Here is a 113834-nt window from a genome sequence, read left to right as displayed (position 1 = left end):
CGGCACCGAGGGCATCGAGTCGACCGAGGCCCCGGCCGACGGCACCGACCGCACCGACCGCGCCGGCACCGAGGCGGACCGCTCCGGCCGCGCCGCTGGTCCGTCGGCGGCGGCCGCACTCGGGCTGGCGGGTGCCGCTGCGGCGGCCGCTGCGGCCCGGGCCCGCGGTGACCGCGACATGGACGACACCGTCGTCCTGGACCGGGCGATCGGCGACGGTCCCGAGGACCACCGGCAGGCCCCGGCCGCCGACGAGCGCACCGACGCCGGATCCGACGACCGGGACGGGGCCGGTCAGGACAGTGCCGGTCAGGTCCGTGCCGTCCCGGGCACCGACGGGACCCCGGACCACCGGACCACCGGCACGGCCGCCGACCGGGACACCGACGGCGCAACCGGTGTGGACGCCGGTGGTGACACCCACGGCGCCGCCGAGGACTCCACCGACGGGACCACCCCGCAGGAGACCCCGGTCGCGGCCCGCACGAACGGCATCGCGCCGTTCCCCCCGGCCCCCGCCGACCGCGCGGACGCCCCCGGCACCGACGGTGACGCCCACGACAAGGCCGGCGCCGCAGGCACGGCCGACACCGAGGTGAGCGCCCCGTCCGGCGACACCGACCACGCCGACGCCTCCGGGGTCGCCGAGGTCGAGGCGGGCCACACCGGGTCCGACCTCGCCGAGGACGACGCCACCGGCGCCGACGGTGCCGACGGTGCCGACGGCTCGACGGACACTCCCGGGACCGGTGCCGACGGCGCCCGCCCCGCGGACACCGCAGCCGAGGACGGCGCCGCCCGGAGCACCGGGGCCGGGGACGGCAGCGCCGGCGATGGCAGGACCGGGGACACCGGCCCGACGCGCAGCGACCCCGAGACCGCGGGATTCCCGACGGTCCGCACGTCCGGCCGCACGCCGATGGGCGGACCGCTCCCGGCCCGCACCAACGGGTCCCGCCCCTCGCCGTCGCGCCGCCCGGTCATGCCGGTCCGCGGCGCCGGGCCGGCGCTGCCCACCCGCGGTCCGGGCCGCCAGGGCCCGCCCCCGGCACCGGCCCGCGGCCCGCAGCAGCCCGCACCCCAGCAGGCTCAGCCGGTCCAGCGGCAGGCGCAGCACCCGGACGGCCGGCAGTTCCCGGAGGCGCCGCAGGCGCGTCCGGGTCAGCAGGTCCAGCCGGCGGCGGGCCGGCAGGAGCCCGCACCGCTGCCGAAGCGCGAGGGTGGCCGGGCCGGCGGTCCGGCGAGCCTCGCCGCGGCCTCCGTCAGCTCCTCGCAGGACGAGCTGTTCGCGCCGAAGGTGGCCGTCGAGGGCGATCGGGGTCAGCTCCGGCGCCCCGGGGCGGTCGAGTCGGCCCGGGCCCAGACCGGGTTCGACATGGGTCAGACCACCCCGATCTTCGACGACATCGCCTCGGCCTGGTTCCGCTCGAACCGGTCGGTGCCGGTCCGCTGGCAGGACGCCGCCGGCCCGAACGGTGGCGCCCCGGCCGGTGCCCCGGCTCCCGCCGCGGCCGACACCCCGGCGCCCCCGGCGGCCTTCGCCTCCCCCGCCGACGACGTCTGGCGGCAGGCCCGCGAGGCCACCGACGGCGACGAGTCGGAGACCGTCGGTGACGAGCTGACGACCGCAGGACTGCCCAAGCGACGCCCGCGGGCGCGACTGCTCCCGGGCAGTGCGGCAGGATCGACCGTGCTCAGCCCCGCTCCGGCGGAGCCGAGGGACGCCGAGAGCGTCCGTGGCCGTCTCGCCAGCTACCAGCAGGGCGTGCGTCAGGGCCGGGAGAGCGCTTCCGGTGTCCGTCGCAACGCACTCACCGGCACGACCGAGACGGTCGACGGCGACTCCGATCCGCAGGACCAGCACGACCCGCAGGACCAGCACGACAGGCAGGGCCCCCGGGCCCCGCAGGACACCACCGCGACCGGCACCCCCGAGCCCGCCGCGGACCGACCGAACTCGTCCGACCCCGAGGAGAACCAGTGAGGGCACCGCAGGCACAGCCCAGCCAGAGCCGTTTCGGCTGGCTGGTCACCAACTTCGCGGAGCGCGTCCCGGGTGTCGCGCACGCCATCGTGGTGTCGACCGACGGGCTGCTGCTGACCGCGTCCGACCGGCTGCCGCGCGACCGGGCCGACCAGCTCGCCGCCGTCGCATCCGGTCTGGTCAGCCTGACCCAGGGCGCCGCGCGCTGCTTCGACGCCGGTGGCGTCGTGCAGACCGTCGTCGAGATGGACCGCGGGATCGTGCTGCTGATGTCGATCAGCGACGGCTCCTGCCTGGCCGTGCTGGCCTCGCCGAGCTGCGACATCGGCCTCGTCGGCTACGAGATGACGTTGCTGGTCGACCGGGTCGGCCAGCTGCTCACCCCGGAGCTGCGCGCGGAGCTGCAGGGCTCGTTCGGGCCCTGAGCCCACGACCCCGGACCCCAGGACGCGTTACCGTCATGCACCCCATCCCAGGATCGACCAGAGCGGGTGAGATCCGATGACCCAGGACCCGGGCGGACACGGCCCCGAGCCGACGTTCGCCGACGTCATGAACGGGTTCAGCCTGGACTCCAAGCGCAAGCCGAGGAAGCGCCGATGGGGGCGCGACCGTCCGGAGGACGTCGAGCCGGAGGACGCCGGCACCGGGGCCCGGGTCCCACCGCCGGAACCGGCCGAGGTGACCGGCCCGATCGGCGGGTCGGCGGCCTACGGGCTGCCGCCCACCCCGGACGAGCTGGAGGCACGGCGCACCGGTGACCGGCCGGACCGGCCGACGCCGTACCCGGCACAGAACTCGGGGCCGAGCCCCGCGCACGACCCAGTGGCAGCGCCGCCGCCGGTGCCCCCGTCCGCGGGTGGCGCCTCCTTCGTCCGGCCCTACGCCTGGACGCGGGGACGGACCAAGTCGGGCTACGAGCTGGCCGTCGAGACCCTGGTCTCGGTCAGCAACCGGGCCCGCAGCCAGCTGGAACGGCTGCCGATGGAGCACCGCTCCGTCGCCGACCTGCTGCTCGAGCAGACCCGCTCGGTGGCCGAGGTCGCGGCGTTGCTGTCGCTCCCCCTGGGCGTCGCCCGGGTGCTGCTCGGGGACATGGCCTCGAACGGCACGGTGACCGTTCACCAGACCGCGAGCACTCCCGGCAACGCGCCGGACCTCGCGCTGATGGAAAGGGTGTTGAGTGGACTCCGTCGGCTCTAGGCCACAGCCGCCCCAGCCCGCGGCCGGGATGGCCCGTGCCGCGACGATGTCGGCCAAGATCGTGGTGGCCGGCGGGTTCGGCGTCGGGAAGACCACCTTCGTCGGATCGGTCTCGGAGATCATGCCGCTGACCACGGAGGCGGTGATGACCGAGGCGAGTGCGTCGCACGACGACCTCTCCGCCACCCCCAACAAGCGGTCCACGACGGTCGCGATGGACTTCGGCCGCGTCTCGCTGGACTCCGACCTGGTGCTCTACCTGTTCGGCACGCCCGGCCAGCAACGGTTCTGGTTCATGTGGGACGACCTGGTCCGCGGCGCGATCGGTGCCGTCGTCCTCGTCGACACCCGACGCCTCGCCGACTCGTTCGCCGCGATCGACTTCTTCGAGGACCGTGGGCTGCCCTACGTGGTGGGCGTCAACGCCTTCGACGGGCAGCTGCAGCACACCCTCGACGACGTCCGCGAGGCGATGGCGATCGACCCGGCCGTCCCGATGGTCGTCTGCGACGCCCGGCACCGCCAGTCGACCAAGGAGACCCTGATCGCGCTGGTGCAGCACGCGATGCACCAGCGGATGGCGGCCGGCGCCCGCTGACCCCGGGCCCGGCGGCGCCGGCACGAGCAGTGCCGGCGCCGCTGCAGTCGTGCGTCCGCGGGCTCAGTCCCGCCCGGCCGGCTGCTCCGACCCGGCGTCCACCGGCGCGATCGAGGTGATGCGGTGCAGCTGGATCCGGCGCAGCTCGCCGTCCAGCGCGTCGCGGCCCTCGACGTAGCCGCCGCCGACCGAGACCGGCGCGAGCACCCGGTCCCCGGCGACCCCGTGGGCGTCGACGTAGCCGATCCACACGGTCCGGCCCTCGCGCACGGCCTCCTGCAACGACGCCAGGTTCCCGGTCGCGCCGGTGAGTTCACGCCGCCCGGCGACGCTGTCGCGCACCCCGGCCAGGCGGTCCCCCGCCCGCAGTCGCTCGACCAGCTCCTCGGCCCGGTTCGTCGGGGACCGGTCGACGACCCGACCGGCGTCGCGGGTGCCGCGCCGCAGCCGCGGCTCGGTGCGCCGCCCCTTCGGCCCGAGGTCGACGACGGCACCGCCCGCGTCCTCGGCGGCCGGGCTGAACCCGGCGGCCCGCATCCCGTCGAGCACCTCGGACAGCGGCAGCGAGCTGACCATGACGGTCGGGGCGATCCGGCGCAGCCCCAGCTCCTCGGCCGCGGAGTGCGCGAGCACCTCGGACAGGAGCACCTCGTCGTCCGAGCGCAGGAAGCAGCTGACCGCCCCGCCGCGCAGCCTGCCGTGCCGGCGGGCGACGTCGTCCACCAGATAGGTCAGGGTCTGCGGGACCGGGGTGCGGGAACGGGCCTCGAGGATCGCGCGGACGTCGTCGGCGGTACGGCCGGTGTCCAGTGCCCGGCGCAGGCTGCGCTCGGTGAAGCGGTACACCGTGGCCCCGCCCGCGGACTCGACCTCGGCCAGGATCGCGAGCTCGTGCGCGAGGTCCGCCGAGAGCCGTCCGGGTGCGACGGCGGTCAGGTCGGCCTGCAGCAGGATCTCCTCCACCGGGGCGGGCAGCGCCGCGTGCAGTGCGGCGGCCAGCTCGGTGGGGTGCCGGGTGGGGTGCGCCGGGTCCGGGCGCAGGGCCGGGTCGAGCAGCACCCGTCCGGCCGTGGTGAGCGCGTCGAGGGCGACCACGCCGATCGCGGTGGCCTCGGCGACGGTCCAGCCGACCGTCTCGTCGCGCAGCCGGCCGCCGCGGCGCGGGGCGTGCCAGGCCAGCAGGCGCGCCAGGTCCTCCGGTGACCCGACCGAGGTGCCGGGTGCGAGGTCGGCGAGCGCGTCCAGGACGCGACGGCGATCCCGCGCGGCGGGGGGACGGCGCGGCCCGTCGGACAGGGCGGTGATCGGCTTGCCGGTCTCGTCGCGGCGCCCCACCAGCCCCGGCAGCCGCGACAGCTCCAGCCAGGCCTGGGCCAGCACCGCCCAGCGGGACTCCTCCGGGCCGGTGCCCCAGACGTCCCAGGTGGTGGTCGGCAGCCACTCCGGGGTCACCGACTCGGTCGCCCCGACGAGGTCCGCGGCGTACAGGACCTCCAGGATCAGCGCCGCGGTCGGCTCGTCGGTGTCGGCCGCCTTCGCCGCCCGCTTGAGCTCGCGGACGCCGAACCCGCCCGACCGCAGCACCGGCACCGACTCCCGCGCCAGCCACTCCAGGAGCAGGTCGGTGCGGCGCAGGAACTCCAGTGCGGCCCCGGCGCCGGTGCCGTCGACCATCGAGGTCTCCCTGGCGCGCAGCGGGACGTCCGGCCGGGACAGGTCCAGCGGCCCCATCGGGCGGTCCCCGCGCAGGGCGAGCGCGACCTGGCGGGGCAGCTCGACGGTGTCGGCGTCGCGGCGCACGAGCAGTCCCTTGTCGAGGAGCGACCCGACCGGTCCGGCGGAGCCGTTCGCGTTGCGGGAGCGGCCGACCGGCGGGCCCTGGGCGAGGACGTCGAGGACCTTGCGCTCGTCCTCGCCCACCCCGGCGAGCAGGGTGTCGAGCTCGGAGCTCGCGGCCGGACCGGTGGCGGGGGCGCCGAGCCCGGCGGGCCACGGCCCGACGACGTCGGCGGCCGCGGGGACCAGCGACACCGCGTCGTCCGGGCCCCAGGCCAGCGCGCGGTCACGCAGCGCGGTGAGTCCCTCGGCGACGGTGGCCGCGTCCACGTCGGGGCCGAGCCAGCCACGCAGGCCGGCGTCGGGGGTCGTCGCGTCGACCGGGGTCCGCCACGCCGTCGCCAGCACCAGGGCGTCCAGAACGGTCAGCGCCACGGTGCCGAGGTCCTCGCAGGCGCGCTGCACCGACGCCCGGATCGAGGCGCGGGTCGCGAGCACGGTGAGGTCGCCGGGGGGTGGGACGGCGAGGTCCGGACGTGCGCGCAGCAGCGCGGCGAGGAACCCGTCGTCCTGCCCGCGCAACCACTCGACCAGGGACGTCTGCATCGTCGCCAGGGTAGTCGGACGATCGCGGGCGCACCGGGGCGGACAGCCGCGCCCGCGTCCGCGATACTGGACACAGGACACTGCCGCGGTCCCGCTCGGGACCGGACGACGACGCTGGAGGACGCGATGGCCGCCAAGCCCGCGAAGCAGGACCGGATCCACCCGGACTGGCCGCACTCCGAGGACGGCGACCACCCGGTCACCGAGCTCCTGGGCAGCGTCCAGGGAAACATGTCGCCGTTCGGTGACATCGAGTTCCCGGTCGCCAGCGTGCCCTACGAGCACCCGGTCACCGAGATCAACCGCTGACCGTGGTCGCCGGTCTGTTGCTCGCGGGCGGCGCCGGGCGCCGCATGGGCACCCCGAAGGCGCTGGTCCGGCTGCACGGTGAGCCGCTCGCGGTGCGGGCGGTCAAGGCGCTGCAGGCGGGTGGGTGCGGCCCGGTCACCGTCGTGCTCGGCGCCCGCGCCGACGACGTCACCGACGTGCTGCGCAGTGCGGGCCTGGGCACCGACGGCAGTGACGTCGGTGTCGTGGTCGCCGAGGACTGGGACGAGGGCATGGGCGCGTCGCTGCGGCGTGGGCTGGGATCGCTGACCCACCTGCCCGGCACCGGCGCGGCGCTGGTGCACCTGGTCGACCTGCCGGGCATCGGGCCGGAGGCGATCCGCCGGGTCGCCGAGGGTGCGGGACCGTCGTCGCTGCGGCGAGCCGCGTTCGACGGCGTCCCCGGACATCCCGTCCTGATCGGCCGGGACCACTGGTCGGGCGTCGTCGCACTGTCCTCCGGGGACTCCGGCGCCCGCGACTACCTGGCCGGCCGCTCCGACGTGGAGCTGGTCGAGTGCGGCGACGTCGCCGTCCCCGACGACGTCGACACCCCGGGGCAGCTGCGCCGCCTCGCCGGGACCTGAGCCGCCGCACCGGCCCCGACACACCCGTGCCCCGGTCCCTCCGCGAGGGGCCGGGGCATCGTCGTGCCGGGGTCAGATGTTGATGACCTGGCCGGGGGTGATCAGGTGCCCGGCGCCGAGGCCCGGGTTCTTGGACAGCAGGTTCTTCCAGTTCGCGATGCCGTGCGCGGCCGCGATCTTGCCCAGGGTGTCGCCGGACTTCACGGTGTAGGTGCCGCCGGACGACGTCGCGGGGGCGCTGGCCTTCACCCGCTCCGGGGCCCGGGTGCCGGCGTCGGTCTCCAGGGTCCGCGGCGTGGCGGACCCGGACGCGCCGGTCTTGGACGAGCAGGACGGCCAGGCGTTCCAGCCCTGGGCGGCCAGGACCTTCTCGGCGACGGCGATCTGCTCGGCCCGGGTGGCCTGGTGCGCCGACGCGGCGTACTCACCACCGCCGTAGGCCTTCCAGGTGCTCGGGCTGAACTGCAGGCCGCCGTAGTAGCCGTTGCCGGTGTTCGCGGCCCACTTCCCGGTGCTCTCGCAGTGCGCGAGCGAGTCCCAGGTGGAGTCGGAGGCGGCGTTCGCGGTGCCCACGACGGTCAGCATCGGGGCGCCGAGGACGGCACCGGCGACGGCGGTCCGGACGATCGTGCGGCCGGCGGTGCTCGGTTTACGGTGTTTCCCACGGTAACGAGGCATGGCAGGTCTCCCGCGTGACGCCACCCGAACCGCACCCGGGGAGTGGGTGCCCGTACCGGCAGCCGGGGGAGCGGCCACCGATCCGTCTGACGATCGGCCCTGTCCCACACCGATACCTCGGGGGGCCGGTGACCACCGGACAGGGAGCGTTGCGGCCCCGGAGCCCGACCGCATGGGGGAGTCGGCCGAGCCGGGACCGAAGGTAGGTCACGTCAGAGCGACGCGAAAGTCGACGGCGACACGGCGTGGCGTCGGACGTACCGGACACCCGGTGGCCAGGTCCAGCGTTTGCGCAGGTGACAAGCCCCGATCACGAACCGGAAACGTTCGCGCAAACGGTTCGATCAGTTCCACAAACGTGCTACAGATCACATCCGTTGCTCATCCGGAGGCCCCTCCTCGGGCACGCGGAGTGGCGAGGGCCACCCCGCCGAGACCCCCGTACTGTCGGGGCGTGACCACCGAGCACCGCCGGCCCGACCCCGCGCTCAGCCACGTCGACGACGCCGGGGCGGCCCGGATGGTCGACGTGTCGGACAAGCAGCCCGGCCGCCGCGCCGCCGTCGCCACCGGGACGGTGCACACCACGGCCGAGGTCGTGCGCCTGCTGGAGACCGACGGCCTCCCCAAGGGCGACGCACTCGCCACCGCCCGCATCGCCGGGATCATGGGCGCCAAGCGCACCCCGGACCTCGTGCCGCTCTGCCACCCCATCGCGATCAGCGGGGTGACACTGGACCTGGCGCCGGCCACCGACGGCGACGCCGGCCGGGTCGCCATCCGCGCCGAGGTCCGCACCACCGACCGCACCGGGGTGGAGATGGAGGCCCTGACCGCGGTCGCCGTCGCCGGGCTCACCCTGCACGACATGATCAAGGCCGTGGACCCGGGCGCCGTGCTCGACGCCGTGCGCGTCGAACGCAAGGAGGGCGGCAAGACCGGCCTGTGGGAGCGCGGGGCATGACCGCCGCACGCACCGCCCGGGTGGTCACCGCCTCCAACCGCGCCGCGGCGGGCGTCTACACCGACCGCGGCGGGCCGCCGATCGTCGCCTGGCTGCGCGAGCGCGGCTACGACACCCCGGACCCGGTCGTCGTACCGGACGGGGAGCCGGTCGGGCAAGCGCTGCGGGCCGCCGTCGCCGACGGCGTCGCGGTCGTCGTCACGACCGGGGGCACCGGCATCTCCCCCACCGACGGCACCCCCGAGGTCACCCGGGCCGTGCTCGACCACGAGATCCCGGGCCTGGCCGACGCGATCCGCCGCGCCGGGGAGGAGAAGGTCCCCACCGCCGTGCTCTCCCGTGGCCTGGCCGGGGTCGCGGGCCGCACCCTGATCGTCAACCTGCCCGGCTCCCCGGGCGGGGTGAAGGACGGCCTCGGCGTGCTCGCCGGGGTCCTCGACCACGCGGTCGACCAGCTGCACGGAGGAGACCACCGATGACCGATCCCGCGACCACGCGGACCGCGACGGTCCTGCGTGCGGCCGTCGGCGAGGAGCCGCTCGACGTCGAGGAGCACGCCCGCCTGGTCGAGCACGCCGCCGCCGGCGCGGTCGTCACCTTCGCCGGTGTCGTCCGCGACCACGACGGCGGGAAGTCGGTGCACGGCCTGGAGTACAGCGCGCACCCGACGGCCGCCCGGATCGTCGCCGAGGTCGCCGAGCAGGTGGCCGCGCACTCCCCCGGCGTCCGGGCGCTCGCGGTGAGCCACCGCGTCGGCCCGCTCGACATCGGCGAGGTGGCCCTTGCCTGCGCCGTCGCCGCCGAGCACCGCCGGGAGGCGTTCACCGCCTGCGCCGAACTCGTCGACGAGGTGAAGCGCCTGCTGCCGGTCTGGAAGCACCAGCGGTTCGCCGACGGTTCCGACGAGTGGGTCAACTCCACCTGAGCCCGGCTGCGCGCCCCCGGAACGACGGAACGGCCCGGGTCCGCCTCCCCACGAGGGGAAGGGGACCCGGGCCGTCGTCCGCCGGGGCGGGTGCTGGGGACACCGCGCGCCCCGTGCCGTCCGTCCCGGATGGCGGTCCGGGAACGGTCGGCGGGATCAGCCGAGGTTCAGGACCTGACCGACGCTGATCACGTTCGCATTGCCGATGCCGTTCGCGGCGGCCAGCTTCGCCACCGAGGTGCCGTGCGCGGCCGCGATCCGGCTCAGCGTGTCGCCCGCCTTGACGGTGTACCCGCCGGCGGCCGGGGCGGCGGCCTTCTTCGGCGCGGACGCGGCGGGGGCCGACGCCTTCACGCGCTTGCTCGTGTCGGCCGAGTAGCCGGTGATACCCAGCTTCTTCGAGCAGGACGGCCAGGCGCCCCAGCCCTGAGCGGCCAGCACCCGCTCGGCGACCGCGATCTGCTCGGCGCGGCTGGCGTTGGCCGCCGAACCCGAACCACCGAAGGCGGCCCAGGTGGACGGGGAGAACTGCAGCCCGCCGTGGTACCCGTTGCCCGTGTTGATCGACCAGTTGCCACCGCTCTCGCACTGGGCGAGCTGGTCTCAGACGCTGTCCGGGGCAGCGTTGGCGGTGCCGGCGATCGCAGCCGTCGCACCGACCGCGACGACACCCGCCGCAGCCATGCGCAGGAGACTTCGGCCCTTGGGTCCCTTGGTCATCGTTTCGCTCCCACCGCGCCGGCCCGAGGACACACACACTCCGCACAGGAGGTCCCCTGGGCACAGGTGTGCCCGCCGTGTCGTCGCGGGTGCGTCGATCGGGACCGGGGAGCGACGTCCATGACGTCCGCGGAGGTGGTCTCTCTCGTCCCCGTCCCGTTCCGTTCCTCGACGGACCGGACAGCCGCGGGACGGGGGTGGTTCGGCGCGGCGGGTCCGGATGTGTTGCTCGTTCAGGTGGCCGATCCGGTGGACCGACCGACAGAAAGGTGAATGGGCGGAAAGAATTCGTCAACGAAGGGCCCCGTGAGCGGAATCACTGTAACAAGCGTGTAATTATCAGATTCTCCCTAAACGTACTGGTCAACGACGTCACATCACGGATCTATCACGCGGTCATGAACATTTCTGATTCGGAAGCAACTCGAACCTTCCGGGCCGCTCGCTCGTCCTCAGGGCGAGGTGCTCGACCCGCCCGCGCGGGGAGGAGGGCCCCTCCTGCTGTGGCCTCGTTCACCGCTCGTCCTGCATGCTGGTTCGGTGAACGACACCGCACCCGGCCCCGGGAGCCCGGCCGAGCTCGCCGACGCGTTGCGCGCGACCGGCTACCTCGCCGACGACGGTCTCGCGACGGCGGCCTTCCTCGCCCTCCGCATGAACCGTCCGCTCTTCTGCGAGGGCGAGCCGGGGACCGGTAAGACCGCGCTGGCCCAGGCACTGGCCGCCACGCTGGGCGCACCGCTCATCCGTCTGCAGTGCCACGACGGCATCGACTCCGGTCAGGCCCTCTACGACTGGGACTTCCCCCGTCAGCTGCTGCACCTGCGCACCCTGGAGGCCGCGAGCGGCCGCGACGGGTTCGACCCCGACACGGTCGAGGCAGGCCTCTACGACGAGCGCTTCCTGCTGGCCCGCCCGATCCTGCAGGCGCTGCGCACCAGCCCGTCGGTGCTGCTCATCGACGAGATCGACCGCGCCGACGACGAGTTCGAGGCCTTCCTGCTGGAGGTACTCACCGAGCACGCGGTGACCATCCCGGAGCTCGGGGAGGTGCGCGCCGCGACACCGCCGGTCGTCGTCCTCACCTCGAACCGGACCCGGGAGGTGCACGACGCGCTCAAGCGCCGCTGCCTCTACCTCTGGCTGGAGCACCCGAACATCGAGCGCGAGATCGAGATCCTGCACAGCAGGCTGCCCGAGGTGCCCGAGCGGCTCGCCGCGTCGGTCGCGCGGGCCGTGCAGAAGCTGCGCCACACCGACCTGATCAAGCCGCCGGGCGTCGCGGAGACCCTGGACTGGGCGCGGGCGCTGCAGCTGATCGGTGCCCGGCACCTGGACCCGGAGTCGGCGGCGCGCACCCTGGGCGCCGTCCTCAAGTACCGGGAGGACGCCGACCGGGTCCACAAGCAGCTCGACACCCTGCTGGCGTCCTGACCCGGCCGCGATGACCGTTCCCCCGAGCCCGTCCCCGGCGGCCCCGCCCCGGCCGCCCGCGGCGGAGCCCACCGGCACCACCGACGAGCTGCTGACCGGATTCGTCGGGTTCACCGAGGTCCTGCGCGCGGCCGGGGTCCCGGTCACCCAGGACCGGGTGACCGCCTACCTGGAGGCGCTGGACACCGTGGACGTGACCGACCGGGACCAGGCGTACTGGGCCGGCCGGCTGACGCTGTGCGCCGACCCCGACGACATCGTCCGGTACGACCTGGCGTTCCCGTCCTGGTTCGAGCCGACCGGCAACCGTCCGTCGAGCAACCGCGACGACCGCCCCCCCGCACCGCCGAAGCTGGCCGCGCTGCTGCCGGGCCGCGAGGACGGGGAGGACGACTCCGACGACGCCGACGGCCCGCAGATCAAGGCCGCCGCGACCGGTGCGGAGATCCTGCGCAACCGCGACGTCGGGGAGCTCTCCCCCGCCGAACGCGAGCACCTGCGCCGGCTGATGACCCTGCTCAGACCGGAGCCGCCGACCCGGGCGTCGCGGCGGCGCAGGCGGAACCGGCACGGTGAGGCCGACCCGCAGCGCACGTTGCGCGCGGCGCTGCGCAACCAGGGCGAGATCTTCCGGCTCGCCCGGCGCGACACCTCGCGCCGGCCGCGCAAGGTCGTGCTGCTGATCGACGTGTCCGGGTCGATGGAGCCCTACGCGGACGCGCTCGTGCGCTTCGCCCACGTCGTCGTCCGTCGTTCGCCGCGCTCGGTCGAGGCGTTCACCCTGGGCACCCGGCTCACCCGGATCACCCGTGAGCTGCGGTTGTGCGACCCCGAGCACGCGCTGCGCGCCGCGGGGAGAGCCATCCCGGACTGGTCGGGCGGCACCCGGCTGGGCGAGGTGCTGCAAGCCTTCGTCGACCGCTGGGGACGCCGCGGGGCTGCCCGCCGGGCGGTCGTCGTCGTCTTCTCCGACGGCTGGGAGCGCGGCGGCACCGAGCTGCTCGGCACCCAGGCCGAGCAGCTGTCCCGGCTGGCCCATCGGCTCATCTGGGTCAACCCGCACGCGGGCAAGGACGGCTACGCCCCGGTCCAGGGGGGCATAGTCGCGGCACTTCCGCACTTGGACGACCTGCTGGCCGGGCACAGCCTGGACACGCTGGAGAGACTGCTCGAGGTGGTGCGCAATGCGTGACGTGATCGACCAGCTCGAAGGCTGGTGGCGCAAGGGTGAGCCGGCCGCGCTCGCGACGGTGGTCGGGACCTTCCGGTCCGCGCCGCGCCAGCCGGGGGCCGCGATGCTCGTCGGCCCGGCGGGCGAGGCCGTCGGCTCGGTCTCGGGCGGCTGCGTCGAGGGCGCGGTCTACGAGCTCGGGCAGCAGGTGCTGTCCGAGGAGCGACCGGTGCTGCAGCGCTACGGCGTCTCCGACGACGACGCGTTCGCCGTCGGCCTGACCTGCGGCGGCATCCTCGACATCTTCGTGGAGAAGGTGACCCCGGAGACCTACGAGCAGCTCGGCCGCATCGCCGAGGCGATCCGCGACGAGGACCCGGTCGCGGTGGCGACGGTCGTCGCGGGCCCCTCGGAGCTGCTCGGCAAGCGGCTGATCGTCTGGCCGGACAAGACCGAGGGCGGCACCGGCTCGGACCGGATCGACGACGCCGTGCGCGACGACGTCCGCGGCCTGCTCGACTCCGGCCGCAACGCGACACTGACCTACGGCGTCCACGGCGAGCGTCGCGGGGAGGGGCTGCAGATCTTCGTCGAGTCGTTCGCGCCGCCGCCCCGCATGATCGTGTTCGGGGCGATCGACTTCGCCGCCGCGGTGGCCCGGATGGGCAGCTTCCTCGGCTTCCGGGTGACCGTCTGCGACGCCCGGCCGGTGTTCGCGACCGCGAGCCGCTTCCCGGGGGCCAACGAGGTCGTCGTCGAGTGGCCGCACCGCTACCTGCAGGCCGAGGCGGACGCGGGCCGGATCGACCAGCGCACCGCACTGTGCGTGCTCACCCACGACCCGAAGTTCGACGTACCGCTGCTGGAGGTGGCGCTGCGGCTGCCCGAGGTCGGCTACATCGGGGCGATGGGCTCGCGACGCACCCACGACGACCGGCTCGAGCGCCTGCGCGAGCGGGGCGTGACCGAGGGCGAGATCGCGAAGATGTCGTCGCCGATAGGGCTGGATCTGGGCGCCCGCACCCCGGAGGAGACCGCGGTGTCGATCGCCGCCGAGATGATCGCCCAGCACTGGGGTGGCGAGGGCATCCGGCTGGCCGAGCGCGAGGGGCCCATCCACGCCTCCTGACATCCCCCCGCTTTCGGCCAGGTCGGCGGCGTGACGTGCTCGCCGCCGACCTGCGGCTCCGCGCGCCGCCCGCCGATCGAGAGGCCGGGAAAGAGGGGGGTCCCTGTACCGTGGGACACACGCTCGTGACCGAGCCGCCCGCCGTCCGGGGCGGGCCGTCGACCATCACGGAGCAGGAGGAGGGCAGCGTGGTCCTCACCGGTCAGGCAGGCACCGTCGTCCCCGGGCACGGGGCGGACCGCGCCGTGGCGCGGGAGACGGTGCTGGTGCTCGACGGCGGGACCGGCGGCGCCGGTGCCGACGAGGGGTACACGGTCCGCGCGGCGCAGTGCCCGCGGGAGCCCCGACCGCGGCTGTCGAAGTTCCATGCGCCCGAGATCGTGTTCGGGCCCGACTCGCTGCCCGAGACCGCCCACGCCGCGCTGCGTCTCGGGGCGCGGCGCCCGTTCGTCGTCACCGACCCGGGGGTGACCGAGGCCGGGTGGCCCGCCGAGCTCCTGCGCCACCTGCGCGCCGCCGGTCTGCGGCCCCAGCTGTGGAACGAGATCACCCCGAACCCGAAGGACCACGAGATCCAGGCCGGGTTCGAGCGCTACGAGAGATCCGGCTGCGACGTGGTGATCGGCATCGGCGGAGGCTCGGTGATCGACGCCGCGAAGGGCGTCGCCCTGCTCGCGGCCAACGGCGGCACGATCCTCGACTACGAGGGCATCGACCGCATCGCCAACCCGATCCCGCCACTGGTGATGGTGCCGTCGACCTCGGGCACCGGCGCCGACGTCTCCCAGTTCTGCATCATCACCGACACCGAGCGCCTCACCAAGATCACGATCATGGGCCGGGCCCTGGTCCCGGACGTCTCGGTGATCGACCCGCGGCTGCTCGTCACCATGCCGGACTGGCTCAACGCCGCGACCGGCCTGGACGCGCTGACCCACGGCATCGAGGCGTTCGTGTCGCTGGCCCACGGCCCGCTGACCGACACCCACGCGCTGCACGCCGTCGCACTCGTCCACGCCAACCTGCCGACCACGATGATCCGCCGCCACGACGACGGCCCCCGCACCGCGATGGCGCAGGCCGCGCTCGAGGCGGGCCTGGCGTTCACGAACGCGATCCTCGGCGCCACGCACGCCATGAGCCATCAGGTCGGCGGCATGCTCGACCTGCCGCACGGCCTGATCAACGGCGTGCTGCTGCCGCACGTGATCCGTTTCAACGGCTCGGCCTCCGACGCCGACGCGGCGCGCTTCGTCCCGATCGCCCAGGCCATGGGGCTGCCCGCCCGGCCGGGGATGCCCGGCGACGAGGCCGTGGACATGGTCGCGACCGAGGTCCGCAAGCTGGCCGACGAGGTCGGCGTCCCGACCGGGCTCGCCGCCATCGGGGTGCGCGAGACCGACCTCCCGCGACTGTCCCGGCTCACCCTCGGCGACGCCTGCCTGACCACCAACCCGCGCACGGCGAGCGTGGAGCAGATCGAGGACCTGTTCCGGGAGGCGCTGTGACGCCGTCGCGGAGGCCCACGCGGTGACCGCCGCCGCCCGCTTCCCGCGCCGCCGCACACCCGCCCCGTCCTCGTCGCCGGCCGCCGCGGGTCGGGCCCGGCCGGACCTCGACCAGCTCACCGGCCTGAGGACGGGCAAGCCGTCGTTCTACTCGGAGTACCGCGAGGGCGCCGAACGGCTGCGCCGGGTCATCGTCGCTCTGGACCGGATCTCCGCCGCGCTGGTCCGCACGATGGAGGGCTCCGAGGCGCTGGTCCGCGCGGTCGCCGACGCGGCGGCCGACCACCTGTCCGCGGACTGGGTGGTGCTCGGGCTCGTCGACGGCGAGCTGCCCGACGCTGCGCCGCGGCACGTCGTCCTCGGGCCGGACGGCGTCGAGTGGGCCGACCTGGGGTCGGTGCCCGAGCGCGTGCGCCGGCACGTGGAACGGCTGCACGCCGGCGACGGGCACCACGACCACGACGACCACCACCAGCACCACGACGACCAGCGCCCCCGGCACCTGCACGTTCCGATCCGGCTCGACGGCCGCACCGTGGGCGGGTTCGTCGCGTGGACACCACCGGAACGCCACATCGACGACACCGACCATTCGGTGCTGCGCATCCTGGCCGGTCAGACGGCGTCGGCGCTGCAGAACTGCGCGCTGCTGGAGCGGGCCGAGCGACTGCACGCGCGCACCGCGGCCCAGGCCGAGGACCTGCGTGTCCGCAACGACGAGCTGATGCTCACCCAGCAGGCGCTCGGCGCGGCACGCCAGCGGGAGGTCCTCGACAACGAGCGGCACCGCATCGCCCGCGAGCTGCACGACAGCGTCACCCAGTACGCGCTGTCGGCCGGGATGCACATCGAGCTGTGCCGGTCGGAGATCACCGAGCCGGACCTGCTCCAGCACCTCGACACCGCCAAGGACCTGACCCGGCGGGCCGTCGAGCAGCTGCGGTCGGCGATCTACGCGCTCAACGACGACGACCACGCCGACAAGGACCTGCCGTCGATGCTGCGTCAACTGTCCACCGTGCACATGCCCGACGAGCTGCGGGTGGAGGTGACGATCGGCGGGGCCCCGGTGCCGCTGCCGCACGAGCACGAGCAGTCGCTGTTCCGGATCGCCGGCGAGGCGCTGTTCAACACGGCGATGCACGCCTCGGCGTCGCGGGCGGTGGTGCGGCTGGCCTACGCCGGCGGTCGCGTCCGCCTGTCGGTCTCCGACGACGGCGGCGCCTCCCCCGAGCAGATCCGCCGCACGCTGCGTGCGGCGTCGGTCCGCGGACCCTCCGGGGAGCACCGCGGCCTCGTGAACATGGACGCCCGCGCCCGCGAGATGGGTGGGACCCTGCGGTTCCGCCGCTCGCGGATCGGTGGGCTGCAGGTGCAGGTGGACGTCCCGATCGGGACACCGGGGCAGGAGGAGCTCGGATGAGCAGCGGCACACGGACCGCCCCGGGAGGTCCCGGGGCCGCATCGGCACTGACCGCGCCCGCCGACGGCAGGGCGGGACTCGGCACCCGTCGCGGCCCCGGCCACGACGGTGTTCCTCCTGGCTCCGGGCGAGGCGGTTCCGGACTCGGCCGCTCCGGGCAAGGCGGCTCCGCGGGTAGCGCTGTCGTGCCCGGGCAGGGTGGCTCCGTCGGCAACGCTGTCGTGCCTGGGCAGAGCGTCTCCGGGCAGGGCGGATCCGGACAGGGCGCTGGGAATCCGCCGGGCGGTGGGGCACACGGGGCCGGCGGGACCGCCGCGACCCGCCCCGGCCCTGGCCCCGGCCCCGGCTTCACGAGCGTCGCGGCACCGCCGATCCGGATCGTTCTGGTCGACGACCACTCGATCATGCGGCAGGGGCTGCGCGCGGTTCTGGAGCGCGAGGACGACCTGCGCATCGTCGGCGAAGCGGGCAGCGCTCCGGAGGCGTTCGCCGCCGTCGCGGCCGGCCGGCCTCAGGTGGTGCTGCTCGACCTCAAGCTGGCGTCCGGCCCGCAGACCGACGGTCTCGAGGTCTGCCGCAGGCTGTGCGCCGACCACCCCGGCATCGGGGTGCTGGTGCTGACGACCTTCGCCGAGGACCGTCTCGTCGTCGAGTCGGTGCAGGCGGGTGCCCGCGGCTACGTGGTCAAGGACGTCGACACCACCGAACTCGTCCGCGCCATCCGCGCGGTGTCCCGCGGGGAGAGCGCGTTCGACGCCCGGTCGGCGTCGGCGATGGTGCGGTCGCTGTCCGGCGGGATGCCCGACCGGGAACGGCTGACCGACCGCGAGCTGGACGTGCTGCGCCTGCTGGCCCGGGGGCTGTCCAACCGCGCGATCGGCGCCGAGCTGTTCATCTCCGAGACGACGGTCAAGTTCCACGTCGGCAACCTGATGCGCAAGCTGATGGTGTCGCGCCGCGCCGAGGCGGTCTACGCGGCCACCAAGCTCGGCCTCCTCTGACACCTCCGCTGACACCACTCGCCCGACACCACGCACGGCAGCGGCACGGCGGCACGGCGGCACGGCGGCACGGCGGCACGGCGGCACGGCGGCACGGCGGCACGGCGGCACGGAGCGAGAAGTGCGTTCCGCGGAACGCGGTCTGCCTTGTCGACGGCCGTCACGGGGCGGTCGGCAGTGCGATCGGGCGGGATCGGAGAGCCGCTCGGACCGGCCGGCCACCGCCCCGATCGCGTTCCGCGGAACGCAGTCCTGGTCCTGGTCGACCGTTGACCGACGGATCGGCAGGTTCCGACGGGCCCCGCTCCGCTTCGTCGACCTGTCGGCGTCCCGGCCGGCGGCCGCGTTCCGCGGAACGCGATCGCCCCGGTCCCGTCCTCCGCCGGGCTCGAAACTGTCGGACCCACCCGACACACTCATATCGAACACAAGTTCGATTAAGGAGAGTGTCGTGCCCCAGCCCGCCTCGACGACCACGACCACGCCGGCCGGTGAGCTGAGCCTGCCGGACCTCGAGTCCGAGCTCCTCGGTCTCGCCGGCCACATCGCCGCCGCCGAGTGCCGCTTCCTGCGCCTGCTCGCCGAGTTCGACGACCGCGGCGGCTGGTGCGGGGTCGGCGTCCGGTCCTGCGCCCACTGGCTGACCTGGCGAGCAGGGACGAGCCTGCGCACCGCGACCGAACACCTGCGCGTCGCACACGCACTGACCCGGCTGCCCCGGATCACCGAGGCGTTCGCGGCCGGCCGGATCTCCTACTCCAAGGTCCGGGCCGTCACCCGCCTCGTCGGTGCGGGGGACGCGATCCTCGACCGCGTGACCGTCCCGCCCCCGATGAGTCCCGCCACAGACCCCCTCCGGGGCCCCGGCAGCGACCCCGACATCGACTCCGTCCCGGGAGCGCATGCCGGCTCCGGCGTGCCGGACGCCGAGAGGACGGAGGAGACCACCACGCCGCCCGCAGACAGCGGCGACACGGTTACGCACGACGACACGGCGAGCGAAGCGGCGGTCGCCGTCGACGCTCCGGAGCCGCAGGATGACGCCGGGGCGGTCGCCCTTCCGTGTGCCGCGGCCGTGCCCGACGCCGAGCAAGTGCTCCTGGACCTCGCCCTGAGCGGGACCGCGAGCCATGTCGAGACCGTCGTCCGCGCGGTGCGTCGACGCTGCGCGCCGCCGAGCGACGTCGCCGCCCGACGCGGGGTGAGCTGGCACCACGACGTCGACGGATCCCTGGTCGTACGGGCCCGGCTCACCCCTGAGAACGGCGCCCTCCTCGTCGCCGCGATCGAGGCCGGGGTCGCCGCAGCGCTCCCGACTCCCGCCGGCCCGACCGACAGCGACAGCGACGATCCGGCCGCACGGGAGGGGCGGCGGTCGGGATGGGGCGGGGTCGATCCCCACGAGCAGGCCAGCCGCACGGAGGAGCAGGCACCGGGCGCGGTCGTCGACTCCCTGGCGGCCCGGCGGGCCGACGCTCTGGTGGACCTGGTCGTCCGCGGGCCCGGCGTGGCCGGCGCCGCGGGGGTGGAGCGGGGCGCGACGCGGGTGACGGTCGTCGTCGACGCAGGGACCGGCACCGCACGCCTCGCCGGAGGCCCCGAGATCGCTGCGAGCACCGCCGAGCGCCTTGCCTGCGACGCCCGGGCCCAAGTGTTGCTCAGCGATCGCACCGGGAACCGGATGTACCTCGGTCGGAGCAGGCGGCTGGCGAGCCCGGCACAGATCGCCGCCCTGACCGCCGACAGCGGCGGCTCCTGCCGGTTCCCGGGGTGCCACCACACCCGTCACCTCCATGCCCACCACGTCCGTCACTGGCTGCGGGGCGGGCCGACGGACATCGACAACCTGGTCCTGCTCTGCTCGTTCCACCACCGTCTCGTGCACGACGACGGGTACCTGGTCCTGCGCCCGCCCGGTGGGGGCTGGCTGTTCCACCGGCCCGACGGCAGCCCTGTCGAGGCCACGGGCAGACCGCTGGACGGCAGCGCCGAGTCCCTCGTCGAACGGAACACGCGGGCCCGGCTGCGGATCGATCGCAGCACCCTCACCCCTGACTGGTACGGCGATCGGCTCGACCCCGAGCCAATCCTGGACGCCCTTCTCCCGCCCGGCGCGACGGCCACCACCGCGGCCTGAACCGGAGGCACTCCGCCGGACAGCCCGACACGGACACAGGCACACGGGTACGGCCGGGGAGCCGACACGGACCGCGGCGCACCGAGCCTGCGGGAGCCTGGCGCGGACACCGGGCGCGCGAGGCGGCGAACGCCGGTTTGCACGAGGGGCTGGGCGGGCTGACGGCGGCCGCCCAAGTTGCCGGACCGCGTTCCGCGGAACGCGGCACCGGAAGCCCGCCCGGTCGAGGAGCGCGGTGACGATCTCGCCGAGGCCGTGGTTCCACTCGGGGGTCACGGTCGCGGTCAGGGGCGTCGGGGCTGCGGGCGTGCAGCGGGGCGCGTCGTCCCAGGAGGCGCGGCCGAGGGCGAGCGAGCGGTCCACCGGCCCGGCGGCGCACGGGCGGGCCGCGACGACGACCGGTTTCCGGCCTCGGTGGACAGGGCCGGCGGGCAGGACCGGTAGACAGGACCGATGCGCTGGTACGCCGAACGCCCCGACCGGATCGCCCGACAGGTCGTCGCCGACCTCGTCGCCGTGCTGTGGACGGTCCTCGCCGTCACCGCCGGCGTGGCCGTGCACGACGGGTTGTCCGCGCTGCGTGGGCCCGGTGACTCGCTGGTCGTCGCGGGCGGTCGGGTCTCCGATGCCTTCACCGGGGTCGCCGGGGCGGTCGGTGCGGTCCCGTTCATCGGGTCCGACCTGGCCCGCGCGCTGGATCCGGCCGCGGGGGCGGGCACCGAGCTCGTCGCGGCGGGGCGGCAGTTCGGGGGCGCCGTCGAGGCTCTCGCGACCGGGGCGCTGGTCGTCGTCCCGCTGGTGATGCTGCTGCCGGTGCTGCTCGGCTGGTTCCCGCTGCGGCTGCGCTACGCCCGGCGGGCCGGCGCCGCCGTCGCCGCGCGCGCCGCCGCTCCGGATCTACTGGCCGTGCGGGCGCTGTCGCGGGTGCCGGTGTCGCGGCTGGTCCGGGTCGCGCCGGACCCGGCGGCGGCGTGGCGGTCCGGGGACCCCGCCGTCGTGGCGGCGCTGGCTGCGCTGGAACTGTCCGACCTCGGCCTGCACACCAGCGTCCACGACCGGCCGACGACAGGGCGATGACCGGCGGCTGAAGAAGCGGCGACAGAGCCGGCGACACGGCTGCGGTGCCAGGCCACGGTGCCGGGAGAACCACGGAGCGGGGTGCGACGCTGTCGACCATGCCGCTGTTCGCCCTGGAGGGCCTCTCCCCCACCGTGCACCCGGACGCCTTCGTCGCCCCGACCGCGACGCTCGTCGGGGACGTGCGCGTCGAGGAAGGTGCCTCGATCTGGTACAACGCCGTGCTGCGCGCCGACCTGGGGCCCATCGTCGTGCGTGCCGGCGCCAACGTGCAGGACGGGTCGGTGCTGCACGGCGGCGACGACCCGGTCACCGAGATCGGCGAGGGCGCCACGATCGGGCACCTGTGCGTGGTGCACGGTGCCGTGATCGGGGCGCGGGCGGTCGTCGGGAACGGCAGCACCGTGCAGGACGGTGCCCGGATCGGCGAGGGTGCGATGGTCGCCGCCGGGTCGACGGTCACGCCGAACTCCGACCTGCCCGCCGACCGGCTGATGCTCGGCTCCGCGGCGAAGGAACGCGGCGAGCTGACCGAGCAGGCCCGCTGGTGGGTGCGGACCAACCCGGACTTCTACCGCGCCCTGGCCCGGCGGCACGCCGACGGCGTCACCCCCGCCTGAGCCGCCCCCGCGCGTTCCGCGGAACGCTCCGGGCCCTCAGCCCTCGACGTCGGGCGAGCTCGCCTGCGCCCGGTAGCGGCGCGGGATCCGGCCGGCGTGCCGGGCGTCCCACCCCGCCTCCACACCCCGCCGCATCGCGCGCGCCATGCGCTCCGGATCGGCGGCGCGGGTGACGGCGGTGGCGAGCAGGACGGCGTCGCAGCCCAGCTCCATCGCCAGGGCCGCCTCCGAGGCGGTGCCGATCCCGGCGTCGAGCACGACCGGCACGCCCGCGGCGGCCACGATCATCTCGATGTTGTGCGGGTTGCGGATGCCGAGCCCGGTGCCGATCGGTGAGCCGAGCGGCATCACCGCGGCGCACCCGACCTGCTCCAGGCGACGGGCGAGGATCGGGTCGTCGTTGGTGTAGGGCAGCACGGTGAAGCCGTCGTCGACGAGCTGCTCGGCGGCGTCGAGGAGCTCGACCGGGTCGGGCAGCAGGGTCGTGTCGTCCGCGACGACCTCCAGCTTCACCAGGTCGGTCTCCAGCGCCTCGCGGGCCATCCGCGCCGTGAGCACCGCCTCGGCCGCGGTGCGGCAGCCCGCGGTGTTCGGCAGCACCGCGATCCCGAGGCGACGCAGCAGGTCCAGCAACCCGGTCCCGCCCGCGACGTCGACCCGGCGCAGCGCCACCGTGGTCAGCTCGGTGCCGGACGCGACCAGCGCCCGCTCCAGGATCTCCAGGTTCGCCGCACCGCCGGTGCCCATCACCAGCCGCGAGTCGAAGAGGTGGTCGCCGAAGGCGAGCTTGTCGGTCTGCACAGCCATGCTCATCCTCCTTGCACCGCGGTCAGGACCTCCACGCGCGCGCCGTCGCCGGGACGGTGCCCGGCCCACGACGTGCGCGGCACGACCTCCCCGTCGACGGCGACGGCGATCCCCCGCTCCGATAGCCCGGCCTCGGCCAGGATCCGGGCGAGGTCGGCCTCGGCGTCGACCTCGCGGTGCTCGCCGTTCAGCACGATCAACATCTCTGGTTCCCCTCCTCGCGCGTCCCGGCGGCGGCCGGGACGAACCGTCGCGGGTCCGCAGCGCGGACCGCTTCGGGCACGTCGTCGCCGCGCAGCAGCGCCGCGACGGCCGCCGCGGTCACCGGTACCAGCAGCATCCCGTTGCGACCGTGCCCGGTGGCGACGATCAGCCCGTCGAGCCCGGTGCGCCCGATCAGCGGCAGGTTGTCCCGGCTGCCGGGCCGCAGCCCGGCGGCGGTCTCGGTGAGTGCGTACTCGGCGATCCCGGGCAGGATCCGCTCGGCGTCGCGCAGCAGGTCGCGCACCCCGCCGACGGTGACGTCAGTGTCGAAGCCGTTCTCCGCCGTCGTCGCGCCGACGACGAGGTCGCCGTACCCGGGCAGCGTCCGCGGCACGGCGTAGACCGCCCGCCCGTCGACGAGCGCCCGCACCGTCCGCGACGGCGGCGGCAGCGCCCCGGCGCGCCGGGTCAGCCGCAGGATCTCGCCCTTCACCGGGCGCACCAGCCCGTCGAGCACCGGGTGCAGCGACGACGAGTGCGCCCCCGCGGCGACGACGACCGCGTCCGCCGCGACCGTCACCCCGTCCGCGAGGCGCACGCCGGTGACGCGGGCGCCGTCGTCGAGCACACGCGCGACCCCGCGGTCGGAGACCACGACCCCGGCCCGCTCGGCCGCGGTCGCCAGTGCGGCGAGCAACCGCCGGTTGTCCACCGACGGGTCGTCGGGCACCGACAGGCCGCCGCGGACCTCGGGGCCCAGCGCGGGTTCGAGCCGGCGCAGCTCGCGGCCGGTCAGCCGGCGCACGTCACGGCCGAGGGACTCCAGGTAGTCCGCGAGCGCGGTCAGCTCGGCGCGGTCGCCCGACCCGGTCGCGGCGACGACGGTGCCCTCCGGGTGCAGCCCCGCGTCGGTGCAGGCGTCGGCGGACAGGGCCGCGGCGAACTCCGGCCAGCGGGCGACCGAGTCCAGCCCGAGGGCGAGCAGGTCCTCCTCACCGGGCCAGGCCTCGGTGACCGGGGCGAGCATCCCGCCGGCCACCCAGGACGCGCCACGACCGGGGGCCGGGTCGAACACGGTCACCGACCAGCCGTCGCGGGCCGCCGCGCGGGCGAGGGACAGGCCGACCGCTCCCGCCCCCGCGACGACCAGCCGTCCGGCACTCGCGCTCATCGGATCCACCTCACTCCCTGCGCCGGCATGACCCGGATCAGGTTCGACGGTCGGGACCGCGTCGCGGGTCCCCTCTCAGCCCGCTGCCCGGGCTCCCGTGGTTCGTCGTCGTCCGGGGCACAGGCTACGCCGTAGCCTGCGAGCCGTGTCCGACACCGATACCCGTCCCGGCACCCGCGACACCCGTCGCGCCCGGCTCGACGCCCTCACCGACGCCCGCCTCTACCTGTGCACCGACGCCCGCACCGCACGTGGTGACCTGGCGGAGTTCGCCGACGCCGCGCTCGCCGGCGGGGTCGACATCGTCCAGCTGCGGGACAAGGGCGGGCCCGACGGACCGCTGGAGGCGCGCGCCGAGCTCGCCGCCCTGGAGGTGCTCGCCGACGCGTGCCGCCGGCACGGCGCGCTGCTCGCGGTGAACGACCGCGCCGACGTCGCGCTCGCCGCGGGCGCCGACGTGCTCCACCTCGGCCAGGACGACCTGCCGGTGCCGTGGGCACGCCGGGTCGTCGGCGACGACGTGCTCGTCGGCCGGTCCTCGCACAGCACCGACGAGACCCTGACCGCCGCCGACGAGGACGGCGTGGACTACTTCTGCGTCGGTCCCTGCTGGCCCACCCCGACCAAGCCGGGACGCCCGGCGCCCGGCCTGGACCTGGTCCGCACGGTCGCCGGGCGCGCCCCGGCGCGGCCGTGGTTCGCGATCGGGGGCATCGACGGCGACCGGCTCGACGAGGTCCTCGACGCCGGCGCCGACCGGATCGTCGTGGTCCGGGCGATCACCGAGGCCGAGGACCCGCGTGCGGCCGCGGCGGCGCTGCGGGCCCGGCTGGTCTGAGGCCCGACCGCGTCGATCAGTTCTGCGTGCCCGAGCCCTGGCCGCCGGAGTCCTGACCACCCGAGTCCTGGCCGCCGGAGTCCTGACCACCCGAGTCCTGCCCGGAGCCCGGCTGCTGGGTCGGCAGGACCCGGTTCAGCCCGTCCTGCAGCGGGTTCGACGAGCCCGAGCCGTCCTGACCGGAGTCCCGGTCGCGGGTGCTGGTCGTCGACTCCGACGTGCTGGTCCCCGACTCCTCGGTGGAGGTCGAGCTCGACGACGACGTCGACGAGTCGCCCCCGGAGCCCTCGCCCCGGTCGTTCTCCTGCTGGGCCGGAGGCGCGCCGCCGCGGACGACGTTGCTCACCGAGGTGCCGGAGGAGCCGGACAGCGACGAGCCCTTCACGAACTCGATGCCGGAGATCAGGAACATCGACACCGCGAAGGTGACGACGCCGAGCACCGCGGACACGATGACCGTCTTGCGGGTGACCCGCACCCGGCGGAACCGGCCGTGGCCCGTTCCGGCGGCGCGGGTCGTGCCACCGGGCGTCTGCCACGGGTCCAGGAGCACCGTCTCCTCGCCGGTGGGCCCGGCGACGCTGCGGCCGGCGCCGTGCTGCGCGGCGGCCGCGGTGCCCTCAGCGACGCCCTTGCCGCGCCGGGTCGCCTTCTCCTTCAGCTCGAGGGCCTTGTCCTTGCTGACCTCGAGCGAGCGCGTGAACAGCGTGGTGGCCAGCGTCGAGATGACCGAGCCGAGCGCCGCGCCGACCACCGTGCCGACCGCGCCGAGGAACGAGCCGAGCACTGCCGTCACGATCGCCGCCCCGGCGCCGGCCGCGATCTTCGTCGGGCTGAGGTCGGCCTTGAGCCCGCTCGCCTTCGTGGTGTCCGACGAACCGTCCCCCGAGCCGTCACCGGACCCGCCGGGGCCCTCGGACCCACCGCGACCGTTCGGTCCGCCCCCGACCGGCCCCACCGGACCGCCGGGACCGGCCGCGCGGGTCGTGTCCGACGCGGGCGGCAGCACCCGGGTGCGCGGACGCCCGCCGGGCGGCGTCCCGACCGGCACGCCCGGCCCGGGCACGACCGGGCTCACCGGACGGGCACCGGGCGGGGTCTGCGTGGTCCTGCCGCGGGTGGTGCCCGACGGCGGCTGCGGGCCCCGTCCACCGCGCGTACGGGGCGGGGGTGCCGTGCGCTGCCGGGGCAGCCGCGGGGCGTCGGGGGAGGCCACCGGACGACCGGTGCCGGGTCGGGGAGCGGACGGCTGGGCGGGGGGACGGGCCGGGCCGGGGACGCCACGGGGGGCGTCGCCGGAGCCGGGCTCCGGGGGGCGCTGGTGTGGCATGGCTCCTTGCAGTGATCGTCGGTGCAGGCAGATCGCCGCCGGGGGAACGTCCGGGGACGCAGCGACTGCGCCGGACGATCACCCGATGTGGTGACCTTCACACGATCGCGCAAAGATCACGGGAAGATCACGATCCTACCGTCACCGGTTGTCGGACAGCGTCACCGGGGGTGACGAATGCCCGGGTGATCGGCCGGCAGCGCCGTACGCAGCAAAGGCCACGACACGAGCACGCTCAGCCCGACCAGCAGCGGGCTCAGCACCGTCCGCGCGACGCCCAGCAGCACCACCTGGTCGGCCGCCCACAACGGGAGGAACACCGACAGCCGCACGAGGTACTGCGCCACCCACGCCCAGGACGCCCGCTGGTACCCGCGCAGCAGGTCCGGGTCGCGCCGCCACCGGGTCCGCTGGCCCAGCAGTCCGCCGACCACCACCCCCAGCAGCGGCCAGCGCACCACGATCGAGATCGCCCAGGCCAGGGCGCTGCCGACGTTGGAAACGATCTGGACCAGGAAGAAGTCCGACGCACGCCCGGTGATCAGCGCGATCGCGGCCGCGACGACGACCCCGGCCAGCCCGAACAGCACCGCACGCGGCCGCCGCCCCCGGCACAGCCGCCATGCGGCCACCCAGGCCCCGGCGACGATCGCCGCGCCGGCCCCCCAGTTGATCGGGAACAGCGACCCCGCGGCGTTCGCCACCACCCAGGCGAGCACGAACGCGACGACCGGGACCGAGGCGTCGACGGCACCGGCCCGGCCGCCGAGCAGCTCGGCCAGCCGCGGGTCCTCCCGGGGCGCGGTGCGGGAGGCGGGATCGGGTGTCACCTGACTAAGGGTGCCCTATCTCGGGCCGCAGGTCGACGGATCCGATTGGCGTACGGGCCCGGAGAGGGTGATCATCGCTGTAACGCCGCACGTCGTTGCAGTGAACAACAGATGGGCACAGATCAGGATCCCGGACCGGGAGGGGGCGGTGTCGATGGCCACGCAGCGACACGATCAGGGGCGCGCACAGCACCGGAGCTTCGTCGCGATCGGGGACAGCTTCACCGAGGGCCTCGACGACCTGACCCCGGACGGCAGGGCACGCGGCTGGGCCGACCGCGTCGCCGAGTTCCTCGCCGAGCGCCGTCCCGGCTTCGGCTACGCCAACCTGGCGGTGCGCGGGAAGGTCCTGGACCAGATCGTCGACGAGCAGATCCCGGTCGCCGAGGCGATGCGCCCCGACCTGATCACCTTCTGCGCCGGCGGCAACGACATCATCGGCTGGAGCTGCGACGTCGACGACCTCGCCGCCCGCTTCGACGCCGCGCTCGGCAGGCTGGTCGCCACCGGGGCCGAGGTGCTCATCTTCACCGGCTTCGACCTGCGCCGGATGCACCCGCTCATCCGCAGGCTGCGGGGCCGGATCGCCTGCTACAACGAGGACATGCGGGCCGCCGCCGAACGGCACGGCTGCCGCGTCGTCGACCTGTGGGCGATGGACTGCCTCGCCGACCCGCGGGCCTGGGGCCCGGACCGGCTGCACCTGGTGCCGCACGCGCACGAGCGGGTCGCCTGGCGGGTGCTGGAGACGCTCGGCGAGGACGCGCCGGACTGGCGCGGCCCGTGGCCGGAGCCGGCGGTCGAGCCCGCGCCGTGGACCGCCCGGCAGGCCGAGGACCTGCGGTGGGTCACCCAGCACGTGATGCCGTTCCTGCGCCGGCGCCTGCGCGGCACCAGCACCTGGGACGACTACCACGCCAAGCGTCCTCAGCTGGCTCCGCTGCAGGACGCCTGAGCCGTACGTCGCGGTGCGCGGTGGACCGCTCAGCGGGTCGGGGTGTGGTCCCGGGCCCCGATGTAGGACGGCCGCGGCCGCGGTGCCGAGAACGGCGCGACGCACGCGTTCTCGGCACTGTTGAACACCAGGAAGATGTTCGACCGCGGGTACGGCGTGATGTTGTCGCCGGAGCCGTGCATGCAGTTGGAGTCGAACGACGTCGCCCCGCCCGCGTCCCCGGTCATCATCGTGATGCCGTGCCGCTCGGCGAGCTCGGCGATCGACCGTGCGTCGGGCGTGCCGATCTTCTGCTCCTTCAGCGACGTCCGGTAGTAGTCCTCCGGCGTCTCGCCCACGCAGGACACGAAGGTCCGGTGCGATCCGGGCATGATCATGAGGCAGCCGTTGAACGGGTGGTTGTCGGTCAGCGAGATCGAGCAGCTGACCGCACGCGGACCTGGCATGCCGTCCTCGGCGTGCCAGGTCTCGAAGTCCGAGTGCCAGTAGAACCACCGCCGCCGAAGCCGGGCTTGCAGTTGATCCGGCTCTGGTGGACGTCGACGTCGGAGCCGAGGATCTGGCGGGCCCGCGAGAGCACCCGCTCGTCGCGCACCAGCCGGCCGACCGCCTCCGAGATCCGGTGGACCTCGAAGATCGAGCGGACCTCGTCGGAGGACTTCTCGACGATGCAGCGCTCGTCGGCGCGCACCTGCGGGTCGGCGGCGAGCCGGTCCAGCTCGGCCTGGTACTCCGCGACCTCCTCGGCCGTCAGCAGGCCCGGCACCTGCACGAAACCGCCGCGCTCGTGCGCCTCCAGCTCCTGGGCGCCGAACATGCCCGCGCTCGCCCGGTCGCTCCAGACGGTGGGCTCGGCGCGGTCGATGAAGACCTGTGTGTTCGAGACGTGCGTCGGGTAGCGGTCACCCGCGGCGCGCACGAGACGCGGTTCGTTGCCGACCAGCGCGGTCATGGACCCTCCTGTGAGTCGCTGTCGGTTCGGTTCCCTTCGAACGGGTGTCGTATGAACGACTGCGAGGGGCGTTCCCGCTGTAACACAGCGGAAACACCCCTCGCGGTGTGATCGCGGAGCGGGAGGTTCAGTCCTCCGTGACCAGCGGGTACACGCCGTTCTCGTCGTGCACCTCCCGGCCGGTGACCGGCGGGTTGAAGACGCACACGCACTTGATGGTGGTCTTCGGACGGAGCTGGTGCTTCTCGTGGCCGCTCAGCACGTAGATCGAGCCCGGCTTGAGCTGGTACGTGACGTCGTTGTCCTTGTCGTACAGCTCGCCCTCACCCTCGGTGATGAAGACGGCCTCGATGTGGTTCGCATACCAGAAGTCGTTGATCGTCCCGGCCTGCAGGGTGGTCTCGTGGACCGAGAAACCGACCTTGTCGTTGGCCAGCACGATCCGCTTGCTGCGCCACTGGCCGTTCTCGGACTCGACGTCCCGATCGGTTCCGGTGATCTCGTCGATGGTGCGGACGATCATGTGGGTATCAGCTCCCGATGACGGTGCGGACGGACTCGCCGATGATCGCAAGACCCTCGTCGAGCTCGTCGTCGGTGGTCGTGAGCGGCGCCAGCAGCTTGAGGACCTCGTCGTTCGGACCGGCGGTCTCCAGCAGCAGGCGGTGCTCGAAGGCCTTCGAGGCGACCTTCTCGGCGAGCCCCTCCCCCTCGAACTGGATGCCCCGCGCCATCCCACGGCCCTTGGTGAACATCTCGGTGCCCTGGTTGTCACCGATGATCTTGTTGAAGGCCTCCTCGACCTTCTCGCCCTTGCGCAGCGTCTCCTTCTCCAGCGTGTCGTCGGTCCACCAGTTGCGCAGCGTGTGCGTGGCGGTGACGAACGCGGGGTTGTTGCCGCGGAATGTGCCGTTGTGCTCGCCGGGGCCCCACTGGTCGTACTCCGGCTTGATCAGCACGAGCGCCATCGGCAGGCCGTAGCCGGAGATGGACTTGGAGATCGTGACGATGTCGGGCTGGATGCCGGCGATCTCGAACGAGAAGAACGGACCGGTCCGGCCGCAGCCCATCTGCACGTCGTCGACGATCATCAGGATGCCCTTGCGGGTGCACAGGTCACGCAGCCCCTGCAGCCACTCGATGCGGGCCGGGTTGAGCCCGCCCTCGCCCTGCACGGTCTCGACGATGACCGCGGCCGGCTCGTTGAGGCTGGAGCCCGTGTCGTCGAGGACCTTCTCGAACCACAGGAAGTCGGGCATCTTGCCGTCGAAGTAGTTGTCGAACGGCATCGGCGTCGAGTGGACCAGCGGGATGCCCGCGCCACCGCGCTTCATCGAGTTGCCGGTCACCGACAGCGCGCCCAGCGTCATGCCGTGGAACGCGTTGGTGAAGTTGATCAGCGCCTCGCGACCGCTGATCTTGCGGGCGAGCTTCAGCGCGGACTCGACGGCGTTGGCGCCGGTCGGGCCGGGGAACTGGACCTTGTACTGCAGGTTCCGCGGCTTGAGGATGATCTCCTCGAAGGTGGTGAGGAACTCGCCCTTGGCCGAGGTGTACATGTCCAGGCCGTGGGTGATGCCGTCGCGCGTCAGGTACTCGATGAGCGGCTTCTTCAGCACCTCGGGGTTGTGCCCGTAGTTCAGCGCTCCCGCGCCGCCGAAGAAGTCGAGGTAGGAGTTGCCGTCGACGTCGGTCAGACGGCTCCCCTTCGCCGTGTCGAAGACGACGGGCCAGTTGCGGCAGTAGCTGCGGACCTGGGACTCGAGATCCTCGAAAACGGTCATGTGTTCTCACCCTTGTCTGCTGCGATCGGGCCGATGAGATAGAGGTTCTCCGGCTCGTGGGAGTCACCGAGCAGGTCGAGACCGAACAGGTCCTCCCGCTCGATGGTGGTGTCGTGGCGCTCGGCGAACTTGGTGAACAGCCGGATCGACGAGGCGTTGTCCGGCGTGATGGTGGTCTCCATCCGCTCGGTGCCGCCCACGGCGACCGCCTGCTCCCAGACGGCGTCCAGCATCCGACCGGCGAGGCCCGCCCCGCGTGCCACCGGGTCGACGCACACCTGCCAGATGAACAGGGCGTCGTTCTCCGGGCGCAGGTAGCCGGTCACGTAGCCGACGGCACGGCCGTCGTCGCGCCGGGCGATGACCGAGGTGCGCGCGAAGTCGCGACACCACAGGATGTAGGCGTAGCGGGAGTTCACGTCCAGCGTCCGCGACTCCACCGCCAGCCGCCACATGTCCACCCCGTCCGCCGGGACCGGGGAGCCGATCTCGTACGTATGGTCACCGTCACCGTCGGCGTCGGCCGCCGGGCCGGATGCGCCGGTCGCGGCGTCCCCGTCCGGAACCGTGGACGCCCGAGGAGGAGCCTGTTCGGGAGCGGTCATGACTGGCGAGGTTAGTGCCGTCGGGCGCTCGATGCAGCCGCTGAGGACGGGCGGCGACCCCCGGAGCCGTGATCCACGTGACCAGTGCCACAATGGGTGCTGACGCCGCGACACCCGGTGTCCGCCCTGGAAGACACCGTGATCACCGGCCCGTCCGATCGGTTCCGGGACCCGGCCCGGAGCGGCCGGAGGTCTCCGACGTGGCGCTCACCACGCTGCGCCACCACCCGGCCGCACGTTCGGCCAATCGTGCGGATGCACTTGCATCTGCACCGCTGTGGGGTGACGATGGCTACTCCGTCGAACCGTGCCCGGAGGAGCTGTCGTGTCGGTGACACCCGCCAGTACGCGCCCCGTGGCCGTGGTGACCGCACCGGACGAGGGGCAGACCGTCACGGTCACCTGCGCCCGGGACAGCCGCAGCCACGTCGTGGCGCAGGCGGTCCTGGCCGACTCGCTCGCCGCCGGGACCGGCCACTGCACCGCGCTCTGCGGGCACGTGGTGCTGCCGGCGTCGCTGGCCTCACCGCCCGGGGACGGATGCCTGCTGTGCGCCGAGACCTCCGGGGCCGGGCGTCGTGCCCGCCGCCGCGGACGGATCGGCTTCGGGCGCTCGGCCCGCGCCGCCTCCTGAGCGCCGCCGCCGACCGCCGTCCACAGTCGGTCCGTTCCCCTACCGCCGGCCGGGCCCCGACCCGCGCCGGTGGACCCGCGACGCCGGGCTGACGCGGGCTCCCGACCCGCCGGTCAGCGCCCGCCGGACACGTCCAGCACCGCGCCGGTGACGTAGCTGGCCTCGTCGGACAGGAGCCAGGCGATCGCCGTCGCCACCTCGTCGGGGTGACCGGCCCGGCCCATCGGGATCGACGGCGCCATCCGCTCGATCCGCCCCGGCTCGCCGGCCCTGGCGTGGAAGTCGGTGTCGAGCAGGCCCGGCCGGACGGCCGCCACCCGGATCCCGTCGGCGGCGACCTCCTTCGCGAGCCCGACGACGAGCGCCTCGACCCCGGCCTTCGCAGCCGCGTAGTCGTTCCACTCGCCGGGCGAGCCGAGCACCGCCGCGCGGGAGGTGACGTGCACGAGCACCCCGCCCGCCCCGCCGTAGCGGGTGGACATGCGGTGCACCGCCTCGCGCGAGCAGAGCAGTGCCGCGCGCAGGTTGAGTGCGAGGACCTCGTCGATCCGGGCGTCGCTCATGTCCTCCAGGCGCTGCCGCGAGGGGGCACCGCCGGCGTTCGCGACCACCCCGGTCAGCGGCGACGGCAGGGCCGCCGCCGCGTCGAACAGCTGCTCGACGCCCTCGGTGCGGGTGACGTCCGCGGCGACCGCGGCAGCGTTCACCCCGGCCGCCCGGCACTCCGCGACGACGGCCGCGGCGTCCTCCGGCGAGGCCCGGTGCCCGACGAGGATGTCCTGGCCGCGTGCGGCCAGCAGCCGGGCGGTGGCCGCGCCGACCCCGCGGCTGGCCCCCGTCACGAGCACCGTCATGCGTCGTCCGTCCTGCGGCGTCAGGCCCGGTGGGTCTCGGGGCGGGGCTCGGGACGGGCGGTGGCCTCCGCCGCCCCCGGCTGCCGGGTGCCGGGGTCACGGACCTCGGGGTCGGCCCGGGTCGCGCCGCCGGGGCCGGTCTCCCCCGGGCGCTCGTCGTCGTCGCGCAGGCCGCGCATCTCGCTCTTCAGGATCCGGCTGGACCGACCGACCGACCGCGCCATCTCCGGGAGCTTCTTCGCGCCGAACAGCAGGACAAGCACGACCAGCACGACCAACCAGTGGGTGGGGCTCACAGCTCCCATGACAGCCTCCTCGCTCGCCGACGGGATCAACGAACCAACCTCCGCCGGGGTTCCCTCTCGCAAGGACAGCCTCCCACTGCACACGGAATCTGATCATTTGGTCACTCACCGTTGATCCGTCGACACCGATCGGGTTTGGATGACGGTGACACCGCGGGCAGCACCGGTGCTGCCCGGGCACGAAGGAGCTGATCCGTGCAGCCGTCCGCACTCGCGGCCCCGCAGGAACTCGACCCGGTCGACCTGACGCGCTACCCGGTGCACGAACCGGGCTCGTCCGGCTGGGAGGACGCGGTCCGCCGGGCCCGTGCCCAGCTCGCCGCGGACGGCTGCGCGGTGCTCCCCGGGTTCGTCCGGGCGTCGTGGCGGGACCGGCTGCGGACCGAGGGCGAGGCGGTCGCCCCGCTGGCGCACCACGAGACCGCCGTGGTCAACGTCTACAACACCGACCCGGACCCCACGCTGCCCGCCGACCACCCGGCGCGGGTGCGGATGGAGCGGGGCAACGCCTTCGTCGCGCGGGACCGGATCCCGGCCGCAGCCCTGATCCACCGCCTCTACCCGCAGCCCGCGTTCCGCGCGTTCCTCGCCGCCTGCACCGGCGTGCCCGAGCTGCACGAGCTGGCGGACCCGCTGGCCGGGCTGTGCCTCAACGTCGTCGGCGACGGCCGGTCGCACCCGTGGCACTTCGACACCAACGAGATCGCGATCAGCCTGCTGACCCGCGCGCCGGAGGCCGGCGGGGTCTTCGAGTACTGCCCCGACATCCGCGACACCACCTCGGAGAACACCGCCGACGTCGCCGAGGTCCTGCACGGGAGGGGCGGCGCCCGGGTCCGACGGCTGGTGCTGCGCCCCGGTGACCTGCAGCTGTTCCGCGGCCGGTACTCGCTGCACCGGGTGACCGAGGTGCGCGGCGACACCGCCCGGCACACGGCGATCTTCTCCTACAGCACCCGCCCGGGGGTGGTCGGCAGCGCGGCCCGCACCCGCCAGCTGTTCGGGAGGACACTGTCCGAACACGGGGGGTCGCGCGCCGTGCGCGTCGACGGGCTGCTGGACTGATGGGCGTGACCACCACGTTCGCGGCCGACGACGACCTGTCGAAGGTGCCGCTCCCGACGCTGTCCGCCTCGGTCGACCGCTTCCTCGAGTGGTGCGCCCCGCTGCTCACCCCGGACGAGTACGCCCGCACCGAGGCCGCCGCCCACGAGCTGCTCGTCGAGGGCGGCCCGGCGTCGGTGCTGCAGGCCGACCTCGAACGCTTCGACGCCGGCACCCACAGCTGGCTGGACGCGTTCTGGCCGTCGCGCTACCTGGGCCGTCGCGACCGGATCGCGCTCAACGCGAACTTCTTCTTCCTGTTCGGACCGGGCACCACCACCGACCCGTGCGAGCGGGCCGCGCAGCTCACCGTGGCCGCTCTCGGGCACAAGGCCGACCTCGATGCCGGGACGTTCCCGCCGCTGGTCAACCGGGGCGTGGCACAGTCGATGGACCAGAGCCGCCACATCTTCTCCACCACCCGCATCCCGGGCGACCCGCAGGACACCGTCCGCACCCCCTACAGCGACGGCTGGCCGGGTCCGTCCACCGAGCGGCACGTCGTGGTGCTGCACCGCGGCCGGATCCACCGCCTCGACGTGATCGGCGAGGACGGGGCGTCGCACACCGCCGGGGAGATCGCGGACGCGCTGCGGGAGATCCGCGAGGCCCATCCCGAGCGGGCCGCCACCGGCGACGCGGTCGGCGCGCTGACGACCCTGGCCCGGGCCGAGTGGGCCGCGGTGCGGGACCGGCTGACCGGGCTGGACCCGGCCAATGCCGAGGCCGTCGACCTGGTGGAGCGGGCGCTGCTCGCGGTCTGCCTGGACGAGACGGACCCCGCCGACGAGGAGTCCGCCGCGCGGACCCTGCTGGCGGGGGACTCCGGCGACCGCTGGTTCGACAAGGCGCTGTCGATCGTCGTGCTCGCCGACGGCACCGCCGGGGTCAACATCGAGCACTGCGAGCTCGACGGCACGACCGTTCTCACCCTGGTCGACGCCATGTTCGCCGACCCGGTCGAGGTGCACGCCGAGCGGATCGGGACCCGCCCGCAGGGCACTCCGCCGCACGGCGAGCTGCGGTTCGTCCTCGACGACGACCTGCGCGCCACCGTCTCCCGCGCGCACGACGAGTTCGCCGCCTTCCTCGATGCCACCGCCACCGAGCTCGTCGCCTTCGACGACTTCGGCGCGGACGCCGCGAAGGCCCTGAAGTGCTCCCCGGACGCCTTCGTGCAGGCCTGCTACCAGGTCGCGCACCGGCGGGCCAAGGGCGTCACCGGCGCCACCTACGAGTCGATCGCGACCCGGCAGTTCCGGCGCGGCCGCACCGAGGCGATGCGGGTCGTCACCCCCGAGATGGTCGCGTTCGTCGACACGATGGACGACCCGCAGGCGTCCGACGCCGACAAGGTCGAGACCTTCCGGGCCGCCGCCGCGGCCCACGGCGCCCGCGCGAAGCAGTGCCAGCAGGGCGACGCACCCGAGCAGCACCTGTGGGAACTGGACTGGATCCGGCGCCGCCGCGGGGCGGAGCTGGGCGTCACCGAGCAGCTCGCGGTGTTCGACTCCCCCGGCTGGACGATCATGCGCGACGACTGGCTGTCGACCAGCTCGGCGCCGTCGGACAACATCCGGTACTTCGGGTTCGGCTCGACCAGCTCGCGCTGCATCGGGGTCGCCTACGTGCTGCTGCCCGACCGCTTCCACGTGCACCTGTCCACCCCGGCCGACCAGGCCGAGGGGATGCACGCGTTCGCCAGGGAGCTGCGGACGGCGGTGACCGAGCTGCGGAACCTGCTTGCCTGAGCGGGTTCACTGGTGGGGTGGAACGTGTTCTCGTCACCGGCAGTTCCGGCCACCTCGGTGAGGCGCTGGTCCGCACCCTGACCGGCGACGGGGTGCCCGTCGTCGGCCTGGACCGGCGGCCCTCGCCGTGGACCGCGGTCGTCGCGTCGCTGACCGACCGCGACGCCCTGCGGTCGGCGTTGCGGGGGGTCACCCACGTCCTGCACACCGCGACGCTGCACAAGCCGCACGTCGGCTCGCACAGCAGACAGGACTTCGTCGACACGAACGTGTCGGGCACCATCGCGGTGCTGGAGGAGTCCGCCGCCGCGGGGGTACGGGGCGTGGTGTTCACGTCCTCGACCAGCGGGTTCGGCCGCGCGCTGACCCCGGCACCGGGCGGGCCCGCGACCTGGATCGACGAGACCGTGGTGCCGCGGGTCCGCAACGTCTACGGAGCCACCAAGACCGCCGCCGAGGACCTGTGCGAGCTGGCCGCGCTGGACCCGGGGCTGCCGGTGGTGGTGCTGCGAACCTCGCGGTTCTTCCCCGAGGCCGACGACCGCGACGACGTCCGCGCCGCCCATGACGACACCACGCTCAAGCTGGTGGAGTTCTGCCACCGGCGGGTCGACGTCGCCGACGTCGTGTCCGCGCACCTGGCCGCGGCCCGGCGGGCGCCCGAGCTCGGTTTCGCCCGCTACGTGGTCAGCGCGCCGTCGCCGTTCCGCCGGTCCGACCTCGCCGAGCTGGGCAGCGACCCGGCCGCGGTGCTGGAGCGGCGGGCCCCGGCGCTCGCCGCGCTGCTGGCCGAACGCGGCCGGCCGGTCCCGCCGGTGGACCGCGTGTACTGCCCGGACCGGGCGGTCGTCGAGCTCGGCTGGACCCCGATCTGGGACGTCGACGCCGTCGTCGCGCGGGTGCGAGAGGGCGGTTCGCCCCGCAGTCCGCTGGCCGACGTCGTCGGGGCGAGGGGGTACCACGATTCCCCGACCGGGGTGTACACCCGGTGATTTCACCTCGCCGGACCGGGTGACTGTAGGTCGACAGGGCTAACGCCGTGGGTACATCCGGCGGTAGACGTGACACAGCACGTGTCGCCGACCGTGACGCCGTACCCCGGAGGTCCTGCCATGACCGGCCCGCAGCACCGACCCAGCCCCGGCCCACGCGGTGCCGACGGCGACCGCGCACGGCCGTCGCCGCGGCCGCGGCACGGGTTCGACGACCACGAGTTCCCCGAGGACTCCTACCAGGGAGACTCCTACCGGGGAGACTCCTACCAGGGCGGCTATCCGGACCTGCGGTCGTCGCGGCCGGCGGAGCGGGCGACGCCCACCGACCCGGAGGGCTTCAGCGAGCTGTACGGCGGGACCGGGCCGCAGCCGACCGTCGGGCGTGGCGGGTACGCCGCACCGATGCGCTACGAGGGCTACGGCGCCCCCGTGCAGGCCGGCGGGTCGCAGACAAGCGGTGACGCTCCCGATGACGGCGGGTACGACGGCGGGTACGACGCGTACGCCCGGGCCGCGCACCGCATGCCCGAGGAGCCGGCCACCCCGACCCGGGCCGCCTACGGCGAGTACGGCGACCCCGAGTCCCGTGGCGGGACCTCGATCGACGGCGGCCCGCCCTACCCGGCCACCTCGGAGCAGGACGACACCGCCCGGCACGATGCGGACCGCCACGATGCGGACCCGCACGACACGACCTGGGACGACACGAACTGGGACGACGCCGCGCCGACCGCCGCCTCGGCCGCCGCGTACGGCCGGGACGAGCACCCGGTCCACGGGGAGACGGGCGGCACCGCGGTCGCCGAGCGCACCGCCGTCGCAACCGGGGCAGGGACCGGGGCCGTTCCGGTGCCGCGGTCCCCGTCGGAGTCCGGCGGGCGTCGTCCGGCGACGGTGGCCGAGGCCGCCGCGGCCCGCTTCGGCGCGTCTACCCGGACCGCCGACCCGGCCCGGGCCGGGCTCGCCGAGCGGACCGGTCCCCCGGGCCGGGCGGCCGCACCGGCGGGACCGGGCGTCGAGGCGACCGGGCCGGTCACCACGGCGCGCCGCCCGGCGACCGCGGCGACCGCGGCGGCCGTGCCGGCCCCGGTGACCGTGGCCCGGGACGGGACCGCGCTCACAGTGCTGCGGGTCGTCACCTACGTGCTGGTGTCGCTGTCCTGCCTGGTGTTCCTGGCCGGTGCGGTCTACGGGCTCGTGGCGTTCCTGGAGTTCCGCACGGCGCTGGGCACCTCGCCGTTGTTCGGGGGCGGCACCCCGTTCGGGAACTGAGGTCGTCCGTCGTGCCCAACCGTGGGTCGACGGCGGTGGGGTCGGTGCAGGCGACGTAGCCGCTGTCAAGCGCGGGACAGGACCTCCCGCAGCCGTCGCGCGAACGCCGACGCGTCCTCGACGAACCCGACGTGTCCGCCCGGGAACGGCTCCGGTGGGCGGCCCAGCCCGGCCGCGAGGGCCCGCGAGGTCAGATCGCACAGCTGCCCGGCCGAGGCGTCGCCGATCCCGACGGCGATCCGGGCGTGGCGCAGCCGGTCCAGGTCGGGGGCCCACCGCACGGTCTCGTGCATCTCGTGCAGGAAGAAGTGCCGCTCGTCGGCGACCTGCCGGGCGGTCGCCTCGTCGCCCGCCGCGGGCAGGGCGGTGCGTTCGGGCACCTCCTCGGGCGCCACGACCGGCAGTCCGGCGGAGGCCAGGAAGAGCCCCCAGGCCGCGGCGGGGCCGTGTTCCCGGTAGGTGCGGACGATCTCGTCGGTGGCGGTCCGACGCTCGGCGGCGTCGGGCAGCAGTTCCTCCAGCGGCGGTTCGTGCGCGACGACGGTCCCGACGAGATCCGGGCGTTCCTGGGCGAGCGCGAGTGCCACGACCGCGCCTCCGCTGGACCCGAACACCGTCGCCGGGCCCCCGCCGAGGTGCTCGACGAGCGCGGCGAGGTCGGCGGCGCGCACCGCCACCGGGGAGTCGGCGTCCGGGTCCTCGACGACGCTGCGACCGCTACCGCGCGGATCGAACGTGACGACGGTGTGGTCGTCGGCGAACAGCGACGCCAGCGGCCCGAACGGTCCGGCGCCCATCGGCGACCCGGCCAGGACGAGCAGCGGGCCGGAGCCGCGCACGTCGAAGGTGATGCGGGCACCCGGCCGGTCGAGCAGGTCGGTGCTGACGGCGGTCGACATGGCGGCTCCCCTGCTCGGTGGACGTGCCCCGCCGATCCTGGCCGCCGCACGGGCCGGTGTCACCGCCGTAGGCTGGAACCGACTCCGACGGAACGGACGAACCCCCGGTGAAGACCCGCATCGCCCCCGCTCTGGGTGTGCTCCTCGTGCTGGCCCTGCTCGTCGGCGGGCTCGTGTGGTTCGCCGGGAGCCGCGGGTTCACCGCCGACGACCTGCGCGACCTGGTCGACCCGCCGCCGCCGGAGCAGTGCGACCAGCCCGACCCGACGACGTCGGGCTGTCTCACCCCGTCCGCGCTGCGCCTGCACGACGCCCTCGTCGGGCGGTTCGGCGAGCCCGGCCCGTCGGCACCGGTACGGGCGATCACCTGCTGGTCGGAACATGCGTGGAACCCGTCGAGCGACCACCCCGCCGGACGGGCGTGCGACGCGTTCCCGGCCGGCTACGGCGACTTCCCCGCCGGGCAGGACCTGGAGGACGGCTGGGCGGTCGCGACCTGGCTGCGCGAGAACGCCTCCGAGCTGCGGGTCCGGTACGTGATCTGGCAGGGCCGGATCTGGTACCGCGGCACCGGGGACTCCGGCGAGGGCCGGGAGAACTGGGGCAGGCCCTACGACGGCGGCGGGGTCTACGACCCCGCCGACGCCACCGGCGGGCACTTCGACCACGTCCACGTCAGCGTGCGCCGGTGACGCGCCCCACCCGGCGCACGCGACTGAGCACGTGTCGGAGCAGGTGTCAGAGCACGTGCTGGCCGTACATCTCCCCCAGTGGGTCGGCGATGAGCTCGATGCGGGCGCCGTCGGGGTCGCGGAAGTAGACCGAGACGCCCGAGTGCACCTCGTGCTCCACCCCGGCCTCGGTGAGCCGGGCGACCAGCTCGTCCCAGCGCTGCGGCTCGACGCTGATCGCCATGTGGTGCAGCCCGCCGAGGACCTCGGCGTAGGGGCCGACGTCGAGGCCCGGGAAGTCGAAGAACGCGAGCAGGTTCCCGTTGCCGATGTCGAAGAAGAAGTGCGAGGACCCGGGGTAGTCCCGGTTCTCGATCAGCTCGGTGAGCGGGAAGCCCAGCACGTCCTGGTAGAAGCGCACGGTCCGCTCGACGTCCGAGCTCACCAGGGCGGTGTGGTGCAGCCCGCGGGCGGTCGAGGCCGGCCGCTGTCCCGCCGGCTTCAGGTGGGCGGCGCGGATCCGGTCGCGCGCGGCGTCGAGGGCCGCGGTGTCGGTGCCGGTCGCGGTGCCGGTCGGGGTGTCGGTGGAGCTGCTGGTCTCGGTCATCGTGGTCAACCCTTCAGCAGTGCGGTGAAGTCGGGAACGTCGTCGAAGGCGTCGGTGCGGGTGGCGGCGGGCCGGGCCGCGACGGCGGCCGCCAGCTCACCGGCGGCCCGCTCGACGCGGCTCTCCAGTGTGGTGCCCACCTCGGTCGCGCCCCAGTCCTCGGGCGCGGCGAACACCGCGGTCGGCACGGTCGCCGCCCGCAGGTACGCGAACAGCGGGCGCATCGCGTGCTCCAGCGCCAGCGAGTGCCGCGCCGTGCCGCCGGTCGCGGCGAGCAGCACCGGGGTGCCGGTGAGCGCGTCGCGGTCCAGCACGTCGACGAAGGTCTTGAACAGGCCGCTGTAGGACGCCGAGAAGATCGGCGTCACGGCGACGACCGCGTCCGCGGCGGCCACGGACTCCAGCACCGGCGCCAGCGCGGTGTTCGGGAAGCCGGCGACCAGGTGGTCGGCAAGGTCGCGGGCGTGCTCGCGCAGCTCCACGACCTGCACCTCGGCCTGCTCGCCCCGGTCGGCCAGGGCGGTCGTGACCGCGGCGGCGAGCCGGTCGGCCAGCAGCCGGGTCGACGACGGCGTCGACAACCCGGCGCTGAGCACGACGATCCTGCGTGTGGTCATCACGCGACCTCCTGCTTCTCCTGCGTGCTCTTCTCCTGCGCGCGGGCGGCGACCAGCGAGGCGTGGGTCGGCGCGTCCGGGACCCCGGGCGCACGCAGCGCGGCGAACTCCTTGCGCAGCACCGGCACGACCTCCTCGCCCAGCAGGTCGAGCTGCTCCAGCACGGTCTTCAGCGGCAGGCCCGCGTGGTCGATGAGGAACATCTGGCGCTGGTAGTCGCCGACGTACTCGCGGAAACCGAGGGTGCGCTCGATGACCTGCTGCGGGCTGCCGACGGTCAGCGGGGTCTCACGGGTGAAGTCCTCCAGCGAGGGCCCGTGCCCGTAGACCGGGGCGTTGTCGAAGTAGGGCCGGAACTCCCGCACCGCGTCCTGGCTGTTGCGACGCATGAACACCTGTCCACCGAGGCCGACGATCGCGCGGTCGGCCGGTCCGTGACCGTGGTGCTCCCAGCGCTTCCGGTAGAACTCGACCATCCGCTTGGTGTGCGACGCGGGCCAGAAGATGTGGTTGTGGAAGAAGCCGTCGCCGTAGTACGCGGCCTGCTCGGCGATCTCGGGGCTGCGGATCGAGCCGTGCCAGACGAACGGCGCGACGCCGTCGAGCGGGCGCGGGGTCGAGGTGAAGCCCTGCAGCGGGGTGCGGAAGCGCCCCTCCCAGTCGACGACCTCGGTGTCCCAGAGCTTCCGGAGCAGTGCGTAGTTCTCGATCGCGAGGTTGATCCCCTGCCGGATGTCCTGACCGAACCACGGGTAGACCGGGCCGGTGTTGCCGCGCCCGAGCGTCAGGTCGACGCGCCCGCCCGCCACGTGCTGCAGCATCGCGAAGTCCTCGGCGATCTTCACCGGGTCGTTCGTGGTGATCAGCGTGGTCGCGGTGGACAGCTGCAGGGTGCTGGTGACACCCGCGAGGTAGCCGAGCGTGGTCGTCGGCGACGAGGAGAAGAACGGCGGGTTGTGGTGCTCGCCGAGGGCGAAGACGTCGAGACCGACCTGCTCGGCGTGCCGAGCGATGGTCAGGACGTCCTGAATGCGCTGCGCCTCGGTCGGGGTGGCGCCGATCGTCGGGTCCGGCGTGATGTCGCTGACCGAGAAGACTCCGAACTGCACGGCTTCCTCCAGTAGTTGATCCGTCATCTACATCCTGCACCAACATGGATGATGCGTCAACTATTCCGGTACCCTGCAGCCGTGACACGGTGGCTGGACGAGCGCGAACAGGCGGCCTGGCGAGGGCTGCTCCGGATGCAGGCGCGGTTGCACGCCGAGCTGCACCGGCGACTGCAGGCGGACTCGGGGCTCTCGCTCGCGGACTTCGACGTGCTCGTCGCGCTGACCGACCGGCCCGACGAGCGGTGCCGCGCGATGGAGCTGGCGGGCCTGCTGGACTGGGAGAAGAGCCGGCTGTCGCACCACCTCGCGCGGATGCAGAAGCGCGGCCTGGTCGCCCGCGAGGAGTGCGACGACGACGGCCGCGGCAACTACGTCGTGCTCACCGGAGCGGGCCGGGCGGCGATCGAGGCCGCGGCGCCCGGGCACGTGGAGACCGTGCGGGAGCTGGTCTTCGACGCCTTCTCCGACGACGACGTGACCGCGCTCGCCCGGATCACCGCCGCCGTGCAGGCCCGGCTCGACGGCCGGGCCCCCGCCTGACCGGCCCGCGACACCGGCCGATCCCGGTCCGCGGCCGCCCCCCGGTCCCCGCGACGTCCGCCCACCGCGTTCCGCGGAACGCGGACCGCAGGCGTGACACCGCGTTCCGCGGAACGCACGACGGCCCGCACCGGCGTCACCGGTACGGGCCGTCGTGAACGGGACCGCGGGCGGACCAGCAGGTCAGGGCACCAGGATGGCGCGTCCCCTGACCTTCCCCGCGTCGAGGTCGTCGAGCGCGGACTGGAAGTCGTCCAGGGCGTACTTCGTGGTGTGCAGCGTGACCCGTCCGCGCCCGGCCAGCTCCATCAGGTCGCACAGGTCGTTGTAGGATCCGACCAGGTTGCCGACCACGTTCACCTCGGCCGAGATCAGGTCGATCGTCGGGACGTCGACGTTCTCGCCGTAGCCGACGACGTGGTAGTCCCCGGCGCGCCGGGTCATCGCCAGGCCCTGCGCGGTGGAGCCGCCCTCTCCGACGAAGTCGATGACGGCCTCGGCGCCGTTCCCGCCGGTGCGCGACAGGACCTCGTCGACCTGGCCGCCGTCGGCGACGATGCCGTCGTCGGCGCCGACCTCCAACGCCAGCTTCACCGCGTCCGGGTTGCGGTCGAGCACGACCAGCCGGGCCGGGGTCAGCGCCTTGAGCACCTGGATGCCGATGTGGCCGAGCCCGCCCGCACCGATGACGACGCAGGTGTCGCGCGGGCCGAGACGCCGCGACGCCTTGGCGGCCGCGTGGTAGGCGGTGAGCCCGGCGTCGACGAGCGCGGCGACGTCGGCCGGCTGCAGCGACGGGTCGAGCTTGACCACGCTGCGCGCCGAGGTGCGCAGGTACTCGGCGTACCCGCCGTGGGTGTCGATGCCCGGGAACGCCGAGGCGGTGCAGTGCACGTCGTCGCCGGAGCGGCAGGCGCGGCACAGCCCGCAGGTGGCGAGCGGGTGCAGGATGACCCCGTCGCCCTCGCGGACGTGGGTCACCGCGGAGCCGACCGACTCGACCCAGCCCGCGTTCTCGTGGCCGATCGTGTACGGCAGCGCGACCTGTGACTTCTCCGCCCACTGGCCCTCGAGGACGTGCAGGTCGGTGCGGCACACGCCCGCCCCGCCGATCCGCACGACGACGTCGAACGGGTCGGCGACCTCCGGCTTCGCGACCTCGGTCAGCTCCATCGGCCGGTGGTAGCCGACGACCTGTACTGCTCTCACGGACGGGTTCCCTTCGTGGTGTCCCCGGAGACGGACTCCGGGTAGCGGGTCTTCAGCAGCCCCCGGCAGAAGTGGGCGTTGCCCTCGATCGAGATCCGCACCGAGCGGGCCATCCGCAGCTTCAGCGGGACCTGCTCGGCCGGGTACGGGACGCCGTCGTGCCCGACCAGGACCGGCAGGGGCCCCGCGGTGCCCAGCCCGAGCGTGGCGCGGCGACGCAGCAGCGCGTCGGTGGTCGGGCCCGCCGGCAGGTCGGCCAGGGTGACGCCGTGCAGCGTCTCCAGCGCCCGGTCCGGGTCGCGGCGCAGCAGCCCGGTCAGCGAGCGCTCCATCGCGGCGGCGTGCGCCTTGCGCTGGAAGGTGACCCGCAGCTCGTCGAGGTCGGAGTCGGCCTCGTGGCGGAAGGTGCCCTTGTAGCCGGCATCGGCGGCCAGCCCGGCGTTGATGAGGTCGGAGTCGTGGTGGTCGTCGAGCTCGACGGTCACCGCGGTCGTCCAGTCCAGCGCCCGTCAGCACGTCCTTGGCGTCGGAGCACATCAGGTAGGCGAAGTTCGGCGCGCAGAACGCGGTGGGCAGCCGCAGGTGCACGGTGACCCGGCCGCCGTCGACGTCGAGGGTCCGCACGAACTCCAGGTCGGTGATCGGCTCGTCCAGCTCCGGGTCGACGACGGCGTCGAGCGCCCGCCGGGCCTGCTCGGCCCGCGTCGCGTGCGCGGTCAGGGCCGGCGCGCTCACGAGGCCACCGGCACTTCCTGCGGGCTCTCCTCGCGGAGCGCCAGCTCGGCGGGGACCTCGATGTCGTACATCGTCGCGGCGTTGAGTCCCAGGATCTTCTTCTTCTGGGCGGTGGTCAGCGGCGCGTACTCGGACAGCTCGTCGGGGATCTGGAAGTCCACGAAGCGCTCGACCAGCCAGCGCGGGCTCCAGATGGCGTAGTCGCTGGAGAACTGGATGCGGTCCTCGCCCAGCCAGTACAGGAGCTCGCCGAGGATCTGGCCGAAGTACTTGGGCCGGGTGTGGATGAACGGCATCGCGACGGCCAGACCGGCGTGCACGTTCGGCTCCTGGGTGGCGATCCAGCAGAAGTCCTCCAGCCGCGGCAGGCCGCAGTGCTCGACGACGAAGTTCAGGTCGGTGAAGTCGGTGGCGACCTTGTCCACGTCGGCGACGTCGAACGCGTCGCGGTCGAGCGGGCGGATGGTGGGGCCCTTGTGGATGTGGACGTTGCGGATGCCCAGCTCCTGGGCCGCCTCGAGGTACTTGTAGGACCAGTGGTCGTCGAGCTTCCAGCCGCGGGACTCGCCGTGCCACTCCGCGGTGTAGAGCTTCACGCCCTTGAGCCCGAAGCGCTTCGCGTCCTCGCGCAGCTGCCGCAGGCCCTGCTCACCGTTGCGCGGGTCCCAGTGGTGGTTGTAGGTCAGCTTGTCCGGGTGGGCCTGGGCGAGGGCGAACGCCTCCTCGGTCTGGCCGAACCCGTTGGCGTAGAACTCGCCCAGGTACGCGGGCTGGAAGACGGCGTGGTCGACGTGGCCCTCGGCGAACAGGTCCTTCATCAGCCGCTCGCCGCCCTGGTAGAGGTAGTCCTCGTAGGGCCACACCTCGGACTCCGGGCTGAGGTTGCGGTGGTAGTCGTAGAAGCAGTCGATGAACTGCTTGCCGTGGATGTTGCGCTGGTTCTCCGGGCGCGCGTCCCACAGCGCCACGTGGGCGTCCACGATGAAGTAGGACTCACCGTTCTTCGAGTACATCGTCGTCCCTCTCAGGTCGCGGCGAGGTGGTGGGCACCCCGCGACTGCGCGGGCCGGTGGGGTCCCGCGTCGGCACCGACGGTAGGAACCGGCGGGCGGCGGCAGTGGTGACCGCCGTCTCAACCTGAGACGAGACGGTGTCACGTCGGCGTCGCAGGTGTGACACCGTCGTGAGCAGCAGGTACGAGGAGGTACGCGCGATGGGGCAGTCCCTGGCTCCGGCCCGCATCTCGGCGTCCTGGGCACGCAGCGAGACCTACGGCGCCCCCACCGAGGTGGTCGACCCGGCGTACACCGGCACCGTCGACGACGAGTCGCTGTTCGCCCGCTGCGGCGGCGAGGTGCTCGCCGGGCTGCACGAGGGACTGCCCGGCGAACCGATCTCGCTGATGCTCACCGACGCCGACGGGATCGTCGTCTCCCGGCTCTGCGACGAGCGCGCCCTGGTCGACGCGCTCGACCGCACCTACCTCGCCCCTGGCTTCGCCTTCGGCGAGCGGGAGGCGGGGACCACCGGGCTCGGCCTGGCCCTGGCCGACCGGGTCCCGTCGCTGGTCCGCGGCGACGAGCACTACTGCACCGGGCTCTGGGGCTACACCTGCGCGGCCGCCCCGGTGCTCGACCCCGTCGACGGGTCCCTGCTCGGCAGCATCAACCTCACCACCTGGTCGCAACGCTCCGACGGGCTGCTCCTCGCGCTCGCCCGCACCGCGGCCGGGCAGACCTCCGCGCTGATGCTGGCCCACGGGCGGGGCGCGAGCCCGCGGCCGGCGCCCCGCGGCGAGGTGTTCCGGGTCGCCCCGCAGCCCACCGGCGGCACCGCCGAGCTGGGCCGCAGCTGGACCACCGCGCTGGACGAGGTGCGGGCGGCGCTGCGCGACGGCGCCCGGGGCGGGGTCGTCGGCGAGCCAGGCGTGGGGAAGTCCGCGCTGCTCGCGGCGGCCCTGCGCACCGTCGCGCCGCGGCACCGGGTGCTGCACGCCCGCCCACCGGCGGCCGAGGACGCGGTGTCCTGGCTGTCGCTGTGGTCCCCGGAGCTGGGCGGGGCCGACACCGCGGTGATCGCGGGCCGGGTGCACGAGCTGCCCGCGCCCGTCGCGACCCGGCTGGCGGCGCTGGTGCGGTCGCTGCCGCACGCGGCGCTCAGCGTCACCGCGCGCGACGTCGGGACGGTCCCGGAGCCGCTGTCCCGGATGCTCGACGTCGTGGTCGAGCTGCCGCCGCTGCGGCACCGGACCGAGGACGTCCCGGCACTGGCCGCACGCTTCACCCGCGACGGCGTCACCTTCACCGACGCCGCGGCCCGCGCGCTGCGGACCTACAGCTGGCCGGGCAACGTCGGGCAGCTGCGCCGCACGGTCCGCGACGCCGCGGCCCGCAGCAGCGTGGTCGACGTCCGGCACCTGCCCCCCGAGCTGCTCGCCACCCGCTCCGGCTCGCTCACCCGGATCGAGTCGCTGGAACGCGACGAGCTGGTCCGCTGCCTCACCGAGCACGGCATGAGCGTCACCCGGGCCGCGGAGACGCTGGGAATCAGCCGGGCGACGGCGTACCGGCGGGTGCAGCGCTACGGGATCGCCACCCCGCGCTGAGCGGCCGCGGCAGCACCGGCGCCGTCATCCGAACGGGTGACGCGCTCACCGGACCGGTGCTACCGGTGGCCGTGCTCACGGCCGCCGCGGGTCCTTCGGACCTGCCGTTCCCGGCCGGCGGTGGGACCATCGGTGTGCCGGGCACCGACGCCCCGGGAGAACCGGCGGCCGGCCCGGCCACGGGACTCGACACCGCCACCCGACGACGCCGTCACGCCCGGTGACGAGGAGCCCGCGTCGCGCACCGGGCGGCGGGGCGCCCGCCGCCCGGTGCGGCAGACAGGGCACCATTCGGTGGAGGACCTGATGGGAGGCGTTCGTGTTCGGACTCACGGACACCGTGGCCGCACTGCTGGCCGCGATCCCTGCTGCGCCCGTTCGGTCGCTCCTCGTGATCGGGGTCGGGGCATTCCTCGAAGGTCCGATCGTCACCGTCGCCGCGGCCGCGCTCGCCGGGGCCGGGCAGCTCCCCTGGTGGGGTGTGTGGCTGGCCGCGCTCGTCGCCGACGTCGTCGGGGACACCGCGCTCTACGCGCTCGGCCGCAACGGCGACCGGCCGGCCGTCGCCCGGGTACTGAACCGGCTGGGCCTGACCGAGGAGCGTCGCGAGGTCCTGACCCGCGAGGTCCACACGCACCTGCCGCGGATCGTCATCGGCGCCAAGCTCGTCGACATCGGCGCGATCCCGGCCTACCTGGCCGCCGGGCTGTCCAAGGTCGGCTACCGCCGCTTCCTGGCCTGGATCGTCCCCACCACCGCGGTGCGCGCCGCGGTGCTCGTCGGGATCGGCTACGCGGCTGGGGACCGGCTCGCCACCGACCTGGAGTCGCGGCCCTGGCTGCTCGTCGTCGGTGGGATCGCCGTCGGGCTGTCCCTGGTGCTCGGACGCACCGCGATCGTGCGGGCCACCGGCTCGCGACGCCGCGCGGACGCCCGGTCCTGACCGGGTCGCCCCCCTCGCGCCGAACGTCCCCGACGCCCCGGGCCGCCTCCGGCGTGTCACCGCGCCTCGGCGGCCCGCGGCGAGCACCGTCCGGAGCGGACGGCCGGACCACGGGAAGGACCACGCGGTGAGCACGTTGACCTGGGCCGAGGCGATCGTGATCGGGGCGATGCAGGGCGTCGCCGAGCCGTTCCCGTCTCCAGCCTCGGTCACAGCATCCTGCTGCCCGCCGTCATCGGCGGGAGCTGGGCGGCCGACCTCGACGTGAGCGCGCCGCGGTCGCCGTACCTGGCGTTCGTCGTGGGCCTGCACGTGGCGACCGCACCGGCCCTGATCGTGGCATTCCGCGCGGACCGGGTGCGGATCGTGCGCGGGCTGGTGACGTCGGTGGCCCGCCGCGAGGTCCGCGACCCCGACCAGCGCCTGGCCTGGCTGCTGGTGCTCGCGACCGTCCCCGTCGGGCTGGCCGGGCTCGCACTCGACCGGGTCTTCCGCACCTACCTGGCGCTGCCCGTCCCGACCGCACTGTTCCTCGTCGTCAACGGCGCCGTCCGGCTGGTCGTCGAGCACCTGCGCCGGCGCCCCGTACCCGCGACGCCGGTCGACGGTGCCGAGCCGGGCACCGTGCTGCTCGCCACCGAGGTCGCCTCCGACCACCGCATCGCGCGGCTCCGGGTGCGTGACGTGGTGACCGTCGGCGCGGCCCAGATCGCCGCGCTCGCCCCGGGGATCAGCCGGTCGGGGTCGGCGATGACGGCCGGGCTGCTGAAGGGCCTCCCGCACGTCGACGCGAGGAGCAGGATCACGGTCATGAGCCACCCGTCGGCCGACCCGCACCGGCACGCCCTGGACGCCATCCGCCGCGAGCTCGACCGGCTCGGCGACGGCGGGCGCCGCGTCGTGCCCGCCTGGAAGCGGGTCACCCCTGGCGAACACCGGTGGCCCGCCGCGGCGGCGATCGTCGTCGCGATCGGGCTGCAGCTGCTGCTGCCCGACCAGCTCACCCTGGTGTCGCGCTGGTTGCTGCCGTCGCTGGAACTGGTGGTGCTGGTCGTGCTCGCGGTGACCGGTCCGGCCCGGATGGACCGCGAGTCGGCGCTGCTGCGCGGCCTCGGGCTGACCCTGGTCGGGCTGCTGAGCGTGGCGAACGCGGTGTCGGCGGGGCTGCTGGTCACCGCGATCCTCGACGACGCCTCCGGCGGCTCCGCCGCGCCGCTGCTGGCCAGCGGGGCGGCGATCTGGTTGACCAACATCATCGCGTTCGCGGTCTGGTACTGGCAGCTCGACCGCGGCGGGCCTGCGGCGCGGGCGCACGGCCGTCGGCCCACCGCGGACTTCCTGTTCGTGCAGATGCAGAGCACCGACCCGCACGACGCCGACTGGGAACCCCGCTTCGCCGACTACCTGTACCTGTCGTTCACCAACGCCACCGCGTTCAGCCCGACCGACGTGATGCCGTTGAGCCGGTGGGCGAAGATGCTGATGCTCGTGCAGGCGCTGGTGTCACTGGTGACGATCGCGCTCGTCGTGTCCCGGGCCGTGAACGTCCTCGGCGGCTGAGTCCGGGCGGTCGGGACCCGGCGGGCTCAGCCACCCAGGAGGGACCGCAGCACCCCTGGTGCGTCCGACGGACCGGCGACCGGCGCCCACCGCGCGTTGCTGCGCGCGGCCAGCTCGGCCGCCTGCTCGTGGTCGGACTCCGGGGCCAGGATGAGCAGCTCCGGGACACCCCGCGCCGCCGGGACCGGGTCGTGGTCGTCGGTGGCCCGGCAGTCCGACAGCAGCACGACGATCCGCCGCTCCGCCCGCGTCCGGTCCAGCTGCGCGGTGGCCGCGCGCAACGCACCGGACAGCGCGGTCACCCCGTGCCCGCGCAGGCCCAGCACCCGGTCGACGACCGCCGACGGCCCACGGGTGGAGCCGATGTCGCGCAGCACCCGGGTCTCGGCCGCGAACGACAGCACCGCGTGGTCGCCGGGTGCCCGGAACGCGCAGGCCGCGGCGGTCAGCGCCGCCGCGGCGAGCCGTTCCCCGCCCATCGACCCGGACGCGTCCACGAGCAGGCACAGCGCGAGCTCCGGCCGTGCCCAGGTGCGCGCGGTCAGCTCGTCGAGGCCGACCGGGCGCCGCGCCGCGCGGGCCTCGGCCACCGCGCCGAGCGAGGCGTCCAGGTCCAGGTCGCCGCCGCGGTCGGCCGGGACCACCCGCAGCCTGCCGATCCCGCGCCGGGAGACCCGGCCGGACCGGCCGATCTCCAGGACTACCCGGCCGGCGAGCCTGCGGGCCGCCGCCCGCAGCTTCTCGTCGGTGGCCCTGCCCATGTCGATGAGCAGCGTCAGCGTCTCGTCGGGGCACTGTGCCAGGGCGGCGTCGAACGCGTCGACGTCGAGCACCCCCACCTCGGGCGAGATCTCGGTGAAACCGGTGTGGCCCGCCAGGGAGCTGCGGGCCACCGTGCGGTCCTCCGGTCGCGCACGGGGCCGCCCCGGGCGGGTGGAGCCGCCCGCGGGCCGGGGACCGCCCGCCGGTGGCGGGCTCAGGCTCCCCCCGACGCATCACCGCCGTCCCGGGCGTCGTCGGCGTCGTCGGCGGGTTCCCGGCCGAACTCGGCCGTGTAGAGCTCGCGGACGATGTCCTCGGCGCTGCGGGAACCGGACTCGGCCAGCCGGATCCGGCCGGACAGCGCCACCAGGGCGGCGTCCAGCCCGGTCCGCCAGTCGGTGATCTCCCGGCCACGTCGTGCCGCCAGTGCCGTGGTGATGCGGACGATGTCGATCGCCCCGCGCACCGAGGAGCCGACGTGCACGTCCGGGTGCTCCCGGGTGCGCCGCACCAGGGAGACGACCTGGGCCCGCCACCGCTCGTCGACCTCGGGGCCGCGGAGCGCGACGACCGCGGTCTCGTCGCCCGCGGTCTGGTAGCCCATCGCGATCCGGCAGACCCGGTCGTAGACGGCGGAGGAGATCCGGGCGGTGCCCACGGCGTCGAACGGGTTCATCGCGGCGACCAGCCGGAAGCCCTCGTGCGCGGTGATCCGGCCCAGCCGGGGCACGTGCAGCTCGCCCTCGCTCATCACCGTGATGAGGACGTTGAGGGTCTCCTCCGGGATCCGGTTGATCTCCTCGACGTAGAGCAGGGCACCGGAGCGCAGCGCCTCGGCCAGCGGGCCGTCGACGAAGGTCGCGGGGTTGTACCCGCGCTCCAGCACCTGGGCCGGGTCGAAGTGCCCGACCAGCCGGGCCGGGGTGAGCTCGGCGTTGCCCTCGACGAACACGAACGGCAGCTCGGCCTCCTCGGCCACCGACCGCAGCAGCGTCGTCTTCCCGGTGCCCGGCGGGCCCTCCAGGACGACGTGGGCGCCGGCCTCCAGCGCCGCGACGAGCAGCTCGACCTCCCGGCCGCGGCCGACGACGGGGGTCACCACAGGGGTCACGGCGGGGGTCAGCACGGGGGCGGCTGCCTCGGTCTTCACGGGCATGCTCCTCGGCGCTGATGACGTCGGTGTCGTCCTGCATCCTGCCCCACCCGCGGGGGCGTGGCGTCCTCCACATGGTGACCGTGCGCACTGTTCCACACCCGACGGCACCGTGGTGACGGAGGCGACACCACCCGCGGCGGGCCGGGCCTCCCGTCGTACGCGGACGGGCGGGGTGCAGGATCGTCCGACATGGACCGACGCGTGCACGCGTTCACCGACGACGCCCTGGGCGACGACGACGCCGTCGCCCTCGCCGGGAGGCTGCGCCGCCGTGAGGTCGCGCCCGCCGAGCTGCACGCGGCCGTCGCCGCGCGTGCCGCCCGGGTCGAGCCGCACCTGCACGGCCTCGCCCTGGACCGCACCGCGGACCCCGTCACCGGCGCCGTCGACGGCCCGCTGGCCGGGGTGCCGACGCTGGTCAAGGACAACGTCGAGGTCCGGGGCTGGCCCGCGGGCCACGGCACCCGGGCGTTCGTCCCGGCGCCCTCGCGCGAGCACGCCGAGGTGACCCGGCAGCTGCTCGACTGCGGGCTGGACCTGCTGGGCACGACCCGGATGCCGGAGTACGGGCTGAACGCCTCCACCGAGTTCGCCGACGCCGAGCCGACCCGCAATCCGTGGGACCCGCGCTTCTCGGCCGGCGCGTCGTCGGGCGGGGCGGCCGCGCTCGTCGCCGCCGGGGTGGTGCCGCTCGCCCACGCCAACGACGGCGGTGGCTCGATCCGCATCCCGGCCGCGGCCTGCGGGCTGGTCGGGCTCAAGCCCTCGCGGGGGCGACTCACGCCGAACGCGACCGGCGCCCGGATGCCGATCGACCTCGTCGCCGACGGCGTGGTGTCCCGCTCGGTCCGCGACACCGCAGTGTTCCTGGGCGCCGCCGACCGGGGGCGCCGCAACCCGGCGCTGCCACCGCTGGGCCTGGTCGAGGGCCCCGCCCGGCGACGCCTGCGGGTCGGACTGCTGCTGGAGTCCCCCACCGGGGCGGCGGTCGACGCCGACACCCGCGAGACCGTCACCGCCGTCGCCCAGCTGCTCGCGAAGCAGGGTCACGAGGTGTCCGCGGCCCACAGCGGGGTGGGGACCCGGTTCGTCGACGACTTCCTCGACTACTGGGGACTGCTCGCGTTCTCCGTGGTCACCGGCGGGCGGCTGCTGCACGGGCGCACCTTCGACCCGCACCGTCTCGACGGCCTGACCCACGGTCTGGCCGACCACTACCGTCGCGCGCTGGCTCGCACCCCGGTGTTCCTGCACCGGCTGCGCCGGGTCGCGGCGACCCACGCCGAGCTGTTCACCCGGCACGACGTGCTGCTCTCCCCGGTGCTCGCGCACACCCCGCCGGAGATCGGGTGGCTCGCGCCGACGGTGCCGATCGAGCAGCTCACCGCCCGGCTGCTGGACTACGTCGCGTTCACCCCGCTCGCCAACGTCGCCGGGGCGCCGGCGGTCGCACTGCCCGCCGGTGCGACGGCGGGCGGGCTTCCGGTGGGGGTGCACCTGCAGACCCCGGTCGGCGACGAGCGGACGCTGCTGGAGCTCGCGTACGCGATCGAGGCCGACCGCCCCTGGCGGCGGATCCAGGACTGATCCGCCGCCAGGGGCAGCGCCCGCTCAGACGTTGCCGCGGCGCTCCTGCTCCCGCTCGATCGCCTCGAACAGCGCCTTGAAGTTGCCCTTGCCGAAGCCGAGCGAGCCGTGCCGCTCGATGAGCTCGAAGAACACCGTGGGCCGGTCCCCGATCGGCTTGGTGAAGATCTGCAGCAGGTAGCCGTCCTCGTCGCGGTCGACGAGGATCCCGCGGGACTGCAGCTCGGCGATCGGCACCCGTACGGACCCGATGCGGGCCCGCAGCTCCGGGTCCTCGTAGTAGGCGGCCGGGGTGTCGAGGAACTCCACGCCGCGGGAGCGCAGCACGTCGACGGCGCCGAGGATGTCGTTCGTCGCGAGCGCGAGGTGCTGGGCGCCGGGGCCGCGGTGGAAGTCCAGGTACTCGTCGATCTGGGACTTCCGCCGACCCGGGCTGGGCTCGTTGAGCGGGAACTTCACCCGGTGGTTGCCCGACGCGACGACCTTGCTCATCAGCGCCGAGTAGTCGGTGGCGATGTCGTCGCCGATGAACTCGGCCATGTTCGTGAAGCCCATGATCCGGTGGTAGAAGTCCACCCAGTGGTCCATCCGCCCATACTCCACGTTCCCGACGACGTGGTCGAGCGCCTGGAACACCCTCCGCGGCGCGTCCGCGGGCCGGGCCACCGACGAGCCGCGGGCGACGTGGCCGGGCAGGTACGGGCCGGTGTAGCGGGACCGGTCGACCAGGGTGTGCCGGGTGTCGCCGTAGGTGGCGATCGCGGCGGTGCGCACGGTGCCGTGCTCGTCGGTCGTGTCGTGCGGCTCGACGAGCACGGTGGCGCCCTGGGCGCGGGCGTGGGCGATGCAGCGGTCGACGTCGGGGACCTCGAGGGCGATGTCGACGACGGAGTCGCCGTGCCGGCGGTGGTGGTCGGCGAGCGGGCTGTCCGGGTCGACGGCGCCCCGCAGCTCGAACCGGACCGCGCCCGAGCGCAGCACGTAGGAGTGGTGGTCGCGGTTGCCCGTCGCCGGTCCGGAGTACGCGACGAGCTCCATGCCGTAGACGACCTGGTGGAGCTGCGCGGCCTGGGTGGCGTTGCCGACGGCCCAGACCACGGCGTCCCAGCCGGTGACCGGGAACGGGTCGGCGGAGTCGTCGTGTTCGACGAGGCCGACCAGCCGGCGCAGGGCGGCGGCGTCGAGGTCGGCGAGCTTCTCGGAGTCGGTGAGGATGTCCATCAGTGCTCTCCCGTCAACGTGCGTGCTGCCAGGTTCTCCGCCGCGGTGACCGTGGTGGTGCCGTGTGCGCGGGCGTCGGCGAAGATCCCGGCCAGGGTGTCGCCGATGGCACGGGTCCGGTCCGCGACGGCGGCAGCGCTCCAGCCGAGCACCTCGCGGCCGACCAGGTGGATGGCCCCACCGGCGTTCGCGACGAAGTCCGGGGCGTAGGTGATCCCGCGCCGGCGCAGGACATCAGCAGCGTACGGGCCGGCGAACAGGTTGTTCGCCGCACCCGCGATCACCGCCGTGGGGACGGTCGCGGCGACCTCGGCGGTGATCAGCCCGCCGGTGGCGCACGGGACCAGCACGTCGCACGCGCGGGTGGTCACCGCTGCGGTGTCGACCACCTCGGCGCCCAGCTCGTCGGCGGCCACGGCGCAGCGGGCCGGGTCGACGTCGGTGACGATCAGCTTGGCCCCCGCGTCGGCGGTGAGCCGGGCGACGTCGGCGCCGACCGCCCCGAGGCCCTGGACCAGCACCCGCAGCCCGTCGACGCCGTCGAACCCGGCCTCCGCGGCTCCGGCGCGGATCGCGGCGAACACCCCGAGGGCGGTCATCGGGCCGGAGGAGCCGGGCCCGCCCGCCGCGACCGAGCGGCCGAACACGTGCGGGGTCAGACCGGCGAGCACGTCCATGTCGGCCGAGCAGGTCCCGACGTCCGGGCCGGTGGTGTAGTTCCCGCCGAGCAGCTCCAGGTTGGCGGCGTGGATCTCCAGGACGCGCCGCCAGGTCCTGTCGTCGAGCTCGGCGCGCGGGACCGGGAGCGCGATCACCGACTTGCCACCGCCCATCGGGAGGCCCGCGGCGGCCATCTTCAGCGTCATCGCCCCGGCGAGGCGGCGGGCGTCGGCGACGGCGTCGTCGGGCGAGGGGTAGACCATCGCGCGGGTCCCGCCGGACGCCGGGCCGAGCCGGGTCGAATGCACCCCGATCACGAACCACGCGCCCGTCTCCCGGTCGTACCGGACCGAGGTCAGTTCGCCGTCCCACTCGGGCAGAGCCATCCCGCGCCTCCATCTCCTCGCTGGTGTGCAGCGAGGACACCCTGAGCAGTGGCATCTGCGCAACCGGCCCAGCACCAGCTACGCACCTACCGCAGATCGGCGGGGCAGTACGCCGGCACAGCTGGGCTGATCGTCCAGGAGACTGGCGTCACCCCAGGGACCCACCGTCAGCGTCCGTAGCCTGGACCGGTGACGACCCGCGACGCCACGACGCCCACCGACCTGCGTGGCAGGCCGCGACCGCCGGCCCACCCGCGGACCGCGCCGTCGGACCCGGCCGGGCTCGATCCCGAGCGCGCCGCGCTGCACGCCCGCATCGCGACCGGCCCGCGCCGCGCGCAGGCCAGGGTCCCGCTGGTCGACGACGCCGACCGGCTGCTCGGCCCGTTCGCGACGATGCTGTTCTCGCCGCGCATCGGCGACGCCGTCCAGCAGGTCGGCGCGGCCCTGCGCACCGACGACGACCTCCCGCCGCGGCTGCGCGAGCTGGCCGTGCTCGCCGTCGCCGTGCACCACGGATCGGCGTTCGAGTGGTCCGCGCACGAGGGCATCGCCCGCGACACCGGGCTGACCGGCCCGCAGCTGCAGGCCCTGCTCGACGGCGGTGTCCCCGACGGTCTCGACGAGGCCGAGCGGGTCGCGCTGACCACCGTCCGCGCCCTGCTCACGCGGCACGACCTGGGCGACCGCGCTGGACGCGCTCGGCCGTGACACGCTCGCGGCGCTGGTGTGGCTGACCGGGTACTACTCGATGCTGGCCACCGCCCTGGCCGTGTTCCGGCCGGAGTGAGTCCGGGTATCCCGTGCGGGAGGGGAGGTCCGCCATGAACACGGCGCCGAACACCGCGCCGAGCACCGCACCGGACCGGGTGCGTGTGGCAGCGGCCATGCACACCTTCCCCAAGACCTGCGGACCCGCGACGACCGTCGCGCAGGCGTGGGCGGCGTTCGAGCGGCCCAAGGTGCACTCGCTGCTGGTCCTCGACACCGGGCGGCTGCTCGCCGTCGTCGACCGGGCCGACCTGATCGGGGCGGTCCCCGACCGGCCCGTCGCGCCCCTCGGGACGCTCGACGGGCGGGTGGCCCGCGCCGGCGACGACCTGGCCTCGACCTGGGCGGCGATGGCCGACGCCGGACGGCGACGGGTCGCCGTGGTCGACGGCTCCGGATGCCTGCTCGGGCTGCTCTGTCTCAAGCGCCACGGTCGCGGCTTCTGCTCCGACGCCGGCATCCAGGCCCGGATCGACGAACGCGCGGCGGCCCCGGGCCGGTCGTGAGGGCGCATTTCCGGTGTCCTGTGTCACAAGTCCGTGAGGACCGGAGGGCGCGCGCCCTCCTACGCACAGTCCACCGAGGAGGTAGTCGTGTCGTTCACCGACAAGGTCAAGAACAAGGCCGAGAACGCCGTGGGCGTCGCCAAGGAGAAGACCGGCGAGGCCACCGGCGACCGCGAGCTGCAGGTCGAGGGCAAGGCCGAGCAGTCGAAGGCGTCGCTCAAGGACGCCGGCGAGAAGCTGAAGGACGCGGCCGGCAAGGTGAAGGACGCGCTGGGCGGCTCGACGAGCTGACCCGGCGTCACCGTGACGGGGGCGACCGGCAGGCATGCCGGTCGACCCCGAGCGGGAACGCCGTCGGCGTACCGAGCCGGGCCCGACGCCGTACCGGGCTCCTCCCCGAATCCCACGGAGGAACCATGAGCACCGTCAAGCTCGCCATCGTCTGCTACTCCGCCACCGGCACCGTCGACGCGATGGCCCACCGGGCCGCCGCGGCCGGCGAGGAGGCGGGCGCCGAGGTGCGCCTGCGTCGCGTCGCCCGCGAGGCGACCAGCGGCGAGCGCCAGGCCACCGAGGCGCAGGCCGCGCACGCCGAGGCCGCGCCCGAGGTCCCCGCCGCCACCGCCGACGACATCGTGTGGGCCGACGCCGTCCTGTTCGGCTCCCCCACCCGCTACGGCAACATCGCCGGGCAGCTGAAGACCTTCATCGACTCGCTCGGCCCGCAGTGGGGCCAGGGCCTGCTCGCGGACAAGGTCTACGCCGGGTTCACCTCCAGCCAGACCCTGCACGGCGGCCAGGAGTCGACCCTGCTCGCCCTGTACAACACGATCCACCACTTCGGCGGGATCGTCGTCGCGCCCGGCTACACCGACCCGACCAAGTTCGTCGACGGCAACCCCTACGGCGCCTCGCACGTGACCGGGGCGAACAACGACGCCCCGCTCGGCGACGCCGAGAACGCCGCGCTCGACCACCTCGCCACCCGGGTGGTCACCGTCGCCGGGAAGCTCGCGGGCTGACCCCGGTCGCGGCGGCGCCGAACCGGCCACCGCACGTACGCACGGGCTAGCCTTGACGGATGTACTTCCGGATCACCCCGGGCGACGTCGAGCTCGTCGACCCGGGTGACGTGCGCGCGTTCCACGTCGTCGCCACCGATGGACTGGCCGACGGGGAGCTCGCCGACACCGTGCGCCGTACCGGGCTCGGCGAGGTCTCCGACGACGGCGAGCACGTCCTGGTCCGGGTGGACGCCGTCCGCAGGCTCGCCGCCGGTCGGGTCGGCCCAGGCTGGGAGGACGACCTGGCCGGCATGCTCGGCTACGCCCGGAGCAAGGGCTGGGTCTCCGACGACGGCGCCGCGGTGCGCGCACACGTCGAACGGGCCTGAGACCCGGCACCGGCCCGGGTCCGACCAGCGCTACGCCAGCAGCGCCCGGACCCGCTCCGGGTCCGGCCCGTCCGGCTCGATGACCACGACGGCGTCGTCGAACCCCGCCTCGGCGTAGCGGTGCAGCGTCTCGCCCAGGCGCCCGACGTCGGCCCCCGCGGGGACCGGCACGGCGTAGGCGACGGCGCGGCGCCCGCCGGCGGCCCGGTAGCGCCCCAGCGCCTCGATCATCTCCGCAGGGGTGGTGCGGTAGCCCGAGGCGAGCCAGCCGTCGAAGTGCCGGGCCGCCTTCTCGACGTTCGCACCCCAGGAGCCGAGCAGCAGCGGCGGCCGGGCGGCCGGCGGATCGGCGAGCCGGACGTGGTCGTCGTGGCCGTGTTCCAGCAGGTCGCGGAGCCGGTCCGCGTTCTCGTCGAAGATCCGGAAACGGGTGCGGTGGTCGCGGTCGAGTGTGGCGTAGTCGTCGCGGGTGGAGCCGGGGCTGATCCCCAGGGCCAGCCGGTCCCCGCACACGGCCTGCAACGACAGCATCCGGTGCGCCAGCTCCGCGGGGTGGTGCAGCGGGACCTGCACGGTGCCCGTCGCCAGCCCGACGCCGTCGGTGGCCCCGGCCGCGGCGGCGAGCGCGACGAACGGGTCCGGCACGAGCCGGCCGCGGCCGATGGTCTCCGGCGCCCAGAGGTGGGCGAATCCCGCGCCGGCGAGGCGCCGCGCCCACGGCACCACCGGGTGGGGCGGCGCATCGGACAGGTGCGCGAGCGTCGCGCCCAGGCGCACGGTCAGGCCCGCCGTTCGGCGGCGAACCGGGCGTACCAGCGCAGCACGTCGGGGTCGTCGACCGAGGCGACGTTCGCCGCCTTCTCCAGCGGACGCCCGGCCATCAGCTTCTTGACCGGTACCTCCAGCCGCTTGCCGGACAGGGTGTGCGGCACCGCGGGCGCCTCGACGATCTCGTCCGGCACGTGCCGGGGGGTCAGCCGGGTCCGCAGCGTGGTCACGATCGTCGCCCGGAGGTCGTCGTCGAGCGGATGCCCCGCGGCGGGGACGACGAACAGGCCCAGCCAGTACCCGTCGTCGGGGAGTTCCACGCCGACGACGAGGGCCTCGGTGATCTCCTCCATCGTCTCCAGGACGTCGTAGAAGTCGCCGGTGCCCAGCCGCACGCCGTGGCGGTTGAGGGTGGAGTCCGAGCGGCCGTGGATGGAGACGCTGCCGTCGCCGTGCACGGTCACCCAGTCACCGTGCCGCCAGACGCCGGGCCAGGTGTCGAAGTAGGAGTCGGTGTAGCGGCGCGCGTCGGGGTCGTTCCACAGGTGCACCGGCATGGACGGCATCGGCTGGGTGACCACCAGGTCCCCGACCTCGTCGACGACCGGGTTCCCGTCGTCGTCCCAGGCGGCGCAGTCGACCCCGGCCAGGCGCCCGCCGATCCGCCCGGCCCGTACCGGGGAGTACTCGTTCGCCCCGACGAAGGAGCCGGAGATGTCGGTGCCGCCGCTGGTGGAGTCGACCCGCAGGTCCGGCGAGACGTGGGAGTACAGCCAGTCGTAGCCGGCGGGCGGCAGCGCCGAGCCGCTGACCATCACGTGCCGCACCCGGGACAGGTCGTGGTCGGCGCGCGGGGAGACGCCGGTGTTCGCCGTCGCGGTGACCACCGCCGCCCCCAGGAGGACGACGTCGGCGCCGGTCCGGGCGGCGACCTCCCAGACCGCGCCCGGTGGGTGGCCGGGGCTGCCCTCGTAGAGCACGATCGACGCGCCCTGGGTGAGCGCGCCGAGCTGCATGTTCCACAGCGCCCAGCCGGTGGAGGTGTGGGTGAACATCCGCTCGCCGGCGCGCAGCCCGCAGTACAGCCCGGACCACTTGAGCCCTTCGAGGGTGATGCCGCCGTGGCCGTGGACCAGCCCCTTGGGCAGGCCGGTGGTGCCGGAGGTGAACAGCACCCACAGCGGGTGGGAGAACTCCACCTGCGCGAACTCCGGCTCCGCGTCGACGGCCAGCAGCTCCGCCCACGGCGTGCTGCCCTCCGGGGCGGGCCGGTCGACCGCGTGGCCGACGTGCACGACGTGCCGCACGGTCGGCAGGCTCTCCCGCAGCCGGGCGACTACGTCGCCGCGGTCGACGACCGTGCCGTTCCAGTGGTAGCCGTCGGCGGCGATCAGGACGGTCGGTTCGAGCTGGGCGAGCCGGCCGATGGTGCCCTCGGCGCCGAAGTCGGGCGAGCAGCAGGACCACACCGCGCCGACCGCGGCCGCGGCGAGCAGGCCGATCACCGCGTGCTCGGTGTTGGGCAGGTAGGCGCAGACCCGGTCCCCGGGCTCGACGCCGGCGCGGCGCAGCCAGCCCGCGGCGGCGGCGACCGACCGGCGCAGCCGTGACCAGGTGATCTCCCGGGCGGGGGTGCCGCCCTCCCGCACGCACACCAGGGCCGTGTCGTCGTCGGCGCCGTGGCGCAGCGCGTGCTCGGCCCAGTTCAGCCGCGCGCCGGTGAACCAGCGGGTGTGCGGCATCGGGTCGGTGGTGCGGACCTGCGTGTACGGCGTGGAGAACGCGACGCCGTAGTGGTCGACGACCGAGCACCAGAACCGGTCGACGTCGGCGACCGACCAGGCGTGCAGGGCGTCGTGGTCGTCGAACGGGCGCCCCTCCCGCTCGGCCAGCCGGTCGAGGTAGGCACGCAGCGCGGACCGCTCGATGCGCTCCGCCGACGGGGTCCAGAGGACGTCGGTCATCGGTGTCTCCTCCGTACGGGGGCGTCCCGCGTGTCGGCGGGCCCACCCGGGAGGTGGGCCCGCCGACACGGCGCTGCGCTGCGGTGCGGCCCGGGAGCCTCAGGAGGCGAGCACCTTCGGCATGATGTCGTTCTTGATCCGCTTCAGGTCGTCGAGCGTCTTCCCCACCGGCACGTCGGCGAACGGCGGCCAGATCAGCGGCATGGTCATCCCCGCCTCCTTGTACGCCTTGAGCCGGTCGGTGAGCTGCTTCTCCGTCCCCACCAACAGGTTCGAGGCGACACCGTTGACGGTCTGGTCGACCTCCTCGTCGGTGATGACCGTCCAGATCATCGAGCAGATCTCCAGGTCCTTTGCCCGCTTGGGGCTGCCGATCTCCTCGAACTGCTCGTCGATGGCGGTGATCCACTGGGCGAGACGCTCGGGCGAGTCCTGGATGCCGATCCAGCCGTCGAGGTCGTACTTGGTGATCCGGCGCGCCGAACGCAGCGGGTCCTTGAGGCCGCTCATGAAGATCGGCGGGCGCGGGTCCTGCAGCGGCTTGTGCCCGAAGCCGCAGGCGTCGAAGTCGGCGAACTCGCCGTGGAACTCGTAGTGGTCGGCGCTCTTGTCCCAGATGCCCTGCATGATCTCGATCGACTCGCGCACGTGCTTGTGCCGCTTGGGGAAGATGTGCGCGGCGCTCGCCGCGGCGAACTCCTCGGGCATCCAGCCGGACCCGACACCGACGTTCAGGCGGCCGCCGGAGAGGTGGTCGATGGTCGCCAGCTCCGCGGCGAGGACGCCGGGCGAGCGGAACGGGGTGTCGATGATGCTCATGCCGATGCGGACCTTGGTCGTCTTCGCGGCGAGCCACGGGATCAGCGGGTAGCCCTGGAACCACTTGCCGCGCGAGGACACGGGCAGGGCGTTCGGCAGCCCGTCCATCATGCCGAAGGAGTACTGCAGCTCCTGGCGGTCGGACTTCTCGGGGACGACGATCCGGTCGAGCGTCCAGACCGAGTCGAAGTCGAGCTCCTCGGCGAGCGCGGTGAGGTCCTCCAGCTCCTTGACCGTGACCAGGTCACGGAAGTTGGGGAGGTACAGAGCGAGCTTCATGTGATGCTGCCTCCTTGCGGCATGACAGTGTCGCCAACGACGTCGCCGACGACGTCGCCGACGACGTCGTCGGTGGCGTCGCTGACGGAGAGTGTGACGCGGATCTCGTTCTTGAGAACCTTACCCACAGTCGAGCGCGGGAGATCGCTCCAGATCTCGATCTGTTTGGGGGCCTTCACGGAACCGATGCGCGCCTTGACGAACGCGACCAGCTCCTCGGTGTCGATCTCGGCACCGGGCTGGGGCTGGACCACCGCGGTGACCCGTTCGCCCCACTTCTCGTCGGACAGGCCGACCACGGCGCAGTCCCGGACGGCGTCGTGCGCCATCAGGGCCTGCTCCACCTCGGCGGAGTACACGTTGAACCCGCCGGAGATGACCATGTCCTTGGCCCGGTCGACGATGTGGAGGAACCCGTCGTCGTCGAGCCGGCCGATGTCGCCGGTGTGGTGCCAGCCGTGCGCCGACACCTCCGCCGTCGCCTCGGGGTTGCGGTGGTAGCCCGCCATGACCAGCGACCCGCGCACGCAGATCTCGCCACGCTCGCCGCGCGGGACCGGCCTGCCCTGCTCGTCGAGGATCGCCACGACGACCAGCGGTGACGGCCGTCCGGCCGAGGCCAGCCGCTCGGTGGCGATGCTCCCGTCGGGACGGCGGTGCTCGGCGGGCGACATCGTCGAGATCATCATGGGCGCCTCGGACTGGCCGAACAGCTGTGCCATCGGCCCGATCCGGTCCAGCGCCTCGGCCAGCCGGGCCACCGACATCGGGGCCGCGCCGTACCAGAAGCACTGCAGCGACGACAGGTCCGTCGTGTCGAGCGCCTCGTGGCCCAGCACCATGTAGATCAGCGTCGGCGGCAGGAACGTGTGCGTGACCCGGTGCGTCTCGATCAGCTCCAGGAACCGGCCGACGTCGGGCTTCGGCATGATCACGACCTCGCCGCCGCGGGCCATCACCGGGAAGCAGAGCACGCCCGCGGCGTGCGTGAGCGGGGCCAGCGCGAGGTAGACCGGGCGCTCGTCGAAGGGGTAGCTCATCAGCGTGATCGCCGACATCGTCTCGACGTTGCGGTCGGTCAGCAGCACGCCCTTGGGACGCCCGGTGGTGCCGCCGGTGCCGACCAGCGCCACGATCTCCTCGGGCGGCGCGGCCTCGGCCGACGCGTCGTCGCGGGCGGCGTCGAGCCAGGCGTCGAAGGCCTGCGCGCGGTCGGCGCCCGTGCCGAGACGGACCAGTGTCCGCAGCTGCGGGAGATCCGGAGCGATCGTGGCGACGAGGTCGTCGAAGGACGGCTGGAAGATCAGCGTGGTGCAGTCGAACAGCTCCAGGAGCCCGGCGGTCTCCCCGGCCGCGTTGCGCGGGTTGATCGGGCACCAGACCGCCCCGGCCCGGGCGATGCCGAACACGCAGGAGAACGCGGTCGGGTCGTTCGCCGACAGGATGCCGACCTTGTCGCCGGGGGCGACGCCCGAGCGTCGCAGGGCCCGCGCGACGGCGTGCGAGAGGTCGACGACCTCGCCGTAGAACAGCGAGGTGCCGTCGAGCGTCAGGCAGGGCGCGGCGGGGTCCAGCGAGGCGCCCTTGTCGAGATAGAAGGTCAGCGACATCGCAGCTCCCCGGACTCGCACCGTTGCGGACAGCGATGACCGTGGCGAGTTTCTGGACAGTTGTCAAGATTCTGGCGCGGGCTGCGACCCGGTCGTGCCCGTCCGACGCGCCGGGACGACGGCCCCGGGGACGACGACGGGCCGGGAGCGCGGTGCGCTCCCGGCCCGTGCGGCGCGAGTGGGGGACGGCTGTCCCCGGAGTCAGTTCTGGCCGTTCAGCGCCCCGGCGAGCGGACCCAGCGGGGGCACCCACTCGCGGATGTCGGCGCGGGCGACGACGCCGGCGGTGGTGAACGGGTCGTTGTCGACGATGCGCTGCACCACGGCCCGGTCCTCGACCCGGAAGATCAGCAGCCCGCCCGGATCCTCCCCCGGCGCCCAGGCGCCCGCGGCGAGCATCGTGCCGTCCTCGCCGAGGGGGCGCAGGTAGTCCCGGTGCGCGGGGCGGGTGGCGTCCCGCAGCTCGGTGTCGTCGGTGTAGGTGTAGATCAGCGCGAAGGTGGTGGCCACGGTGCGATCGTCGCACGTGCTCGGGGCGGTGTGCCGGGACCGGCCGGACTGCGGCCGGTCCCGGCGCGCCGCGGTCAGACCTCGATCACGGTCACCGTGGCGGCGGTCCCGTCGACCTCGATCAGCGCGCCGTTCGGGATCCGGCCGGTCGCGTCGGCCGCCGACACGACACACGGGATGCCGAGCTCACGGCTCACGATCGCGGCGTGCGAGAACGGCGCCCCGACGTCGACGACCACCGCGGACGCCGCGACGAACAGCGGCGTCCACGACGGGTCGGTGATGGGCGCGACGAGGATCTCGTCCGGCTCCAGTGCCGAGGGGTCGTTCGGGTCGAGCAGCACCCGCGCCCGACCCCGGGTGACCCCGGTGCAACCGGACACTCCCTGGATGGTCTCCCCGGCGACGGCGGCGGTGTGCGTCCGGCCCGAGCGGCGCACCCACTCGCTGGTCGGCGGCGGGTCACCGACCACGACGAACGGCGGCTCGAGGTCGAACATCTCCAGGTAGACGCGCTCGCGCTCGCGGACGGTGGCGGTGAACGAGCCCGGATCGGCGAGGTAGGCGGGCAGCTCCTCGGCGAACAGCGTGAAGAGCTGCTTCGCCGCGTCGAGGTGACCGGCCTCGGCGCCGCGCCGGCCCAGCTCCAGCGCGGGCAGCCGCAGCTCGTGGATCAGCATCGCGGCCGTGGTCCGGGAGCGCTCCCGCCCTCGCAGCCAGAGCGCCGCCGCGTGCAGCGCGGCCTCGAACTGGCCGCCGGCCTCCGCGTCGCCGGCCAGCAGCTCCCGCACGGTCGCGGTGGCCTCCTCCCGCTGCCGGACCCGCTCGGCGTTCTTGATCTGTGGGGACTCCTCGTCCGCGACGCCGCGCATCCGGTCGATCGTGTGCAACGCGAGCTCGGGCCGCAGGCTCCAGGTCAGCGCCCGCAGCTCCCACTCGGCCGGGCCGCGGAAGTCCCACTCGCCGAGGAAGGCGTCGAACCCGGCGACGAACTCCGCAACCTGCGGATCGCCGGAGGACCGCAGCCGGGCGTCCAGGCCCTCGACGCCGCCGTCGAACAGCTCCGCGACCGGGTCGGTGCGCGCGAGGCGACTCAGTGTCCACATCCCGTGCGACAGACCTGCGGAGTCGACGTCGCCGATGCCGGCGACCAGGGTCAGGGCCAGCTCCGGGCGCCCGACCGCCGCGGCGATCTGCGAGATGGCCCCGAGACCGACGCCGGACTTGAGGCTGGACTCGATGTGGCGCTGGAACAGGCCACGCAGGACGTCGTTGAACGAGGTGATGCGCTCGGCGAGCGCGGCGTCCGACAACGTCGCGACGTCCGGTCGCTGCGACCGGATGTCCAGCACCGTCCGCCGGTCGGCGTCGTAGGCGGCGAGGTCCTTCGCGAGCAGGACCTCGTTCATCAGCCAGGCGCCGGCCTTCCCCGAGTACGCCGGGTCGTCGTCGAAGTCGCGCTTCTCGCTCTCGTAGCTCGGGATGCCCGGCATGTCGCCGAAGTACTGCAGGTCGACGGCCTCGGCACCCATCCCCGGCACTCGCACGCCGAACAGGCGCATCAGCGACATGTTGATGTAGAGGTAGCTCCCGAAGGCGGGCAGGACGTTGCGCTCGACCGAGGCGTCGTAGAGGTCGTGGTCCCAGACGCCGCAGGCGACGAAGGCGTCCCGCCAGCCCGGCTCGAGGTTGGCCTGGAAGCCGGTCGAGGCGTTCAGCGGCGAGATCGGGTCGGGAAAGATCTCGCCGACGTTCGCCCGGGAGTAGAGCGGGAAGGTCTTCGACGTGCGGTCGAAGATGGGCCAGTCGGTCACGGAGCTGGTCTCCTCGTCATCGAGGTCCGCACACGGGCGGAGGTCCGGGCACCCGGGCGTCGGCGCGACGCTCGATGTGCGACTTGTCCGTCGCATTCTGGCGAGCAACGGGCGGCGTGTCAACCGTCACTCCGCCGTGACCGGACGGCGTCACCCACGACCTCGGGCGACCTCGACGCGACGGACCGGTCATGTCGAGCGTCGCGCCGTCGGGCGTTACCTGCCGGGACCCGGACGTCTCGCCCTTCGGGCGCTCCGGGTGCGACTCATCGCTCGCATTCCTCGCCGTCGAGGCGGAGACCGCACGCACGCGCGCTCGGTGCGCCGGCCCGGTCGCGGTCCTCCGTTCCGGACTCAACCGGCGGCGGCCCAGCCGTCCAGCACGGCGAGCGCGGGCAGCAGCCGGGCGACGACCTCGGCGGCCGAGGCGCCGTCGTCGGCACCCGCGGTCACGTCGCCGAGCCACACCTGGCCGGTCGCGCCGTCGACGGTGACGACGTCGCCGGGCCCGAACAGCCGGGTCCCCTCGGCGGCGTGCACCGCGTCGGCACCCACGTGCAGTTCCTCCGCCCCGACGACGGCCGGGATGCCCCAGCCGCGCGCGACGACGGCGGCGTGGCTGACCAGCCCGCCGGTGCTGGTCAGGATGCCGACGGCGACCGACATGCCGTGCACGTCCTCCGGGCTGGTCTCCGGCCGGACCAGCACGACGTCGCCCTCGGCGTCGGCGGCCGCGTCGGCGCTCAGCACGACGGCTCCGCTGACCCGGCCCGGCGAGGCGCCGAGACCGGTGGTGAGCGCCGCCGGGGTCGACGCGGCCCCGCGGCCCGCGGCGAGCACCTCGGCCCGCGCCCGCTCCCGCACCTGCTCGGGCACCCGGGCGAGCGCCTCGGCCCGGGACAGCCCGATCGCCGGGTCGTCCACCATCTCCACAGCCGCACGCACCGCGGTTGCCGAACACCATGGCCTGCACGTTCACCGCGGTGCCTAGGTGTGATGTCCAGGCAGGTTGGTCAGGCGACTGATCGGCGGTAGGCCGTTGGTTGCGCTGTGGGGCCGGTGGTGATTGTAGAAGTGCAGCCAGCCGGGGAGCGCGTCTCGCCGAGCCGTTTCGCAGGGGTGGAAGCGGGCGTATGCCCACCCGTCGGCGAGGGTGCGGTGGAAACGTTCGATCTTGCCGTTGGTCTGAGGCCGGTAGGGCCGGGTTCGCTTGTGGGTGATGCCCAGTTCGCTGCAGGTGTCACGCCAGGCGTGTGAGCGGTAGCAGCTGCCGTTGTCGGACAGGACCCGTTCGACGGTCACGCCGCGGGCGTTCAACCAGTCCACGGCCCGGCGTAGCACACCGGTGGCGGTGTCGGCTTTCTCGTCGCTGTGGATCTCGGCGTAGGCGACGCGGGAGTGGTCGTCGATGACGGTGTGGACGAACGCTCTGCCGGTGCGCGGCTTGTAGTCGGTTCCCCTGGGCAGTCCGGGAGTGGACCGCTTGTTCAGGGCGCCTTGTCGGCGTCCGACGAAGCGGTGTCCGCCTCCGTCGGGGATGTTGCCGAACTTGGTGACGTCGACGTGGATCAACGAGCCGGGGTGTGGGTGTTCGTAGCGGCGTAGGGGCTCGCCGGTGACCCGGTCGATGTGGGAGAGCCGGTTGATCCGGCAGCGGCGCAGGACCGCGTGCACGGTCGAGGCGGCGAGAGCGAGTCGGCCGCCGATCTGTACTGGTCCGAGTCGGTGGTGCCACCGCAGTCGCACGATCTGCTTCACCAGCCTCGGCGGGGTCTTGGCCGGCATCGACCGTGGTCGGGAGCTGCGGTCGACCATCCCGGGCGGGCCCTCGGCGCGGTAGCGGTCAGCCCACTTTCGGGCGGTGCGAGGGGCGACCATGAACATTCTGGCCGCGGTGGAGCAGGTCCAGTCCTGGTCGACGATCAGACGGGCCAGCCGTAGCCGGGCACGCGGAGTCAGCGCAGCGTTAGCGTGGGTCACAAGGGCCTCCGGTTGGTGAAGCGGTTCCTAGACAGCTCCACTTCACAACCGGGGGTCCTCGCCTGTCTCAGCGACAGGCCGTCATCAGCTCAACCTGGAACAACGTCCATGGACATCACACCTAGTACTCCAGCCGCACTTCGTTAGCTGGGCTGTCTTCGTCGTCGGTAGTGGCTTTCGCGGGCTCGGTGTTGGTGACGGCGACGCCAGGTCGACCAGGCCCAGCCCACGGTGCGGGCGGGGATGTGGATCAGAGATGCCAGGAGACGTCGGATCTCGGCGAGGGTGAGCGGGATGAGCCCGCTGCCAGGTCTTTTGGGGCGATCGCCGCGGTGACCGAGAGGTAGGCGTGGGCGAGCATGGCCAGGGTGATGTGGCGGTACCAGGCGTCGTAACGCCGCACCTGGTACTGGTCGAGCCCGACCTCGTTCTTCGCGGTCTGGAAGCACTCCTCGATCGCCCACCGGGCGCCGGCGACCCGGATGAGGTCGTCGTCACTGGTGCCGGGCGGGCCTGCGCACAGGTAGTAGGCCAACTCCGGCTCGTCACCGGCGGCGATCTGGGTGTCGGTGAGGATCTGACGGCGCACCAGCAGCCAGCGCCCCCACCCGGCGGGCGCCTCCGGTGGCGGAGACAGGCTGGCCACGGCCCAGTCGTAGAGCCGCTCACCCTTCGCCCCGTCCCCCGCCGAGCGGCGCTTCCACGCCTGCTCCGGCGCGCGAGCGACCAGGTCGTCGGCGCGTCGTGACCCGGCCAGCCCGGCGATGTCAGCCTCGAGCGAGAGCGGGATCGACTGACTGCGGGGCACGGCGACGACGTAGCCGATCCGGCGCTTCTCGCACCAGGAGCGGAACTTGTAGTCCTGACCGTAGGCCTCGTCCGCAGCCACCCACGACGCCGGGACACCAGCGTCGAGGGCCCGGCCGAGCATCTGCTTGGCCAGCACGGTCTTGGTGGCGAACTCGACCTCGTCGGGCACCGCCGCAGCCCGGCAACGTTCCCGATCACCGGTCCACGACCTGGGCAGGTAAAGCTCACGATCGATCAACGTGCGGCCCCTGCCGCTGGCATAGGCGCAGAACACCCCGAGCTGGCAGTTCTCCACCCGGCCCGCAGTGCCGGAGTACTGGCGCTGCACCCCGGCCGACTTGGCCCCCTTCTTCAGGAACCCGGTCTCGTCGACGATCAGCACCCCGCCGGGCTCGCCGAGGTGTTCTGTGACGTAGTCCCGCAGGTCATCGCGCATCCCGTCGGCGTCCCAAGCCGCCGAGTTGAGCAGCCGCTGCATCCCGTCCGGCGTCGTGTCACCGGCGACCTCGGCCAGCGTCCACCCGTTCTTCCCGGCCAACGGCGCCAACAATCCACGCACATACGCCCGCGCCCGACGCCGCGGCTCCGTCCGGAAGAACCGCCCCGCCACCAGCCCGAACAACCCGTCCAGGCCGCCGGCCCACGCCTCTAGGTCCTCCTCCACCTGCACAAGATCAAAGCCTAGCGCAGACCCACATCACGAAGTGCGGCTGGAGTACTAGGTGTACTCGGCCAGGACGTTGGTGACGGAGGTTTCGGTTCGACACGTAGTCAGGGTGTTTGAACAAGGGAGAGCCTCCGGGTGGGGTGTGGCTTGTCTAGGACCCACACCACCGCGGAGGCTCTCGTGTCCCACCGTAATGAGCCTTTCCCAGTAGGTGCTGGTTGATCATGTGGTTCGGTCGTGCTCGACGTGGAGCAGGACGAGCGCGGCGGCGGTGATCGCGCCGATCCGCCAGGGGCAGAAGCTGACCCGGCGTAGCGCCTTGAAGGTGGTCTTGAGCAGGGAGTTCCCGCGTTCGGCCACAGCCCTGACGGCGGAGTGCAGCGTGTTGACGGTGCGCTTGTCCACCGACAGCCCACCGCCGGTGGGGGTCTTGAACGGGCAGGTCAGGCGGGTGTTCTCACCCTCGTAGCCGAGGTCGGCGAGCACGACGTGGGTGTCGTCGGTCCAGCCCTCGATCGCGTCGAGCAGGCCGGGGTGACCGCGGGCGCAGGTGGTGTCGTGCTCGCGGCCCGGGCGCACCGGGGAGGTCCACAACGGCCACCCGTCAGGCGCGGTGAGGACCTGAACGTTCCCGCCGTGGACGTGGTGCTTACCCGACCACCACAGATCCACTCCCGGGGTCGGTCCGGGAGTGCGGGAGCGGTCAGTGTGGATCACGGTGCCGTCGAGGTGAACGTGGGTGTGCCCGGCGGTGCGGGCCGCGAGCAGCGCGCCGGGCAGTCCAGGCGCGGCGGCGGCCAGAACGTCGATACCTTCGTGCAGGTAGCGGTAGGTACTCGACAGGCTCAGCCGGTTGTCGGCGGCGAGCTGGGCGACCCGGGTCGCGTCGAGGAACCAGCGCAGCACCAGCACCGCGTGGCGGTCACAGTCCAGCGCCCGACGCCCGCTGCGAGTCCCGCGCCGGAGGCGTTCCTCGGCCAACAGCCGCGACAACATGGACGCGGTGGGCTCCCCGATCGGGAGCACGGCGGTGTAGGTGACAGGATCGGGCACGCGGGACCTCGGTGGTGAGTCGATCTTTGAGCGGACCGATCTCTTCTACCGGGGTCCCGCACCCTCGTTGAGCACCTCCACGCCCCCGGCGTGTCGCCGCCAGCCGCTCCCCACTACTGGGAAAGGCTCAATGCCCGCTTGACCGTGCACGGTCGTCGTGTGCTTGTTGAGCGGGTCGTCGATCAGGGCAGGCCGTGTGCACACGTCGCGGCCGAGCTGGGTATCTCGCGTCAGTGCGCACATCGCTGGGTCGCCCGCTTCCGCGCCCATGGTCTGGCTGGACTGGTTGAGCGCTCGTCGCGACCGCATCGGTGCACGACTCGGACCCCTGCCACGGTCGCGGATCGGGTGCTGGCTCTGCGTGCGCAGCAGCGTCAGGGTCAGGACCGGATCGGCCCCCAACTGGCGGTCCCGGCTCGGACGGTATCGAGGATCCTGCGCCGCCATCGGGTGCCCTACCTGCGTCAACTCGACCCGGTCACCGGGACCGTGATCCGAGCCAGTAAGACCACCGCGGTCCGCTACGAGCGTGACCGTCCCGGCGAGCTGGTGCACATGGACGTCAAGAAACTGGGCCGCATCCCTGACGGCGGCGGGTGGCGCGCGCACGGCCGGGCCGCCCGCGAACACACCCGCGACCGCGCCACCCGACTCGGGTTCGACTACATCCACTCGCTGGTCGACGACCACTCCAGGTTGGCCTACTCCGAGGTCCTACCCGACGAGAAGGGCCGCACCTGCGCCGGGTTCCTACGCCGGGCCGCCGGCTACTTCGCCGCCCACGGAATCACCAGGATCGAGCGGATCATGACCGACAATGCCTGGGCGTACCAGCATTCGTTGCGTGGCGTCGTCGCCGAGCTCGAGGCCAAGCAGGTGTTCATCAAGCCGCACTGCCCCTGGCAGAACGGCAAGGTCGAACGCCTTAACCGCACCCTGGCCACCGAATGGGCATACCGGCAGGTCTTCACCAGCAACGCCCAACGCGCTGCCGCGCTTGCCCCGTGGATCGAGCACTACAACACTCGACGGGGTCACAGTGCGCTCGGAGGACGACCCCCGCTCAGCCGCCTGTCACCAACCTGATGGCCGGGTACACCTAGGTCCTCGCGTCGGCCCTCGTCGTCAGTCCTCGTCGTCGTCCTCGTCATCGGAGCCGAAGAAGAACTGTGCGATGAGGACCGCGGCCCAGATCCCCATCGGCACCATCGGCCAGAAGAACGGGAGTCCCTCCCCGTCGGAGGCCGCGGAGACCGCGGTCACCACCCAGATGCCGGTCAGGATGACCGCGGTGCCGGCCCACGACCGCCACTCGGTGAGGTGCTCACGCCTCGCCTCGGCCTTCTCCACCTCCGCGGTCTCGGCGCGCACCGACGGCAGGGCCGTGCGCTCCACCGCGGGCAGGTCGGCGACCAGCCGGTCGAGATCCGCGCGGACGGTCGCCGCGTAGGCCTGCTGCAACCGCTCGTCGTACTCGGTCAGGGACAGCCGGCCTTCGTCGTGCGCCAGCGTCAGCCGTTCCGCGACCTCATTCCGTTCGGCGTCCGACACCCGCAGCACGGACCGCTCGTCGTCCCTGGACTCCCCCATGCCCGTCGAGCGTAGTGACCGAGCCGGTCAGCGGGGGCGGTCGTTCGGAGGATCCCCGACCCCGGGACCCGGCCGGACGGGTGGCGACGGCGACGCCGACCAGGCAGAGCAGGCCGCCGGCGAGCGCGGCCGGTGCGGGCACCTCCCCGAGCAGCGCCCAGGACAGCCCGACCACCAGCGGCGGGATCGCGTACGTGGTCGCGGCCAGCTTGCCCGCTGTGGTGCGGGTGAGGGCGTACCCCCAGGTCAGGAACGCGACGCCGGTCGGGAACACCCCCAGGTAGACGACGCCGGCGACGGCGGTCGCCGGTGCGGTGGCGAGCTCGGCGACCAGTGACGGCAGGAACGGCAGCAGCGCGACGGCCCCGGCGACGGCGCCGGTCCAGGTCATCGTCAGGGCGTCCACCCGGGGCAGCAGCCGCTTCTGCGCGACGGCCGCACCCGCGTAGACCAGCGCGGCGAGCAGCCCCAGCAGCACCCCGGACAGGTCGACGCCCCCGGCGGAGGAGGCAGCCGCGATCAGCGCCACCCCGGCGAACGCGACGCCCATCCCGGCCAGCAGCCGCGCGGGGAAGCCCTCCCCGAGCAGCAGCCCGGCCAGGACGGCGACGACCACCGGCGCCACGTTCACCAGCAGCGCGGTGGTGCCGGCGTCGAGGTGCCGCTCGGCCGCGTTCAGCGCGAGGTTGTAGACGCCGAACCAGGCCGCACCCCAGATCGCCACCGCGGCCAGCAGGCGTCCGCGGGGCAGCGGTGGGCCGGAGGTGCGTCTCCGGGCGCGGACGACGCTCAGGATCGCGGTCAGGGTCAGGGCCCCGAGCAGCATCCGCCCCAGGGCCAGCGCACCCGGGGACAGGTCGTGACCGACGGCGCGAATGGCCACGAACGCCGAGGCCCACAGCACGACGGTGGTGGCCGCGGCGGCGAGCGGCAGCAGCCGGGACCGGGTCGCGGGGCTCACAGGGTGGGCCGGCGGGTGTCGTAGCCGGTGCGGACGGGCAACCGTCGCGGTCGGTCCCGGAACGACCTGTACAGCGCGGCGAGGGCGGCGGGTGTGGTGAGGGCGAGCAGCCCCAGGTGCACGGTGGTCATGAGGACATCGTCGGACCGCCCCACGGTTCAGCACCAGCGACATGTTCTGTTCCTGGATTCAGTTCTGCTGTACGGTCGGGTGGTGCTCGACACCCATCGCCTGATGATCTTCCGGTCGGTCGTGGCCGGTGGGTCGGTACAGTCCGCCGCCGCCAACCTGGGGTACACGCCGTCGGCGGTGAGCCAGCACGTCACCGCGCTCGCCCGCGAGACCGGTCTGGTGCTGTTCGAGCGGGTGGGCCGCGGGCTGCGGCCGACCGCGGCCGGGCTGCTGCTGGCCGAACAGGCGGACGCGGTGCTGGCCCGGCTCGGGGAGGCCCAGGTGCTCGTCGAGGACCTGCGCACCGGGCGCACCGGGTCGCTGTCGGTGGCCTACTTCGCCTCCGTCGGGTCCGCCTGGATGCCGCGGGTCGTGCGCAGGCTGACCGGTGGCTTCCCGGGTGTCCTGCTCGACCTGGCCCTGCGCGAGTGGCTGCCCGACGACCCGGCCGACCGCTCGGACCTGCAGATCGCCGTCGAGCGACCGGATTACGAGGCCTGGCCCGGGTTCTCGGTGCACCACCTGCTCGACGACCCCTACGTCGTGGTGCTGCCCGACGATCACCCGCTGGCCGGGGCGGAGCAGGTCGACCTGGCAGACCTGGCCGGGCAGCGATGGGTGGACAACGACTTCGCCCGCGGGTGGTGCCGGCGTAACCTGGTCGAGGCCTGCGCCGCCGCCGGGTTCCGCCCGCCGTTCCACGTCGAGGCCCACGACTACCGCACGGCGCTGGCCTTCGTCGCCGCCGGCATCGGAGTCACCGTGCTCCCCCGGCTCGGGGCCGTCGACCTGCCGGCCGGGACCTGCGCGGTGCCGGTCGTGCGCCCCACACCGGTGCGGACGATCCTCGCGGTGGTCCGGGACGCCGCCGCTGCCGCGCCGCCGCTGCTGGCGGCGCTCGACGAGCTGCGCGCGCAGTCCGCCCTCAGCCCTGCGGGCGCACCATGATCTCGGTGAAGTGGGCGTCGCGGGTCGCGGTCAGCGCGGCCAGGATCGCGGCGCCGACCGACTCGGGGCGCAGGAACTTGGAGCCGTCGTACCCGCCGTCCGCCGTCCCGGCTGCGGTCGCCTCCTGGGCCACGACCCGCTCCTGCATCGCGGTGTCCACCCGGCCCGGGTGCACGGAGGTGACCCGGATGCCGTTGCTGGACTCCTCGGCACGCAGCGCCTCGCCGAAGGCGCGCAGCGCGAACTTGCTGGCCGCGTAGGAACCCCAACCCGGGCGGGCGGTGAGCCCGGCGCCGGAGTTGACGAGCACGACGTCGGCCCCGGTGTCCGTCCCGGCCGCGCGCAGCGCGGGCAGCAGCAGCCGGGTCGTCTCGGCGACCGCGACGACGTTGACGTCGAACTGGTGGCGCCAGGTCTGCGCGGTGGTCTCCTCGACGGTGCCCAGCTCCCCGACCCCGGCCGAGTGGACCAGCGCGTCGAGCCGGTCGATGCCGTCGAGGGCGGTGGCCAGCGCGTCGTCGTCGGTGAGTTCGACGGCCATGGTGCGGACCGCGACCGGGCCCGCCTCGGTCAGCTCGTCGGCGAGGGCCTCCAGCCGCTTCTCGTCCCGTCCGCCGAGGACCAGGTCGTAGCGCGGCGCGAGCAGCCGGGCGGTGGCGGCGCCGATGCCCTGGGAGGCACCGGTGATCAGGGCGAGCGGGCGGCGGGGAGCGGTCATCCGGTGAACCTACGACGACCGGCCCCGTCCTGCGCGCGGACGGGGCCGGTCGTACCGAGGAGCGGGTGCGTTCAGAGCCGAGCTTCGTTCCGCACGCTTCTCTCAGACCCGGCGGGCCGAGTTGAACGGCATCCGGTCGACGTCGGAGATCTTCACCGGCTGACCGCTCGTGGAGGCGTGCACGATCTGGCCGCCGCCGATGTAGATGCCGACGTGGCTGACCGGGCTGTAGAAGAAGACCAGGTCACCGGGCTTGAGGTTCGACTTCGACACCGGGGTGCCCACCTGGGCCTGGGCACGGCTCGTGCGGGGCAGGTCCTTGCCCGCCTTGGCGAAGGCGTAGCGGACCAGGCCGGAGCAGTCGAACGCGCTCGGGCCGGTGGCGCCCCAGCGGTAGGGCTTGCCGAGCTGGGCCAGCGCGGTCGACATCGCGCCGCTGCGTGCGGCGGCGGCCTGCGCGGCCGGGGCGGCGGCCTGCGCCGCGGAGGAGACCGAGAGCGCGGCCGGGTTCGCGCCGCGCGTCGGCAGCACGTTCGCGGCCGGGGCGACGGCACGGGTCACGGTCTCCGCGGTGGGTGCCGCGGCGGCGGTGGTGCCCGTGGGGGCCGCGGTGGCGGCGGGGAGCACGGACAGAACTGCGGCCGCGGCGGCAGTGGTGGCCACGACGGCGACGCGGAGCGCCGGAGCGGAATGACGCTGGGGCACGGTGGGGTCCTCGGGATGTTGCACCACCGGAGGAGCGGTCGGGGCGGGACCCGTGGACGCCGGTACGAAGGGGAAGTTCCGGTGGGGAGACCGGACAGCGCTCACGACCCGCCCGCGTCGTCGCCCGGCGGTGACCCTGCACCCCTCACCCCGGATGGGCGGTGGTCGCGCAAGGCCGGACCGCACATTACGAACAGATATTGCTCGATTAAATGACGCAGAACACATTCATTGCTTGACTGCGATCACGACGAATAACGAGAACATTCCGGATCGGTAACTTCAGATTCCGGAACATCTCCGGTACGGGAACGGCCCGGGGATGACCTGCGCGGTCGTCCCCGGGCCGTTGTACCGAGAAACCGATCAGTTGTCGATCTCGCCCCGGATGAACGCCTCGACCTTGTCGCGTGCCTCGGAGTCGCGGTACTGCTCCGGCGGCGACTTCATGAAGTAGCTCGACGCCGACAGGACCGGTCCGCCGATGCCGCGGTCCTTGGCGATCTTGGCCGCCCGCACCGCGTCGATGATGATGCCCGCGGAGTTCGGGGAGTCCCAGACCTCGAGCTTGTACTCCAGGTTCAGCGGGACGTCACCGAACGCGCGGCCCTCGAGCCGGACGTAGGCCCACTTGCGGTCGTCCAGCCAGGACACGTAGTCCGACGGGCCGATGTGCACGTTGCCCTTGCCCATGTCCCGGTCCACCTGCGAGGTGACGGCCTGGGTCTTGGAGACCTTCTTGGACTCCAGCCGCTCGAGCTCCTTCATGTTCAGGAAGTCCATGTTCCCGCCCACGTTGAGCTGCATCGTGCGGTCCAGCTGCACGCCGCGGTCCTCGAACAGCTTCGCCAGCACCCGGTGGGTGATGGTCGCGCCGACCTGGGACTTGATGTCGTCGCCGACGATCGGGACGCCGGCCGCACGGAACTTCTCCGCCCACTCCGGGTCCGAGGCGATGAACACCGGCAGCGCGTTGACGAAGGCGACACCCGCGTCCAGCGCGGCCTGTGCGTAGAACCGGTCGGCGTCCTCGCTGCCCACCGGCAGGTAGGACACCAGCACGTCGGCCTCGGTGTCGCGCAGCACCTGCACGACGTCGACGGGCTCGCCGTCGGCCTCGGTGATGGTCTCCCGGTAGAAGCGGCCGAGACCGTCGAGGGTCGGCCCGCGCTGCACGGTCACCCCGAGCGGCGGCACGTCCGCGATCTTGACCGTGTTGTTCTCACTGGCCGAGATCGCGTCGGCGAGATCCTGACCGACCTTCTTCGCGTCGACGTCGAACGCGGCCACGAAGGTCACGTCCCGGACGTGGTACCCGCCGAAGTCGACGTGCATCAGGCCGGGGACCTGGGTCGACGGATCGGCGTCCGCGTAGTAGTGAACCCCCTGGACCAGCGATGCCGCGCAGTTGCCCACGCCGACGACCGCCACCCGAACCTGGCTCATGTCAGGCTCCTCCTGTTGTCTCGTCCTGTCGTACCCCGCCGGTCGCGGGCCGGGATGGCCCGCCGCCGGGGAAGGTCCTCTCGTCACGGCCGTCCGTGGCATCCTGCTCGGCCCGTTCGGTCGCGATCAGCTCGTTCAGCCAGCACACCTCGCGCTCGGAGCACTCCAGCCCGAGCCGGTGCAGCTCGCGGGTGTAGCGGTCGACGCCCTCGCAGGGTCTGCCGAGCGCGGTGCGCAGGCCGTCCCGGCGTTCCTCGACGGCCCGTCTGCGGCCCTCCAGGATCCGGATCCTGGTCTCCGCCGGTGTCCGCGCGAAGAACGCCAGGTGCACGTCGAAGCTTCCGTCCTCCCAGGCCTGGGGGCCGGCCTCGGCGAGCATGGCAGCGAACCGGTCCCGGCCCGCCGGGGTGATGCGGTAGACCCGCCTGCCCCGTCGCAGCCGTCCCGGAGTGCGTCCGTACTGATCACCCGCCTCGTCGGTGGTCTCCGCGATCGACCCGGCCCGGAGCAGCCGGCGCAGGGCCGGGTACAACGAGCCGTAGGAGAACGCGCGGAAGCCGCCGAGCCGGCGACCGAGCTGCTTGCGCAGCTCGTACCCGTGCAGCGGACCGTCCTGGAGCAGGCCGAGGACCGCGAAGTCCAGCATCGCGACCTCCTCCGTGCGGACCGCCGACCGGTCACCCTATCGGTCCGATACATCGATCCGCCCATGTGATGATCGTGATCACAGGCGACCGCGGACCGGACGAGTCCCCCGACCAGGTACGGAACGGTCGTGCCCGCAGGGCCCCGTGCGGGACGGCGATGGGTCCGCGGGTCCGTCCCGCGTACCCTGGACGGGTGCTCAGCCCGCGACAGGTGGTGGACTACGCCCTGCAGCGCCGTGCTCTGCTGGCCGACGTCCGGGCCGGTCGGGTCGGCCGTGAGGAGGTGTGTGATGCGGGTGCCTACCTGCTCCGCGCCGCGCGCTTCCACGGCGCCCCCGCCGACCGGGCCTGTCCGGTCTGCCGGCACGACGAGCTCGCCCAGGTCTCCTGGGTGTTCGGCGAGAGTCTGCGTCACGTCTCCGGCTCGGCCCGCTCCGCGGCGGACCTCGAGCAGCTCGCCGCGCAGGTCGCCGACTTCTCGGTGCACGTCGTCGAGGTGTGCACCGAGTGCCGCTGGAACCACCTGGTCCGCTCGTTCGTCCTCGGCACCGGCCGCCCCCGCCGTGGCCGGCGGAGTGCGGGTGGCTGAGTCCGATGGCGCCCTGCCCGACGAGCACGACCACCCGGACCGCGTGCACCGCGCCGGTCCGACGCCGGATCCCCTCGGCCCCGGGCACCCCCGGCCCGGGTTGCTGCGGATCCGGTCCACCGCATCCCACGGAGCCGCCCGGTGAACGACGAGCGTGACCCCCGGCGCACCCCGCCGCCGCCCCCGCCCCCCGGTCCCCCGCGGTCCCGCCCCCCGATGCCCCCGCCGCCACCCCGGCCGGGCGCGGGCGCCCGTCCTCCGATGCCCCCGCCGCCCCCCGGCCGTCCGCCGGTGGGCGGCGGTCCCGCGCCCGCGGGACCGCCGCCGCGCCCGGTCCCCCAGCCCCCTCCGCCGCTGCTGACCCACGACGACTCGGGGGTCGGCCACTTCGACCCGGTCGTCCGGCCGGCCCAGGCCGGCCCGCGCACGGCCGCCCCGCAGCGCACCGGCCGTCCGCCGGCCGGTGCGGCGGCGGCCGCGGCGGCACCGGCCACGGCCACCCGTCGTGGGGCCGGGGGCGGCCGGCCGCCCGGCCCGCCCGGTCGTTCCGACGGTCGCGGTCCCGGCGACGGCGGCGACGGGAAGAAGAAGCCCGGCCGTCGTCGCCGGCTCCGGCGCTGGCTGATCGGGCTCGCCGCGGTCGCGGTGATCGGCCCGCTGGTCGCCTTCGCGATCGGCTGGCTGGTCTTCCCGGTTCCCGCCGCCGACGACATCGCCGTCACCCAGGTCGCGACCTTCACCTACGCCGACGGCGCCCCGCTGGCCACCGTGCGGCCGGACAACGTCAACCGGACCAGCGTCGACCTGTCCCAGGTGCCGGTGCCGGTCCAGCAGGCCGTGCTGTCCGCCGAGGACCGCACGTTCTTCTCCAACCCCGGCTTCGACATCACCGGCATCGCGCGGGCGGTGATCAACCAGCTCTCCGGCGGGATCGGCGGCGGCTCGACGATCACCCAGCAGTACATCAAGGTGACCACCGGCAACGACCAGTACTCGCTGTTCCGCAAGTTCCGCGAGGTCGTGCTGGCCGCGAAGATGTCCAAGGAGATGACCAAGGAGCAGATCCTCGGCAACTACCTGAACGCGATCTACCTGGGTCGCGGCGCCTACGGCATCCAGGCCGCCAGCCAGGCGTACTTCGGGAAGAACGTCCAGGACCTGAACGCCTCCGAGGGCGCGATGATCGCCGGGCTGATCCAGTCGCCGTCGCGCTGGGACCCGGCGAAGAACCTCGAGATGTCCCAGCAGCGGTGGAACTTCGTGCTCGACGGCATGGTCGCCCAGGGCTGGATGAGCCCGGCCGACCGGGCGCAGCAGAGGTTCCCGCAGTGGCGGGAGGCCTCCGCGGCCGAGGGCGGGGGCATCCCCGGTGACGACAAGGGCCACATCTACAACGCGGCCCGCGCCGAGCTGGAGAAGCTCGGGATCTCCGAGACCGAGATCAACACCCAGGGCATGACGGTCACCACGACGATCGACCCGAAGGCCCAGGAGGACGCGGCGAAGGCCGTCCAGAAGGTGATGGAGGGCCAGCCCGACAACCTGCGGTCCTCGCTGGTGTCGGTGAACCCGAAGACCGGCGCGGTCATCGCCTACTTCGGCGGGGAGAACGGCGTCGGTCTCGACTACGCCTCGGTGCTCAAGCAGCCCGGCTCGTCGTTCAAGCCGTTCGTGCTCGCGGCGGCGCTGCAGGCGAACCCGCCGGTCGGCCTCGGCACGATCTACGACGGCTCCTCCCCCCAGGAGCTCGCCGGCACGACGGTCACCAACTCCGAGGGCGTGAGCTGCGGCCAGTGCTCGGTGAAGGAGGCCATGACCAAGTCGATCAACACGGTCTTCTACCGGATGGGCCTCGACGTCGGCCCGCAGCGCGTCGCCGACGCCGCGCACCAGGCGGGCATCCCCGCCGACCTGCTGCCGAACCCCACCGGCGGCATCTCGCTGGGTGACCGCGAGGTCCACCCCGAGGACATGGCCGCGGCCTACGCCACGTTCGCGGCCGACGGCATGCGGCGCGACCCGTTCCTGGTCGCGAAGGTCACCGCCAGCGACGGCCGGGTCATCTACGACCGCGGCAGCACCGACAACGGTCAGCAGGTCATGCCGGCCGAGGTCGCCCGCAACGTCACCGAGTCCATGACCGACGTCGCGAGCTCGTCGCGGATCGGGCTGGACGGGCGTCCGGTCGCCGCGAAGACCGGCACCGTGCAGAGCGGCGTCGAGGGTCAGAACAACGACGCCTGGACCGTCGGCTACACCCCGTCGGTGTCCACCGCTGTGTGGGTCGGCACCGACGACAACTCCCCGATCAAGAACTCCGCGGGACGTCCGGTCTACGGGCGGATGCTGCCCGGCTCGATCTGGCAGTCGTTCATGACGGACGCGCTGCGGGGTACCCCGGTGGAGCAGTTCTCCGACTTCGAGCCGATCGGCCAGGCCCCGGCGCGGGCCGTCTCGAACGACTCGGGGCAGGGTGACGAGCAGCAGACCACCACCCAGGAGCCCGGCGACGGCCGCGACAACGGCGACAACGGCGACCGGGGTGACCGCGCGGACCGGGGTGACTCCTCGGGTGACGGCTCGGGCGACGCGTCCGGCGACGGCAACGACGGCGACGGCGACGGCGACGGCGACGACGGCGGTGGTGACGGCGACGGTCAGCCGGGCTCCGACGCGGGCCGGGACCGTCCGGGCCGCGGGGGCGACAACTGACCGCAGGCGCCCGGCCCGGAGCCGCTCCGCCCACCCCCCGCGAGGCGCCGGGGGCGGGCGTCCGGGACCGGGACATCCCGACCTGGACCGAGCCGTTGGCGCGCGCCGCCAGTCGGGTCGTCGGCGGCCCGATGGGCCGGCACGCACTCGTCGGACGGGCCCGGTGGTGGACGCCGCTGCGGGTGGTGCTGCTGTTCGCCGTCGTCGTGCTGGCGCTGGGCTGGCTGGGCAAGGCGGCCTGCCTGCAGGAGTACCGCACCCCGGACGGTGCGCTCGCGCTGGACTGGCGCAACGACCGCCAGTACGTCGCGATGTGCTACTCCGACACCGTCCCGCTCTACGGGCTGGAGGGTCTCGCCGACGACGCCGTGCCCTACCGCGACGCCTGGTTCGAGACCGCCGCCGACGGCTCCCGCACCGCCCGGTACATGGAGTACCCGGTCGTCACCGGGATGTTCCAGTACCTCAACGCGCAGCTGACCGACGGCTGGCAGTGGCTGGCCGAGCGGCTGCCGCTGCCGACCGCGCTCGACGTCGTCGTCTACTTCGACGTCACCGCGATCTGGCTGGCCATGGCCTGGCTGGTGGTGGTGTGGGCGGTGCTGATGCTCCGCCCGGAACGTCCGTGGGACGCCGCGCTGGTCGCGCTGTCCCCGCTGGTGGTGGTGCACGCGTTCACCAACTTCGACACGCTCACCGTCGCGCTCGCGACCGGCGCGCTGCTCGCGCTGCGCCGCGACCGGCCGGTCTGGGCCGGGGTGCTGCTCGGGATCGGCGGCGCGGCGAAGCTCTACCCGCTGCTGCTCCTGCTGCCGGTGCTGCTCGTCGGCTGGCGACGCCGCGACGACGGCGGCCTCCCGCGTGCCGCCTGGACGATCGGCGCCGCCGTCCTCGCCTGGGTGGCGGTGAACCTCCCGGTCGCGCTGGCCTGGCCGCGCGGCTGGGTCGAGTTCTTCCTCCTCAACCGCACGCGCCCGGCCGACCCGGACTCGATCTGGTACTCGCTGTACTGGTTCACCGGCTGGTCCGGTTTCGACGGCCCGCTCGGCGACGGGCAGTCCCCCACCGTGCTCAACACCGTCACCGCGGTCCTCATGGTGCTGGCGTTCGCCGCGATCGCCTGGCTCGCGCTGCGCGCGCCGCGCCCGCCCGCGGTCGCCGAGCTGGCGTTCCTGACGGTCTCGGCATTCCTGCTGGTCAACAAGGTGTGGAGCCCGCAGTACTCGCTGTGGCTGGTTCCGCTCGCGGTGCTCGCCCTGCCACGCTGGCGGCTGCTGCTGGCGTGGATGACCGTCGACGCGCTGGTCTGGGTACCGCGGATGTTCCAGTACCTGGGTGTCGCGAACAAGGGGCTGCCGCCGGAGCCGTTCCTGGTGACGCTGCTGGTCCGCGACGCCGTGGTCGTCGCCCTGTGCGTGCTCGTCGTCCGGCAGATCCTGCGGCCCGGCACCGACCCGGGCCGGGACCCGGAGCCGGTGTGGCCGGTCGGCCCGCGTTCCTCCCGGGCTGCCGCGCCCCCAGTTCCTGCCGTGCCCACAGCGCCCACAGTGCCCGCCGCCGCGTCCGCCGGTGTCCTACCCGCACGGAGCGGGCGGCGCCGGAGCGGGGACGGCGGTGGACCCGGCGCCACCGGTCCGGACGGCGCGACCCGGTCCACCGGCTCCGGCCGGGCCACCCGCGCGGCCGCACCCGAGCCGTGGCCGTCCCGGGCGGCCCGCACCCGGCGCGACCCTGCGGACTGACCCGCGGCTGCTCTATCCGGCCGGCGGCGCGGCCGGGCGGGCGGTCCGGCACCGGGCCCCGTGCGGCACTGGGCCCGGCATCGTGCGCGACGTCCTCGATCGGTCGCGGCCGCGTGCGGCGGCGACGGAGACCGGTGCCGCGCCCGGCCGGGTGCGACCATCGGGACATGGCCGACGACGTGGTGGTCCCGGAACCGGTGCAGCAGCGGCTGCGGGAGCGTGTCGAGGCGGCGCTGACGACGCTCCCGCCGGCCGAGCGCCGGGCCGCGTCGGAGGCGGACCGGGTGGGGAAGCGGGCCGCCGCCGTCACCCTGACGCTGCTGCCGGTCCCCGGTGCCACCGGCGAAGGCCGCCTCGCCGACGAGGTCGCGTTCGTCCTGACCCGGCGCGCCCGGTCGCTGCGGGCGCACTCCGGGCAGTGGGCCCTACCGGGCGGGCGGCTCGACCCGGGTGAGACCGCCGAGGAGGCGGGGCGCCGCGAGGTGTCCGAGGAGATCGGGCTCGAGCTCGGTCCGGACCGCGTGCTCGGCCTGCTCGACGACTACCCGACCCGATCCGGCTACGTCATCACCCCGATCGTGCTGTGGGCCGGCGGCGCGGGCGAGCCGACGCCGAACCCGGACGAGGTGGCCGAGCTGTACCGCCCGCCGCTGGCCGAGATCGACCACGAGCCGCGGTTCCTGACGATCCCCGAGTCCGACGCCCCGGTGATCCAGGTGCCGCTTTTCGACCGCTTCGTCCACGCCCCCACCGGCGCGGTGCTCCACCAGTTCCGCGAGGTCGTCCTGCACGGGCGCCCCACCCGGGTCGCGCACCTGGAGCAGCCGGTCTTCGCCTGGCGCTGAGGCGCCCCGGGGCTCACGCCGGCCGGCCGGCTCGCCGGTACCGCCCGAGCCCGCCTCAGGTGTGCTCCCGCAGGAACGCGATATCGCGGGCCTGCCCCTCGGTCGGGGTCTCCACCACGACCGGCGCCCCCGCCGCCGCGACGACGGCGGCCAGCTCGTCCGGCGGGATCGTGCCGTCGTCGATGTTGGCGTGCCGGTCGCGGGCCGAGTCGAACGCGTCGCGCGAGTTGTTCAGGTGGATCAGGTCGATCCGCCCGGTGATCCCCCGGACCCGGTCGACGATCCCGGCCAGCTCCTCGCCGCCGGCGAAGGCGTGGCAGGTGTCCAGGCAGAACCCGACGCCGAACTCGCCCACGGCGTCCCACAGCCGGCCCAGCGCGTCGAACCGGCGGGCCATCGCGTTGTCCCCGCCTGCGGTGTTCTCGATCAGGACGGGCACGTCGAAGCCGTGCTCACCGGCCTGGCGCTCGACGAACTTGCGCCAGTTGTCGACGCCGACCGCCGGGTCGTCGTCCTTCGTGACGTGGCCGCCGTGCACGACCAGCCCGAACGCGCCGACCTCGGCGGCCCCGGCCAGGTGGTGCTGGACGATCGTGCGGCTGGGGATGCGGATCCGGTTGTTCGTGGACGCGACGTTCGCGGTGTAGGGCGCGTGCACCACCACCGCGACGTCCGAGGCGGCCAGCTCCGCGGCCCGCGGGTGCGGCGGCGGCTTCTTCCAGCCCTGCGGGTCGGACAGGAAGAGCTGGATCACCTCGGCCCCGACCTCGGCGGCCGCGGCCAGGGGGTCCTCGGCGTCGCGGACGTGTGCTCCGATCTGCATGCGGGCACGGTAGCGAGGACCCCCGACAGTCCTCGGCCGCCGGTGGGGTCCGCCGCGGCGCTCCCCCCGCGGGAGGCCGCGGACCGGGCACCCGTACGGCGACGGGGGTCCCCGCGGGCCCGACCCGGACCCGCCACGGCGATCCCCGTACCCGCAGGTCGGGGCCGGACCGGCCGTTGCTAGCCTGTACCGGCATACCCGCAGGTCCCGTGCATTCCGCCGGAAACCGTCGGGGTGCACTGAGAACCTCCTGTCACGGCCGTCCGGGCCGTGACCGTTTCGAGTCCATAGGAGGTGAGTGGTTCTCATGCGTCATTACGAGGTCATGGTCATCCTCGACGGCGGCCTGGACGAGCGCACTGTGCAGCCGTCCCTGGAGCAGTTCCTCACCGTCGTGAAGAACGACGGCGGATCGGTCGAGAAGATCGAGGTCTGGGGCAAGCGCCGCCTGGCCTACGAGATCAAGAAGCAGGGCGAGGCCATCTACGCGGTCCTCGACATCACCGCGGAGCCCGCCACCGTCGCCGAGCTGGACCGCCAGCTGGGTCTGAACGAGTCCGTGCTGCGCACCAAGGTCCTGCGCAAGGACGTCACCCGCACGCCGGCGCCCGCCGCCGGCTGATTGGAGCCGTCATGGCCGGCGAGACCGTCATCACCGTCGTGGGCAACCTGACGGCGGATCCCGAGCTGCGGTTCACCCCGTCCGGCGCCGCGGTCGCCAACTTCACCGTGGCGTCCACCCCGCGCACCTTCGACCGCCAGTCCGGCGAGTGGAAGGACGGCGAGGCGCTCTTCCTGCGGTGCAACATCTGGCGCCAGGCGGCGGAGAACGTCGCCGAGTCCCTGACCCGCGGCGCGCGCGTCGTGGTCCAGGGTCGTCTGCGCCAGCGGTCGTTCGAGACCAAGGAAGGCGAGAAGCGGACCGTCGTGGAGATGGAGGTCGACGAGGTCGGCCCGTCCCTGCGCTACGCGACCGCCAAGGTCAACAAGGTCAACCGGGGCGGAGGCTCTGGTGGCTTCGGTGGCGGCGGCGGTGGCTACGACGGCGGTGGCGCCCGACAGGGTGGCGGTTCCGGCGGCGGAGGCAACTCCGGCGGCGGCTATGACGACCCCTGGGGTTCGGCCCCGCCCGCGGGCAGTGGCGCCGCGTCCGACGACGAGCCCCCCTTCTGATCCACGTACCTCTCCGCCCGTGACGGGCGGAGGACGATCTCCAGGAGCACCACCATGGCCAAGGCCATCGTGCGCAAGCCGAAGAAGAAGGTCTGCGCTTTCTGCAAGGACAAGGCCCAGCTGATCGACTACAAGGACACCGGTCTGCTGCGGAAGTTCATCTCCGACCGCGGGAAGATCCGTGCCCGTCGGGTCTCCGGCAACTGCCGGCAGCACCAGCGGGACGTCGCCGTCGCGGTCAAGAACTCCCGCGAGGTGGCCCTGCTGCCGTACACCTCGACCGCTCGCTGAGGAAGGGGAGACACATGAAGCTCATCCTCAACGCCGACGTCCCGAACCTGGGTGCCCCGGGTGACATCGTCGAGGTCAAGGACGGCTACGGCCGCAACTACCTGCTGCCGCGCAAGCTCGCGGTCGTCGCCACCCGTGGCGCCGAGAAGCAGGTCGAGCAGATCCGCCGGGCCCAGAAGTCCCGCGAGATCCGCGATCTGGGCCACGCCCAGCAGGTCGACTCGCAGCTGCGCAACATCAACGTGACCGTCTCGGCCAAGGCCGGCGACACGGGCCGCCTGTTCGGCTCGATCACCCCGGCCCAGGTCGTCGACGCCGTCAAGGCGGCCGGCGGTCCGCTGCTGGACAAGCGCAGCATCGACGTCCCGGGTCACCTCAAGACCCTGGGCAAGCACCAGGTGCAGGTCCGCCTGCACCCGGAGGTCACCACCGAGCTGCCGATCGCGGTCGTCGCGAGCTGAGCGGTCCGGTGGTCGTACGACCACTGAGCGTGATCAGGGCGGGGTTCGGAGCCATGTGCTCCGGACCCCGCCCTTTCGCGTGTCCGGAGTCGGCCGTACGGGCGCCACGGACACGGTGTGCAGTCCCGGGTGGACGATCGACACCGATCGAATGACCCCGCACCGGGATGCCTTGTCACGCAGCCGACACGCCGCCCGGTGACGATCCACTCGTCGGGCGGGCCTGTGGACGCGCCGGGCGGTGAACGGCCCGCCGGGCGCTCCGACACGCCAGTACGCGGCGTGCGACGACACGCCAGAGCAAAGTTGTCCACAGCTGTGAACATGCCTCTGACCTGCGGATATGACCTGCTCCGGGATGCTGTCCCCAGGTTGTCCCCAGCACGGTCCCGGGACGGGCGGCATCCATGCCCAGTTCATCCCCAATTCGATCACCAGGCCGGTTCGCCACGGGCCCTGCGGCCGACCTACTGTCGGTCGTGCCGGTACGCGAGCGCCGTGCTCCCCGGGTCGCGCCCGCCGCGGCCAGTCGGGCACCACGCCGGCCGGCAGATCACCGACGACGGTCGCGAGTGGGCGGTACGCACCACTCGCGCGTCGAACGTGCGTTCGGTACTGTGTCCACCGGGGGTGACGCTGCGTATGGCTCTGACGGACGATCGTCCCGGCAACAAGCCCCGTGCGGTCCGTGATGGCGAGAAGGCGCCCGGATCCGGCGAGAGCGCGACGTTCGACCGTCAGCCGCCGCAGGACCTCACGGCCGAACAGTCGGTGCTCGGCGGCATGTTGCTGAGCAAGGACGCGATCGCCGACGTCGTGGAGGTGCTGCAGCCGGAGGACTTCTACCGGCCCGCCCACCAGACCGTCTACGAGACGATCCTGGACCTCTACAGCCGCGGCGAACCCGCCGACGCGGTCACCGTCTCGGCGGAGCTGCAGCGGCGCGGCGAGCTCGTCCGCCTCGGCGGCGCGCCCTACCTGCACACCCTCATCGCCACCGTGCCCACCGCGGCGAACGCGGCCTACTACGCCGAGATCGTCGGCGAGAAGGCGGTCCTGCGACGGCTGGTCGAGGCCGGCACCCGGATCGTGCAGCTCGGCTACCACGGCGCCGACGGCGGCGACGTCGACGACGCGGTGGACCGCGCCCAGGCCGCGGTCTACGAGGTCACCGAGCGCACCACCACCGAGGACTACACGGTCCTGGAGGAGCTCCTCCAGCCCACCATGGACGAGATCGACGCGATCGCCTCCCGGGGCGGCCAGTCCACGGGTGTGCCGACCGGCTTCGCCGACCTCGACCAGGTCACCAACGGTCTGCACCCGGGCCAGATGGTCGTCGTCGCGGCCCGGCCGGGTCTGGGCAAGTCGACCCTGGGTCTGGACTTCGCCCGCTCCTGCTCCATCAAGAACGGCATGACCAGCGCCTTCTTCTCGCTGGAGATGAGCAAGTCCGAGATCGTCATGCGTCTGCTGTCGGCGGAGGCCCGGATCCGGCTGGCCGACATGCGCGCCGGCCGGATGTCGGACGAGGACTGGACGCGGATGGCGCGGCGGATGTCGGAGATCTCCGAGGCGCCGCTCTACATCGACGACTCGCCGAACCTGACGCTCATGGAGATCCGGGCCAAGGCGCGGCGGATGAAGCAGCGCTACGACCTGAAGCTGATCATCCTGGACTACCTGCAGCTGATGACCTCGGGCCGCAAGGTCGAGTCACGTCAGCAGGAGGTCTCGGAGTTCTCCCGGCAGATCAAGCTGCTGGCCAAGGAGCTCGAGGTCCCGGTGGTGGCGATGAGCCAGCTGAACCGTGGTCCCGAGCAGCGCACCGACAAGCGGCCGATGCTGTCGGACCTGCGTGAGTCCGGCTCGATCGAGCAGGACGCGGACATGGTGGTGCTGCTGCACCGTCCCGACGCGTTCGAGCAGGACGACCCGCGTGCCGGTGAGGCCGACCTGATCCTGGCCAAGCACCGTAACGGCCCGACCACGACGATCACCGTCGCCCACCAGCTGCACTACAGCCGGTTCTCCGACCTAGCCCACGGCTGAGGCCGGGCGGGACGCGGCGTGCGTCCCGGGCCCGGTGCGTGCCGGCGTGCGGGTGGGCCGGTCAGGTGGTGCCGGGCCGCGCCTGCGGACCAGTGGTGGCCGCGACGGCCAGCGCGAGGGCGGCCACGATGATCCCCGCGACGACGACCGGCACACTCACCAGCACGGCGCCCAGCAGCAGCACGACCAGCGCGACCCCCAGCAGCATCGTCGGGAACGGCCCCGAGCCGTGCACGGTGCGCTGGTCGCGGGCGAACCCGGCGAGCAGCCGTCCGCCGTGCCGGGCCGGGGCGTGCAGCGCGGTGTTCAGCGCGGAGAACCGGCGGACCAGTCGCGGGTCGGTCCGGCGCAGCTGCACCTCGATCTCCTGCAGCCGACGATTCTCACGCTCGCTCAGCACCCCGACAACCCCTCGCGTCCGTGTCCCGGCAGACACGGTCGTGCCGCCGTCCGGCACGGGGCGTCGTCGATCCGGCCTGGTACCGACGTTACGTGACCGATTCGTGATCTCGGCGACCGGGCCGACCGGCTCACATGCGCCCGTCCTCACACCGGGGGGCGGCGCCCGGGGTCACCAGAGGGAGACGCGGTCCCGGCGGGGGCCTGCGGGGGCGCCGAGGCGGGCGATCAGGGCGGCCCAGGACCGTGCGGTTCCCGGTGTCCGGGACGGGCGGGGGCGCAGCCAGCGGACCGCGAGGTCCGGGTCGTCCGGGTCGACGTCGAAGCGCTCCCGCCGCGGGAGCCGGGTGACACTGCGGAGCTCGACGACGGTCCCGCTCGCGACGGACTGGACGCCGTAGAGGCAGCCCGGCGGGACGAGCAGCCGCTGCGGGCCCTCGATCAGGGCGACGGCGAGCCGGCCGAAGGTGCCGCCGTCCGGCCGGGCGTCGATGACGACGGCGTAGCCGCTGCCGCGGGGGACGCCGAGCAGCATCGCGTCGCCGGGGTGGCCGAAGAGGCCGAGCACGGCGTCGTGGGCCGGGCGGCGCCGTCGTCGCACGGTGAAGGGGGCGAGGTCCGGTCCGGAGGCGCCTGTCGCGGTCGGGTCGAGCAGCAGTGCGCCGGGCACCACGGTCCGTACGACGTCCACTCGACCTCCTTCGGGTCCGGTCACCGCGTGCGACGGGCGCACGGTGGGCTGCGGTTGCGGTACCGGAGGTGACAACGAGCGGCCCCGGTCCCGGTGACGCAGCGCGAGTCCGCGTTGCTCCGATCGAGTGCACAGCGGGCAGTCGGGCGCCGATCCTGTCACGGCGACCGGTACGCCCACGACGAGCGAATGTGCCGATCGAGGACCCGCCGCGGGGTACGTGGTGCCATGTCCGTTGTGGTGCGCGGGCACGGTCGTGCTCGACCCGGGGCCGCGCCGTGTACGCGGGGGTGGACCCGGGTACACAGCGTCCGACCGCCGAGGCGCGGTCACCGATCGGGGGAGCATGGGGGTTGCGGTTACCCTCGGATCGGGGAGGCGACATGCGGGTCGACTCGGCGAGTTCGAGGCCGCCGTGATGGACGTGTTGCGGAGCGGTGTGGGCCCGTGCCGGGTGCGCGACGTCCGCGCCCGTCTGGCCCCGGCCCGCCCGCTGGCTTACACGACCGTCATGACGGTGCTCGACAACCTGCACCGCAAGGGCTGCGTGCGGCGTGAGCTGGAGGGTCGCGCCTACCTCTACACGTCGGCCGCGAGCCGCGAGGAGGAGACCGCGCGTGCCCTGCGCGACCTGCTCGACGGTCCGGGCGACACCGAGGCGGTCCTCCTGCACTTCGCGCGCTCGGTGACCGAGCGCGAGTCCGCCGTGCTGCGCGCCGCCCTCCAGAGCCCCGACCGCGGCTGACACCGCCCTCCCGGGTCCCGACCGCGGCCGACACCGCCCTACGGAGTGAGTGCGGCCGACAATCGCCTCCCGGGGCCGAACCGGTCCGGTCCGGACCGGGGCCGGCGGCGTCGGGGCCCCGGACCGGAGCGGGTCAGGCCGCCCGGTCGCGCTGCGGGCGGGACCGCAGCCAGGCCGGACGGCGGCTCGCCGGGGCGGGGCCGTCGTCGTCGCGCTCGGCGGTGCGGGTGATGTTGCGGACCATCCCGCCGAACACGATCCCGTGGAACGGCGCGACCGACCACCAGTACAGGTAGCCGGCCAGGCCGTGCGGGATGAACACCGCGCGCTGGTGGTAGATCGACCCGCCCGGACGCGGGCGCACCGACATCTCCAGCCAGGCCCGGCCGGGCACCTTCATCTCCGCGCGCAGCCGCAGCAGCCCCTCCTCGGGACCGCAGTCGCTGCCGGCCGGGCGGGGCCCGCCGGGCTCGATCATCCGTTCCACCCGCCACCAGTCCAGCGCGTCGCCGGTGCGCAGGTCGTGCGGGTCGCGACGGCCGCGGGACAGCCCGACACCGCCGACCGCGCGGTCCATCCAGCCGCGCACCGACCAGGCCAGCGGGAACGAGTACCAGCCGCGCTCGCCGCCGATGCCCTCGATGACCGTCCACAGCCGTTCCGGGGTCGCGTTGCAGGGCTGCTCGCGCTCGTCGAGGTAGACGTCGCCGCCGGCCCAGTCCGGGTCGCTCGGCAGCGGGTCGGACGGAACGTTCTCCACGGTCGCGCCGGACCAGCGGGTCTCCACCTCGCCGTCGGTGATGCGGGACAGGGCCAGCTCGACGGCCCGGTCGTAGCCGATCAGGCCCTCCGGCGGGTCCGGCACCCAGCCCTTGAGGTCGTTCTCGGTGCAGACGACCTCGTGCACCAGCGACTCGATGAGCGGTGTGGCGATCGACTTCGGCACGGGGGTGACGATGTTGATCCAGTGCGCCGACAGCGACGGCGTCAGCACCGGCACCGGGACCACCCGGCGTCGCGGCAACCCGGCGACGCGGGCGTAGCGCTGCATCATGTCGTAGTAGGTGAGGATCTCCGGGCCGCCGATGTCGAACGTGCGGTTCAGCTCGGCGTCCGGGGCGTCGATCTCGGCGACCCGGACGAGGTACCGCAGCACGTCGCGCACCGCGATCGGCTGGATCTGGTTCCGCACCCAGCGCGGCGTGATCATCAGCGGCAGTCGTTCGGTGAGGTAGCGCAGCATCTCGAAACTGGCCGACCCGGAGCCGAGGATCACCGCGGCCTGCAGCACGACCGTCGGTACCCCGGAGCGCAGCAGCGTCTCGCCGACCTCCACCCGCGACGCCAGGTGCGCCGACAGCCCGCCGGGCGGCGTGTCCGGGTGCAGGCCGCCCAGGTAGACGATCCGTCGCACCCCGGCCGCCCGCGCCGCCTCACCGAGGATGAGCGCGGCGCGCCGGTCGGTCGCGGCGAAGTCGGAGTCCGACAGCGAGTGCACGAGGAAGTAGACGACGTCGACGTCCTCGCAGGCCGCGCGGACGCTGCCCGGGTCGAGCAGGTCGCCCTGCACGATCTCCGCGTCGGCGGCCCACGGCACGTCGGCGAGCTTGTCCGGGTTGCGGACCAGGCAGCGCACGTGGACCGGGCCCGCGGACGGGTCCGGGACGAGGTCGGGCTCGGGACCGCGGCCCAGCAGCCGGGGCGCGAGCCGCCCACCGATGTAGCCGGTCGCACCCGTCACGAGATAACGCACGTCGCGATCGTCCCACCGCAGGCCCTGTGCGGCAGGGCGTGCCGCACAGCCGGGCAGGGCGGGCGGTGGGTTCGCCTCGCGGGGGCGCAACGGATCCACTGCCCGCGGCGCGACCTCGCGCGACGCGACCAGGGACCGCACCGCGGCGGTGAGCACGGCCAGCAGCGGGACGGCGAGCAGCGCGCCGGCGATCCCGGCGACGACCACCCCGACCGCGACGCCGAGCGCCACCGCCAGCGGGTGCAGACGGACCGCCCGGCCCATCAGCAGCGGCTGCAGCACGTGGCTCTCCAGCTGCTGCACGGCCAGCACGACACCGAGCACGATCAATGCGGTCACCGGTCCCTCGGTCGCCAGCGCGACCAGCACGGCGACGGCGCCGGTCAGCACCGCCCCGATGACCGGCACGAACGCGCCGAGGAACACCAGCGCGGCCAGCGGCAGCACGAACGGCACCCCCGTCGCCCACAGGCCCAGGCCGATCCCGAGGGCGTCGACGACGGCGACCAGCACCGTCGCCCGCACGTAGCCGACGAGCGAGGCGAACCCCCGCCGGGCGGCGACGTCGACCCGCGACCGGCGGGCCCGCGGGGCGAGCAGCCGGACGAAGCCCCAGATGCGGCGGCCGTCGTAGAGCATGAAGATCAGCGCGAACAGGCAGAGCGCGAACCCGGCGAGGATCTCCCCGACGGTCGCGGCGGTCGTCACCGCGCCGGAGGTCAGCGTCTGCTGGTTGTCGCGCACCGCCTGCAGCACCTGGTCGCCGAGCACGCCGACGTCGATCCGGAACGGCGTCGCGTCGGCGAGCCCCTGCAGGGAGCCGACGTTGTCGGTGACCTCCGCGACGACCTGCGCGGTGCCGTCGACCAGGGTGCTGACGACGGCGGTCAGCAGCCCGCCGAGCGCGGCCAGGCCGCCGACCATGACCAGCGCCGTCGCGATGCCGCGGGGCACCCGCCGTTCGTGCAGCCACCGGACCAGCGGGGCGAGCAGCGCGGTCAGCAGCACCGCGATCGCCATCGGGACGACGATCACCCGCAGCTCGATCACCAGGAACACCAGCAGCGCGAGCCCGGCGGCGATGACGAGCATCCGGGCGACGGCCTCGGAGGCGATCCGCAGCGGGCGCGGGATCTCCGCCGGCGGCGTGGGGCGGTGGCGTGGTCCGGCGGCCCGCGCCACCGGGTCCGCGAGGTGCGACCCGGCCCCGGAGTCGGAGAGGGCGGCGCGGTGGTGCTCGGCGGTGTCGTCGGGGTGCGTGTCGTCGGAGTGGGCCGTGGCGTCGTGGGTCCGGGACGCACCGGGACCCTGGAGGTCCACGGTGTCGTCGTGAGGTGCGCGATGGGCAGGGTCGTCGTCGTGCCGTGGGCGTGGGATACCGCGCCCGGCAGGAGCGGCGGGCCGCCCGGTCCGCTCCGTCATGGCACGGACGGTACGGCGGACCGGCCGGTGCGGCTCGGTGCACGCACCGGTGACGGCCCGGCCCTCCGCGCACCCCACCCCGGTCGGTCCAGCATCGGATCGGACGGAGCAGCGCGCTCGCCCGCTCTGTCACTCTCCGTCGAACTAAACCCGTGTAGTCGACACACCGCGGACCGGACTCGGCACGACGGAGTGGTGAGATGGTCACTCATCGTCGCGTGGTGGCCGCGACGTGCCGAATCGTGGCCACCGGGCCTATTGCGAGAGTCCGTCGCCAACATCCACCGACGCCCTGAAACCTGGACCGTGGCTACCGACTGCTCCAAGAGGAGTCCGGATGAACACTCTCCGTAGAAAACACGCGGAGTCTCCGACGAGTCGTGCCACTCGTACGAGGGGACCTCGCCACGAGAACTGTCACCCCCGTTTCCCCACTCAGGTGTCACCCGTTGACCGGGTGAGTGGGCTGAACGGCGGTACGAGATGTACGCGATACGGACCAGGCCGTGGGTCCTCACATCTCAGGCGAGCAGGAGGTACGGCGGGTGTACGAGTTCGACAACGCTGCGGGTGGCCTCGAGTCGTCGATCCGGGCGCGGCGCGCCGCGCAGGAGAGCTGGCCGTTCCCCGGCCGGCACGAGTCGCACGAGGAGATCCAGGAGGAGACCCCGATCTTCCATGCCCTCACGGTCGGGGGCTGGCGGGACGGCCGGCGGAGCGGGGATGCCGGCAACGCCGTGCGTCGCGTGCACCGCGACACCGTCCGCACGACCCGCCGCGGTGGCGCGGTCCGGCCGACCGGCGACACGGTCGCCGCGTTCCACTCCGAGCCCGCACCGGTCCCGGCGCAGCCGGCCGGCCACGCGCCCCGGGTGCAGGGCGACAGCGCCTGGAACGCACCGGATGACGGCGCCATGGCGATGCTGCGCCGCCGTCGCGACATCGAGCGTGCCGCGGACCGGGCGGCGATCGCCGACCTGCTGGGCGGTGCCGGGCGGCACCGGCTGACCCGCTCGGCCTGAGCGGCCGAGCGGCGGACCGCAGGCCGTCCGGCCCGGCCGTTCCTCCGGTACGGGCAGCGCGGTACGGCCGTCCGGCACCGGATCGGGATCGGATCGGCACGCGAGGCAACCACGACACCCCCGGCGCGTCCCGGGGAGTAGTCGCACGCCACGGGCGTGCGGCCGCACGGCAGGACCGGTGGGGACCGGGAGCGCCGAGGACGCACCAGAACATCCCGCGGACACACCTTGGGACCGCGGGATGAGGTGACGACCGGCTGGGGAGCTGGGTCGTCAGAACGCAAGGCGAGGGCCGGGGCGATGGTCGGAGGGAGCCGACCACCGACCCGGCCCTCGCGCGTGCTGAGGCCACCGGCGCGGCGCGCACGACGCCGGTGACGCCGTCGAGCCGACCGGAGCCGTGGGGAGCGCGGTTCCGGGCAGAACGACGGGGTCGAGCCCAGGACACCCTCGTCCCGGACTCGCGTGGCGACATGATCACCACGGAGTGTGACCGTATCGGGCGGCCGTCCGGGTCACAAGGGGGCATTCGCAGCAGGTTCCGTCGTCCCATCCGGCACACCCGTCACCACGTTCACCATCGCCCCACCGGACGGTCGTACGACGCACCGCGACGCGTGCACGAATCGTTCCGCACGGTGACCCCCGGCGTTCTACCCTGCGAGGGATGAGCACCGATCCCGCCGCGACCGGCCCCCGGCGCACCGACCGCCCGCTCGACGAGGCCGGCGTCGTGACGGCCGTGCGACGGGCCGCGGAACGAGGCGCCACCGTCCGGCCCACCGGCGCCGGTGGGCGCGCCCCGGGACCCCTCGTCCGCACCGAGGACGTGCTGCTCGACGTGTCCGCGCTGACCGGCGTCGTCGAGATCGGCGAGGACACCGTGCGGGTGCGGGCCGGGGAGACCGTCGCGGACCTCTGCGTCGCCCTCGCCGCCGCCGGCCGCGCACTGGCCACCGTGCCCGACGCGCCCCGCGCCACCATCGGCGGCGCCACCGGGCTGGGCATGTACGGCGGTGCCCACGCCGAGGGCTCGCTGTCCGACCAGGTCCGCGCCGTCCGCCTGGTCGACGGCCGCGGCACCGTCCGCGACGTCACCGGGCCCGATCTCGACGCCGCTCGCTGCGGGCTCGGTGCGCTCGGCATCGCGACTGCGCTGGAACTCCGCACCGTCCCGCTCACCCGGCTGCAGGTGCACGAGCGCGCCGTCGGCATCGACGAGGTGCTCGGCGAGGACCTGCTGGTCGAGCACGCCTGGACCGAGTGCGACATCGCGATCGGCCCGTCGGTGCACGCCGGGTCCGCGGTGCTGCGCTGGGCCGAGCCGGAGCCCGAGGCGACCGGTCCGGTCGAGCGCGCCGGCTGGGGACAGGCGGTGTCGCGGCTGGCGTCGTCGTGGTGGTCCTCCGGGGTGGGGCTGCGGTCCGGGTGGCCGCCGCCGCAGCGCTGGGCGCCCGGCACGGCAGGGCCGCCGCACGAGGTCCTGCCGGACCCGCAGCCGTGGGACGCGGACCTGTCCGAGTGGGCCGTGCCGCGTGCTGCCCTCGGGACCGTCCTGCGCGAGCTGGGGGCTGCCGTCGCCGCGCGGGGGCGGGAGCTGCGGCCGGTGCGGGTGCGCACCGGCCGGGCCGAGACCGGCCTGCTGCACCCGGCGTCCGGCCGGGACACCGCCTACCTGCGGCTGCGGACCCGCGGACCCGCGGAGGAGCCGGTCCGCCGGCTCGCGGGTGCGGTCTGCGAGGACGCCGACGGGCGGCCGTGCTGGACCACCCGGCACGCCTGGGGACCGGACGAGCTCGCCGTCGCCTACCCGGGGTGGGAGGCGTTCCGGGACGTCCGCGACCGGTTCGACCCCGACCGCCGGTTCACCGACCCACACCTCGCGGCGGTACTCGGCCGCTGACGGCGGCGGTACCGCTCAGAGTTGCTCGCGCAGCCGCGCCGAGATCGACCGCACCGCGGCGAGCGACGCGCGGCGGTCGGCCAGGGTCGGCTCGCCCGCGTCGACGACCTGCTCGCCGCCCACCCACACGTCGTGGACGAGGCGGGAGCCGCCCGCCCACACCAGGTTCGACACGAGCTGGGCGTCGTCGGTGGGTGCGACGAACGCGGAGTCGTCGGTGTCGATGTGGACCACGTCCGCCCACCGCCCGGCCTCCAGTGCGCCGAGGTCGTCGCGGCCGATCGCGTGCGCGGCGTCCGCGGTGCCCATGAGCAGCACGTCGGCGGCGGTGAGGGCGGCGGCGTCGTCGGCCCCGACCCGCGCCAGCAGCCCGGCCAGCCGCGCCTGGTGCCAGAGGTCCAGGTCGTCGCAGGAGGCGGGGCCGTCGGTGCCCAGCCCCACCCGGACCCCGGCCCGGCGCAGGTCCAGCAGCCGGGCGGTGCCCGCCGCGAGCTTCGCGTTCGAGCCGGGACAGTGCGCGACGGCGACGCCGTGCCGGGCGTAGACGGCGATGTCGTCGTCGGACAGGTGCACCGAGTGCGCGGCCAGCACCCGCCCGCCGAGCGCACCGCCGGCGTCGAGCATCGCCGGCACCGAGCCGTGGGCCTCGCGGACGTGGGCGTCCTCGCCGCGGGACTCCGCGACGTGGGTGTGCAGCAGCGCCCCGCGCTCGCGGGCGGCCGCGGCGACCGACTCCAGGGCACCGGGCGGCAGCGTGTACGCCGAGTGCGGGCCGTAGCCGAGCTCGATCCGGCCGTCGTCGTCGGGGACGAGGCCGTGCGCGTCGATCCGGGCGGAGACGTCGTCGCGCATCTGCTCCCAGGACCCGAGCCGGTCCCACCCGGGCGCGGCGATGATCCCCGGGGTGAGCACGGCCCGCGACCCCGCGGTGCGGACGGCATCGGCCAGCGCGTCGGTGAAGAAGTACATCTCGACGCTGGTGGTGCAGCCGGTCCGTAGCAGGTCCAGGCAGCCCGCGAGCATCCCGGCGTGCACGTCGTCCTCGGTCAGCAGGCCCTCCGCGGGCCACATGACCTCGGTCAGCCACCGCATCAGCGGCAGGTCGCCACCCATCCCGCGCAGCAGCGACATCGGGGTGTGGCAGTGCGTGTTGACCAGGCCGGGCAGCAGCAGCCCGGGCAGCGGCCGCACGACGGCGTCGGTCGCCGGCGCGTCCGCGGCCGCGCCGAAGAACGCGATCCGGCCGGTGTCGTCGACGTCGAGGACGGCGTCCCGGACGACCGGGAAGCCGGGCGTGCAGGGCAGCGCGACCGGCGCGGTGAGCCGCTGGAGGACCGTCATGTCGTCGTGCCGGGTCAGCGTCGGTCGAGCAGCGAGCGCAGCGACCGGAACGGCGGCAGCCAGGCGCCCTCGTCGGGCAGGGTCTCCAGCGAGACGCGCGGCAGCGGCTCGCGGAACACGCCGTCGATGTCCTCGAGGTCGAGGAACGACAGCGTCTCCGAGGCCAGCGCGAACCCGGCGTACTCGCGGAAGCCGATCACCGTGACGTCGGTGCCGCCCTCGATGAGCTTCTCCAGCGGCTCCCGGAACGCCCGCCCGTCCCCCGAGGCGACGACGACGTGGCGCAGCCTGCCCTCGGCCGAGCGCATGCCGATGTGGGCGAGCATGTCGTCGTCGACGTCGGAGTCGTCGCTGGTCTTCGGCTTGGCGAAGACGGCGAAACCCACGTTGCGCAGGGCCTCGACCCAGGGCCGGACGATGTCGATGCTGCCCGGGGCGACGTTGGTGAAAACGCACGCCTCGGCCTCGGCCTCGGGGCCGGCGAGGTCCAGGAGCCAGCGTCCGACGGCGTCGAAACGGGGGCGGTAGGCCGAGGTGGGGCGGGCACCGAGCAGCGAACCGAGGCTCATGTCCATGTTCGGCGCGTCCCACACCAGCAGCACGCGCTCCTGCGGACCCGTCGGAACGCCGCGTCCGTGTTGCCCCGTCCCGCTGCTCATGCCGGGGAGCCTAGCCGTCGCCGCCCCGCTGGCCCGGCCCGGCGCCCACGCGGGTGAGACTGTCCCCATGGAGAACCCATCGGCCGAGCCGGAGCAGGTCGCCGCCCGGACCGCCGCGATCATGCGCGACGGTGACCGGGCGAGCCGTTCGGCGGGCGTCGACGTCGTCGCGGTCGCTCCCGGGCGGGCGACGGCGCGGATGACTGTCCGCCCCGACCAGGTCAACGGGCACGGCGTCTGCCACGGCGGCTACCTGTTCCTGCTCGCCGACACCGCGATGGCCTACGCCAGCAACTCCCACGGCGTCTCCGCGCTGGCCAGTGGCGCCGACATCGCGTTCCTACGCCCGGCGCGCGAGGGTGACGCCCTCACCGCCGAGGCCGTCGAGCGCGCCGCGAGCGGCCGGTCCGGGCTGTACGACGTCACCGTCCGCACCGCCGACGGGACGGTCGTCGCCGAGTTCCGGGGCCGCACCCGGCAGGTACCGGGTCTGAGCCCGGTCACCGCCCGGCCCGATCAGCCCTGACCAGCCTGGATCAGCCCTGGTCGTCGCGGGGCCGCAGGCCGTGCGGCTCCAGGAACGCCGGCCGCAGCTCCAGGTCGGGCTCGTCGTAGTAGCGGTGGAAGACCGGGGTCTGCGAGCCCGACATCGGCGGCACGATCCAGCTCCAGTCGGCCGGGCAGCGCCGTCCCGCGGCCTCCTCCTTCGCCAGGAAGGTCATGAAGCGCTCGGCCTCGCTGTGGTGGTCGGCCATGGTGACACCGTCGGCGTCGAAGGAGTGGGTGACCGCGCGGACCAGCTCGACCATCGCCCGGTCCCGCCACATCGTGCGCGCCGACCGGGTGTCGAGCCCGAGCCGCTTCGCGATCTCGGGGAGCAGGTCGTACCGGTCGGTGTCGGCGAGGTTGCGGGCGCCGACCTCGGTGTCGAGGTACCAGCCGTTGAACGGGGCGGCCGGGTACACGACCCCGCCGATCTCCAGCGGCATGTTGCTGATGGCGGGCACCGAGTGCCAGCGCAGCCCGAGCCGGGCGAACCACGGGTGCTCCGGGTGGCGCAGCGGGACCTCGTGCACGGCGTCCGGCGGCACGTCGAACAGCCGGGACCGCCCGTCCGGACCGGTGATCAGCAGCGGCAGCACGTCGAACCGGCCCGCCGGCTGCGGCCGCGGCCACCCCATCCCGACGACGTGGTCGGTGAAGTCGGCCTGGCCGGGGTCCCCTGTGACGGTGCCGCCGGGGTGGCGGTGCCCGGCGTAGCGGACGAGCTGGTCGTTGCGGATCCGCGGGCCGGGACGCCCCGGGGCGTCCGGCGCGAACACCGTCATCGTCGAGCGGATCTTCCCGCCGCGGGTGGCGGCGCGCAGGTGCCCGACGCTCTCCTGCGCGACGTCGGCCGGGTCGTGCAGGTGGCGCAGGTCGCGGACCTGCAGCGACTGCCAGTACAGGCGGCCGATGCAGCGCGCGGAGTTCCGCCATGCCACCCGGGCGCCGAACACCAGCTCGTGCATGGTGTGGGTGTAGGTGCCGGACCGGTCGATCTCGGCACGGACCTGGCGCAGCCGGTCCGCCAGCGGGACACCCGGCTCGGTCTCCGCGTACACCTGGCGCAGGAACTCCTCGGCCACGGCCGGGTCGACCGGGGCGGGATCCCGCTCGTCGGCGACGCCGGGGGGCGGCGGATGGCCGCCGGAGCGGCCGTGCCCGGTGACCGGGCAGCCGCCGGTGGCCTCCGCCGGGGGTGCGACCCGGTTCTCCGCCGGCGGCGTGATACGGACGACCGTGGTCGCGGCGCCCGGGCCGTCGACCCGGGTGAGGAGGTGCTCGCGGCCTCCCGCGGTCGGGCGCTGCGCGGACTCGGGCGGCCCCTGCTCACGGGCCGGACCCTGTTCCCAGGGCGCCGTCGGGGGCATCCATGGCCGGTCGACGACCGTCGTCGCCTCCACCCCCGTCCGCGCCATCGCGGTGGTCGCCTGCACGGGACCCTCGACCGGTCCGACCAGCGGGACCATCGACACCGACCGTCCGGACCGCTCCGCGGCGGACTCCCCCGGCGCCTGGCCGGGGCCCTGCCCCGGACCCGACGGAGCGCCCGACGGCGGGCCCGTCATGGGGCGGGGCGTCGGGCTCGGCCGGAAGCCGGCCGGTCGGTCGACCGGCCGCTTCGGTGCCGCGGGAGCGGGGTGCGAGTTCTTGCCGTGCTCCACCGTCGTCACAAGCGTCCTTCGGGGGTCACTCGGGTGGGGATCCGGTTCGGGGGTGCTCCCGACCGTATTCGGTCACTCTCCGTGTGTCACCGGCACCATGGGTGTGGTCGGCGATGTACAGCAGGTCACGAACCGGTCGTCCGTCCAGCCGGGCCCGGTCCTCGAACTTGGTGACCGGACGCCACGACGGGCGGTCCTGCCAGCCGTCCGGCCGGAGCGGGAAGCGGTCGTCCGGGCGCAGCGACGGCTCCGCGGAGACCACCCGGCGCATCTGCTCGGCGTAGTGCGGCCAGTCGGTGGCCAGGTGCAGCAGGCCGCCCGGGCGCAGCCGCGACGCGGCCAGCGCGGCGAACTCCGGCTGGATCAACCGGCGCTTGTGGTGGCGCCGCTTGGGCCACGGGTCGGGGAAGAAGATGCGCAGCCCGTCCAGCGACGCCGGCGGGACGACCCGGGTCAGGAGCTCCACGGCGTCGCCGCGCAGCAGCCGCTGGTTGGTCAGGCCGCCCTGCTCGATCCGCATGAGCAGCTGGGCCAGGCCGGGTTCGAAGACCTCGACGGCCACCTGGTCGATCCCCGGCTCGGCCGTCGCGAGCGCCGCCGTCGTCTCGCCCATGCCGGACCCGATCTCCAGCACGAGCGGCGCGGTCCGGCCGAACATCGCCGCCGGGTCCCACACTCCGGACGCCACGACGTCGTCGACCTCGGAACCCCACGTCGACCACAGCCGGTCCCAGGCGGACTGCTGACCCTCGGAGAGCCGGACACGCTGGTGGACGTAGGAGCGGATCCGGGTGTCGTGCGGGTGCGGGGTCTCCGGGGCGGTGACCCGGTCAGGCACCGGTGTTCCGGCCCGCGGGCAGCCGCACGTGGGCGGTCGCGCCGGGCAGCCGGCCGCGGACGTAGCCGGCGGCGGTGACGCCGAAGCAGGCCACGATCGCGGCGGCGGAGGCGGCGTTGCGTTCCTTCGCCTCGCGGATCACGCCCGCGGGCAGCACCTTCATCGTGTAGCTGCTCTCGGTGGACAGCGAGTCCCCGGTCCCGACCACCTTGGACACGGCGGCCTTGGAGATCCCCTCGGCCCAGCCGCGGCGCAGCAGGTAGCGCCAGGAGACGCGGTCGTCGGACACCCGGTGGTCGACGGCGGCGCGCGGCTCGAACAGGATGCGCGGGTTCCGGCCGTCGGCGGTGTACGCCTGCCGGGCCCGGATGCAGAGCTCGGTCTCCTCGCAGCCCAGCGGGTTCCTGCCGATCCGGCCCATGTCCTCGGCGAACCCACCGACGCGGGTGAACACCTCCGCACGCAGGGACATGTTGCAGCCCATGAGGTTGCGCATCTCGGCGCGCTCGGTGGGCTGGCCGGTGTAGGTGCAACCGACGACCCAGTCGAGCTCGCCGGTGGCGTTCGGGTCCCCGGGGGCGGCACCGGGCAGCGTCCGCGGACGCCCGTCGGGCCACTTCGGGTGCGCGACCCCGCCGACGCCGATGACGTCCGGGTCCTCGTACGGGGCGAGGAGCGCGTGCAGCCAGCCGGGGCGGGCCGCCGCGTCGTCGTCGAGGAAGACGACGACCTCACCGGAGGCCAGCTCGACCGCGGTGTTGCGGGCGCCCGACAGGCCCTGCTTCTTGTCGTTCGCGACGACGACCACCCCGAGCGGCCCGAACTCGCGTTCGGCCCGCTCGCGCAGGCGTTCGTTGTGGTCGACGACGACGATCGTCTCCAGCGGGGTCACGTCCTGGTCGAGGACCGAGTCGACGGCGGCCTTGATGTCGAACCAGCGCTTCTCGGTGTAGACGCAGACGACCACGGTGGCGGTCGGCAGGGCGCTCACGTGCAATCGCTCCTCATGGTGCTGCGGACCGGCGGGGGCGGCCGGTACGAGCAGCGTCAGCGGGCGTAGCCGGACGCCTTGCGGCGCTGATCCATCCGACGGTGCTCGGCCATCAGGGTACGCAGCACCCGGGTGCCGTCGGCGAAGGTCCGCAGGTTGGTCTCGCCGAACATGCGCTCCCGCTCGACCGACGGCACCTCGGTGATCGTCAGGTCGGCCGCGGCGACGCGGCAGTTCAGCACGGTCTCGATCTCGAAACCGTCACCCCAGAGCATCGAGCCGTCCTCGGGCTGCGGCGCCGCCGGGTCCGGGAGCTCGAGCTGCGGCAGCAGGTCGGCCCAGAAGGCGTTGTAGCCGTAGCAGAGGTCGGAGTACTTGGTGCCGAACAGCCGGTTCGCGACGGTGTTCAGCCCGGCGTTGCCGGACTTGCGCAGCAGCGTGATGTCGTCCGAGCCGCCGCCCTTGCAGAACCGGCTGCCCTTGGCGAAGTCGGCGCCCTTGACCAGCGCGTTCACGAAGGCCGGGATCTCGTTCGGGTCGGCCGAACCGTCGGCGTCGAACATGACGATGACGTCACCGGTCGCGGCGGTGAAACCGCAGGCCATCGCGTTGCCCTTGCCCTTGCGGGTCTGGGTGATGACACGCGCCCAGGGCAGGGTGCGACGGGCGACGGCGACCGTGTTGTCGGTCGAGTTGCCGTCGACGACGATGACCTCGTGCACGGCCGGGCGCACCGCGGCGATGGCCGGCAGCACGATCTCCAGGTTCCGGGCCTCGTTGCGGGTCGGCACGATCACCGACACCGCCGGGTTCGCGCTGCGGCGCGGAGCCGGGCGGGGCCGCGGGCGACGGAAGCCCTCGGGTCCCTCCGGCTGCGACGCCAGCGGAGCGCGCCCGCCGGGTCGGGCAGGGCTCGCCGGGAACGGCGACTGTCCGGCACCGGCACCGTTCTGACGCCCGGGGCGCGCGGGGGCGCTCGCATCGGGCGTGACGGTCTGGCGGGCGGGCGTAACGGCGCTCACACTTCCTCCATACAGGTCCGCTCACTCGTCCAACGACGCGATCACGGTCCGGTTGCGGTTCTGGTGTCGGGCGTCTTGGGTGTTGCCCGATCAGTGGACGTCCCTCGGGCCCGTGGGGTTGCCCCGGTCGACTGATTCGTCCGTGTCCACGCTGCGGTTCACCCTTGCCCATGAAAGGGGACGGCGATCACCCGGGTCCGCTGCGCAGTCCTACGGATCCGCCCCGGAGCGGCCCACCCGACACTGGCCGGCATGGACCGGGAACCACCCTCGGGCGGCATCGGACCGCCGCTGCGCACCGCGCTCGACCAGGCTCGTGTCGATCTTCTCGCGACACTGTCGGTGCAGGTCGACGGCCTGGCGGCGCACGCGGTCCGGCGCGCGGGCCGGGCCGGCGACCTCCGGTGGTGGACGGTCGTGCTCGACGGTCCCGCCCGCACCCTCGACGACGCCTGGGCGCGCCGCAGCGGACCGGTCCTGCGCCGCCGTGCGGCCGCGGCCGCACTACGACATCAGGGCGTCAGGGTGACGCACATCACTCACGGTGCGTCACTGTCGGGTGGTCGGGCTCTCACCGCCGCGGCGGCCCGGGCGCTCGCCGTCGCGGCCGGCCGGGAGCGCGGGGCATGGTCCGGGGCGGTCCTGTCCGGGTCGGCGGTGTCGGTGCTCTCGATCCTCCTGGCGGTCGGGCGCCTCCTCCCGGCCGCGGGCCCCGGCGCGCCGCTCGCCCTGGCCGGGTTCGTCCTGCTGGCGGGAGCACTCGTCGCGGCCCGGGTGCGGGCGGTGCGCTCGGCCCGCGACCGCGCGCTGGCCCGGCGGGTGTGCGACGCGGTGCTCACCGCCGCGGACCGCGAGCTGGTGGCGTGGATCGCGGCCGCGGAGCGGTCGTCGACGGGCCCGGCCGTACCGCGGCGGGCGTCGCACCGCCTCGGGGAGCCGGCCCGTGCGCGCTGAGCCGCCGATGCCGGTGGGGAGCGCTGCGCCGGTCGGGAGCACGGTGCTGGCGGGCGCGCTGGTCGCGGCGGCGCTGCCCGTCCCCTGGTGGGTGCGGGTGCCCCGGGCCCGGTCCGGTGTCGCGGGGGCGGTCCCGGTGTCCGGGCCGGCCGCCCGGGACGGCGACGGCGACGGCGTCGCGGAGACCCTCGTCGTCGAGACGGGGCGGGGCTCGGAGTTCTGGACCGACCTCGACGGCGACGGTCTCGCCGACGTGGTGACCGGTCTGTCCGGCGCCCCCGGTTGAGTCCCGGGGGTCCGGGGGTCAGTCCTCGGGCTGCTCGGCCGGGGTGCGGCCCTCGCTGTCGGTGTTCGCGCCGCGCCGGAACCGGCCGACGCCGCGGCGCTGCTCGGCGATCGAGCGGTCGATGTCGGCCGACACCTTCTGCTGGCGACGCCGCTCGCGGATGCGGAGCAGGACGAGCATCGAGATGCCGTAGGCGATCCCGACGACCAGCAGCACGACGCCGATCTTGAACACGATCTGCTGGACACCGGTGATGCTGTCGATGTCGATGACCGAGATCATCCCCAGCACGCCGAGCGTCAGCAGGTGGAACAGCACCACCAGCAGCCGGTTGATGGAGTGCGACGTCTCCTTGCTCTGGAAGACGTCCTGAAGGAACGGCTGCCCGGTGCGCAGCAGGATCTGACCGACCCCGACCGTGATCGCGACACCGACCACGACCAGTGCGAGATAGCCGCCGGTTCCCTCCACAGTGGGCCCCTCCCCGTGCGAGTACAGGACAGGAGACTACCCCGCGCGACCGGTTCCACGCGTTCTGTGCACGACGGGATCACCCGGGCCGGGAACGGGCTGCCAGCAGCGTCCGCAGGGTGTCGAGGAGCTCCTCGGTCGAGACCCCGCCGGTGAGCGGCGCGCCGGTCAGGGTGCGCAGGTAGAGGCCGTCCCCGACGAGCTGCACCAGCCAGGCCAGGACCGGGTCGTCGATCTCCTCGGACAGCGCGGCGAGCCCGTCGGCGTCGACGTCGGCCAGCGCGGTCCGGGCGGCCTCCCCGGAGGTGCTGCCGTCCGCGACGCGCAGGGTCGCGAGGTAGGTGCGGGTCAGTCCGACCGGCGACTCGTGGCCCGGCACCGAGGTGCGCAGGTAATAGGCCACGGTGCCCGCCGCGTCCGAGCGCATGAGCTCCGCGTCGCGGGCGCTGCGTTCGCACAGCCGCGCCAGCAGGCCGCTGACCAGCGCCTCCTTGGAGCTGAAGTGGTAGAGCAGCCCGCCCTTGGACACCTCGGCCGCCGCCGCCACCGCGTCGAGGGTCGCGCCGCCGGGGCCCTGCTCGATCAGCAGCGTCTCGTACGCGTCGAGGACCCGGTCGCGGGTCGAGCCCGGTCCCCGTGTCCCCGCGTTCCGTCGTTCGGACTGGGACGCCATGGGAGAAGCCTAGTGCCCGTGCCCCGCCTCACAGCCCCGGCCGGGAATGGACTGTACCGTCTGGACGGTATAAAGATGTACCGTCTGGACGGTAAAGACGCGTCTGGATCGGGGCACGACGGAACGACGAGTGCAAGGGAGAACGGCGATGTCACGGCCGGAGGTCGGCGCACGGGGCGCGGCGAGGGACAGGGGCGGGCCGGACGTGGCGCCGCTGCCCGGGCTGCGTGCCTGGCTCGCACTCGCGGTGCTCGCCATCCCCACGCTGCTGGTGTCGATCGACAACACGGTGCTCGGCGTGGCACTGCCGGAGCTCTCCGCCGCGCTCCGCCCGGACGCGGCGACGCTGCTGTGGGTGGTCGACGTCTACCCGCTGGTGCTGGCCGGGCTGCTGGTCACCATGGGAACCCTGGGCGACCGGATCGGCCGCCGTCGGCTGCTGATGATCGGCGTCGCCGGCTTCGGCGTGGTCTCGCTGCTCGCCGCGTTCGCGACCTCGGCCGCCCAGCTCGTCGCGGCGCGCGCCCTGCTCGGCGTCTTCGGCGCGATGCTGATGCCCTCCACGCTGGCGCTGCTGCGGTCGGTGTTCCTCGACCGGACCCACCGCAGGCTCGCGCTGGCGATCTGGGCGACCGGGTTCGCCGCGGGCGCGGCGCTCGGCCCGATCGTCGGCGGGCTGCTGCTCGAGCACTTCTGGTGGGGCTCGATCTTCGTGATGAGCGTGCCGCCGATGGCGGTGCTGCTCGTCGTCGCGCCGCTGGTGGTGCCGGAGTCGCGGGAGACCGAGCCGGGCCGGCTGGACCTGGTCGGCGTGGTGCTGTCGCTGCTGACGATGGGGCCGCTGGTCCTGGCGCTGAAGCTGGCCGGGTCCGCGGGCGGGGTGACCCCCGCCGTCGTCGCGTCGGTGCTGGTGGGTGTCGGCGCGGGCACCGCGTTCCTCGCCCACTACCGGCGGCGCGTGCGGCGCGGCCTGGACCCGCTGATCGACCTGGAGCTGTTCGCCCGCCCGGTGCTGCGGCACAGCGCGCTGGCCAACGCCACCACCATGTTCGGCCTCACCGGGCTGCTGTTCTTCTCCGCCCAGTACCTCCAGCTGGTCGTCGGGTACTCGCCGCTGCAGGCGGGCCTGCTCCTGCTGCCGGGCTTCGTGGTGACGGTCGTGGCCGGGCTCGCCGCCGCGCGGCTGGCCCGCCGGTTCGCGCTGCACCAGCTCGTCGCGACCGGGCTCGCGCTCGTCCTGACCGGCTATGTGGCCTGCCTGTTCCTGCAGGTGGACTCGGCCGTCGCGCTGCTGATGTCGGCGGCGGTGCTGATCGGCGCGGGGATCGGGCTGTCCGAGACCGTCACCAACGACGCGATCCTGGCGGCCGCCCCGCCGGAGAAGGCCGGTGCCGCGGCCGCGGTCTCCGAGACCGCCTACGAGGTCGGTGCGGTGCTCGGCACCGCGCTGATCGGCGGTGTGCTGTCCGCGGTGTACCGGGCGGGCGTCGTGCTCCCCGACGGGACGCCGTCCGCGGCCGGGGAGACCCTCGGCGGGGCGGCGGACGTCGCCGGGACGATGCCCGCCGACGCCGCCGCGGCCCTGCTGGCCTCTGCACGGGAGGCGTTCGTGCACGGGGTGGACGTCGCGTCCGGGACGGCGGCGGTCGTCGTCGCCGTGGTGCTGGTGACGGCCGGGCTCGGCCTGCGCCGCGCGCACCGGGACGTCCTGGCGGCCGGTGCCTCCGCGGTGGACGCCGACGCCGAGCCCGCGGGCGCCCGCCACCGACCGCTCGTCGCGGGGTGTGAGCGACGAGTGACCACCCGTGACGGTCACGGGTGACCGCCCGGCCGCCCGGACGGGTGGTTCCGGCGACGCGCGGCCCCGTCGGACGCTCGTTCGGCGGATCCGGTGTGCACCGGCTGGTTCACTACGGCTCGTCCGCGACGACCGGCACCGACGACCGGTGCCGGTCGTCGGTGCCGACTCCACACGGGAGACAGCCGTGCCGTACGAGGTGGTCAGCGCCTACACCCTGGTGCTCGGGGAACACCCCGTCGACGTCGTGGAGCCCGACACCGGGGGCCCGGATGCCGGGGGTGCCGTCGCGGGTCGTCCGGAGGTCTCGATCCACACCACCGCCGAGGACGCCTGGCGCGCGCTCGACGCCGGCGTCCGCGAGCGCTGCGGGATGCGGCCCCGGCCACGCCGGGTGATCGACCCGGACGCCGTCGTGCGGCTCGCCGACGCCTGGCGGGCCGGTGACCCCGGCGCCCGGTACTGGCAGGTGACCGCCCACCGGCTGCCGATCATGGTCCCGGAGCTCGCGCGCTCCGTCGCAACCGCGCGCTGACCCCTTCCGTTCTCGAAAGCCCTAAGTGCGTTCCGAGAACGCGTTGAAGCGGTCGCTTCCGGTCTGCGGGTGAATTTCGGCGACGTTTCTCCGAGAATGTGCGTGCCGATGTCACGGACCGTCGGCGAATCTGTCACCGGGAACAGGTTGCGTTCGTGTGACATGGCTGTCACCTGGGCGGACATCACCGTCGTCCAGCGCCTACTGGATCGATTTACATGATCGGTGCTGTGCCTGACCTCTCAACTCCACCCGTGGGTAGCGCACTATTTCGCAGGTAGCCTCGGAAACCACCTTTTCCCGTCTGGGCCCGTCACCGACTCCGGTCGCGGGCTCGTCGTAGTTCCCCCGGTGGCGGGCCGGGGCCGGCGAGGAGAACAGGACGACATGACTGCAGCGACCGTTCCGGGCACCGACAAGGCACCGACCACCAACCAGGGCGTCGCGGCCTGGGTCCAGGAGATCGCCGAGCTGGCCACCCCGGATCGCGTCGTGTGGTGCGACGGTTCGGACGAGGAGTGGACCCGGCTCACCGACCAGCTGGTCGAGGCGGGGACCCTCACACGCCTGGAGAAGAAACCCAACTCCTTCTACGCAGCCTCCGACCCCGACGACGTCGCGCGGGTCGAGGAGCGGACCTTCATCTGTACCGGCACCGAGCGCGGCGCGGGCCCGACCAACAACTGGGCCGACCCGGCCGAGATGAAGCGGACCATGACCGAGCTGTACCGCGGCTCGATGAAGGGCCGGACGATGTACGTCGTCCCGTTCTGCATGGGGCCGACCGACTCGGACGACCCGAAGATCGGCATCGAGATCACCGACTCCGAGTACGTCGTGATCTCCATGAAGATCATGACCCGGATGGGTGCGCAGGTCGTCCCGCTGCTCGACGTCGCGGGTGACCGCTGGGTCAAGGCGCTGCACTCGATCGGCGCCCCGCTCGCCGAGGGCCAGGCCGACGTGCCGTGGCCGTGCAACGAGACCAAGTACATCAGCCACTTCCCGGAGACCTGGGAGATCTGGAGCTACGGCTCCGGCTACGGCGGCAACGCCCTGCTCGGCAAGAAGTGCTACGCGCTGCGCATCGCCTCGGCGATGGCCCACGACGAGGGCTGGCTCGCCGAGCACATGCTCATCCTCAAGCTCATCAGCCCGGAGGAGAAGGCCTACTACGTCGCGGCGGCCTTCCCGAGCGCCTGCGGCAAGACCAACCTGGCGATGCTGCAGCCGACCATCCCCGGCTGGCGCGCCGAGACCGTCGGTGACGACATCGCCTGGATGCGCTTCGGTGAGGACGGCCGGCTCTACGCCATCAACCCGGAGTTCGGCTTCTTCGGTGTCGCGCCGGGCACCAACTGGAAGACCAACCCCAACGCGATGCGCACCATCGAGGAGGGCAACGCGCTCTTCACCAACGTCGCGCTGACCGACGACGGCGACGTCTGGTGGGAGGGACTGGAGGGCGACCCCCAGCACCTCACCGACTGGAAGGGCAACGACTGGACCCCCGACTCCGGCACCGACGCCGCGCACCCGAACTCGCGTTACACCGTGCCGATCGCGCAGTGCCCGGTCGTCGCGCCGGAGTGGCAGGACCCGAGCGGCGTGCCGATCTCGGCCATCCTGTTCGGTGGCCGCCGCAAGACCACGATCCCGCTGGTCACCGAGGCCCGCAGCTGGCAGCACGGCACCTTCATGGGCGCCACCATGTCCTCGGAAAAGACCGCGGCCGCGGCCGGCGGCCTCGGCCAGGTCCGGCGCGACCCGATGGCGATGCTGCCGTTCCTCGGCTACAACGTCGGCGACTACTTCGCGCACTGGGTGAACCTCGGCAAGAGCGCCGACGCCGAGAAGCTCCCGAAGATCTTCTACGTCAACTGGTTCCGCCGCGGCGAGGACGGCCGCTTCCTGTGGCCCGGCTTCGGTGAGAACAGCCGCGTCCTCAAGTGGTGCATCCAGCGCATGGAGGGCACGGCGGCCGCCGTCGACACCCCCATCGGCTTCGTGCCGACCGTGGACCAGATCGACCTCGAGGGGGTCGACGCCGAGCGCGCCGACGTCGAGGAGGCCCTCGCGGTCGACGTCGAGGAGTGGAAGGCCGAGATCCCGCTGATCGAGGAGTGGTTCGCCAAGATCGGCGACGACAACCTCCCGACGTCGATCCGCGACGAGTTCGAGGCCCTGAAGCAGCGCCTCGGCGCCTGACCCACCGCGGCCCCGGCCGCGCGAGACCCACGGAGCCCCCGCACGCCGTCCGGTGTGCGGGGGCTCCGTGCTGCGCCTGCACGGGGCCCGTGAGGTGGGCGTCCCCGGATCGGGAAGGACGCGGCCGGTCGAGACTCGGTAACGGCGTCCCTGGACCGGTGACAGCGAACGTTGCCCGACGTAACGTTCCCGATCGGGCCGGCCCCACGACGGCGTCGGTCGCGCACGGTGCACGAGCGGGGGACGGCATGGTCACGACGGAGCGACCGGGAGAACCGGGGACCGGGGGGACGGGCACGACCCGTCGTCGCGACCCGAGGCAGATCGCGATCTGGGTCGCGGTGGCGGTGGTGGGCGCGATCGCCTGGTCGATCGTCGCGTTCACCCGCGGCGAGGAGATCTCCGCGGCTTGGCTGGTGTTCGCCGCCGTCGCGTCCTACGCGATCGGCTACCGCTTCTACTCCCGCTTCATCGCCCACCGCGCGCTGCGCGTGGACGACACCCGCGCCACACCGGCCGAACGTCTCGACGACGGGCAGGACTTCCAGCCCACCGACCGGCGGGTGCTGTTCGGTCACCACTTCGCGGCCATCGCTGGCGCGGGCCCGCTGGTCGGCCCGGTGCTCGCGGCGCAGATGGGCTACCTGCCGGGCACGATCTGGATCATCGTCGGGGTCGTGTTCGCGGGCGCGGTCCAGGACATGGTCACGCTGTTCTTCTCCACCCGCCGCAGCGGGCGCAGCCTCGGCCAGATGGCCCGCGAGGAGATCGGTCCGGTCGGCGGGACGGCGGCCATCGTCGCCGTCCTCGCCATCATGGTGATCCTGCTGGCGGTGCTGGCGCTGGTCGTCGTCCAGGCCCTGGCCGACTCGCCGTGGGGCACGTTCTCGCTCGCGATGACGATCCCGATCGCCCTGTTCATGGGCTTCTACCTGCGCTACCTGCGCCCGGGGAAGATCATCGAGGTCTCGGTGCTCGGCGTCGCGCTGATGCTGCTGGCGATCGTCGGCGGCGGCTGGGTGCAGAACTCGTCCTGGGGCGAGGTCTTCCACCTGACCGCGAACCAGCTGACCCTCGCGCTGGTGGTCTACGGCTTCGCCGCCTCGGTGCTGCCGGTCTGGATGCTGCTCGCCCCGCGCGACTACCTGTCGTCGTTCATGAAGGTCGGCGTGGTCGTGCTGCTCGCCGCCTCGATCCTGCTGGCCTGGCCGTCGCTGCAGATGGACGCGCTGACCCGGTTCGCCTCCGACGGGCAGGGCCCGGTCGCGGCGGGCTCGCTGTTCCCGTTCGTCTTCATCACCATCGCCTGTGGTGCCCTGTCCGGGTTCCACGCCCTGGTCGCCTCGGGCACGACACCGAAGCTGATCCAGAAGGAGTCCCAGATCCGGGTCATCGGCTACGGCGCGATGCTCACCGAGTCCTTCGTCGCGATCATGGCACTGGCCGCGGCCTGCATCCTCGACCCCGGCCTCTACTTCACGATGAACATGCCCGCGACGGTGCTCGGGCCGACCGTCGAGACCGCCTCCGCCGCGGTGGCGCAGATCGGGTTCACCATCTCCCCGGCCGACCTCACCGCGGCCGCGCAGGCAGTGGAGGAGCACACACTGGTCGGGCGCTCCGGCGGGGCGCCGACCCTGGCCGTCGGGCTGTCGACGGTGTTCTCCCAGGTCTTCGGCGGCGCCGCGATGCGCGCCTTCTGGTACCACTTCGCGATCATGTTCGAGGCGCTGTTCATCCTCACCACGGTGGACGCCGGCACCCGCGTCGGACGCTTCATCCTGCAGGACACGATCGGCAACGTGGTGCCGCGCTTCCGCGACACGAGCTGGCGGCCGGGCGCCTGGATCTGCAGCGCCGTCATCGTCGGGGCCTGGGGCTACCTGCTCTACGCCGGCGTCAACGACCCGCTGGGCGGCATCTACCAGCTCTTCCCGCTGTTCGGCATCGCCAACCAGCTGCTCGCCGCCGTCGCACTGGCCGTCTGCACCACGCTGCTGATCCGCTCCGGCCGTGCCCGCTACGCACCGATCACGCTGGTCCCGCTGGTGTTCGACGCCGTCGTCACCCTGACCGCGAGCTACCAGAAGATCTTCTCCGACAACCCCAAGCTCGGGTTCTGGGCCCAGCGCGACCAGTACCAGGCCGCGCTCGACGCCGGGAAGACGAGCCTGGGCACCGCCAGGACCGTCGAGGCCATGCAGAAGGTGGTGGTGAACACGACCGTCGACACCGTGCTCACCGCCCTGTTCGCGCTGCTCATCGTGATCGTCCTGGCCGACTCGGTCCGGGTGTGGGTCGCCGCGCTGCGCGGACGCCCGCTGCCCGGCGGCTCCGAGGACCCGTACGTCGAGTCCCGGATCCAGGCCCCTGCCGGGCTGATCCCCACTCGCTCCGAACGCGAGCTCGCCAGGGCCGGGGGCTCCGGATGAGCCGGCTCCGGGCGTTCTGGACGTTCGTGCGCGAGCTCGCCGGGGAGCGCGACTACGAGCGGTACCTGGCCCATCGGGCGGCCCACCACCCCGGTGCGCCGGTGCTGGGCGAGCGCGAGTTCTGGCGGGAGCGGACCGACCGCCAGGACCGTGTTCCCTCCGCCCGCTGTTGCTGATCGGGTAAGTTCACTCCGATGGAGCAGTGTTTGAACTGCCTTGGTCGCTCACTGTGGACAGCGAAGGACGCCGAAAGGGGCGACGTTGCCCGGTCTCGACGAGATCGGCCCAGCATAGAGCCCTGACCGGTAGCCTTTCGCGGGAGATCGGGGACGTCCGAACGGCGATCCCGCACCCGCCGTGTACCCCGAACGGGACACGGCTCCGTCGCTCCTCGTGACGGCGGCCGGCCGGTCCCGGCCGGACGATCACGGGGGAGGCGGAACACCGGGCCGTCCACGGCGATACACACCGTGAACGTCGTCCCCGGGGCGACGACACGGGTACGGCGGAGGTGTGAGACGAGATGCTGGACGTCCGGGTGTCCCAGGACACGGACATCGACGCGCTCGTCGCGTTCGTCGAAGGGCTGGCGTCGGCCGGCCGCGGCGGAGGGGCACCGCGGGCGGCGGCGGCGCGGATCACCGCCGAACTGCGCGCCGGCCGGGTGCCGGCCGGTCTGCGGACCCTGTCGACCGCGCTGGGGGCCGCGGCCCCGCCGCGCTCCGAGGAGGACCCCGCCCACCCGTCGACACTGCTCGGCGTGGTGGCCGAGGAGCCGCTCGTCGTGCTCTCCGACAGCAGCCCCGGCGAGCTCGCCAGGGCGCTGGCCGAGCTGACCGGCTACGGCATGCGCGTCCTGGTGACCGGTGCGTCCGCCGAGCGGGTCGCCGCGGTGCACGACTCGCTGCCGGTGAGCGTGGAGGGTCGGGTCGCCACCTCGTTCCCGGAGCTGCCGGTCCGCGAGCTGCAGCGGCTGCGCCGCCTGCTGGCCCGGGTCGGCGCGGACCGCACCGCCCGGCGCGGCCAGCGCCTCCCCGACGCCGACGGCATGCCCGACCCGGCGGACGTCGCGGGCTGCTGCGAGCGGGCCGCACGGGTCGTGGCCGGCGCCGAGACCGGCGAGGCCCGGATCGTCCC

General features: G+C 73.8%; 111 protein-coding genes, 3 pseudogenes and 1 riboswitch (2 of these 115 only partly in view). Of the genes and pseudogenes, 59 read left to right on the top strand and 55 right to left on the bottom strand.

What is annotated here, in order from left to right:
• The 4 genes from XF36_RS28010 to XF36_RS27995 all read left to right on the top strand — a co-directional run.
• A protein-coding gene (locus XF36_RS28010; RefSeq protein ID WP_060714263.1) for a nitrate- and nitrite sensing domain-containing protein crosses the window boundary here: on the top strand, positions 1-1984 show its end. The gene continues 2444 nt to the left of window position 1, outside the view; only the last 1984 of its 4428 coding nucleotides appear in the window; its start codon lies off the left edge, out of view; its stop codon occupies positions 1982-1984.
• The gene (locus XF36_RS28005) at positions 1981-2409 is read left to right on the top strand and encodes a roadblock/LC7 domain-containing protein (RefSeq protein WP_020623626.1); all 429 of its coding nucleotides are present in this window, start codon (positions 1981-1983) and stop codon (positions 2407-2409) included. Before XF36_RS28010 ends, XF36_RS28005 begins: the two co-directional genes overlap by 4 nt.
• Positions 2410-2485: 76 nt before the next feature.
• Positions 2486-3187: a DUF742 domain-containing protein gene (locus XF36_RS28000; protein WP_238589048.1), complete on the top strand. Its 702-nt coding sequence runs from the start codon at positions 2486-2488 to the stop codon at positions 3185-3187.
• 28 nt (positions 3188-3215) lie between these two features.
• Positions 3216-3785, top strand: coding sequence for a GTP-binding protein (locus tag XF36_RS27995; protein WP_082375709.1), 570 nt, complete (start codon positions 3216-3218; stop codon positions 3783-3785).
• A 63-nt stretch (positions 3786-3848) separates the two neighbouring features.
• On the opposite strand, the gene XF36_RS27990 is transcribed toward XF36_RS27995, so the two are convergent.
• Entirely contained in the window at positions 3849-6167 is a 2319-nt protein-coding gene (locus XF36_RS27990) for a helicase-associated domain-containing protein (RefSeq protein WP_060714261.1), read from the bottom strand.
• A gap of 126 nt (positions 6168-6293) precedes the next feature.
• On the opposite strand from XF36_RS27990, the gene XF36_RS27985 reads away from it, so the two are divergent.
• Positions 6294-6476, top strand: a complete 183-nt coding sequence (locus tag XF36_RS27985) for a hypothetical protein (protein WP_060714260.1) — start codon at positions 6294-6296, stop codon at positions 6474-6476.
• Between the two features lie 2 nt (positions 6477-6478).
• A complete protein-coding gene (locus XF36_RS27980; RefSeq protein ID WP_020623621.1) occupies positions 6479-7081 on the top strand; it encodes a nucleotidyltransferase family protein in 603 nt (200 codons plus the stop codon).
• 72 nt (positions 7082-7153) lie between these two features.
• Here XF36_RS27980 and XF36_RS27975 read toward each other — a convergent pair whose 3' ends face one another.
• Positions 7154-7759, bottom strand: coding sequence for a transglycosylase family protein (locus XF36_RS27975; RefSeq protein ID WP_060714259.1), 606 nt, complete (start codon positions 7757-7759; stop codon positions 7154-7156).
• 520 nt (positions 7760-8279) lie between these two features.
• Between XF36_RS27975 and moaC the strand changes: the two genes are divergently transcribed.
• Genes moaC through XF36_RS27960 form a run of 3 tightly spaced genes read left to right on the top strand, consistent with a single transcriptional unit; the run spans position 8280 to position 9648 of the window.
• Positions 8280-8723, top strand: a complete 444-nt coding sequence (gene moaC / locus XF36_RS27970) for a cyclic pyranopterin monophosphate synthase MoaC (protein WP_051050143.1) — start codon at positions 8280-8282, stop codon at positions 8721-8723.
• Positions 8720-9202 (top strand): MogA/MoaB family molybdenum cofactor biosynthesis protein, encoded by a 483-nt coding sequence (locus XF36_RS27965; RefSeq protein WP_060714258.1) that lies wholly within the window; start codon positions 8720-8722, stop codon positions 9200-9202. The genes moaC and XF36_RS27965 overlap by 4 nt, the downstream gene beginning before the upstream one ends.
• Positions 9199-9648: a molybdenum cofactor biosynthesis protein MoaE gene (locus tag XF36_RS27960; protein ID WP_020623617.1), complete on the top strand. Its 450-nt coding sequence runs from the start codon at positions 9199-9201 to the stop codon at positions 9646-9648. Before XF36_RS27965 ends, XF36_RS27960 begins: the two co-directional genes overlap by 4 nt.
• Before the next feature lie 156 nt (positions 9649-9804).
• Here XF36_RS27960 and XF36_RS35040 read toward each other — a convergent pair.
• Positions 9805-10368: pseudogene (locus XF36_RS35040) on the bottom strand (transglycosylase family protein).
• 540 nt (positions 10369-10908) lie between these two features.
• Between XF36_RS35040 and XF36_RS27950 the strand changes: the two are divergent.
• The 9 genes from XF36_RS27950 to XF36_RS27910 all read left to right on the top strand — a co-directional run bounded on the left by XF36_RS27950 (position 10909) and on the right by XF36_RS27910 (position 21868).
• The gene (locus XF36_RS27950; RefSeq protein WP_060714257.1) at positions 10909-11802 is read left to right on the top strand and encodes an AAA family ATPase; all 894 of its coding nucleotides are present in this window, start codon (positions 10909-10911) and stop codon (positions 11800-11802) included.
• Positions 11803-11812: 10 nt separating this feature from the next.
• Positions 11813-12994 carry a vWA domain-containing protein gene (locus XF36_RS27945; protein ID WP_082375708.1) on the top strand — a complete coding sequence of 394 codons (1182 nt, stop codon included), beginning with the start codon at positions 11813-11815 and terminating at the stop codon, positions 12992-12994.
• The gene (locus XF36_RS27940) at positions 12987-14102 is read left to right on the top strand and encodes an XdhC family protein (protein ID WP_060714256.1); all 1116 of its coding nucleotides are present in this window, start codon (positions 12987-12989) and stop codon (positions 14100-14102) included. Before XF36_RS27945 ends, XF36_RS27940 begins: the two co-directional genes overlap by 8 nt.
• Positions 14103-14227: 125 nt before the next feature.
• Positions 14228-15610, top strand: a complete 1383-nt coding sequence (locus tag XF36_RS27935; RefSeq protein WP_238589047.1) for an iron-containing alcohol dehydrogenase — start codon at positions 14228-14230, stop codon at positions 15608-15610.
• Positions 15611-15632: 22 nt separating this feature from the next.
• On the top strand, positions 15633-17033 hold the full coding sequence (locus XF36_RS27930) for a MadS family sensor histidine kinase (protein ID WP_082375707.1): 1401 nt from the start codon (positions 15633-15635) through the stop codon (positions 17031-17033).
• 404 nt (positions 17034-17437) lie between these two features.
• Positions 17438-18034: a MadR family response regulator transcription factor gene (locus tag XF36_RS27925; RefSeq protein ID WP_233147808.1), complete on the top strand. Its 597-nt coding sequence runs from the start codon at positions 17438-17440 to the stop codon at positions 18032-18034.
• Positions 18035-18485: 451 nt separating this feature from the next.
• A complete protein-coding gene (locus XF36_RS33075) occupies positions 18486-20171 on the top strand; it encodes an HNH endonuclease signature motif containing protein (protein ID WP_060714255.1) in 1686 nt (561 codons plus the stop codon).
• Between the two features lie 453 nt (positions 20172-20624).
• Positions 20625-21248, top strand: a complete 624-nt coding sequence (locus XF36_RS27915) for a hypothetical protein (RefSeq protein WP_060714254.1) — start codon at positions 20625-20627, stop codon at positions 21246-21248.
• A 98-nt stretch (positions 21249-21346) separates the two neighbouring features.
• A complete protein-coding gene (locus XF36_RS27910; protein WP_060714253.1) occupies positions 21347-21868 on the top strand; it encodes a gamma carbonic anhydrase family protein in 522 nt (173 codons plus the stop codon).
• A 36-nt stretch (positions 21869-21904) separates the two neighbouring features.
• Here XF36_RS27910 and XF36_RS27905 read toward each other — a convergent pair whose 3' ends face one another.
• From XF36_RS27905 to thiO, 3 genes are all read right to left on the bottom strand, one after another.
• Positions 21905-22675 carry a thiazole synthase gene (locus tag XF36_RS27905; RefSeq protein ID WP_043277356.1) on the bottom strand — a complete coding sequence of 257 codons (771 nt, stop codon included), beginning with the start codon at positions 22673-22675 and terminating at the stop codon, positions 21905-21907.
• 2 nt (positions 22676-22677) lie between these two features.
• Positions 22678-22878: a sulfur carrier protein ThiS gene (gene thiS / locus XF36_RS27900; protein ID WP_060714252.1), complete on the bottom strand. Its 201-nt coding sequence runs from the start codon at positions 22876-22878 to the stop codon at positions 22678-22680.
• The gene (thiO, locus tag XF36_RS27895; protein WP_060715029.1) at positions 22872-24050 is read right to left on the bottom strand and encodes a glycine oxidase ThiO; all 1179 of its coding nucleotides are present in this window, start codon (positions 24048-24050) and stop codon (positions 22872-22874) included. The genes thiS and thiO overlap by 7 nt, the downstream gene beginning before the upstream one ends.
• Positions 24048-24156: riboswitch (TPP riboswitch) on the bottom strand. (Overlaps the previous gene by 3 nt.)
• A gap of 39 nt (positions 24157-24195) precedes the next feature.
• Between thiO and thiE the strand changes: the two genes are divergently transcribed.
• Positions 24196-24888, top strand: coding sequence for a thiamine phosphate synthase (gene thiE / locus XF36_RS27890; protein WP_060714251.1), 693 nt, complete (start codon positions 24196-24198; stop codon positions 24886-24888).
• Between the two features lie 16 nt (positions 24889-24904).
• Here the strand turns inward: thiE and XF36_RS27885 are convergent, their stop codons facing one another.
• Positions 24905-25966 carry a hypothetical protein gene (locus XF36_RS27885; RefSeq protein ID WP_060714250.1) on the bottom strand — a complete coding sequence of 354 codons (1062 nt, stop codon included), beginning with the start codon at positions 25964-25966 and terminating at the stop codon, positions 24905-24907.
• A 413-nt stretch (positions 25967-26379) separates the two neighbouring features.
• The gene (locus tag XF36_RS27880) at positions 26380-27048 is read right to left on the bottom strand and encodes a DUF3159 domain-containing protein (protein ID WP_060714249.1); all 669 of its coding nucleotides are present in this window, start codon (positions 27046-27048) and stop codon (positions 26380-26382) included.
• A 154-nt stretch (positions 27049-27202) separates the two neighbouring features.
• On the opposite strand from XF36_RS27880, the gene XF36_RS27875 reads away from it, so the two are divergent.
• Positions 27203-28003, top strand: coding sequence for an SGNH/GDSL hydrolase family protein (locus XF36_RS27875; RefSeq protein WP_060715028.1), 801 nt, complete (start codon positions 27203-27205; stop codon positions 28001-28003).
• A gap of 29 nt (positions 28004-28032) precedes the next feature.
• On the opposite strand, the pseudogene thpD reads toward XF36_RS27875, so the two are convergent.
• The 4 genes and pseudogenes from thpD to ectA all read right to left on the bottom strand — a co-directional run bounded on the left by thpD (position 28033) and on the right by ectA (position 31344).
• Positions 28033-28955, bottom strand: a pseudogene (thpD, locus tag XF36_RS27870) (ectoine hydroxylase).
• A 127-nt stretch (positions 28956-29082) separates the two neighbouring features.
• A complete protein-coding gene (locus XF36_RS27865; RefSeq protein WP_020625166.1) occupies positions 29083-29478 on the bottom strand; it encodes an ectoine synthase in 396 nt (131 codons plus the stop codon).
• Between the two features lie 7 nt (positions 29479-29485).
• The gene (gene ectB / locus XF36_RS27860; RefSeq protein ID WP_020625167.1) at positions 29486-30739 is read right to left on the bottom strand and encodes a diaminobutyrate--2-oxoglutarate transaminase; all 1254 of its coding nucleotides are present in this window, start codon (positions 30737-30739) and stop codon (positions 29486-29488) included.
• Complete coding sequence (gene ectA, locus XF36_RS27855) at positions 30736-31344, bottom strand: diaminobutyrate acetyltransferase (protein WP_082375703.1); 609 nt, start codon at positions 31342-31344, stop codon at positions 30736-30738. The genes ectB and ectA overlap by 4 nt, the downstream gene beginning before the upstream one ends.
• Before the next feature lie 364 nt (positions 31345-31708).
• Here ectA and XF36_RS27850 point away from each other — a divergent pair, with 364 nt between their 5' ends.
• A complete protein-coding gene (locus XF36_RS27850; RefSeq protein WP_145981543.1) occupies positions 31709-31978 on the top strand; it encodes a hypothetical protein in 270 nt (89 codons plus the stop codon).
• 113 nt (positions 31979-32091) lie between these two features.
• Here the strand turns inward: XF36_RS27850 and XF36_RS27845 are convergent, their stop codons facing one another.
• Both XF36_RS27845 and tatA read right to left on the bottom strand, forming a co-directional pair.
• On the bottom strand, positions 32092-32832 hold the full coding sequence (locus XF36_RS27845; RefSeq protein ID WP_060714247.1) for an SDR family oxidoreductase: 741 nt from the start codon (positions 32830-32832) through the stop codon (positions 32092-32094).
• Between the two features lie 20 nt (positions 32833-32852).
• Positions 32853-33137: a Sec-independent protein translocase subunit TatA gene (tatA, locus tag XF36_RS29715; protein WP_064485520.1), complete on the bottom strand. Its 285-nt coding sequence runs from the start codon at positions 33135-33137 to the stop codon at positions 32853-32855.
• Between the two features lie 195 nt (positions 33138-33332).
• Between tatA and XF36_RS27835 the strand changes: the two genes are divergently transcribed.
• From XF36_RS27835 to XF36_RS27820, 4 genes are all read left to right on the top strand, one after another.
• Positions 33333-34202, top strand: coding sequence for a HalD/BesD family halogenase (locus XF36_RS27835; RefSeq protein WP_060714246.1), 870 nt, complete (start codon positions 33333-33335; stop codon positions 34200-34202).
• The gene (locus tag XF36_RS27830) at positions 34202-35992 is read left to right on the top strand and encodes a choline/carnitine O-acyltransferase (protein WP_060714245.1); all 1791 of its coding nucleotides are present in this window, start codon (positions 34202-34204) and stop codon (positions 35990-35992) included. Before XF36_RS27835 ends, XF36_RS27830 begins: the two co-directional genes overlap by 1 nt.
• Positions 35993-36009: 17 nt before the next feature.
• Positions 36010-36984: an NAD-dependent epimerase/dehydratase family protein gene (locus XF36_RS27825; protein ID WP_060714244.1), complete on the top strand. Its 975-nt coding sequence runs from the start codon at positions 36010-36012 to the stop codon at positions 36982-36984.
• Between the two features lie 120 nt (positions 36985-37104).
• Positions 37105-38259: a hypothetical protein gene (locus XF36_RS27820; RefSeq protein ID WP_060714243.1), complete on the top strand. Its 1155-nt coding sequence runs from the start codon at positions 37105-37107 to the stop codon at positions 38257-38259.
• A gap of 65 nt (positions 38260-38324) precedes the next feature.
• Here the strand turns inward: XF36_RS27820 and XF36_RS27815 are convergent, their stop codons facing one another.
• The gene (locus XF36_RS27815; RefSeq protein WP_060714242.1) at positions 38325-39158 is read right to left on the bottom strand and encodes an alpha/beta fold hydrolase; all 834 of its coding nucleotides are present in this window, start codon (positions 39156-39158) and stop codon (positions 38325-38327) included.
• Positions 39159-39265: 107 nt separating this feature from the next.
• Between XF36_RS27815 and XF36_RS27810 the strand changes: the two genes are divergently transcribed.
• Positions 39266-39850: a hypothetical protein gene (locus tag XF36_RS27810; protein ID WP_060714241.1), complete on the top strand. Its 585-nt coding sequence runs from the start codon at positions 39266-39268 to the stop codon at positions 39848-39850.
• Positions 39851-39896: 46 nt separating this feature from the next.
• Here the strand turns inward: XF36_RS27810 and XF36_RS27805 are convergent, their stop codons facing one another.
• From XF36_RS27805 to XF36_RS27795, 3 genes are read right to left on the bottom strand one after another with little or no spacing between them, the layout of a single operon-like run.
• Positions 39897-40436, bottom strand: coding sequence for a VOC family protein (locus XF36_RS27805; protein ID WP_238589046.1), 540 nt, complete (start codon positions 40434-40436; stop codon positions 39897-39899).
• Positions 40437-40441: 5 nt separating this feature from the next.
• Positions 40442-41053 (bottom strand): CE1759 family FMN reductase, encoded by a 612-nt coding sequence (locus tag XF36_RS27800; RefSeq protein ID WP_060714240.1) that lies wholly within the window; start codon positions 41051-41053, stop codon positions 40442-40444.
• Positions 41053-42162: an LLM class flavin-dependent oxidoreductase gene (locus XF36_RS27795; protein ID WP_060714239.1), complete on the bottom strand. Its 1110-nt coding sequence runs from the start codon at positions 42160-42162 to the stop codon at positions 41053-41055. Before XF36_RS27795 ends, XF36_RS27800 begins: the two co-directional genes overlap by 1 nt.
• Before the next feature lie 81 nt (positions 42163-42243).
• Between XF36_RS27795 and XF36_RS27790 the strand changes: the two genes are divergently transcribed.
• The gene (locus XF36_RS27790; protein WP_060714238.1) at positions 42244-42705 is read left to right on the top strand and encodes a MarR family winged helix-turn-helix transcriptional regulator; all 462 of its coding nucleotides are present in this window, start codon (positions 42244-42246) and stop codon (positions 42703-42705) included.
• Between the two features lie 183 nt (positions 42706-42888).
• Here the strand turns inward: XF36_RS27790 and XF36_RS27785 are convergent, their stop codons facing one another.
• From XF36_RS27785 to XF36_RS27775, 4 genes and pseudogenes are all read right to left on the bottom strand, one after another.
• Positions 42889-43914, bottom strand: a complete 1026-nt coding sequence (locus XF36_RS27785; protein WP_060714237.1) for an NAD(P)-dependent alcohol dehydrogenase — start codon at positions 43912-43914, stop codon at positions 42889-42891.
• A complete protein-coding gene (locus XF36_RS27780; RefSeq protein WP_414706261.1) occupies positions 43911-44399 on the bottom strand; it encodes a hypothetical protein in 489 nt (162 codons plus the stop codon). The genes XF36_RS27785 and XF36_RS27780 overlap by 4 nt, the downstream gene beginning before the upstream one ends.
• 82 nt (positions 44400-44481) lie before the next feature.
• Positions 44482-44649 (bottom strand): annotated as a pseudogene (locus XF36_RS35880) (iron-sulfur cluster assembly protein); the annotation flags it as partial.
• A complete protein-coding gene (locus XF36_RS27775) occupies positions 44646-45662 on the bottom strand; it encodes an amidohydrolase family protein (RefSeq protein ID WP_060714236.1) in 1017 nt (338 codons plus the stop codon). The pseudogene XF36_RS35880 and the gene XF36_RS27775, both read right to left, overlap by 4 nt.
• Positions 45663-45862: 200 nt before the next feature.
• On the opposite strand from XF36_RS27775, the gene XF36_RS27770 reads away from it, so the two are divergent.
• From XF36_RS27770 to XF36_RS34685, 3 genes are all read left to right on the top strand, one after another.
• Positions 45863-47254 (top strand): helix-turn-helix domain-containing protein, encoded by a 1392-nt coding sequence (locus XF36_RS27770; RefSeq protein ID WP_060714235.1) that lies wholly within the window; start codon positions 45863-45865, stop codon positions 47252-47254.
• A gap of 319 nt (positions 47255-47573) precedes the next feature.
• Positions 47574-48197 (top strand): DedA family protein, encoded by a 624-nt coding sequence (locus tag XF36_RS27765; protein WP_020622889.1) that lies wholly within the window; start codon positions 47574-47576, stop codon positions 48195-48197.
• 141 nt (positions 48198-48338) lie between these two features.
• Complete coding sequence (locus XF36_RS34685) at positions 48339-49757, top strand: undecaprenyl-diphosphate phosphatase (RefSeq protein ID WP_349675580.1); 1419 nt, start codon at positions 48339-48341, stop codon at positions 49755-49757.
• A 26-nt stretch (positions 49758-49783) separates the two neighbouring features.
• On the opposite strand, the gene XF36_RS27755 is transcribed toward XF36_RS34685, so the two are convergent.
• Both XF36_RS27755 and XF36_RS27750 read right to left on the bottom strand, forming a co-directional pair.
• Entirely contained in the window at positions 49784-50650 is an 867-nt protein-coding gene (locus XF36_RS27755; RefSeq protein ID WP_238589045.1) for a vWA domain-containing protein, read from the bottom strand.
• Between the two features lie 83 nt (positions 50651-50733).
• Entirely contained in the window at positions 50734-51669 is a 936-nt protein-coding gene (locus tag XF36_RS27750; RefSeq protein ID WP_238589044.1) for an AAA family ATPase, read from the bottom strand.
• A 195-nt stretch (positions 51670-51864) separates the two neighbouring features.
• Here XF36_RS27750 and XF36_RS27745 point away from each other — a divergent pair, with 195 nt between their 5' ends.
• Positions 51865-53262, top strand: coding sequence for an amidase (locus XF36_RS27745; protein WP_060714233.1), 1398 nt, complete (start codon positions 51865-51867; stop codon positions 53260-53262).
• A 24-nt stretch (positions 53263-53286) separates the two neighbouring features.
• On the opposite strand, the gene hppD is transcribed toward XF36_RS27745, so the two are convergent.
• Together hppD and XF36_RS27735 are read right to left on the bottom strand one after the other, a co-directional pair.
• On the bottom strand, positions 53287-54483 hold the full coding sequence (hppD, locus tag XF36_RS27740) for a 4-hydroxyphenylpyruvate dioxygenase (protein WP_060714232.1): 1197 nt from the start codon (positions 54481-54483) through the stop codon (positions 53287-53289).
• On the bottom strand, positions 54483-55529 hold the full coding sequence (locus XF36_RS27735) for a Glu/Leu/Phe/Val dehydrogenase dimerization domain-containing protein (protein WP_060714231.1): 1047 nt from the start codon (positions 55527-55529) through the stop codon (positions 54483-54485). The genes hppD and XF36_RS27735 overlap by 1 nt, the downstream gene beginning before the upstream one ends.
• A gap of 189 nt (positions 55530-55718) precedes the next feature.
• Between XF36_RS27735 and XF36_RS27730 the strand changes: the two genes are divergently transcribed.
• From XF36_RS27730 to XF36_RS27710, 5 genes are all read left to right on the top strand, one after another.
• Entirely contained in the window at positions 55719-56240 is a 522-nt protein-coding gene (locus XF36_RS27730; RefSeq protein WP_060714230.1) for a carboxymuconolactone decarboxylase family protein, read from the top strand.
• 113 nt (positions 56241-56353) lie between these two features.
• Positions 56354-56806 (top strand): CBS domain-containing protein, encoded by a 453-nt coding sequence (locus XF36_RS27725; RefSeq protein WP_060714229.1) that lies wholly within the window; start codon positions 56354-56356, stop codon positions 56804-56806.
• An 87-nt stretch (positions 56807-56893) separates the two neighbouring features.
• Positions 56894-57097, top strand: a complete 204-nt coding sequence (locus tag XF36_RS27720; protein ID WP_060714228.1) for a CsbD family protein — start codon at positions 56894-56896, stop codon at positions 57095-57097.
• Positions 57098-57222: 125 nt separating this feature from the next.
• A complete protein-coding gene (locus XF36_RS27715) occupies positions 57223-57828 on the top strand; it encodes an NAD(P)H-dependent oxidoreductase (RefSeq protein ID WP_060714227.1) in 606 nt (201 codons plus the stop codon).
• Positions 57829-57887: 59 nt separating this feature from the next.
• Positions 57888-58199, top strand: a complete 312-nt coding sequence (locus tag XF36_RS27710; RefSeq protein ID WP_060714226.1) for a hypothetical protein — start codon at positions 57888-57890, stop codon at positions 58197-58199.
• Between the two features lie 30 nt (positions 58200-58229).
• Here XF36_RS27710 and XF36_RS27705 read toward each other — a convergent pair whose 3' ends face one another.
• From XF36_RS27705 to XF36_RS27660, 10 genes are all read right to left on the bottom strand, one after another.
• Positions 58230-58976 (bottom strand): LLM class flavin-dependent oxidoreductase, encoded by a 747-nt coding sequence (locus XF36_RS27705; RefSeq protein WP_060714225.1) that lies wholly within the window; start codon positions 58974-58976, stop codon positions 58230-58232.
• Between the two features lie 2 nt (positions 58977-58978).
• Positions 58979-60931: an acetoacetate--CoA ligase gene (locus XF36_RS27700; protein WP_060714224.1), complete on the bottom strand. Its 1953-nt coding sequence runs from the start codon at positions 60929-60931 to the stop codon at positions 58979-58981.
• A gap of 99 nt (positions 60932-61030) precedes the next feature.
• On the bottom strand, positions 61031-62029 hold the full coding sequence (locus XF36_RS27695) for an LLM class flavin-dependent oxidoreductase (protein WP_060714223.1): 999 nt from the start codon (positions 62027-62029) through the stop codon (positions 61031-61033).
• A complete protein-coding gene (locus XF36_RS27690) occupies positions 62026-63639 on the bottom strand; it encodes an acyl-CoA synthetase (protein WP_082375702.1) in 1614 nt (537 codons plus the stop codon). The genes XF36_RS27695 and XF36_RS27690 overlap by 4 nt, the downstream gene beginning before the upstream one ends.
• 201 nt (positions 63640-63840) lie before the next feature.
• On the bottom strand, positions 63841-64149 hold the full coding sequence (locus XF36_RS27685) for a YciI family protein (protein WP_060714222.1): 309 nt from the start codon (positions 64147-64149) through the stop codon (positions 63841-63843).
• 74 nt (positions 64150-64223) lie between these two features.
• Positions 64224-65963 carry a PEP-utilizing enzyme gene (locus XF36_RS27680; protein WP_060714221.1) on the bottom strand — a complete coding sequence of 580 codons (1740 nt, stop codon included), beginning with the start codon at positions 65961-65963 and terminating at the stop codon, positions 64224-64226.
• Between the two features lie 354 nt (positions 65964-66317).
• Entirely contained in the window at positions 66318-66908 is a 591-nt protein-coding gene (locus XF36_RS27675) for a PEP-utilizing enzyme (protein WP_202968460.1), read from the bottom strand.
• A 42-nt stretch (positions 66909-66950) separates the two neighbouring features.
• Complete coding sequence (locus XF36_RS27670) at positions 66951-67943, bottom strand: IS481 family transposase (protein WP_082375268.1); 993 nt, start codon at positions 67941-67943, stop codon at positions 66951-66953.
• Positions 67944-68193: 250 nt separating this feature from the next.
• A complete protein-coding gene (locus XF36_RS27665) occupies positions 68194-69417 on the bottom strand; it encodes an IS701 family transposase (protein WP_082375830.1) in 1224 nt (407 codons plus the stop codon).
• Positions 69418-69642: 225 nt separating this feature from the next.
• A complete protein-coding gene (locus XF36_RS27660) occupies positions 69643-70416 on the bottom strand; it encodes an HARBI1 family protein (protein ID WP_060714462.1) in 774 nt (257 codons plus the stop codon).
• Positions 70417-70563: 147 nt separating this feature from the next.
• Here XF36_RS27660 and XF36_RS27655 point away from each other — a divergent pair, with 147 nt between their 5' ends.
• Positions 70564-71559: an IS481 family transposase gene (locus XF36_RS27655; RefSeq protein WP_060714219.1), complete on the top strand. Its 996-nt coding sequence runs from the start codon at positions 70564-70566 to the stop codon at positions 71557-71559.
• Positions 71560-71598: 39 nt separating this feature from the next.
• On the opposite strand, the gene XF36_RS27650 is transcribed toward XF36_RS27655, so the two are convergent.
• From XF36_RS27650 to XF36_RS34935, 3 genes are read right to left on the bottom strand one after another with little or no spacing between them, the layout of a single operon-like run.
• Positions 71599-72063 (bottom strand): DUF1707 SHOCT-like domain-containing protein, encoded by a 465-nt coding sequence (locus XF36_RS27650; RefSeq protein WP_060714218.1) that lies wholly within the window; start codon positions 72061-72063, stop codon positions 71599-71601.
• Positions 72002-73024: a DMT family transporter gene (locus XF36_RS27645; RefSeq protein WP_145981542.1), complete on the bottom strand. Its 1023-nt coding sequence runs from the start codon at positions 73022-73024 to the stop codon at positions 72002-72004. The genes XF36_RS27650 and XF36_RS27645 overlap by 62 nt, the downstream gene beginning before the upstream one ends.
• Complete coding sequence (locus XF36_RS34935) at positions 73021-73155, bottom strand: hypothetical protein (RefSeq protein WP_255357077.1); 135 nt, start codon at positions 73153-73155, stop codon at positions 73021-73023. Before XF36_RS34935 ends, XF36_RS27645 begins: the two co-directional genes overlap by 4 nt.
• Positions 73156-73237: 82 nt before the next feature.
• Here XF36_RS34935 and XF36_RS27640 point away from each other — a divergent pair, with 82 nt between their 5' ends.
• The gene (locus XF36_RS27640; protein WP_060715023.1) at positions 73238-74143 is read left to right on the top strand and encodes a LysR family transcriptional regulator; all 906 of its coding nucleotides are present in this window, start codon (positions 73238-73240) and stop codon (positions 74141-74143) included.
• On the opposite strand, the gene XF36_RS27635 is transcribed toward XF36_RS27640, so the two are convergent.
• The 4 genes from XF36_RS27635 to XF36_RS27620 form a co-directional block, all read right to left on the bottom strand.
• Complete coding sequence (locus XF36_RS27635; protein WP_060714217.1) at positions 74121-74861, bottom strand: SDR family oxidoreductase; 741 nt, start codon at positions 74859-74861, stop codon at positions 74121-74123. The genes XF36_RS27640 and XF36_RS27635 overlap by 23 nt on opposite strands.
• A gap of 102 nt (positions 74862-74963) precedes the next feature.
• A complete protein-coding gene (locus XF36_RS35380) occupies positions 74964-75566 on the bottom strand; it encodes a C40 family peptidase (RefSeq protein ID WP_349675520.1) in 603 nt (200 codons plus the stop codon).
• Between the two features lie 366 nt (positions 75567-75932).
• The gene (locus XF36_RS27625; RefSeq protein WP_060714215.1) at positions 75933-77012 is read right to left on the bottom strand and encodes an inositol-3-phosphate synthase; all 1080 of its coding nucleotides are present in this window, start codon (positions 77010-77012) and stop codon (positions 75933-75935) included.
• Between the two features lies 1 nt (position 77013).
• Entirely contained in the window at positions 77014-77658 is a 645-nt protein-coding gene (locus XF36_RS27620; protein WP_060714214.1) for a PadR family transcriptional regulator, read from the bottom strand.
• Between the two features lie 194 nt (positions 77659-77852).
• Here XF36_RS27620 and XF36_RS27615 point away from each other — a divergent pair, with 194 nt between their 5' ends.
• The 4 genes from XF36_RS27615 (at position 77853) to XF36_RS27600 (ending at position 83547) form a co-directional block, all read left to right on the top strand.
• A complete protein-coding gene (locus tag XF36_RS27615; protein ID WP_060715022.1) occupies positions 77853-78248 on the top strand; it encodes a DUF5318 family protein in 396 nt (131 codons plus the stop codon).
• A gap of 261 nt (positions 78249-78509) precedes the next feature.
• Positions 78510-80960, top strand: coding sequence for a transglycosylase domain-containing protein (locus XF36_RS27610; protein ID WP_082375699.1), 2451 nt, complete (start codon positions 78510-78512; stop codon positions 80958-80960).
• Between the two features lie 95 nt (positions 80961-81055).
• On the top strand, positions 81056-82702 hold the full coding sequence (locus XF36_RS27605) for a glycosyltransferase family 87 protein (RefSeq protein ID WP_414706211.1): 1647 nt from the start codon (positions 81056-81058) through the stop codon (positions 82700-82702).
• Positions 82703-82869: 167 nt separating this feature from the next.
• Positions 82870-83547, top strand: coding sequence for an NUDIX hydrolase (locus tag XF36_RS27600; RefSeq protein ID WP_060714211.1), 678 nt, complete (start codon positions 82870-82872; stop codon positions 83545-83547).
• A 55-nt stretch (positions 83548-83602) separates the two neighbouring features.
• Here XF36_RS27600 and XF36_RS27595 read toward each other — a convergent pair whose 3' ends face one another.
• Positions 83603-84370, bottom strand: a complete 768-nt coding sequence (locus tag XF36_RS27595; RefSeq protein WP_060714210.1) for a deoxyribonuclease IV — start codon at positions 84368-84370, stop codon at positions 83603-83605.
• A gap of 307 nt (positions 84371-84677) precedes the next feature.
• On the opposite strand from XF36_RS27595, the gene rpsF reads away from it, so the two are divergent.
• From rpsF to dnaB, 5 genes are all read left to right on the top strand, one after another.
• Positions 84678-84992, top strand: a complete 315-nt coding sequence (gene rpsF / locus XF36_RS27590; RefSeq protein WP_043277749.1) for a 30S ribosomal protein S6 — start codon at positions 84678-84680, stop codon at positions 84990-84992.
• Positions 84993-85003: 11 nt separating this feature from the next.
• A complete protein-coding gene (locus XF36_RS27585) occupies positions 85004-85543 on the top strand; it encodes a single-stranded DNA-binding protein (protein WP_020623470.1) in 540 nt (179 codons plus the stop codon).
• A 54-nt stretch (positions 85544-85597) separates the two neighbouring features.
• Positions 85598-85834 (top strand): 30S ribosomal protein S18, encoded by a 237-nt coding sequence (gene rpsR / locus XF36_RS27580; protein ID WP_020623471.1) that lies wholly within the window; start codon positions 85598-85600, stop codon positions 85832-85834.
• 14 nt (positions 85835-85848) lie between these two features.
• On the top strand, positions 85849-86295 hold the full coding sequence (rplI, locus tag XF36_RS27575; protein WP_060714209.1) for a 50S ribosomal protein L9: 447 nt from the start codon (positions 85849-85851) through the stop codon (positions 86293-86295).
• Positions 86296-86937: 642 nt separating this feature from the next.
• Entirely contained in the window at positions 86938-88347 is a 1410-nt protein-coding gene (dnaB, locus tag XF36_RS27570) for a replicative DNA helicase (protein WP_060714208.1), read from the top strand.
• 61 nt (positions 88348-88408) lie between these two features.
• On the opposite strand, the gene XF36_RS27565 is transcribed toward dnaB, so the two are convergent.
• Together XF36_RS27565 and XF36_RS32790 are read right to left on the bottom strand one after the other, a co-directional pair.
• A complete protein-coding gene (locus tag XF36_RS27565) occupies positions 88409-88747 on the bottom strand; it encodes a DUF3040 domain-containing protein (RefSeq protein ID WP_060714207.1) in 339 nt (112 codons plus the stop codon).
• Between the two features lie 171 nt (positions 88748-88918).
• Positions 88919-89437, bottom strand: a complete 519-nt coding sequence (locus XF36_RS32790) for a dTDP-4-dehydrorhamnose 3,5-epimerase family protein (protein ID WP_060714206.1) — start codon at positions 89435-89437, stop codon at positions 88919-88921.
• A 418-nt stretch (positions 89438-89855) separates the two neighbouring features.
• Here XF36_RS32790 and XF36_RS27555 point away from each other — a divergent pair, with 418 nt between their 5' ends.
• A complete protein-coding gene (locus XF36_RS27555; protein ID WP_238589043.1) occupies positions 89856-90182 on the top strand; it encodes a BlaI/MecI/CopY family transcriptional regulator in 327 nt (108 codons plus the stop codon).
• Positions 90183-90315: 133 nt separating this feature from the next.
• Here XF36_RS27555 and XF36_RS35375 read toward each other — a convergent pair whose 3' ends face one another.
• Positions 90316-93255, bottom strand: a complete 2940-nt coding sequence (locus tag XF36_RS35375; protein ID WP_064485519.1) for an AI-2E family transporter — start codon at positions 93253-93255, stop codon at positions 90316-90318.
• A gap of 647 nt (positions 93256-93902) precedes the next feature.
• Between XF36_RS35375 and XF36_RS27545 the strand changes: the two genes are divergently transcribed.
• Both XF36_RS27545 and XF36_RS27540 read left to right on the top strand, forming a co-directional pair.
• On the top strand, positions 93903-94379 hold the full coding sequence (locus tag XF36_RS27545; protein ID WP_060714204.1) for a hypothetical protein: 477 nt from the start codon (positions 93903-93905) through the stop codon (positions 94377-94379).
• 667 nt (positions 94380-95046) lie between these two features.
• A complete protein-coding gene (locus tag XF36_RS27540; RefSeq protein WP_060714203.1) occupies positions 95047-96282 on the top strand; it encodes an FAD-binding protein in 1236 nt (411 codons plus the stop codon).
• Positions 96283-96297: 15 nt separating this feature from the next.
• Here the strand turns inward: XF36_RS27540 and XF36_RS27535 are convergent, their stop codons facing one another.
• Positions 96298-97623, bottom strand: a complete 1326-nt coding sequence (locus XF36_RS27535) for an amidohydrolase family protein (RefSeq protein WP_060714202.1) — start codon at positions 97621-97623, stop codon at positions 96298-96300.
• A 14-nt stretch (positions 97624-97637) separates the two neighbouring features.
• On the bottom strand, positions 97638-98282 hold the full coding sequence (locus XF36_RS27530; protein WP_043277127.1) for an NYN domain-containing protein: 645 nt from the start codon (positions 98280-98282) through the stop codon (positions 97638-97640).
• A gap of 67 nt (positions 98283-98349) precedes the next feature.
• Between XF36_RS27530 and paaI the strand changes: the two genes are divergently transcribed.
• Positions 98350-98808: a hydroxyphenylacetyl-CoA thioesterase PaaI gene (paaI, locus tag XF36_RS27525; protein WP_060714201.1), complete on the top strand. Its 459-nt coding sequence runs from the start codon at positions 98350-98352 to the stop codon at positions 98806-98808.
• Between the two features lie 10 nt (positions 98809-98818).
• Here paaI and XF36_RS27520 read toward each other — a convergent pair whose 3' ends face one another.
• Genes XF36_RS27520 through XF36_RS27505 form a run of 4 tightly spaced genes read right to left on the bottom strand, consistent with a single transcriptional unit; the run spans position 98819 to position 103115 of the window.
• Positions 98819-100498, bottom strand: coding sequence for a nitric oxide synthase oxygenase (locus XF36_RS27520; protein ID WP_414706210.1), 1680 nt, complete (start codon positions 100496-100498; stop codon positions 98819-98821).
• A gap of 16 nt (positions 100499-100514) precedes the next feature.
• Positions 100515-101327: a tRNA (guanosine(46)-N7)-methyltransferase TrmB gene (gene trmB, locus XF36_RS27515; RefSeq protein ID WP_060714200.1), complete on the bottom strand. Its 813-nt coding sequence runs from the start codon at positions 101325-101327 to the stop codon at positions 100515-100517.
• Positions 101320-102318 carry a glycosyltransferase family 2 protein gene (locus XF36_RS27510; protein ID WP_202968459.1) on the bottom strand — a complete coding sequence of 333 codons (999 nt, stop codon included), beginning with the start codon at positions 102316-102318 and terminating at the stop codon, positions 101320-101322. The genes trmB and XF36_RS27510 overlap by 8 nt, the downstream gene beginning before the upstream one ends.
• Positions 102319-102374: 56 nt before the next feature.
• A complete protein-coding gene (locus XF36_RS27505; RefSeq protein ID WP_060715020.1) occupies positions 102375-103115 on the bottom strand; it encodes a glycosyltransferase family 2 protein in 741 nt (246 codons plus the stop codon).
• Between the two features lie 477 nt (positions 103116-103592).
• Between XF36_RS27505 and XF36_RS27500 the strand changes: the two genes are divergently transcribed.
• Positions 103593-104294, top strand: a complete 702-nt coding sequence (locus XF36_RS27500; protein WP_060714198.1) for a hypothetical protein — start codon at positions 103593-103595, stop codon at positions 104292-104294.
• Positions 104284-104580 carry a DUF6802 family protein gene (locus XF36_RS27495; protein ID WP_145981540.1) on the top strand — a complete coding sequence of 99 codons (297 nt, stop codon included), beginning with the start codon at positions 104284-104286 and terminating at the stop codon, positions 104578-104580. Before XF36_RS27500 ends, XF36_RS27495 begins: the two co-directional genes overlap by 11 nt.
• 18 nt (positions 104581-104598) lie before the next feature.
• On the opposite strand, the gene XF36_RS27490 is transcribed toward XF36_RS27495, so the two are convergent.
• Positions 104599-105051 carry a hypothetical protein gene (locus XF36_RS27490; protein WP_060714196.1) on the bottom strand — a complete coding sequence of 151 codons (453 nt, stop codon included), beginning with the start codon at positions 105049-105051 and terminating at the stop codon, positions 104599-104601.
• A gap of 79 nt (positions 105052-105130) precedes the next feature.
• A complete protein-coding gene (locus XF36_RS27485; protein WP_082375695.1) occupies positions 105131-105724 on the bottom strand; it encodes a TetR/AcrR family transcriptional regulator in 594 nt (197 codons plus the stop codon).
• 148 nt (positions 105725-105872) lie between these two features.
• Here XF36_RS27485 and XF36_RS27480 point away from each other — a divergent pair, with 148 nt between their 5' ends.
• From XF36_RS27480 to XF36_RS27455, 6 genes are all read left to right on the top strand, one after another.
• Complete coding sequence (locus XF36_RS27480) at positions 105873-107546, top strand: MFS transporter (protein ID WP_082375694.1); 1674 nt, start codon at positions 105873-105875, stop codon at positions 107544-107546.
• 163 nt (positions 107547-107709) lie between these two features.
• Positions 107710-108057, top strand: coding sequence for a hypothetical protein (locus XF36_RS27475; protein ID WP_060715018.1), 348 nt, complete (start codon positions 107710-107712; stop codon positions 108055-108057).
• A 387-nt stretch (positions 108058-108444) separates the two neighbouring features.
• Positions 108445-110265, top strand: coding sequence for a phosphoenolpyruvate carboxykinase (GTP) (locus tag XF36_RS27470; RefSeq protein WP_060714195.1), 1821 nt, complete (start codon positions 108445-108447; stop codon positions 110263-110265).
• A gap of 248 nt (positions 110266-110513) precedes the next feature.
• Complete coding sequence (locus XF36_RS27465) at positions 110514-112697, top strand: carbon starvation CstA family protein (RefSeq protein ID WP_082375693.1); 2184 nt, start codon at positions 110514-110516, stop codon at positions 112695-112697.
• Positions 112694-112873: a YbdD/YjiX family protein gene (locus tag XF36_RS27460; protein WP_060714194.1), complete on the top strand. Its 180-nt coding sequence runs from the start codon at positions 112694-112696 to the stop codon at positions 112871-112873. Before XF36_RS27465 ends, XF36_RS27460 begins: the two co-directional genes overlap by 4 nt.
• 347 nt (positions 112874-113220) lie before the next feature.
• A protein-coding gene (locus XF36_RS27455; RefSeq protein ID WP_060714193.1) for a hypothetical protein crosses the window boundary here: on the top strand, positions 113221-113834 show its 5' end (the start). 1480 nt of this gene lie beyond the right edge of the window; the window shows 614 of its 2094 coding nt (coding positions 1-614); the start codon lies at positions 113221-113223; its stop codon lies off the right edge, out of view.

This window comes from Pseudonocardia sp. HH130629-09, assembly GCF_001294645.1.
In the GTDB taxonomy this organism is placed as follows: Bacteria; Actinomycetota; Actinomycetes; order Mycobacteriales; family Pseudonocardiaceae; genus Pseudonocardia.
The sequence above is the reverse complement of the archived record's forward strand: the minus strand, read 5'-3'. Positions and strand labels throughout refer to the sequence as shown.

Bases quoted from the DNA above. Each gene is read 5' to 3' on its own strand.
- XF36_RS28000 (WP_238589048.1), top strand. From the start codon at position 2,486: ATGACCCAGGACCCGGGCGGACACGGCCCCGAGCCGACGTTCGCCGAC.
- XF36_RS27995 (WP_082375709.1), top strand. From the start codon at position 3,216: ATGGCCCGTGCCGCGACGATGTCGGCCAAGATCGTGGTGGCCGGCGGG.
- XF36_RS27990 (WP_060714261.1), bottom strand. From the start codon at position 6,167: ATGCAGACGTCCCTGGTCGAGTGGTTGCGCGGGCAGGACGACGGGTTC.
- XF36_RS27985 (WP_060714260.1), top strand. From the start codon at position 6,294: ATGGCCGCCAAGCCCGCGAAGCAGGACCGGATCCACCCGGACTGGCCG.
- XF36_RS27975 (WP_060714259.1), bottom strand. From the start codon at position 7,759: ATGCCTCGTTACCGTGGGAAACACCGTAAACCGAGCACCGCCGGCCGC.
- moaC (WP_051050143.1), top strand. From the start codon at position 8,280: ATGGTCGACGTGTCGGACAAGCAGCCCGGCCGCCGCGCCGCCGTCGCC.
- XF36_RS27965 (WP_060714258.1), top strand. From the start codon at position 8,720: ATGACCGCCGCACGCACCGCCCGGGTGGTCACCGCCTCCAACCGCGCC.
- XF36_RS27960 (WP_020623617.1), top strand. From the start codon at position 9,199: ATGACCGATCCCGCGACCACGCGGACCGCGACGGTCCTGCGTGCGGCC.
- XF36_RS27945 (WP_082375708.1), top strand. From the start codon at position 11,813: ATGACCGTTCCCCCGAGCCCGTCCCCGGCGGCCCCGCCCCGGCCGCCC.
- XF36_RS27940 (WP_060714256.1), top strand. From the start codon at position 12,987: ATGCGTGACGTGATCGACCAGCTCGAAGGCTGGTGGCGCAAGGGTGAG.
- XF36_RS27925 (WP_233147808.1), top strand. From the start codon at position 17,438: ATGCGGCAGGGGCTGCGCGCGGTTCTGGAGCGCGAGGACGACCTGCGC.
- XF36_RS27915 (WP_060714254.1), top strand. From the start codon at position 20,625: ATGCGCTGGTACGCCGAACGCCCCGACCGGATCGCCCGACAGGTCGTC.
- XF36_RS27910 (WP_060714253.1), top strand. From the start codon at position 21,347: ATGCCGCTGTTCGCCCTGGAGGGCCTCTCCCCCACCGTGCACCCGGAC.
- XF36_RS27905 (WP_043277356.1), bottom strand. From the start codon at position 22,675: ATGGCTGTGCAGACCGACAAGCTCGCCTTCGGCGACCACCTCTTCGAC.
- thiS (WP_060714252.1), bottom strand. From the start codon at position 22,878: ATGTTGATCGTGCTGAACGGCGAGCACCGCGAGGTCGACGCCGAGGCC.
- thiO (WP_060715029.1), bottom strand. From the start codon at position 24,050: ATGAGCGCGAGTGCCGGACGGCTGGTCGTCGCGGGGGCGGGAGCGGTC.
- XF36_RS27875 (WP_060715028.1), top strand. From the start codon at position 27,203: ATGGCCACGCAGCGACACGATCAGGGGCGCGCACAGCACCGGAGCTTC.
- XF36_RS27865 (WP_020625166.1), bottom strand. From the start codon at position 29,478: ATGATCGTCCGCACCATCGACGAGATCACCGGAACCGATCGGGACGTC.
- ectB (WP_020625167.1), bottom strand. From the start codon at position 30,739: ATGACCGTTTTCGAGGATCTCGAGTCCCAGGTCCGCAGCTACTGCCGC.
- ectA (WP_082375703.1), bottom strand. From the start codon at position 31,344: ATGACCGCTCCCGAACAGGCTCCTCCTCGGGCGTCCACGGTTCCGGAC.
- XF36_RS27845 (WP_060714247.1), bottom strand. From the start codon at position 32,832: ATGACGGTGCTCGTGACGGGGGCCAGCCGCGGGGTCGGCGCGGCCACC.
- tatA (WP_064485520.1), bottom strand. From the start codon at position 33,137: ATGGGAGCTGTGAGCCCCACCCACTGGTTGGTCGTGCTGGTCGTGCTT.
- XF36_RS27830 (WP_060714245.1), top strand. From the start codon at position 34,202: ATGGGCGTGACCACCACGTTCGCGGCCGACGACGACCTGTCGAAGGTG.
- XF36_RS27820 (WP_060714243.1), top strand. From the start codon at position 37,105: ATGACCGGCCCGCAGCACCGACCCAGCCCCGGCCCACGCGGTGCCGAC.
- XF36_RS27815 (WP_060714242.1), bottom strand. From the start codon at position 39,158: ATGTCGACCGCCGTCAGCACCGACCTGCTCGACCGGCCGGGTGCCCGC.
- XF36_RS27805 (WP_238589046.1), bottom strand. From the start codon at position 40,436: ATGACCGAGACCAGCAGCTCCACCGACACCCCGACCGGCACCGCGACC.
- XF36_RS27800 (WP_060714240.1), bottom strand. From the start codon at position 41,053: ATGACCACACGCAGGATCGTCGTGCTCAGCGCCGGGTTGTCGACGCCG.
- XF36_RS27775 (WP_060714236.1), bottom strand. From the start codon at position 45,662: ATGTACTCGAAGAACGGTGAGTCCTACTTCATCGTGGACGCCCACGTG.
- XF36_RS27770 (WP_060714235.1), top strand. From the start codon at position 45,863: ATGGGGCAGTCCCTGGCTCCGGCCCGCATCTCGGCGTCCTGGGCACGC.
- XF36_RS27745 (WP_060714233.1), top strand. From the start codon at position 51,865: ATGGACCGACGCGTGCACGCGTTCACCGACGACGCCCTGGGCGACGAC.
- hppD (WP_060714232.1), bottom strand. From the start codon at position 54,483: ATGGACATCCTCACCGACTCCGAGAAGCTCGCCGACCTCGACGCCGCC.
- XF36_RS27735 (WP_060714231.1), bottom strand. From the start codon at position 55,529: ATGGCTCTGCCCGAGTGGGACGGCGAACTGACCTCGGTCCGGTACGAC.
- XF36_RS27725 (WP_060714229.1), top strand. From the start codon at position 56,354: ATGAACACGGCGCCGAACACCGCGCCGAGCACCGCACCGGACCGGGTG.
- XF36_RS27715 (WP_060714227.1), top strand. From the start codon at position 57,223: ATGAGCACCGTCAAGCTCGCCATCGTCTGCTACTCCGCCACCGGCACC.
- XF36_RS27710 (WP_060714226.1), top strand. From the start codon at position 57,888: ATGTACTTCCGGATCACCCCGGGCGACGTCGAGCTCGTCGACCCGGGT.
- XF36_RS27700 (WP_060714224.1), bottom strand. From the start codon at position 60,931: ATGACCGACGTCCTCTGGACCCCGTCGGCGGAGCGCATCGAGCGGTCC.
- XF36_RS27695 (WP_060714223.1), bottom strand. From the start codon at position 62,029: ATGAAGCTCGCTCTGTACCTCCCCAACTTCCGTGACCTGGTCACGGTC.
- XF36_RS27690 (WP_082375702.1), bottom strand. From the start codon at position 63,639: ATGTCGCTGACCTTCTATCTCGACAAGGGCGCCTCGCTGGACCCCGCC.
- XF36_RS27660 (WP_060714462.1), bottom strand. From the start codon at position 70,416: ATGTTGTCGCGGCTGTTGGCCGAGGAACGCCTCCGGCGCGGGACTCGC.
- XF36_RS27650 (WP_060714218.1), bottom strand. From the start codon at position 72,063: ATGGGGGAGTCCAGGGACGACGAGCGGTCCGTGCTGCGGGTGTCGGAC.
- XF36_RS34935 (WP_255357077.1), bottom strand. From the start codon at position 73,155: ATGACCACCGTGCACCTGGGGCTGCTCGCCCTCACCACACCCGCCGCC.
- XF36_RS27635 (WP_060714217.1), bottom strand. From the start codon at position 74,861: ATGACCGCTCCCCGCCGCCCGCTCGCCCTGATCACCGGTGCCTCCCAG.
- XF36_RS27625 (WP_060714215.1), bottom strand. From the start codon at position 77,012: ATGAGCCAGGTTCGGGTGGCGGTCGTCGGCGTGGGCAACTGCGCGGCA.
- XF36_RS27620 (WP_060714214.1), bottom strand. From the start codon at position 77,658: ATGCTGGACTTCGCGGTCCTCGGCCTGCTCCAGGACGGTCCGCTGCAC.
- XF36_RS27610 (WP_082375699.1), top strand. From the start codon at position 78,510: ATGCCCCCGCCGCCCCCCGGCCGTCCGCCGGTGGGCGGCGGTCCCGCG.
- XF36_RS27600 (WP_060714211.1), top strand. From the start codon at position 82,870: ATGGCCGACGACGTGGTGGTCCCGGAACCGGTGCAGCAGCGGCTGCGG.
- XF36_RS27595 (WP_060714210.1), bottom strand. From the start codon at position 84,370: ATGCAGATCGGAGCACACGTCCGCGACGCCGAGGACCCCCTGGCCGCG.
- rpsF (WP_043277749.1), top strand. From the start codon at position 84,678: ATGCGTCATTACGAGGTCATGGTCATCCTCGACGGCGGCCTGGACGAG.
- XF36_RS27585 (WP_020623470.1), top strand. From the start codon at position 85,004: ATGGCCGGCGAGACCGTCATCACCGTCGTGGGCAACCTGACGGCGGAT.
- rpsR (WP_020623471.1), top strand. From the start codon at position 85,598: ATGGCCAAGGCCATCGTGCGCAAGCCGAAGAAGAAGGTCTGCGCTTTC.
- rplI (WP_060714209.1), top strand. From the start codon at position 85,849: ATGAAGCTCATCCTCAACGCCGACGTCCCGAACCTGGGTGCCCCGGGT.
- dnaB (WP_060714208.1), top strand. From the start codon at position 86,938: ATGGCTCTGACGGACGATCGTCCCGGCAACAAGCCCCGTGCGGTCCGT.
- XF36_RS27555 (WP_238589043.1), top strand. From the start codon at position 89,856: ATGGACGTGTTGCGGAGCGGTGTGGGCCCGTGCCGGGTGCGCGACGTC.
- XF36_RS27540 (WP_060714203.1), top strand. From the start codon at position 95,047: ATGAGCACCGATCCCGCCGCGACCGGCCCCCGGCGCACCGACCGCCCG.
- XF36_RS27535 (WP_060714202.1), bottom strand. From the start codon at position 97,623: ATGACGGTCCTCCAGCGGCTCACCGCGCCGGTCGCGCTGCCCTGCACG.
- XF36_RS27530 (WP_043277127.1), bottom strand. From the start codon at position 98,282: ATGAGCAGCGGGACGGGGCAACACGGACGCGGCGTTCCGACGGGTCCG.
- paaI (WP_060714201.1), top strand. From the start codon at position 98,350: ATGGAGAACCCATCGGCCGAGCCGGAGCAGGTCGCCGCCCGGACCGCC.
- XF36_RS27500 (WP_060714198.1), top strand. From the start codon at position 103,593: ATGGACCGGGAACCACCCTCGGGCGGCATCGGACCGCCGCTGCGCACC.
- XF36_RS27485 (WP_082375695.1), bottom strand. From the start codon at position 105,724: ATGGCGTCCCAGTCCGAACGACGGAACGCGGGGACACGGGGACCGGGC.
- XF36_RS27480 (WP_082375694.1), top strand. From the start codon at position 105,873: ATGTCACGGCCGGAGGTCGGCGCACGGGGCGCGGCGAGGGACAGGGGC.
- XF36_RS27470 (WP_060714195.1), top strand. From the start codon at position 108,445: ATGACTGCAGCGACCGTTCCGGGCACCGACAAGGCACCGACCACCAAC.
- XF36_RS27465 (WP_082375693.1), top strand. From the start codon at position 110,514: ATGGTCACGACGGAGCGACCGGGAGAACCGGGGACCGGGGGGACGGGC.
- XF36_RS27460 (WP_060714194.1), top strand. From the start codon at position 112,694: ATGAGCCGGCTCCGGGCGTTCTGGACGTTCGTGCGCGAGCTCGCCGGG.